Source organism: Geodermatophilus obscurus, from assembly GCF_900143215.1.
GTDB classification, from domain to species: domain Bacteria; phylum Actinomycetota; class Actinomycetes; order Mycobacteriales; family Geodermatophilaceae; genus Geodermatophilus; species Geodermatophilus obscurus_A.
This window is the reverse complement of sequence record NZ_FRDM01000003.1, coordinates 1-113,423: the sequence shown is the minus strand read 5'-3', so window position 1 is coordinate 113,423 and position 113,423 is coordinate 1. Positions and strand designations below refer to the sequence as shown.

At 74.7% G+C, this 113,423-nt stretch carries 110 protein-coding genes, 1 tRNA gene and 2 pseudogenes (1 of these 113 running past the window's edge); 55 read left to right on the top strand and 58 right to left on the bottom strand.

What is annotated here, in order from left to right:
- The 8 genes from BUB17_RS04485 to BUB17_RS26610 form a co-directional block, all read left to right on the top strand.
- On the top strand, window positions 1–701 hold the 3' portion of the coding sequence (locus BUB17_RS04485) for a carbohydrate ABC transporter permease (RefSeq protein WP_072914052.1). Its footprint begins 286 nt before the window's first position; the window shows 701 of its 987 coding nt (coding positions 287–987); its start codon lies off the left edge, out of view; it ends in the stop codon at window positions 699–701.
- Window positions 698–1,591 carry a carbohydrate ABC transporter permease gene (locus BUB17_RS04480; protein WP_072914049.1) on the top strand — a complete coding sequence of 298 codons (894 nt, stop codon included), beginning with the start codon at window positions 698–700 and terminating at the stop codon, window positions 1,589–1,591. The genes BUB17_RS04485 and BUB17_RS04480 overlap by 4 nt, the downstream gene beginning before the upstream one ends.
- Window positions 1,588–2,658 (top strand): NAD(P)-dependent alcohol dehydrogenase, encoded by a 1,071-nt coding sequence (locus BUB17_RS04475; RefSeq protein WP_244276913.1) that lies wholly within the window; start codon window positions 1,588–1,590, stop codon window positions 2,656–2,658. Before BUB17_RS04480 ends, BUB17_RS04475 begins: the two co-directional genes overlap by 4 nt.
- A gap of 36 nt (window positions 2,659–2,694) precedes the next feature.
- Window positions 2,695–3,807: an ABC transporter ATP-binding protein gene (locus tag BUB17_RS04470; RefSeq protein ID WP_072914045.1), complete on the top strand. Its 1,113-nt coding sequence runs from the start codon at window positions 2,695–2,697 to the stop codon at window positions 3,805–3,807.
- 19 nt (window positions 3,808–3,826) lie between these two features.
- A complete protein-coding gene (locus BUB17_RS04465) occupies window positions 3,827–5,344 on the top strand; it encodes a mannitol dehydrogenase family protein (RefSeq protein WP_072914041.1) in 1,518 nt (505 codons plus the stop codon).
- Between the two features lie 107 nt (window positions 5,345–5,451).
- Window positions 5,452–6,342: a GGDEF domain-containing protein gene (locus tag BUB17_RS04460; RefSeq protein WP_072914037.1), complete on the top strand. Its 891-nt coding sequence runs from the start codon at window positions 5,452–5,454 to the stop codon at window positions 6,340–6,342.
- A 476-nt stretch (window positions 6,343–6,818) separates the two neighbouring features.
- The gene (locus tag BUB17_RS26615; protein WP_175561273.1) at window positions 6,819–7,028 is read left to right on the top strand and encodes a hypothetical protein; all 210 of its coding nucleotides are present in this window, start codon (window positions 6,819–6,821) and stop codon (window positions 7,026–7,028) included.
- Between the two features lie 300 nt (window positions 7,029–7,328).
- Window positions 7,329–7,910 (top strand): hypothetical protein, encoded by a 582-nt coding sequence (locus tag BUB17_RS26610; protein WP_175561272.1) that lies wholly within the window; start codon window positions 7,329–7,331, stop codon window positions 7,908–7,910.
- Window positions 7,911–8,049: 139 nt separating this feature from the next.
- Here BUB17_RS26610 and BUB17_RS04450 read toward each other — a convergent pair whose 3' ends face one another.
- From BUB17_RS04450 to BUB17_RS04440, 3 genes are all read right to left on the bottom strand, one after another.
- A complete protein-coding gene (locus BUB17_RS04450) occupies window positions 8,050–9,234 on the bottom strand; it encodes an acyl-CoA dehydrogenase family protein (protein WP_072914031.1) in 1,185 nt (394 codons plus the stop codon).
- Window positions 9,235–9,253: 19 nt separating this feature from the next.
- Window positions 9,254–10,024 (bottom strand): MBL fold metallo-hydrolase, encoded by a 771-nt coding sequence (locus tag BUB17_RS04445; RefSeq protein WP_072914028.1) that lies wholly within the window; start codon window positions 10,022–10,024, stop codon window positions 9,254–9,256.
- A 211-nt stretch (window positions 10,025–10,235) separates the two neighbouring features.
- Window positions 10,236–10,688 (bottom strand): SRPBCC family protein, encoded by a 453-nt coding sequence (locus BUB17_RS04440; protein WP_072914025.1) that lies wholly within the window; start codon window positions 10,686–10,688, stop codon window positions 10,236–10,238.
- Window positions 10,689–10,897: 209 nt separating this feature from the next.
- On the opposite strand from BUB17_RS04440, the gene BUB17_RS04435 reads away from it, so the two are divergent.
- From BUB17_RS04435 to BUB17_RS04420, 4 genes are all read left to right on the top strand, one after another.
- On the top strand, window positions 10,898–11,104 hold the full coding sequence (locus BUB17_RS04435) for a hypothetical protein (RefSeq protein ID WP_072914021.1): 207 nt from the start codon (window positions 10,898–10,900) through the stop codon (window positions 11,102–11,104).
- On the top strand, window positions 11,095–11,520 hold the full coding sequence (locus BUB17_RS04430) for a PIN domain nuclease (RefSeq protein WP_072914019.1): 426 nt from the start codon (window positions 11,095–11,097) through the stop codon (window positions 11,518–11,520). The genes BUB17_RS04435 and BUB17_RS04430 overlap by 10 nt, the downstream gene beginning before the upstream one ends.
- A gap of 82 nt (window positions 11,521–11,602) precedes the next feature.
- Entirely contained in the window at window positions 11,603–13,264 is a 1,662-nt protein-coding gene (locus tag BUB17_RS04425; RefSeq protein WP_072914016.1) for a bifunctional 3'-5' exonuclease/DNA polymerase, read from the top strand.
- Between the two features lie 182 nt (window positions 13,265–13,446).
- On the top strand, window positions 13,447–14,520 hold the full coding sequence (locus BUB17_RS04420; protein ID WP_072914014.1) for a GGDEF domain-containing protein: 1,074 nt from the start codon (window positions 13,447–13,449) through the stop codon (window positions 14,518–14,520).
- Window positions 14,521–14,719: 199 nt separating this feature from the next.
- On the opposite strand, the gene BUB17_RS04415 is transcribed toward BUB17_RS04420, so the two are convergent.
- Window positions 14,720–15,073, bottom strand: a complete 354-nt coding sequence (locus tag BUB17_RS04415) for a nuclear transport factor 2 family protein (protein ID WP_072914011.1) — start codon at window positions 15,071–15,073, stop codon at window positions 14,720–14,722.
- Window positions 15,074–15,167: 94 nt separating this feature from the next.
- Window positions 15,168–15,665, bottom strand: coding sequence for a DUF6194 family protein (locus BUB17_RS04410; RefSeq protein ID WP_432416378.1), 498 nt, complete (start codon window positions 15,663–15,665; stop codon window positions 15,168–15,170).
- A 97-nt stretch (window positions 15,666–15,762) separates the two neighbouring features.
- Between BUB17_RS04410 and BUB17_RS28500 the strand changes: the two are divergent.
- Both BUB17_RS28500 and BUB17_RS27375 read left to right on the top strand, forming a co-directional pair.
- Window positions 15,763–15,882, top strand: a pseudogene (locus tag BUB17_RS28500) (hypothetical protein); the annotation flags it as partial.
- A gap of 254 nt (window positions 15,883–16,136) precedes the next feature.
- Entirely contained in the window at window positions 16,137–16,481 is a 345-nt protein-coding gene (locus tag BUB17_RS27375) for a MerR family transcriptional regulator (protein ID WP_208983310.1), read from the top strand.
- A gap of 353 nt (window positions 16,482–16,834) precedes the next feature.
- Here the strand turns inward: BUB17_RS27375 and BUB17_RS04400 are convergent, their stop codons facing one another.
- Window positions 16,835–17,038 (bottom strand): hypothetical protein, encoded by a 204-nt coding sequence (locus tag BUB17_RS04400; protein WP_072914004.1) that lies wholly within the window; start codon window positions 17,036–17,038, stop codon window positions 16,835–16,837.
- Between the two features lie 122 nt (window positions 17,039–17,160).
- Between BUB17_RS04400 and BUB17_RS04395 the strand changes: the two genes are divergently transcribed.
- From BUB17_RS04395 to gcvP, 12 genes are all read left to right on the top strand, one after another.
- Window positions 17,161–17,361, top strand: a complete 201-nt coding sequence (locus BUB17_RS04395; RefSeq protein ID WP_072914000.1) for a DUF1918 domain-containing protein — start codon at window positions 17,161–17,163, stop codon at window positions 17,359–17,361.
- A gap of 5 nt (window positions 17,362–17,366) precedes the next feature.
- Window positions 17,367–19,436, top strand: coding sequence for an elongation factor G-like protein EF-G2 (locus tag BUB17_RS04390; protein WP_072913998.1), 2,070 nt, complete (start codon window positions 17,367–17,369; stop codon window positions 19,434–19,436).
- 256 nt (window positions 19,437–19,692) lie between these two features.
- Complete coding sequence (locus BUB17_RS04385; RefSeq protein ID WP_141242899.1) at window positions 19,693–20,364, top strand: cardiolipin synthase ClsA; 672 nt, start codon at window positions 19,693–19,695, stop codon at window positions 20,362–20,364.
- Window positions 20,361–21,281, top strand: coding sequence for a DUF881 domain-containing protein (locus BUB17_RS04380; RefSeq protein WP_072913995.1), 921 nt, complete (start codon window positions 20,361–20,363; stop codon window positions 21,279–21,281). Before BUB17_RS04385 ends, BUB17_RS04380 begins: the two co-directional genes overlap by 4 nt.
- 2 nt (window positions 21,282–21,283) lie before the next feature.
- Window positions 21,284–21,616 (top strand): small basic family protein, encoded by a 333-nt coding sequence (locus BUB17_RS04375; RefSeq protein ID WP_072913992.1) that lies wholly within the window; start codon window positions 21,284–21,286, stop codon window positions 21,614–21,616.
- Entirely contained in the window at window positions 21,613–22,557 is a 945-nt protein-coding gene (locus BUB17_RS04370) for a DUF881 domain-containing protein (RefSeq protein ID WP_072913990.1), read from the top strand. Before BUB17_RS04375 ends, BUB17_RS04370 begins: the two co-directional genes overlap by 4 nt.
- Before the next feature lie 40 nt (window positions 22,558–22,597).
- Window positions 22,598–23,002, top strand: a complete 405-nt coding sequence (gcvH, locus tag BUB17_RS04365) for a glycine cleavage system protein GcvH (protein ID WP_072913988.1) — start codon at window positions 22,598–22,600, stop codon at window positions 23,000–23,002.
- Window positions 23,003–23,251: 249 nt separating this feature from the next.
- On the top strand, window positions 23,252–23,764 hold the full coding sequence (gene odhI / locus BUB17_RS04360; protein WP_012948792.1) for an oxoglutarate dehydrogenase inhibitor Odhl: 513 nt from the start codon (window positions 23,252–23,254) through the stop codon (window positions 23,762–23,764).
- A gap of 129 nt (window positions 23,765–23,893) precedes the next feature.
- Window positions 23,894–24,619: a transcriptional regulator FtsR gene (ftsR, locus tag BUB17_RS04355; RefSeq protein ID WP_244276909.1), complete on the top strand. Its 726-nt coding sequence runs from the start codon at window positions 23,894–23,896 to the stop codon at window positions 24,617–24,619.
- A gap of 122 nt (window positions 24,620–24,741) precedes the next feature.
- Entirely contained in the window at window positions 24,742–25,233 is a 492-nt protein-coding gene (locus BUB17_RS04350) for a bifunctional nuclease family protein (protein WP_072913987.1), read from the top strand.
- 403 nt (window positions 25,234–25,636) lie between these two features.
- The gene (locus BUB17_RS04345) at window positions 25,637–26,209 is read left to right on the top strand and encodes a MerR family transcriptional regulator (protein ID WP_072913984.1); all 573 of its coding nucleotides are present in this window, start codon (window positions 25,637–25,639) and stop codon (window positions 26,207–26,209) included.
- A gap of 190 nt (window positions 26,210–26,399) precedes the next feature.
- Window positions 26,400–29,411, top strand: coding sequence for an aminomethyl-transferring glycine dehydrogenase (gene gcvP / locus BUB17_RS04340; protein WP_072913980.1), 3,012 nt, complete (start codon window positions 26,400–26,402; stop codon window positions 29,409–29,411).
- 490 nt (window positions 29,412–29,901) lie between these two features.
- On the opposite strand, the gene coaA is transcribed toward gcvP, so the two are convergent.
- Window positions 29,902–30,864 carry a type I pantothenate kinase gene (gene coaA / locus BUB17_RS04335; RefSeq protein ID WP_072913977.1) on the bottom strand — a complete coding sequence of 321 codons (963 nt, stop codon included), beginning with the start codon at window positions 30,862–30,864 and terminating at the stop codon, window positions 29,902–29,904.
- Between the two features lie 121 nt (window positions 30,865–30,985).
- Between coaA and BUB17_RS04330 the strand changes: the two genes are divergently transcribed.
- Window positions 30,986–31,792 (top strand): GNAT family N-acetyltransferase, encoded by an 807-nt coding sequence (locus BUB17_RS04330; RefSeq protein ID WP_083606020.1) that lies wholly within the window; start codon window positions 30,986–30,988, stop codon window positions 31,790–31,792.
- A gap of 2 nt (window positions 31,793–31,794) precedes the next feature.
- Here BUB17_RS04330 and BUB17_RS04325 read toward each other — a convergent pair whose 3' ends face one another.
- The gene (locus BUB17_RS04325; RefSeq protein ID WP_175561271.1) at window positions 31,795–32,655 is read right to left on the bottom strand and encodes a serine hydrolase family protein; all 861 of its coding nucleotides are present in this window, start codon (window positions 32,653–32,655) and stop codon (window positions 31,795–31,797) included.
- 275 nt (window positions 32,656–32,930) lie between these two features.
- Window positions 32,931–33,476: a YbhB/YbcL family Raf kinase inhibitor-like protein gene (locus BUB17_RS04320; RefSeq protein WP_072913975.1), complete on the bottom strand. Its 546-nt coding sequence runs from the start codon at window positions 33,474–33,476 to the stop codon at window positions 32,931–32,933.
- 180 nt (window positions 33,477–33,656) lie between these two features.
- Between BUB17_RS04320 and BUB17_RS04315 the strand changes: the two genes are divergently transcribed.
- A complete protein-coding gene (locus BUB17_RS04315; protein ID WP_072913972.1) occupies window positions 33,657–34,388 on the top strand; it encodes a beta-phosphoglucomutase family hydrolase in 732 nt (243 codons plus the stop codon).
- 52 nt (window positions 34,389–34,440) lie between these two features.
- Window positions 34,441–36,804 carry a glycoside hydrolase family 65 protein gene (locus BUB17_RS04310; RefSeq protein ID WP_072913968.1) on the top strand — a complete coding sequence of 788 codons (2,364 nt, stop codon included), beginning with the start codon at window positions 34,441–34,443 and terminating at the stop codon, window positions 36,802–36,804.
- Window positions 36,805–36,939: 135 nt separating this feature from the next.
- Here BUB17_RS04310 and BUB17_RS04305 read toward each other — a convergent pair whose 3' ends face one another.
- Together BUB17_RS04305 and BUB17_RS04300 are read right to left on the bottom strand one after the other, a co-directional pair.
- Window positions 36,940–37,644, bottom strand: a complete 705-nt coding sequence (locus BUB17_RS04305; RefSeq protein ID WP_072913964.1) for a M50 family metallopeptidase — start codon at window positions 37,642–37,644, stop codon at window positions 36,940–36,942.
- 260 nt (window positions 37,645–37,904) lie between these two features.
- Window positions 37,905–38,267: a VOC family protein gene (locus BUB17_RS04300; protein ID WP_208983309.1), complete on the bottom strand. Its 363-nt coding sequence runs from the start codon at window positions 38,265–38,267 to the stop codon at window positions 37,905–37,907.
- A 193-nt stretch (window positions 38,268–38,460) separates the two neighbouring features.
- Between BUB17_RS04300 and BUB17_RS04295 the strand changes: the two genes are divergently transcribed.
- Complete coding sequence (locus BUB17_RS04295) at window positions 38,461–38,700, top strand: type II toxin-antitoxin system Phd/YefM family antitoxin (protein ID WP_072914569.1); 240 nt, start codon at window positions 38,461–38,463, stop codon at window positions 38,698–38,700.
- On the top strand, window positions 38,697–39,071 hold the full coding sequence (locus BUB17_RS04290) for a type II toxin-antitoxin system VapC family toxin (RefSeq protein ID WP_072913960.1): 375 nt from the start codon (window positions 38,697–38,699) through the stop codon (window positions 39,069–39,071). Before BUB17_RS04295 ends, BUB17_RS04290 begins: the two co-directional genes overlap by 4 nt.
- A gap of 48 nt (window positions 39,072–39,119) precedes the next feature.
- Here BUB17_RS04290 and BUB17_RS28495 read toward each other — a convergent pair whose 3' ends face one another.
- A complete protein-coding gene (locus BUB17_RS28495) occupies window positions 39,120–39,494 on the bottom strand; it encodes an endonuclease domain-containing protein (protein ID WP_175561270.1) in 375 nt (124 codons plus the stop codon).
- A 666-nt stretch (window positions 39,495–40,160) separates the two neighbouring features.
- Between BUB17_RS28495 and BUB17_RS04280 the strand changes: the two genes are divergently transcribed.
- On the top strand, window positions 40,161–40,406 hold the full coding sequence (locus BUB17_RS04280; protein WP_072913954.1) for a hypothetical protein: 246 nt from the start codon (window positions 40,161–40,163) through the stop codon (window positions 40,404–40,406).
- Window positions 40,407–40,424: 18 nt separating this feature from the next.
- Here the strand turns inward: BUB17_RS04280 and BUB17_RS04275 are convergent, their stop codons facing one another.
- Window positions 40,425–40,847 (bottom strand): hypothetical protein, encoded by a 423-nt coding sequence (locus BUB17_RS04275; protein ID WP_244276907.1) that lies wholly within the window; start codon window positions 40,845–40,847, stop codon window positions 40,425–40,427.
- Window positions 40,848–41,000: 153 nt separating this feature from the next.
- Between BUB17_RS04275 and BUB17_RS04270 the strand changes: the two genes are divergently transcribed.
- The 4 genes from BUB17_RS04270 to BUB17_RS04255 all read left to right on the top strand — a co-directional run bounded on the left by BUB17_RS04270 (window position 41,001) and on the right by BUB17_RS04255 (window position 44,503).
- Window positions 41,001–41,777, top strand: a complete 777-nt coding sequence (locus tag BUB17_RS04270) for a glycerophosphodiester phosphodiesterase family protein (RefSeq protein WP_175561269.1) — start codon at window positions 41,001–41,003, stop codon at window positions 41,775–41,777.
- A gap of 94 nt (window positions 41,778–41,871) precedes the next feature.
- Window positions 41,872–43,224 carry an MFS transporter gene (locus tag BUB17_RS04265; protein WP_072913950.1) on the top strand — a complete coding sequence of 451 codons (1,353 nt, stop codon included), beginning with the start codon at window positions 41,872–41,874 and terminating at the stop codon, window positions 43,222–43,224.
- Entirely contained in the window at window positions 43,221–43,943 is a 723-nt protein-coding gene (locus BUB17_RS04260) for a thymidine kinase (protein ID WP_072913946.1), read from the top strand. The genes BUB17_RS04265 and BUB17_RS04260 overlap by 4 nt, the downstream gene beginning before the upstream one ends.
- A gap of 215 nt (window positions 43,944–44,158) precedes the next feature.
- The gene (locus tag BUB17_RS04255; RefSeq protein WP_012948772.1) at window positions 44,159–44,503 is read left to right on the top strand and encodes an RNA polymerase-binding protein RbpA; all 345 of its coding nucleotides are present in this window, start codon (window positions 44,159–44,161) and stop codon (window positions 44,501–44,503) included.
- A gap of 200 nt (window positions 44,504–44,703) precedes the next feature.
- Here BUB17_RS04255 and BUB17_RS04250 read toward each other — a convergent pair whose 3' ends face one another.
- From BUB17_RS04250 to BUB17_RS04230, 4 genes are all read right to left on the bottom strand, one after another.
- Complete coding sequence (locus BUB17_RS04250; protein WP_072913943.1) at window positions 44,704–45,231, bottom strand: FxsA family protein; 528 nt, start codon at window positions 45,229–45,231, stop codon at window positions 44,704–44,706.
- 43 nt (window positions 45,232–45,274) lie between these two features.
- A complete protein-coding gene (locus tag BUB17_RS04245; RefSeq protein ID WP_072913941.1) occupies window positions 45,275–46,066 on the bottom strand; it encodes a polyprenol monophosphomannose synthase in 792 nt (263 codons plus the stop codon).
- Window positions 46,063–47,673 carry an apolipoprotein N-acyltransferase gene (lnt, locus tag BUB17_RS04240; protein WP_072913937.1) on the bottom strand — a complete coding sequence of 537 codons (1,611 nt, stop codon included), beginning with the start codon at window positions 47,671–47,673 and terminating at the stop codon, window positions 46,063–46,065. The genes BUB17_RS04245 and lnt overlap by 4 nt, the downstream gene beginning before the upstream one ends.
- 340 nt (window positions 47,674–48,013) lie before the next feature.
- Complete coding sequence (locus BUB17_RS04230) at window positions 48,014–49,555, bottom strand: amidohydrolase (RefSeq protein ID WP_072914543.1); 1,542 nt, start codon at window positions 49,553–49,555, stop codon at window positions 48,014–48,016.
- Between the two features lie 161 nt (window positions 49,556–49,716).
- Between BUB17_RS04230 and BUB17_RS04225 the strand changes: the two genes are divergently transcribed.
- Complete coding sequence (locus BUB17_RS04225) at window positions 49,717–50,247, top strand: GNAT family N-acetyltransferase (protein WP_072913930.1); 531 nt, start codon at window positions 49,717–49,719, stop codon at window positions 50,245–50,247.
- Window positions 50,248–50,334: 87 nt separating this feature from the next.
- On the opposite strand, the gene BUB17_RS04220 is transcribed toward BUB17_RS04225, so the two are convergent.
- A complete protein-coding gene (locus BUB17_RS04220) occupies window positions 50,335–51,189 on the bottom strand; it encodes a lysophospholipid acyltransferase family protein (RefSeq protein ID WP_083606015.1) in 855 nt (284 codons plus the stop codon).
- Between the two features lie 50 nt (window positions 51,190–51,239).
- Window positions 51,240–52,487 (bottom strand): carboxylate-amine ligase, encoded by a 1,248-nt coding sequence (locus BUB17_RS04215; protein ID WP_244276905.1) that lies wholly within the window; start codon window positions 52,485–52,487, stop codon window positions 51,240–51,242.
- Between the two features lie 59 nt (window positions 52,488–52,546).
- On the opposite strand from BUB17_RS04215, the gene BUB17_RS04210 reads away from it, so the two are divergent.
- The gene (locus tag BUB17_RS04210) at window positions 52,547–53,404 is read left to right on the top strand and encodes a hypothetical protein (protein WP_072913926.1); all 858 of its coding nucleotides are present in this window, start codon (window positions 52,547–52,549) and stop codon (window positions 53,402–53,404) included.
- A 409-nt stretch (window positions 53,405–53,813) separates the two neighbouring features.
- On the opposite strand, the gene BUB17_RS27660 is transcribed toward BUB17_RS04210, so the two are convergent.
- The 5 genes from BUB17_RS27660 to BUB17_RS04190 form a co-directional block, all read right to left on the bottom strand.
- A complete protein-coding gene (locus BUB17_RS27660; RefSeq protein ID WP_244276904.1) occupies window positions 53,814–54,296 on the bottom strand; it encodes a radical SAM family protein in 483 nt (160 codons plus the stop codon).
- A 330-nt stretch (window positions 54,297–54,626) separates the two neighbouring features.
- Window positions 54,627–55,991 (bottom strand): LAGLIDADG family homing endonuclease, encoded by a 1,365-nt coding sequence (locus tag BUB17_RS27655; protein WP_244276902.1) that lies wholly within the window; start codon window positions 55,989–55,991, stop codon window positions 54,627–54,629.
- 36 nt (window positions 55,992–56,027) lie between these two features.
- On the bottom strand, window positions 56,028–56,492 hold the full coding sequence (locus BUB17_RS04200; protein WP_072913922.1) for a hypothetical protein: 465 nt from the start codon (window positions 56,490–56,492) through the stop codon (window positions 56,028–56,030).
- A 10-nt stretch (window positions 56,493–56,502) separates the two neighbouring features.
- Complete coding sequence (locus tag BUB17_RS04195; protein WP_072913918.1) at window positions 56,503–56,988, bottom strand: Lrp/AsnC family transcriptional regulator; 486 nt, start codon at window positions 56,986–56,988, stop codon at window positions 56,503–56,505.
- Entirely contained in the window at window positions 56,963–58,108 is a 1,146-nt protein-coding gene (locus tag BUB17_RS04190; RefSeq protein ID WP_244276900.1) for a M24 family metallopeptidase, read from the bottom strand. Before BUB17_RS04190 ends, BUB17_RS04195 begins: the two co-directional genes overlap by 26 nt.
- A 94-nt stretch (window positions 58,109–58,202) precedes the next feature.
- Here BUB17_RS04190 and BUB17_RS04185 point away from each other — a divergent pair, with 94 nt between their 5' ends.
- On the top strand, window positions 58,203–59,120 hold the full coding sequence (locus BUB17_RS04185; RefSeq protein ID WP_072913912.1) for a 5'-3' exonuclease: 918 nt from the start codon (window positions 58,203–58,205) through the stop codon (window positions 59,118–59,120).
- A 4-nt stretch (window positions 59,121–59,124) separates the two neighbouring features.
- On the opposite strand, the gene BUB17_RS04180 is transcribed toward BUB17_RS04185, so the two are convergent.
- The 8 genes from BUB17_RS04180 to BUB17_RS04145 form a co-directional block, all read right to left on the bottom strand.
- Complete coding sequence (locus BUB17_RS04180; RefSeq protein WP_072913909.1) at window positions 59,125–59,694, bottom strand: DUF4333 domain-containing protein; 570 nt, start codon at window positions 59,692–59,694, stop codon at window positions 59,125–59,127.
- 27 nt (window positions 59,695–59,721) lie between these two features.
- Window positions 59,722–62,577 (bottom strand): DEAD/DEAH box helicase, encoded by a 2,856-nt coding sequence (locus BUB17_RS04175; protein ID WP_072913905.1) that lies wholly within the window; start codon window positions 62,575–62,577, stop codon window positions 59,722–59,724.
- A gap of 182 nt (window positions 62,578–62,759) precedes the next feature.
- Window positions 62,760–63,656: a diacylglycerol kinase family protein gene (locus BUB17_RS04170; protein ID WP_072913902.1), complete on the bottom strand. Its 897-nt coding sequence runs from the start codon at window positions 63,654–63,656 to the stop codon at window positions 62,760–62,762.
- Window positions 63,657–63,663: 7 nt separating this feature from the next.
- Entirely contained in the window at window positions 63,664–64,641 is a 978-nt protein-coding gene (tatC, locus tag BUB17_RS04165; protein WP_072913899.1) for a twin-arginine translocase subunit TatC, read from the bottom strand.
- A gap of 20 nt (window positions 64,642–64,661) precedes the next feature.
- The gene (gene tatA, locus BUB17_RS04160; RefSeq protein ID WP_072913897.1) at window positions 64,662–64,988 is read right to left on the bottom strand and encodes a Sec-independent protein translocase subunit TatA; all 327 of its coding nucleotides are present in this window, start codon (window positions 64,986–64,988) and stop codon (window positions 64,662–64,664) included.
- A gap of 87 nt (window positions 64,989–65,075) precedes the next feature.
- Window positions 65,076–65,270 (bottom strand): hypothetical protein, encoded by a 195-nt coding sequence (locus BUB17_RS04155; protein ID WP_072913895.1) that lies wholly within the window; start codon window positions 65,268–65,270, stop codon window positions 65,076–65,078.
- Window positions 65,271–65,280: 10 nt separating this feature from the next.
- Complete coding sequence (locus tag BUB17_RS04150) at window positions 65,281–66,306, bottom strand: helix-turn-helix transcriptional regulator (RefSeq protein WP_072913892.1); 1,026 nt, start codon at window positions 66,304–66,306, stop codon at window positions 65,281–65,283.
- Window positions 66,303–67,286: a helix-turn-helix transcriptional regulator gene (locus BUB17_RS04145; protein ID WP_072913889.1), complete on the bottom strand. Its 984-nt coding sequence runs from the start codon at window positions 67,284–67,286 to the stop codon at window positions 66,303–66,305. Before BUB17_RS04145 ends, BUB17_RS04150 begins: the two co-directional genes overlap by 4 nt.
- A 158-nt stretch (window positions 67,287–67,444) precedes the next feature.
- On the opposite strand from BUB17_RS04145, the gene BUB17_RS04140 reads away from it, so the two are divergent.
- Window positions 67,445–68,557: a DUF3866 family protein gene (locus BUB17_RS04140; protein ID WP_072913886.1), complete on the top strand. Its 1,113-nt coding sequence runs from the start codon at window positions 67,445–67,447 to the stop codon at window positions 68,555–68,557.
- A 192-nt stretch (window positions 68,558–68,749) separates the two neighbouring features.
- Here the strand turns inward: BUB17_RS04140 and pafA are convergent, their stop codons facing one another.
- The 8 genes from pafA to BUB17_RS04100 all read right to left on the bottom strand — a co-directional run bounded on the left by pafA (window position 68,750) and on the right by BUB17_RS04100 (window position 77,798).
- On the bottom strand, window positions 68,750–70,108 hold the full coding sequence (gene pafA, locus BUB17_RS04135; RefSeq protein ID WP_072913883.1) for a Pup--protein ligase: 1,359 nt from the start codon (window positions 70,106–70,108) through the stop codon (window positions 68,750–68,752).
- A gap of 222 nt (window positions 70,109–70,330) precedes the next feature.
- Window positions 70,331–71,194 (bottom strand): proteasome subunit alpha, encoded by an 864-nt coding sequence (prcA, locus tag BUB17_RS04130; protein ID WP_072913881.1) that lies wholly within the window; start codon window positions 71,192–71,194, stop codon window positions 70,331–70,333.
- A 4-nt stretch (window positions 71,195–71,198) separates the two neighbouring features.
- Window positions 71,199–72,041, bottom strand: a complete 843-nt coding sequence (gene prcB, locus BUB17_RS04125) for a proteasome subunit beta (protein WP_083606014.1) — start codon at window positions 72,039–72,041, stop codon at window positions 71,199–71,201.
- 143 nt (window positions 72,042–72,184) lie between these two features.
- The gene (locus BUB17_RS27650) at window positions 72,185–72,568 is read right to left on the bottom strand and encodes an endonuclease VII domain-containing protein (RefSeq protein ID WP_072913878.1); all 384 of its coding nucleotides are present in this window, start codon (window positions 72,566–72,568) and stop codon (window positions 72,185–72,187) included.
- Between the two features lie 365 nt (window positions 72,569–72,933).
- Window positions 72,934–73,143, bottom strand: a complete 210-nt coding sequence (locus BUB17_RS04115) for a ubiquitin-like protein Pup (protein ID WP_072913874.1) — start codon at window positions 73,141–73,143, stop codon at window positions 72,934–72,936.
- 102 nt (window positions 73,144–73,245) lie between these two features.
- Window positions 73,246–74,751, bottom strand: coding sequence for a depupylase/deamidase Dop (dop, locus tag BUB17_RS04110; RefSeq protein ID WP_072913871.1), 1,506 nt, complete (start codon window positions 74,749–74,751; stop codon window positions 73,246–73,248).
- Between the two features lie 142 nt (window positions 74,752–74,893).
- On the bottom strand, window positions 74,894–76,618 hold the full coding sequence (gene arc / locus BUB17_RS04105) for a proteasome ATPase (protein WP_244276898.1): 1,725 nt from the start codon (window positions 76,616–76,618) through the stop codon (window positions 74,894–74,896).
- Between the two features lie 238 nt (window positions 76,619–76,856).
- Window positions 76,857–77,798 (bottom strand): tRNA (adenine-N1)-methyltransferase, encoded by a 942-nt coding sequence (locus BUB17_RS04100; protein ID WP_072913865.1) that lies wholly within the window; start codon window positions 77,796–77,798, stop codon window positions 76,857–76,859.
- An 81-nt stretch (window positions 77,799–77,879) separates the two neighbouring features.
- Here BUB17_RS04100 and BUB17_RS04095 point away from each other — a divergent pair, with 81 nt between their 5' ends.
- The 3 genes from BUB17_RS04095 (at window position 77,880) to BUB17_RS04085 (ending at window position 80,540) form a co-directional block, all read left to right on the top strand.
- Window positions 77,880–78,851 (top strand): RecB family exonuclease, encoded by a 972-nt coding sequence (locus BUB17_RS04095; RefSeq protein WP_244276896.1) that lies wholly within the window; start codon window positions 77,880–77,882, stop codon window positions 78,849–78,851.
- Window positions 78,852–79,012: 161 nt separating this feature from the next.
- A complete protein-coding gene (locus BUB17_RS04090) occupies window positions 79,013–79,318 on the top strand; it encodes a GNAT family N-acetyltransferase (RefSeq protein WP_208983308.1) in 306 nt (101 codons plus the stop codon).
- A gap of 40 nt (window positions 79,319–79,358) precedes the next feature.
- On the top strand, window positions 79,359–80,540 hold the full coding sequence (locus BUB17_RS04085) for an amidohydrolase family protein (protein WP_072913862.1): 1,182 nt from the start codon (window positions 79,359–79,361) through the stop codon (window positions 80,538–80,540).
- Here the strand turns inward: BUB17_RS04085 and BUB17_RS04080 are convergent.
- Both BUB17_RS04080 and metH read right to left on the bottom strand, forming a co-directional pair.
- Window positions 80,537–81,268, bottom strand: coding sequence for an HAD family hydrolase (locus BUB17_RS04080; protein WP_072913859.1), 732 nt, complete (start codon window positions 81,266–81,268; stop codon window positions 80,537–80,539). The genes BUB17_RS04085 and BUB17_RS04080 overlap by 4 nt on opposite strands.
- A 201-nt stretch (window positions 81,269–81,469) precedes the next feature.
- Window positions 81,470–85,279, bottom strand: coding sequence for a methionine synthase (gene metH, locus BUB17_RS04075; RefSeq protein WP_072913857.1), 3,810 nt, complete (start codon window positions 85,277–85,279; stop codon window positions 81,470–81,472).
- A 114-nt stretch (window positions 85,280–85,393) separates the two neighbouring features.
- Between metH and BUB17_RS04070 the strand changes: the two genes are divergently transcribed.
- The gene (locus tag BUB17_RS04070; RefSeq protein WP_072913854.1) at window positions 85,394–86,254 is read left to right on the top strand and encodes a PAC2 family protein; all 861 of its coding nucleotides are present in this window, start codon (window positions 85,394–85,396) and stop codon (window positions 86,252–86,254) included.
- A 294-nt stretch (window positions 86,255–86,548) separates the two neighbouring features.
- Here the strand turns inward: BUB17_RS04070 and BUB17_RS04065 are convergent, their stop codons facing one another.
- Window positions 86,549–87,577 carry an HD domain-containing protein gene (locus BUB17_RS04065; protein WP_072913850.1) on the bottom strand — a complete coding sequence of 343 codons (1,029 nt, stop codon included), beginning with the start codon at window positions 87,575–87,577 and terminating at the stop codon, window positions 86,549–86,551.
- Window positions 87,577–88,848 carry a cysteine--1-D-myo-inosityl 2-amino-2-deoxy-alpha-D-glucopyranoside ligase gene (gene mshC, locus BUB17_RS04060; protein WP_072913847.1) on the bottom strand — a complete coding sequence of 424 codons (1,272 nt, stop codon included), beginning with the start codon at window positions 88,846–88,848 and terminating at the stop codon, window positions 87,577–87,579. The genes BUB17_RS04065 and mshC overlap by 1 nt, the downstream gene beginning before the upstream one ends.
- A gap of 254 nt (window positions 88,849–89,102) precedes the next feature.
- On the opposite strand from mshC, the gene BUB17_RS04055 reads away from it, so the two are divergent.
- The gene (locus BUB17_RS04055; protein ID WP_072913845.1) at window positions 89,103–89,819 is read left to right on the top strand and encodes a maleylpyruvate isomerase family mycothiol-dependent enzyme; all 717 of its coding nucleotides are present in this window, start codon (window positions 89,103–89,105) and stop codon (window positions 89,817–89,819) included.
- Window positions 89,820–89,825: 6 nt separating this feature from the next.
- On the opposite strand, the gene BUB17_RS04050 is transcribed toward BUB17_RS04055, so the two are convergent.
- The 4 genes from BUB17_RS04050 to BUB17_RS04035 all read right to left on the bottom strand — a co-directional run bounded on the left by BUB17_RS04050 (window position 89,826) and on the right by BUB17_RS04035 (window position 92,386).
- Window positions 89,826–90,209 (bottom strand): VOC family protein, encoded by a 384-nt coding sequence (locus BUB17_RS04050; RefSeq protein ID WP_072913841.1) that lies wholly within the window; start codon window positions 90,207–90,209, stop codon window positions 89,826–89,828.
- 100 nt (window positions 90,210–90,309) lie between these two features.
- Window positions 90,310–91,065: an SCO1664 family protein gene (locus BUB17_RS04045; RefSeq protein ID WP_072913837.1), complete on the bottom strand. Its 756-nt coding sequence runs from the start codon at window positions 91,063–91,065 to the stop codon at window positions 90,310–90,312.
- Between the two features lie 19 nt (window positions 91,066–91,084).
- Entirely contained in the window at window positions 91,085–91,636 is a 552-nt protein-coding gene (locus tag BUB17_RS04040; RefSeq protein WP_072913833.1) for a DUF3090 family protein, read from the bottom strand.
- A 48-nt stretch (window positions 91,637–91,684) separates the two neighbouring features.
- Entirely contained in the window at window positions 91,685–92,386 is a 702-nt protein-coding gene (locus tag BUB17_RS04035; RefSeq protein WP_072913813.1) for a histidine phosphatase family protein, read from the bottom strand.
- Between the two features lie 216 nt (window positions 92,387–92,602).
- Here BUB17_RS04035 and BUB17_RS04030 point away from each other — a divergent pair, with 216 nt between their 5' ends.
- Window positions 92,603–93,448, top strand: coding sequence for an alpha/beta fold hydrolase (locus BUB17_RS04030; protein WP_175561268.1), 846 nt, complete (start codon window positions 92,603–92,605; stop codon window positions 93,446–93,448).
- A 106-nt stretch (window positions 93,449–93,554) separates the two neighbouring features.
- Here the strand turns inward: BUB17_RS04030 and BUB17_RS04025 are convergent, their stop codons facing one another.
- Window positions 93,555–94,388 carry an undecaprenyl-diphosphate phosphatase gene (locus BUB17_RS04025; RefSeq protein WP_072913808.1) on the bottom strand — a complete coding sequence of 278 codons (834 nt, stop codon included), beginning with the start codon at window positions 94,386–94,388 and terminating at the stop codon, window positions 93,555–93,557.
- Between the two features lie 168 nt (window positions 94,389–94,556).
- Here BUB17_RS04025 and BUB17_RS04020 point away from each other — a divergent pair, with 168 nt between their 5' ends.
- Complete coding sequence (locus BUB17_RS04020; protein WP_072913805.1) at window positions 94,557–95,537, top strand: aldo/keto reductase; 981 nt, start codon at window positions 94,557–94,559, stop codon at window positions 95,535–95,537.
- Window positions 95,538–95,687: 150 nt separating this feature from the next.
- Window positions 95,688–97,694: an AAA family ATPase gene (locus BUB17_RS04015; protein ID WP_072913803.1), complete on the top strand. Its 2,007-nt coding sequence runs from the start codon at window positions 95,688–95,690 to the stop codon at window positions 97,692–97,694.
- An 11-nt stretch (window positions 97,695–97,705) separates the two neighbouring features.
- Here BUB17_RS04015 and BUB17_RS04010 read toward each other — a convergent pair whose 3' ends face one another.
- Window positions 97,706–98,461 (bottom strand): DUF2470 domain-containing protein, encoded by a 756-nt coding sequence (locus BUB17_RS04010; RefSeq protein ID WP_072913800.1) that lies wholly within the window; start codon window positions 98,459–98,461, stop codon window positions 97,706–97,708.
- A 248-nt stretch (window positions 98,462–98,709) separates the two neighbouring features.
- On the opposite strand from BUB17_RS04010, the gene BUB17_RS04005 reads away from it, so the two are divergent.
- A complete protein-coding gene (locus BUB17_RS04005) occupies window positions 98,710–100,281 on the top strand; it encodes an alpha/beta hydrolase (protein ID WP_141242896.1) in 1,572 nt (523 codons plus the stop codon).
- Window positions 100,282–100,305: 24 nt separating this feature from the next.
- On the opposite strand, the gene BUB17_RS04000 is transcribed toward BUB17_RS04005, so the two are convergent.
- Entirely contained in the window at window positions 100,306–100,572 is a 267-nt protein-coding gene (locus BUB17_RS04000; protein WP_072914529.1) for a hypothetical protein, read from the bottom strand.
- A gap of 136 nt (window positions 100,573–100,708) precedes the next feature.
- Here BUB17_RS04000 and BUB17_RS03995 point away from each other — a divergent pair, with 136 nt between their 5' ends.
- Together BUB17_RS03995 and BUB17_RS03990 are read left to right on the top strand one after the other, a co-directional pair.
- Window positions 100,709–100,915 (top strand): DUF5703 family protein, encoded by a 207-nt coding sequence (locus BUB17_RS03995; protein ID WP_166487384.1) that lies wholly within the window; start codon window positions 100,709–100,711, stop codon window positions 100,913–100,915.
- 95 nt (window positions 100,916–101,010) lie between these two features.
- Window positions 101,011–101,580, top strand: a complete 570-nt coding sequence (locus BUB17_RS03990) for a class I SAM-dependent methyltransferase (RefSeq protein ID WP_072913792.1) — start codon at window positions 101,011–101,013, stop codon at window positions 101,578–101,580.
- A 3-nt stretch (window positions 101,581–101,583) separates the two neighbouring features.
- Here BUB17_RS03990 and BUB17_RS03985 read toward each other — a convergent pair whose 3' ends face one another.
- Together BUB17_RS03985 and BUB17_RS03980 are read right to left on the bottom strand one after the other, a co-directional pair.
- Window positions 101,584–102,387, bottom strand: a complete 804-nt coding sequence (locus BUB17_RS03985) for an SDR family oxidoreductase (RefSeq protein WP_072913788.1) — start codon at window positions 102,385–102,387, stop codon at window positions 101,584–101,586.
- Window positions 102,388–102,471: 84 nt separating this feature from the next.
- Window positions 102,472–103,170, bottom strand: a complete 699-nt coding sequence (locus BUB17_RS03980) for an aspartate/glutamate racemase family protein (RefSeq protein WP_072913785.1) — start codon at window positions 103,168–103,170, stop codon at window positions 102,472–102,474.
- Between the two features lie 83 nt (window positions 103,171–103,253).
- Between BUB17_RS03980 and BUB17_RS03975 the strand changes: the two genes are divergently transcribed.
- Window positions 103,254–104,174 (top strand): LysR family transcriptional regulator, encoded by a 921-nt coding sequence (locus BUB17_RS03975; RefSeq protein ID WP_072913782.1) that lies wholly within the window; start codon window positions 103,254–103,256, stop codon window positions 104,172–104,174.
- On the opposite strand, the gene BUB17_RS03970 is transcribed toward BUB17_RS03975, so the two are convergent.
- Window positions 104,124–105,452, bottom strand: coding sequence for a M20/M25/M40 family metallo-hydrolase (locus BUB17_RS03970; RefSeq protein ID WP_072913779.1), 1,329 nt, complete (start codon window positions 105,450–105,452; stop codon window positions 104,124–104,126). The two genes, BUB17_RS03975 and BUB17_RS03970, sit on opposite strands and share 51 nt — an antisense overlap.
- A gap of 86 nt (window positions 105,453–105,538) precedes the next feature.
- On the opposite strand from BUB17_RS03970, the gene BUB17_RS03965 reads away from it, so the two are divergent.
- Together BUB17_RS03965 and BUB17_RS03960 are read left to right on the top strand one after the other, a co-directional pair.
- Window positions 105,539–105,626 (top strand) — tRNA-Leu (locus tag BUB17_RS03965).
- 532 nt (window positions 105,627–106,158) lie between these two features.
- Window positions 106,159–106,560, top strand: a complete 402-nt coding sequence (locus BUB17_RS03960; protein WP_072913778.1) for a hypothetical protein — start codon at window positions 106,159–106,161, stop codon at window positions 106,558–106,560.
- Between the two features lie 577 nt (window positions 106,561–107,137).
- Here the strand turns inward: BUB17_RS03960 and BUB17_RS03955 are convergent.
- Entirely contained in the window at window positions 107,138–108,025 is an 888-nt protein-coding gene (locus tag BUB17_RS03955; RefSeq protein WP_083606012.1) for a GAF and ANTAR domain-containing protein, read from the bottom strand.
- Window positions 108,026–109,155: 1,130 nt separating this feature from the next.
- On the opposite strand from BUB17_RS03955, the pseudogene BUB17_RS03950 reads away from it, so the two are divergent.
- A pseudogene (locus tag BUB17_RS03950) lies at window positions 109,156–109,527 on the top strand (transposase); the annotation flags it as partial.
- Between the two features lie 633 nt (window positions 109,528–110,160).
- Here BUB17_RS03950 and BUB17_RS03945 read toward each other — a convergent pair.
- The 3 genes from BUB17_RS03945 to BUB17_RS03935 form a co-directional block, all read right to left on the bottom strand.
- On the bottom strand, window positions 110,161–110,892 hold the full coding sequence (locus BUB17_RS03945; protein WP_072913776.1) for a GAF and ANTAR domain-containing protein: 732 nt from the start codon (window positions 110,890–110,892) through the stop codon (window positions 110,161–110,163).
- Between the two features lie 32 nt (window positions 110,893–110,924).
- Window positions 110,925–111,662 carry a GAF and ANTAR domain-containing protein gene (locus BUB17_RS03940; protein ID WP_072913773.1) on the bottom strand — a complete coding sequence of 246 codons (738 nt, stop codon included), beginning with the start codon at window positions 111,660–111,662 and terminating at the stop codon, window positions 110,925–110,927.
- A 631-nt stretch (window positions 111,663–112,293) separates the two neighbouring features.
- Window positions 112,294–113,337: an IS110 family RNA-guided transposase gene (locus BUB17_RS03935; RefSeq protein WP_083606010.1), complete on the bottom strand. Its 1,044-nt coding sequence runs from the start codon at window positions 113,335–113,337 to the stop codon at window positions 112,294–112,296.
- Window positions 113,338–113,423: the final 86 nt, after the last annotated feature.

The window sequence follows — 113,423 nt, the reverse complement described above, 5'->3', positions numbered from 1 at the left end:
GGGCCATCCTCGTCACGGTGATCCTGACCGCGGTCGTCGTGCTGGTCAGCCTGCTGCTGGGGATGGGCATCGCGCTGCTGCTGGACCGGCAGTTCCGCGGCCGCGGCGTGGTGCGCACCATGATGATCACGCCGTTCCTGATCGTGCCGGTGGCCGCGGCGCTGCTGTGGAAGCACGCGCTGTTCAACCCCGAGTACGGCCTGCTCAACGGCACGCTCACCGCGATCTGGCGGTTGTTCGGCTCGGACGACGCGCCGCAGCCGGACTGGATCACCATGGCGCCGCTGATCTCGGTGGAGGTGGCGCTCATCTGGCAGTGGACGCCGTTCATGATGCTGATCCTGCTGGCCGGGCTGCAGAGCCGGCCGCTGGACGTCATCGAGGCGGCGCGGATCGACGGCGCGAGCGCCTGGCAGATCTTCCGCTACATGACGTTCCCGCACCTGCGCCGCTATCTGGAGCTGGGCGGGCTGCTGGGGGCGATCTACATCGTGCAGAACTTCGACGCGGTCTTCACGATCACCTCGGGCGGCCTGGGCACGGCGAACCTCCCGTACGTGATCTACCAGACCTTCTACCAGGCCCACGACTACGGCCGGGCCTCGGCCGCCGGCGTCGTCGTCGTCATCGGCACGATCGTCATCGCCACGCTGGCGCTGCGGACGGTGTCGACGCTGTTCCAGGAGGAGAACGCGCGATGAGCTCCGTCACCGACGTCGCACCGGTCCCCGCCACCCGCACGCCCGAGGGCACACCCCGCCGGCCGCGCAAGCCGCGGTCCGGTGCCCTGCTGGGGCTGCTCGCCTGGCTGATCGGATTCCTGTTCGTCGTGCCCGTGCTGTGGATGGTGCTGACGTCGTTCCACAGCGAGGAGGACGCCGCCACCAACCCGCCCTCGCTGTTCGCCCCGTTGACCACCGAGGGCTACCAGTCCTTCTTCGGTGTGGGCGCCGGCACCAGTCCCTGGCCGGCGCTGGCCAACTCGCTGACGGCCAGCGTGGTCTCGACGATCATCGTGCTGCTGCTGGCCATCCCGGCCGCCTACGCGCTGTCGATCAAGCCGGTGCGCAAGTGGACCGACGTGATGTTCTTCTTCCTGTCCACCCGGATGCTGCCGATCGTGGCCGGGCTGCTCCCCATCTACCTGTTCGCCCAGTGGAGCGGTCTGCTGGACAACATCTGGCTGCTCATCGTCCTGTACACGGCCATGAACCTGCCGATCGCGGTCTGGATGATGCGCTCCTTCCTCGCCGAGGTGCCGGTCGAGATCCTCGAGGCGGCGTCGATGGACGGCGCGGGGCTGCTGCTGACCCTTCGCTCGGTGGTGGCGCCCATCGTCCTGCCGGGCATCGCCGCGACCTCGCTGATCTGCTTCATCTTCAGCTGGAACGAGCTGCTCCTGGCCCGGACCCTGACCGGCACCGTGGCCGGGACGGCACCGGTGTACCTGACCGGTTTCGTGACCAGCCAGGGGCTCTTCCTGGCGCAGGTCTGCGCGGCCTCGTTCGTGGTGTCGCTGCCCGTGCTCATCGCCGGCTTCGCCGCCCAGGACAAGCTGGTGCAGGGACTGTCGCTGGGAGCGGTCAAGTGAGCCGGGCGGGTGTCCTCGCGGCGGCCGGAACGGACGGCCTCCGTGCCCCGGTGATGCGGGCCGCGGTGCTGCGCGGGATCGGTGACGTGGTGGTCGAGGAGCGGCCCGTCCCCGAGGCCGGTCCCGGGGAGGTCGTCGTCCGGGTCACGTCGGTCGGCGTGTGCGGGTCGGACACCCACTACTACGACCACGGGCGCATCGGCCGGTTCGTCGTCGAGTCCCCGCTCGTGCTGGGGCACGAGGCGGCGGGGGAGGTGGCCGCCCTCGGCCCCGGGGTGGGCACGCTCGCCGTCGGGCAGCGGGTGTCGGTCGAGCCGGGGGTGCCGGACCTGACCTGCCCGCAGTGCCTGGCCGGGCGCTACAACCTCTGCCCGGGCATGCGCTTCTTCGCGACCCCGCCGATCGACGGTGCCTTCGCCGAGTACGTCGTCGTCCACGCGGCCTTCGCCCACCCGGTGCCCGAGACGATCGGCGACGACGCCGCCGCGCTGCTGGAACCCCTGTCGGTCGGCATCTGGGCCTGCCGCAGGGGCCGGGTGGGCGCCGGCTCGCGGGTGCTGATCACCGGCGCCGGGCCCATCGGGCTGGTCAGCATCCAGGTGGCGCGGGCGTTCGGCGCCACGGAGATCGTGGTGTCCGACGTCAACCCCGCGCGGCTGGCCCTGGCCCGTGACCTCGGCGCCACCGCGGTCGTCGACGCCCGGACGGCCCGCGTGACGGACCTGCCGCGCCCGCCCGATGTGCTGCTGGAGTGCTCCGGTCACCCGGCGGCCACCGGCGAGGCCATCCGCGCCCTCGACCGGGCCGGTCGGGCGGTGCTCGTCGGCATGGGCGGCGACGAGCTGCCCCTGCCGCTGTCGGTGGTGCAGGAACGGGAGCTCGAGGTCACCGGCACCTTCCGCTACGCCAACACCTGGCCGACGGCGATCGCGCTGGTCGCCGCCGGGCGGATCGACCTCGACCGCCTGGTCACCGGCACCTACCGCCTGGACCAGGCCGAGGACGCGCTGACGGCCGGTCGCCGCGACCCGCAGTCGGTGAAGGTCGTCGTCCACCCCCAGACCTGACGTCCCCTGACCTCCGGCCCAGCAAGGAGAGATCCCATGGCCTCCGTCACCTACGACCGGGCGAGCCGCATCTACCCCGGCTCCGACAAGCCCGCGGTCGACGCCCTCGACCTCGAGATCGCCGACGGCGAGTTCCTCGTCCTGGTCGGCCCCTCCGGCTGCGGCAAGTCCACCAGCCTCCGGATGCTCGCCGGTCTGGAGGACATCGACGACGGCGCGATCCGCATCGGGGACCGGGACGTCACGCACCTGAAGTCCAAGGACCGGGACATCGCCATGGTGTTCCAGAGCTACGCGCTGTACCCCCACATGACGGTCGCGGACAACATGGGCTTCGCGCTGAAGATCGCCGGCGTGGGCAAGGACGAGATCGCCCAGCGGGTTCAGGAGGCGGCGAAGATCCTCGACCTGGAGACCTTCCTGGACCGCAAGCCCAAGGCCCTCTCCGGCGGGCAGCGCCAGCGCGTCGCCATGGGCCGGGCGATCGTGCGCTCGCCGCAGGTGTTCCTCATGGACGAGCCGCTGTCCAACCTCGACGCCAAGCTGCGCGTGCAGACCCGCACGCAGATCGCCGCGCTGCAGCGCCGGCTGGGGACCACGACGGTCTACGTCACCCACGACCAGGTCGAGGCGATGACGATGGGGGACCGCGTGGCGGTGCTGCGGGCCGGCGTCCTCGAGCAGTGCGACACGCCGCTGCGGCTCTACCAGGAGCCGGCCAACGTCTTCGTCGCCGGGTTCATCGGATCCCCCGGCATGAACATCGCGGAGTTCCGCCTGGACGACGGGCACGCCGTCCTCGGGCGGGCGCGCCTGCCACTGACCACCGCAGCGTTGAGCGCGCTCTCGGAGGAGGGGGCCGACCGCGTCGTCGTCGGCTTCCGGCCGGAGGCCCTCGACCTCGCCACGGAGCACGACCCCGGCGCCCTCCCCGTGGACGTCGGGGTGGTGGAGGAGCTCGGCTCCGACGCGTTCCTGCACGGGACGCTGCCCGAGCTCCGTGAGTCCTCGGGCCCGCTCGGCGAGAACATCGTCGCGCGGGTCGACCCCGCCCGGCCGCCGTCGAAGGGAGAGCGGGTGCACCTGCGCATCCAGCCGGGCAAGGAGCACCTCTTCTCCCCCTCGACCGGCCGCCGGATACCGGCCTGAGCGCAGCGGAGGACCAGCCGTGCACCAGCTCAGCACCGCGACCCTGGCGTCCCTCGGAGGCTCGCTGTCCGTGCCGTCCTACGACCGGTCCGCGGTGCGGACCGGGATCGTGCACCTGGGGGTGGGTGCGTTCCACCGGTCGCACCAGGCCATGTACCTGGACCGGCTCCTGGAGCAGGGGCAGGCGCGGGACTGGGGCATCTGCGGCGTCGGCGTCCTGCCCTCCGACCGCCGGACAGCAGAGGTGATGGCCGCCCAGGACTGCCTGTACACCCTGGTGGTGAAGCACTCCGACGGGCGCTTCGACGCCCGCGTCGTGGGATCGGTCGTCGAGTACCTGCTGGCACCGGACGACCCCGACGCGGTCGTCGAGAAGATGGCGGCCGACGACACCCGGATCGTGTCGCTGACGGTCACCGAGGGCGGCTACAACATCGGGGCGGTCACCGGGGAGTTCGACCCGACCCACCCCGACGTCGTCTCCGACCTCCGGCCCGGCGCCGCGCTGCGGACGTCGTTCGGTCTGGTCACCGAGGCGCTGGTGCGCCGGCGCGACCGCGGTCTCGCCCCGTTCACCGTGGTGTCCTGCGACAACATCCAGCACAACGGCGACGTCGCCCGCCGCAGCTTCGCCGCCTTCGCCGGCCTGCGGGACCCGGAGCTCGGCGCGTGGGTCGAGCGGGAGGTGCCGTTCCCGAACTCCATGGTCGACCGGATCACCCCCGCGACCACCGACGACGACCGGGCCGAGGTGGCCCGGCGGTTCGGGGTCGACGACGGGTGGCCGGTGGTCTGCGAGGACTTCACCCAGTGGGTCCTCGAGGACCGCTTCGGCCTCGGGCGCCCGCCCCTGGAGGAGGCCGGCGTCCAGCTGGTCGACGACGTCGACCCCTACGAGCGGATGAAGCTGCGGCTGCTCAACGCCAGCCACCAGGCGCTCGCCTACCTCGGCCACCTCGCCGGTTACCGGCTCGTCCACGACGCGGCGCAGGACCCGCTGTTCCAGCGGTTCCTGCTCGGCTACATGGCGGAGGAGGCCACGCCCACCCTCCGGCCGGTCCCCGGGATCGACCTCGAGGACTACCGGAGCACCCTGATCGCCCGTTTCTCCAACCCGCACATCCGCGACACGCTGGCGCGGCTGGCCTTCGACGGGTCCGAGCGGCTGCCCAAGTGGCTGCTCCCGGTCGTCCGGGACCAGCTCGCCCGCGGCGGGGAGGTGCGCCGCTCGGCCGCGGTCGTCGCGGGCTGGGCCCGGTACTCCGAGGGCGTGGACGAGCAGGGCCGGCCGATCGAGATCGCCGACGTCAGGCGGGACCCCCTCATGGCCGCGGCGCGCCGCCAGCGGGAGGAGCCGCTCGCCTTCGTCGCCGACCGGGCGCTGTTCGGGGACCTCGTGGACGACGAGCGGTTCACCGGGCCCTACCTGGCGGCACTGGCCTCGCTGCACGACCGGGGGGCCAGGGCGACCCTCGAGGCCCTGGTCGAGGACGCCCTGCCGACGCCGTCCCCGTCGCTCGGCGGTCCGGGGCGCTGAGGCCGGACCGTCCCTCGCCGGCCGGGTCGACGGGGCGCCGGGCCCGAGGAGTGGGTGGGCCGTCCGGTGGGAACCGACGAGAGGTGTCCCGGCCAGGTGACGTCACGATGAGCGGCGGACACCTCGCCTCCTCGCACGCGGCCGCCCTGCACTCGGCCTTCCTGCACGCGCCCATGGGCATGGCCGTGACGACCGTCGACGGCGTGCTGGCCGAGGTCAACCTGGCCCTCTGCCGTCTGCTCGGGCGGACGCCCGAGGCCCTGCCGGGCACGTCCCTGTTCGACCTGACGCACCCCGACGACCGCGACGGTGCCCGCCGGTCCTGCGCCGCCCTGCGGGTCCACCGCAGTTCCCTCTGGCGTCACGAGTGCCGGTTCCTGCGTACCGACGGCGAGCCCGTCGCGGTGCAGGTCGCGACGTCGTGGGTCGACGCCGACGGCGGCCGGACGGCGCACCTGGTGATGATCATCGAGGACATCGGGGACCGGAAGGCCGTCGAGGCGGGGCTGCGGCACCAGGCGGTGCACGACCCGCTGACCGGCCTGCCCAACCGGGTGCTCTTCCGGGACCGCCTGCAGCACGCGCTCGACCGGGGACACCGCGAGGGCACCGAGACCTGCGTGCTGATGATCGACCTCGACGGGTTCAAGGCGATCAACGACCGGTACGGGCACCCGGCCGGGGACAGGGTGCTGGCCGCGTTCGCCGGCCGGCTCACCGCGGCCCTGCGCGCCAGCGACACCGCGGCCCGCCTCGGCGGCGACGAGTTCGCCGTCATCTGCGAGCGGAGCGCCCCGTACGACGCCCAGGCCCTCGTCCGGCGACTGCACACGCTCCTCGTCGAGCCGTTCGACCTGGACGGCAGGCCGGTTCCGGTCCGGTGCTCCATCGGGCTCGGTCACGTCCACGGCGGCACGGACGCGTCGGCCGGTGCGGCGACGCTGATCGGCGATGCCGATCGGCGGATGTACGCCGACAAGCGCCGCCGCCGCGACTGACGCCTCGCCGCCCGCCCGGCGACCGCCCCCGGCCGCCGGCTCGGTCCCCCCGGGTGCATGCCCTCACTGTCAGTGCGCCGGCACGCCGTCCCGCGCGGGGGGCACCAGCCCCAGGGCCCGCTCGAGCAGCCGGGCGCGCTACGCCGCGCTGAGCACGACGAACCAGACGACCAACGCGGGCAGCACGGGCCGGAGAACCGGTCCGCGGCCTCGGTGAGCCCGAAGCAGCCGGTGAAAGCGGGGACGAACAGGCCCGCGGAGCCGGTGCCGCTCCCCGGACACACCGGCACCCGGTGGGCTCGCGGCCGGGCAGTGGAGCCCGGCGGCCGGGTCGGGTCGCTGCCCGTTGCCCGCTGCCGGGTTGCGCACGGGCGTGCTGGGTACGTCCTCCGCACCACGGGAGCGCGCAGGCTCGCGCCGGAGGTCTCGGCTCCCCGGCCCGGTCGTGGACGTCCGCGGCCACGAGGTGTCCTGTCATGAGCACGAGTGAGCGCCTCACCTGGGAGACCTGCCCGAGCTGCGGGCGGAGCGCCGCCGTGGGCTGGCGCGGCGGCATCCCGCTCGACGTGGACTGTCCCGGCGGCTGCGCCGTGGGCGCGGAGGTGTTCGCCCGGCGGACACCGCGCACCGGCGACCTGCCGTCGCCGGCCGCACGCTGGACGGCCGCGGCCCGGGCCTGGCCGTGAGGCGCCGGGGAACCGCGCCCCTCCGGCGGGCCGGTCAGGGCTCGCTGCCGGCGCCCGCGCGCAGCCGTCGGGTGGGAGGCGTCGCTCGACCAGGTCGGCGGCCACGTCGTCGGCGGTCCGGCCCGCGGCGTAGGCGTAGCCCCGCAGCAGCGCGAGCGCGTCCGCGGCGGGCACCTGCAGGCTGATCGTCAGCATGCCGACGGCCATCCACAGCCGCCCGCGGCGGCGCGCATCCGGGGTGTTCACCCAGGCGGGAGCCTCGGTCGGGGTCCACACCGACCAGTCGGCTGCGCCGTCCAGGTGGTCGGCGACCAGCTCGGCGACGCACCGCGCCTCGAAGGCGTCGACGGCGGTCGCCCCGTCGGGGTCGGCGGAGTAGAGATCCATCCCACCGACGCCCTTCAGGCGGCCGGCCAGCGACAGGGCGAGCACGCTGCGCAGCGGCGTGGAGGTGACGAGCAGGTCGTGGAAGACCGGCCAGCGGCGCGCCAGCACCGCCTCGGTGCCGAAGACCGGCAACCCGGCCTGGGCGGCCAGCAGGCACGGCCCGCTGCCGGCGGTGAACTGCAGGCGTTCGGCCGTCGCGGCGACCTCGCTGCTGGCCGCCAGCGGGGTGCGCAGGTCGCGCTCCCCGTGGACGCTCAGCCCGACCCCCTCCACGGGGAGCACGGCGGCGGCGCGCGCCAGCCGGACGGCGAGCAGGTCCGGGTCGTCGGAACCGCCGGAGCGCTCGTGCAGCGCCTCGGCGAAGCGGATGGCGATGTCCACGGCCGGCCTCTCGACGTCCCGTGGTGCGGCGCGGCAACCGCGGGCCGGGGCTCGGAGCAGACCTGCCCGCGTCGCACCGTCCGAAACCCCGCCGGCACCGGCGGGCGGGGGTGACCCGGAGGGGACGGGACGTCAACGGCCCGGACCGTGGGCCGGGCGCCCGGTTCCGGACGCCGGCCGGGGGACCGGTGGCGGAGGGGCAGGTCCGTCAGGGTGCAGTCGACGCCGTGTCCGCGACCCGGGTGCGGGCCGGTCAGTAGGACCGGGGGAGCCCCAGCACCTTAGTGGCGACGAACGCCTTGATCATGTTGTTGCTGACCGGCGCCACCTGGTACAGCCGGGTCTCCCGGAACTTGCGCTCCACGTCGTACTCGTCGACGAACCCGTTGCCACCGTGGGTGTCCAGGGCGACGTTGGCCGCGGCCCAGCTGGCCTCGGAGGCCAGGTGCTTGGCCATGTTGGCCTCGGCGCCGCACGGCTGTCCCGCGTCGAACAGCCGGGCGGCCTCCCACCGCGCCAGGTCCGCGGCGCGCACCTTCATGTAGGCGTCGGCGAGGGGGAACTGGATGCCCTGGTTGGCGCCGATCGGGCGGCCGAAGACCTGCCGCTCGGTGGCGTAGGCGACGGCCCGCTCGACGAACCAGTAGCCGTCGCCGATCGCCTCGGCGGCGAGCAGGATGCGCTCGGCGTTCCAGCCGTCGATCACGTACCGGAAGCCGGCATCGACCTCGCCGACGACGTGGTCGGCAGGCACCCGCACGCCGCGGTAGTGCACCTGGTTGGTGGCGTAGTTGAACATCGTGCGCACCGGCACGACCTCGAGGGTCTCCGGCTGCTGGGCGCGCACCCGGCGCAGGTCGAGGAGGAAGAGGGTCAGCCCGCGGGTCCGGTCGGCGGCCCGCTCGCCGGTGCGGGCGAGGACGAGGGCCAGGTCGGACTCGGCGATGCGGCTGGTCCAGTTCTTGTGCCCGGTGAGGACGTAGTCGTCGCCGTCGCGGGTCGCGGTGGTGGCGATGGCGGTGGTGTCCGAGCCGGCGGCGGCCTCGGTGACGGAGAACGCCTGCAGCCGCAGCTCGCCCCGGGCGATGAGCGGCAGGTAGGCGTCCTTGAGGGCCCGGCTGCCGTGCCGCAGCAGGGCTGCCATCGTGTACATCTGCGCGTGGCAGGCGGCCGAGTGCCCGCCGGACCGGTTGATCTCCTCCATCACGACCGACGCCTCGGTCACGCCCAGGCCGGCGCCGCCGTACTCGGGAGGGACGAGGACCGACAGCAGGCCGGCCGCGGTCAGGGTGTCGACGAACTCCTGCGGATAGCGGCGGTCGCGGTCGGTCTCGCGCCAGTACGCGTCCGGGAACCCGGCGCACAGCGCGCGGGTGCGCTCCCGCAGTGCCTCCAGATCGGCTCCCCGTCCGGCGGACCGGGGGGTGGTGTCGGGCACGGGAACTCCTCCTGCGCGGTCAGTCCAGCTGGAGGCGGTCGGCGATCCCGGCCGCGGTGAAGGCGGCCACGACGTCCGCGCGGCTCTCGGTGAAGTGCGCCCAACTGTCGCAGTGGGCGGCGACCACCCGGCGCGCGCCGAGGAGCGTGGCGGCCTCGGCCGCCCGCGCGCCGTCGATCGTGAGCAGGGCGCCGTCGAAGAGCGCGGTGCGGGCGGCGCCGGCGAAGAGCACCGCCGTGTCCACCGGGCCGACGCGCCCGGCGATCTCCCGCACGACGTCGAGCGAGGCGTTGTCGCCGCTGACGTGGACGGTCGGCAGCCCGGCGGCGGTCAGCACGAAGCCCACGACCTCACCGGTGACCGGCTCGCACCCCTCCGGGCCGTGCAGCGCGGGCGTCGCGGTCACGGTGACGGTCCCGCCACCGGGGCGGGGGAGGTCGACGGCGTCCCAGGGGGCGAGCCCCCGCGTCGTCCCGCCGAGGCGCGCTGCCGCGCTGCGGGTGGTGAGGACGACCGGGACGTCGGCGAGCAGGGCGCGACCGGCGGTGTCCAGGTTGTCGGGGTGCTGGTCGTGGGAGAGCAGGACCGCGTCGACCGGACCCAGGCCGGCGGGGTCGACGGCGCACGGGGCGGTCTTGGTGAGCGACCGGCCACCGCCGAGCGGGTACTCGCCCGGGGCGTCGAACGTCGGGTCCGTGAGGAACCGGAGGCCGCCGTACCGGATGAGCGCGGTGGGCCCGCCGAGCACCCGTACGGGGACCGGGGCGGGAGTCGCGGTGGCGTCGGACACGGCACCTCGCAGACGTCGACGGCAGCGGCTGCGCGCCGACGAACGGCGCACGGCCGCCGACCCTAGGTGCCCGCCGCGGCGCCGTCCTCCGGGACGAGGCCCGGCGGCGACCCACTCCTGCGAGTCGCCGCCGGGCCTCAGCGCCGGGTGGCCGGGGACCGTCGTCGACCGGGGTGACCGGGGGAGCGACGTCGGCGGCTGACCAGCCGGTTCAGGCCCGCTCGGCAGCCACCGCGATGTCGTGCAGGTCCTGCTCCAGCGCCCTGGTCACGGCACGGCGTCCCAGCGGCGCGGTGACCGCCCCGAGGACCCGCGCCACCGTGCTCGTCGGCCGGCTGCCGAAGGTCACCGTCACGTCCGTCCCGCCGTCGGCGGACGGGGTGAACGCGAACGTCGACACGTAGTGGGCGCCCCGGCTCGCCGCCTCGACCCGGTAGGACCGCTGTGGCTCCACCGCGGTCACCGTCATCTCCTCGGTCGCCGACCGGCCCATCATCGTGCGCGTCTCCCGCCAGCGCGTCCCGACGCCGAAGGGCCCCGGCGTGAGCACCTCCACGGCGTCGATCCCCCGGACCACCTCCGGTGAACCCGCGAGGTCGGTCGCCACGTCCCACACCCGCTGCACCGGCGCCGTGACGTGCCGGCGGACCTCCACGTCCTGCATCGCTGCCCCACTCCGTCGACTCCCGTGCCGCCGTCCGGCGGCACGGCCACCCTGCCACCGGGGGACGACGCGACACCTCCGCCCGGCCCCACATCGCCGCGGTCCTGCGCGCACACTCCGCAGCCGGAACGCTCGCCGGCGGCCGGCGCCGCTCCACCACGGGGGGCTGCGTATATACGCAGTAGCGCACTCCGTATATCCTCGGGTGCATGACCAAGCGCCTGGTGGAGATCGACGACGCCGACCTCGACGCGGCCCGGGCGGCGCTGTCGACCTCGACGATCAGGGAGACGGTCGGCCGGGCGCTGCGCGAGGCGGCTGCCTCCGCCGCCCGTCGGCGCGAGGTGGAGCGGCTGCTCGACGGGTCCTCGGCCCGGCTCGCCGTCGGCGAGGACCGGGACCGGGCATGGCGGTAGTCGCCCGCTACCTGCTCGACACCAGTGCCGCCGCGAGGGTGCCCGCCCCGCAGGTGGCCGACCGCGTCGTGCCCCTGCTGTCCGCCGGGCTGCTCGCCACCTGCGCCGCCCTGGACCTGGAGGCCCTGTACAGCGCCCGGTCCCCGCGGGAGTACCGGGAGGTCCGGGCCGACCGCCGGCTCGCCTACGAGTACCTGCCCACCGAGGACGAGGACTGGCAGCGCGCGCTGCAGGTCCAGGCGGCCCTGGCCGAGGCCGGCCGGTGGCGCGGCGTCGGGCTGGCCGACCTGGTCGTCGGTGCGGTGGCCGAGCGGCACCGGGTGACCGTGCTGCACTACGACGGGGACTACGACAGCGTCGCAGCCGTGACCGGCCAGGCCACCGAGTGGGTCGTCCCGCCCGGATCGGTGCCCTGAGCGGCCGCCCGCCGGCGTCGCGGAACGGGCGCCCCGCCCGTGGCGCGCACGATCCGTCGGTCCCGGCGGCGACACTGCGGCGGTGAACCGCGTCGTCCTGCTGCGCCGGGGCGGGGGCGTCGTGGAGGTCCGGGAGCTCGCCGAGGACGGGACGGCGGCCGGGGTCACCCGGCACCGCGCCGGTCAGCTGGCGGCCGTCGTCGCGGACCGGGAGCGCACGCCGGTCCGCTGGGTGTGGGACGACACCACCCGCTGGTACCCGGCGCTCCTGGACGTCGGCGTCCGCGTCGAGCGCTGCACCGACCTGCGGCTCACCCACGCGGTGCTGCGGCGCTCGCCGTTCGTCGACCAGTCCCTGCTCGCCGCCGGTGAGACCGCGGCCTGGGACGCGCTGCAGCCGGTCACCGCTCCGGACCCCGCCCTCTTCCCGCTCGACGACCCCGCCGACGGCCTGGACCCGGTGGCCGAGCACGAGCGCCAGCAGGCCGCGGTCGCCGCCTCCCCGGAACCGGCCCGGCTGGCGCTGCTGCTGGCGGCGGAGTCCTCCGGGGCGCTGGTGGCGGCCGAGATGACGCACGCCGGGCTGCCGTGGCGGGCCGACGTGCACGAGCAACTGCTCACCGAGCTGCTGGGCCCGCGCCCGCCGCACGGTGCCCGCCCGGCGGTCCTGGAGGCGCTGGCCCAGGAGGTCCGCGCGGCGCTGCGGGCACCGGGCCTGAACCCCGACTCGCCCGGTGCGCTGCTCGCGGCACTGCAGGCCGCGGGGCTGCCGGTGGAGGACACCCGCTCCTGGACGCTCGAGCAGCTCGACCACCCCGCCGTCGGCCCGCTGCTGGAGTACAAGCGGCTGGCCCGCCTGCTGACCGCCAACGGCTGGGCCTGGCTGGACGCCTGGGTCCGCGACGGCCGGTTCCGGTCGTGGTTCGTGCCCGGCGGCGTGGTGACCGGGCGGTGGGCGTCCAACGGTGGCGGAGCGCTCTCGGTCCCGCTCCAGGTCCGCCCGGCGGCGGTGGCCGACGACGGCTGGCGGCTCGTCGTCGCCGACGTCGCCCAGCTGGAGCCGCGGGTGCTCGCCGGCATGAGCGGGGACGGCGCGATGACCGAGGCCGCCCGCGCCGCCGACCTCTACGAGGGCATGGTGACCGCCGGCACGGTCGAGTCGCGGGCACAGGCCAAGCTGGCGCTGCTCGGCGCGATGTACGGCGCCACCCGGGGCGAGAGCGGCCGCATCCTGCCCCGGCTGGCCCGCCGCTACCCCCGGGCGATCGGTCTGGTCGAGGAGGCGGCCCGGGCGGGGGAGCGCGGCGAGGTGGTGCACACCCTGCTCGGCCGCGGCTCACCGCGCCCCACCGGCGCGTGGGCCGAGCGCGCCGTCGCGCTCGGCGAGCCGGCCGAGGTCAGCGGGTCGCCGGAGGAGCGGGACCGTGCCCGCCGCGCCTGGGGGCGGTTCACCCGCAACTTCGTCGTCCAGGGCACCGGTGCGGAGTGGGCCCTGTGCTGGCTGGCCGACCTGCGCAACCGGCTGTGGCGGCTGGGCGGCACCGGCCCGCTGGAGCAGCGGCCGCACCTGGTCTTCTTCCTGCACGACGAGGTCGTCGTCCACGCGCCCGCGCACCTCGCCGCCGCGGCCGCCGAGGAGGTGCGCGCCGCCGCGGCCACCGCCGGCCGTCTCCTGTTCGGCGGGTTCCCCGTCGACTTCCCGCTCGACGTCGCGGTGGTCGCCTCCTGGGCCGATGCCGGCTGAGCCCGCGGGCGGGTCCGGCGGCGACGCCGGGCGAGCGGCGGCCCGACGAGCGGGCGCCGCTCCGCCCCTGCGGTCCGGACGGCGCGTGTGCCGCGCCGGCACGCCCCCCGCAGGGGTGATCTCCGGTTCCCGCGGCGCTCGCACGGCTCCAGGCCGGCAGCAGGCGTGCCGTTGACGGCGGTGTGCGAAAGTCCTCGGTCCTGCGGCCCCGGAACGAGCGGCAGGCCGCCCGCGTCTCCACCGTGCTCTTCCTCGCCGGTGCCTTCCTGCTGACGGCCTACCTGGTCGTGGAGCCCACGCCGTCGTCGACGGTCGGCTCCGCGGTCGCCGTGCCACTGCTGGGCGGTCTGCTGGTCTTCGCAGCGCTGCCGCACGCGGTGGCCCGCTCCCGGCTGACCCGGTGGTGCGTCTGGCCGGCCATGCCCGTCGTGGGGGTGGTCGCCATCGGGACGCTCGTGCTCGTCTACCCGGACGCCGAGAACGTCGCCCATCCCCTGCTGGCCCTGCCGGTGCTCTTCGCGGCCTCGCAGCTGCGTGCACCGGTCGCGGCGGCGGTCACCACGATGGCGATCGTCGTCGACGGGGCCTTCCTGCTGCGGACCGAGGAGCGCGCCGAGGCCCTGACCGACCTGCTCTTCATCGGGGTGGTGCTGGTCGTCATGGCGGTGCTGCTGGCCCGGGCGGTCGACGGCCAGGAGCAGCTGGTGCGTGCTCTCGAGCGGCAGGCCGCGGTCGACTCGCTGACCGGCCTGGTCACCCGCCGGGTCCTCGACGACGCCCTCTCCAGCGCGCTGTCGGCGTCGGCCACCGACCGGGGGACGGCCCTGGTGCTCGTCGACGTCGACCGCTTCAAGTCCATCAACGACGGCCACGGCCACCCGGTGGGGGACGACGCCCTGGTGCACCTGGCCGGCGTCCTCACCGGCGTCATCCGCACCACGGACGCCGTCGTCAGCCGGCTGGGCGGTGACGAGCTCGCGGTGCTGCTGCCCGGCTGCTCGGCCGAGGTCGCCGCCCGCCGCGCCGATGACCTGGTCGCCGCCGTCCGCGCGGCGCCGCTGCCGCTGCCCGACGGCCGGCTGCTGCCGCTCACCGTGAGCGTCGGCGTGGCGCACGCCCCGGACCACGCGAGCGAGCTGCGCGACCTCTACGCCGCCGCCGACGCGGCCCTCTACGCGGCCAAGCGCGGCGGCCGGGACCAGAGCGCCGTCGCACCCGCTCCGGGCGCCGCGGACGTCGCGGCCACGTCGGTCTGACCGTCCGGGCTGCCCGGACCCGACCGGGCCCGGCGGGCGACGGCTGCACGGCCAGCGAGACCACCACCTCGCCGCGCGGCCGCCCGGAGCCCGCGTGCCCGGGACGCGACGCCACGTCCTCCAGCGCCACGACGCGGTCGAGCGGAACGCGCAGGGCAGGCCGCTGCGACCGCGCTGACGGTGCCGGGACCGCCTCGCGCTACTGCTCGACGTCCATGCGCGCGACCAGCCCGCCCGCGAAGGTGTAGACGTGGCGGACGTCGCCGACCGCGAGCAGGGCGCCGCCCCGGTCGCGGACCACCTGGTGCACGCCCACCTCGACCGTGCCGTCGGTGCGCTCACGGATGCCGGTCGGCTCGACTCTCGGCCGGATCTCGGCCCACTGGCGTTCCCAGTAGCGGCGGACGGCGTCGTGCCCGACGACCCGGCCGCCCTCCCAGCCGTTGGGCCAGTCGACGTCCGCGGCCATGGCGGCCAGCACCGTGTCGACGTCGCGTGCGTTGAAGGCCCGGTAGAGCGCTCGCAGCAGCTCCTCGCGGCTCGGTCCCGTCATGGTCGCGCGTCCTCCCGGCTCGGGGTGGGGCGGAGGAGGACACCGTGGCACGGCTCGGGCCGGTCGTAGCCGTCCCGAACGGTCAACCCAACCGTTATCCCCAACCTAGCGCGCCGTCGCGGGCAGCGGGACCGGCAACCGGACGCCGCGCCTGCGGAACGGGCGCCGATCCGGAGCGGCGCTCGTACCGGGCGCGGGCCAGGGAGTGCGCCGTCCGCAGCAGGTCCCGGACCGCCTGGTCCGTGCGGGACCCCGGGTCGACGACGGCGAGCCATCCCAGGTGGCCGTGGACGGGGTGGGGGAGGACGACGTCCGGAGTGCTCGGGTCGAGGTCGCCGGTGGCCGGCTCCCGGGGGTCCCGGCCGGTCCACCGCCGGAAATCGTCGGTCCCGGCGGCGACGTTGACGCGGAAGGCGCCGGGACGGTCGAGCCGCGAGCCCGCGTCGCCGGGGTGGTCCTTGGTCACGACGGTGGCGAAGGGCTGGGTCCGGGGGACGACGCCGTCGGGCGCGTAGTAGAGGAAGGCGTCGTCCCAGGCGATCTCCGGGGAGCCGTCGCCGGGCTGCGGCCGCAGTGTCAGCACGCCGCCCAGGCCCTCGATGAGTTGATGACCTCGTCCACGCTCATGCCTTCCAGTGTTCCGTTGAGGTGCTGGTGGAGACTTCGGCGGTCTCGACCGAGAGGACGGCGTGAGAAGTCTCCAGTCAGGCCTGCGGACGGTCGATGTCGCCCGGCGGGCCGGGTACTCGGTCCAGCAGGTCCGCGACCTCGAGCGCGACGGCGTCCTGCCCCCCGTGGCGCGCACCCGGTCCGGCTACCGCAGCTACACCGAGGCGCACGTGCAGGCCGTGCTGGCGTACCGCGCCCTCGCGGCCGGCATCGGCCCGGTCGACGCCAAGCGGATGGTGCGCGCGGCCCACGACGGGCCGCCGTCGGACCTGCTCGCCCTGCTGGACGAGGCCCACGCCCGGCTGCACACCGAGCGGGGGAGCTCGGGCTGGCGAAGGAGGCGGCGGCCGCGATCGCGGCCGAGCCGATCGACGAGCCCCGGCCCTCGGACGCGATGGGCGTCTCCGAGCTCGCCGCCGCCCTCGGGGTCCGGACCTCGACGCTGCGCCACTGGGACGTCGAGGGGCTCGTGGTGCCGCGGCGGTCGCCCGGCGGCGGGGCGCGCAGCTACTCGCCGAGCGACGTCCGCGACGCGCGGATCGTGCACCAGCTGCGCCGCGCCGGGTACCGCATCGACCCGCTGCGGATGCTGGTGCCCGAGCTGCGCCGGGCGCGCCGGTGGGAGGAGGTCGAGGCGACGCTCGCCACCCGGGAGGCCGCCATCACCGCCCGGTCGCGGGCACTGCTCCGGGGCGCCGCCCTGCTCGACGCGGTGATCGGGGCGCCGGCCACCGGCTGAGCGCCACGACCGCGGTGCGGACCGCGTCCGGCCGGCGCCCGGGGCATCGATCACCTCCGCGCCGTCCGGGGCTCCACCCGGCAACCCACCGAGGAGATCCGGCCCGAGCGGGCACCCGACCCCGTCCCGGGGCCGCGGCCACGACCGCCACGGCTCGGCAGACCGGAGCCGGTCGGCGGCGCTGGCGGGTGGTGGACCTCGCCGCGCCGGTCCCGACGTCGCCCGCCCTCGGGGCACCCGCCCGCTGACCCGTTCTGCCGGCCGTGCCACCTACGCCTGAGCGCGAAGTACCGTTATCCCCAACGATAGCTTCTCGACACCGGACGTCGGACAGCCGCTCCGACGGGGAAGGGTCAGGCCGACGCGCGGCGGGCGCACTCCGGGCAGGGCGACGCCGACCCCAGCCCGTGCCGCCCCGACCAGCTGCCCTGGACGACGGCGACGGGGGTCCCGCAGGCGGCCAGCCAGGGCGGCGGTCCGTCGGCGGTCTCCCGGGGGACGGCGTGCGCGAGCCCGCTCTGCTGATCGCGGCCGGCCGCGTGCCGGGGGCTCGTCATGCCACCAGCATGGGCTCCGGCCGAACGGGGAGGCGACGGGCCCGGGTCCCTTGATCGGTCCGGGCGCCGCAGGCAGGCTGTGACCCACAGCACACAGACGGGGCAGCCGCCAGGAGGTCGTCGTGCAAGCACGCGTCGGGGACCGGATCGTCGTCCGGTCCACCCACCAGGGAGAAGCCGAGCGCACCGGCAGGGTGCTCGAGGTCAGGGGAGAGGGCGGCGGGCCGCCGTACGTCGTCCAGTGGGACCCCGACGGGCACACCGGCGTCTTCCACCCGGCCGCAGGCACCTGCGCCGTCGTCCCCGAGCCGGCGAACGGCTGAGCGGCGTGGGCAAGGAGACCGTCGCCGCACCCGGCCCGCGGCCGGCCGAGAAGGTCCGCAACGTGGCCCTGGTGGGCCACGCGGCCGCGGGCAAGACCACCCTCGCCGAGGCGCTGCTGGTCGCCACCGGCGCGCTGACCCGGGCCGGCCGGGTCGAGGACGGCACCACCTGCCTGGACAGCGAGGAGGTGGAGGCCCGCCAGCAGCGCTCGGTGTCGCTCGGCGTGGCCACCGTCGAGCACGACGGGCACCGCATCACCCTGCTGGACACCCCGGGCTCCCCGGACTTCGTCGGCGAGCTGCGGGCCGGGCTGCGCGCGGCCGACGCCGCGCTGTTCGTCGTCTCCGCGGTGAACGGCGTCGACGCGGGCACCGTGCAGCTGTGGGAGGAGTGCGCGGCGGTGGGCATGCCGCGCGCGGTGGTCGTCACCCAGCTGGACCGCGCCCGGGCCGACGTCGAGGAGACCGTCCGGCTGTGCCAGATGATGCTGGGCGCGGGCGTCTACCCCGTCCACCTCGTCGAACGGGGCCCGGACGGCAGCGTCTCGGGGCTGGTCAACCTGCTGGAACCCGGCGCCGAGGCCCCGGACGCCGACCGTCTGCGCAGCGAGCTGATCGAGGGCATCATCGGCGAGAGCGAGGACGAGGCGCTGATGGAGCGCTACCTCGCCGGCGACGAGCTGGTCCAGGGCGACCTGATGAGCGACCTGGGGACCGCGGTCGCGCGCGGCCACTTCCACCCCGTGCTCTGCGCCGCGCCGCTGCAGGGCATCGGCATGGACTCCCTCCTCTACCTCCTGGTCAACGGCTTCCCGTGCCCGATGGAGCACGGCTGCCCACCGGTCACCCGCCCCGACGGCTCGCCGGCGCCGCCGCTGACCTGCGACCCGGACGGCCCGCTGGTCGCCGAGGTGGTCAAGACGACGACCGACCCCTACCTCGGCCGCGTCTCGCTGGTGCGGGTCTTCTCCGGCATCCTGCGCCCGGACACCCCGGTGCACGTCTCCGGGCACGGCATGGCCGACCGCGGGCACCCCGACCACGACGTCGACGAACGGATCGGCGCGGTGAGCTCGCCGCTGGGCGCGACCCTCCGCCCGGTCGCGGCCTGCCCGGCGGGCGACATCTGCGCCGTCGCCCGCCTCACCGCGGCCGAGACCGGGGACACCCTGTCCTCGCCCGAGGACCCGCGGCTGGTCCCACCGTGGGACCTGCCCACGCCCCAGCTGCCGGTCGCGGTGGAGGCGGCGTCCCGGGGCGACGAGGACCGGCTGGCCACGGCGTTGTCCCGGTTGGTCGCCGAGGACCCGACGGTCCGCCTCGAGCGCCGGCCCGACACCGGGCAGCTGCTGCTGTGGTGCGTCGGGGAGGCGCACGCCGAGGTGCTGCTGGAACGGCTGCGCACCCGGCACGGCGTCGCGGTGAACACCGTCCCGGTGCGGGTGCCGATGGTGGAGACCCTGGCCGGGCCGGCGCGGGCCACCGGCCGGCACGTCAAGCAGTCCGGCGGGCACGGCCAGTACGCCATCGTGGTGATCGAGGCCGAGCCCGGGCCGCCCGGCTCCGGCGTCGTTTTCGAGCAGCGCATCGTCGGCGGCACCGTGCCCAACCAGTTCCACGGCAGCGTGGAGAAGGGCATCCGCGCCCAGGCCGAGCGCGGGGTCGCCGGCGACCGGCCGATCGTCGACGTGCACGTGACCCTCGTCGACGGCAAGGCGCACTCGGTGGACTCCTCCGACGCCGCCTTCCAGGCCGCCGGCGCGCTGGCGCTGCGCGAGGCGGCCGCGGCCGCCGGCACCCGGGTGCTGGAGCCCTGGTGCGAGGTGCAGGTGGTGGTGCCGGGGGAGTACGTCGGCGCGGTGATGAGCGACCTGTCCGGACGGCGGGCACGGGTCACCGGCAGCGACGCCGATCCCGAGCGCGACCGGACGACGGTGCGCGCCGAGGTGCCCGAGGTCGAGCTGCTCGGCTACGCCGGGGCGCTGCGCTCGGTCTCCCACGGCACCGGCAGCTTCTCCCGCCGCCCGATGGGCCACGAGCCGGCGCCCGCGTCGCTGACCGCCGTGCCCGCCTGAACAAGGACCCTCCCGCCCCATCGCTCGCGAGCTCGCGACGAGCCTCCGGACGGGCCTCCCGGGACGGGGCCCTGCAGGGGGCCGCCCGTCCTCGCCGCCCTCCGCAGGCCCGGGGCGGGACCGACCTCCGGGTCCCCGCGCACGCTCCGGCACGCCGGGCAGGGGGTGCGAACCGGGCTCCCGGTGCGCCGCCCCGAGGAGTGTCGGCGCGGGACACTAGCCTCGGGGGCCGGTGACCAGCGGGTGCGGAGGTGTCGTGACGTCGTCCAACGGGCCGTCCGCCGACGCCTCGGCCCGGCCGGGGGCCGGCGGGGTGGGCGGCTACGGCACCGTGGCCGACCGCAACCTGCTGCCCGACCGGGTGTGGACGCTGCCCAACGCGCTGTCGGTGCTGCGGCTGCTCGGGGTCCCGCTGTTCCTCTGGCTGCTGCTGGGGCCGCAGGCCGACGGCTGGGCCGTGGTCGTGCTCATGGTCTCCGGGGCCACCGACTGGGCCGACGGCGCGCTGGCCCGTTCCCTCGGGCAGTCCAGCCGGCTGGGGGCCCTGCTCGACCCGGCCGCCGACCGCCTGTACATCGTCGCCACGCTGGTCGCCTTCGTGCTGCGCGACGTCGTCCCGCTGTGGCTGGTCGCCGCCCTGGTCGGGCGCGAGCTGGTGCTGGGCCTGGCGCTGCTGGTGCTGCGCGCCCACGGCTACCCGCCGCTGCAGGTGCACTACCTGGGCAAGGCGGCGACGTTCATCCTGCTCTACGCCTTCCCGCTGCTGCTCCTCGCCGACGGCGCCGGGCCGGTCGCGTCCGTCGTGGCGCCCGTCGCCTGGGCGCTGACCATCTGGGGCAGCGCCCTGTACCTCCTCGCCGGCGTCCTCTACGTCGTCCAGGTCGTCGGGCTGGTCCGCGCCGAGCGGGCCGCCGGGAGCCCGCCGTGACCACCGTGCGGCGCGGCGGCGGGCCACGCTCGCTGGGCGCCTCGCTGCTCGACCAGGTGCTCGCCGAGACCCTCGACCCGGCCTACGCCCGGGCCGCGCGGGCCCGCGCGGTGCGCGCCGCGGGGGAGGCGGCCCCGCGGTCCCGGCGACGCCGGGGCCAGTTCGCCGTCGCCGCGGTGATGGCCGTCGCCGGTGTGCTGGCCGCGGTCACCTACGACCAGGCCGCGGCCGGCGCCCAGGGCCGCGAGGAGGTGCGCATGGCGCTGGTCGCGGAGATCGAGGGGGAGTCGGCGACCACCGACGGGCTCGCCGCCGACCTGGAGACGGTGCGCGAGCAGGTCACCGCCGCCCGGGACGACGCGCTGGCGGCCACCGCCGTCGGGCAGCGGGCCCTCGACCGGCTGGCCGGCGCCGAGCTCGCCGCCGCGGTGCCCCCGGTCAGCGGCCCCGGCCTGCTGGTCACCCTGGCCGACGCCGGACCCGACGCCGACGCCGACCCGGTCGGCGGGACGACGGAGGCCGACCCCCGCGGCCAGGTCCGCGACGGCGACCTGCAGCTGGTGGTCAACGCGCTGTGGGCGTCCGGCGCCGAGGCGGTCAGCATCAACGGCCAGCGGCTGGGCCCGACGACGGCGATCCGCTTCGCCGGCGAGGCGGTCCTCGTCGACTTCCGGCCGGTCACCAACCCCTATCTGGTCAGCGCGGTCGGCGATCCGGGGACGCTGCGCGGCCGGTTCCTGGCCAGCCCCGAGGTCAACGCCCTCGCCGTCATCTCCGACACCTACGGACTGCGCTTCGAGTTCGCCCAGGAGGACGAGCTGTCCCTGCCCGCCGGGAGCTTCCCCGAGCTCCGATCCGCCGTCCCGGTGTCCGCAGTGCCGCCTCCTCCGGCCCCCGAGCCCGCGCCGGGAGGCTGACCGTGATCCCGATCCTCGGGTTGGCCGCCGGCATCCTCCTCGGGCTGGTGTTCGACCCCACCGTGCCGCTGTGGCTGCAGCCCTACCTGCCGATCGCCGTGGTCGCCGCCCTCGACGCCGTCTTCGGCGGCTTCCGCGCCCGGCTCGACGGGATCTTCGACGCCAAGGTGTTCGTCATCTCGTTCGTGTCCAACGTGGTGGTGGCCGCGCTGGTGGTGTTCCTCGGCGACCAGCTGGGCGTGGGCGCGCAGCTGTCCACGGCCGTGGTCGTCGTCCTGGGCATCCGCATCTTCGGCAACGCCGCGGCCATCCGCCGGCACGTGTTCCGGGCATGAGCGGGCCGCAGCGCCCGGCGCCCGGGCCCGACGAGCGGCCGGCGGACGACGTCCACCCCGGCGACGACGCGCCCGACCTCGCCGCGCCCGACTTCCACGCTCCCGACCTCGCCGCTCCCGACCTCGCCGCTCCCGATCTCGACGCTCCTGACCTCCACGCCCCCGACCCGGTCACCCCCGCGCCCGGCGCGGACGCCGAGCCGCCGGCGGCGGAGCAGCCGGCCCCGGCGGCACCCGCGCCGCGGCGGCGCCGGCGCGACCCGCTCGCCGCGGCGCTGATCGGCGTCCTCACCCTGCTGCTCGGCTTCGCCTTCGCCGTCCAGGTGCGCACCACGGGGACGGGGGAGGACTACTCGACCCTCCGCGAGGAGGACCTGGTCCGCATCCTCGACGACCTCGACGCCCGTGAGGACCGGCTGCGCGAGCAGATCGCCGACCAGCGCGCCGCGCTGCGGGAGCTGAACAGCTCCGACAGCCAGTCCGAGGCCGCGCTGCAGGAGGCCCGGGAGCGGGCCGAGGCCCTCGGCATCCTCAACGGCACCGTCGCCGCCCAGGGTCCGGGCCTGATCATGACCGTCCGCGACCCGGAGGGCCGCGTGCGGGTCGCCGACCTGCTCGACGCCGTCCAGGAGCTGCGCGGCGCGGGAGCGGAGACGATGCAGATCGACGGCGTCCGCGTCGGGGTCTCCACGGCGGTCACCGGCGAGCCGGGGCAGCTGCGCATCGACGGCACCGCGGTGCAGAGCCCCTACGAGATCCGGGTCATCGGCTCGCCGCAGGACCTGCAGACGGCGATGAACATCCCCGGCGGTGTCGTCGACCGGGTCGGCCGGCAGGGCGGCAGCGTCGACATCGAGCAGTCCCCGACCGTGCTGGTGGACGCGTTGCGGCAGCTGGACCGGCCTCAATACGCTCAGCCCGACACCGACGACGGCAACTGACGCCGCGCCGGCCCGCATCACCCCCACGAGGAGCCGCTGCATGACCACACCCGACGACCGCCGCTACACCGAGCAGCACGAGTGGGCCCTGCTGCAGCCGGGTGAGAGCGAGGGCGCCGTGGTGCGGGTCGGCATCACCGACCACGCCCAGGACGCGCTGGGCGACATCGTCTTCGTGCAGCTGCCCGAGGTCGGGACCGAGGTCGCGCCCGGCACCCCCATCGGCGAGGTCGAGTCGACCAAGTCGGTCTCCGACATCTACGCGCCGGTGGCCGGCGTCGTGACCGCCGCCAACGAGGCCCTCACCGACGCGCCGGAGACCATCAACGCCGACCCCTACGGGGAGGGCTGGCTGGTCGAGATCACCGTCGCCGGGGACGGCGGCGACCCCACCGGGGCACTGCTGGACGCCGCCGCGTACCAGGCCCTGGCCGACGCGGGCTGACCTGCCCCGGGCCGCCGGAGGGGGTCACTATGCTGCCCCACGGGGCCGCGCGGCCCCGTGGGGAAGCGCCGAGCCTCACCCTGTACGTTCGGTTGACCCTCGGGTCGGCCGCTGGTTCCATGACCCCCGGCCCGCCGTGCACGACGCGGCGACCGACCCACGACGGGCCGTCCGGCCCGTCGTCCGCCGGCCGCCCGCGGCCAGATCCAGGTCCGCGGCGGAGCCACCCCTGCACCGGAGGAGACAGACGTGCACTGCACTCGTTGTGGCCACAACAACCCCGAGGGCAGTCGCTTCTGCGCGCAGTGCGGCGCGGCGCTGTCCCAGGAGCGGATCGGGGAGTCCACCAGCGTCATCCCCAAGGTGGGTGGCGAGGACTCCGCCGAGACCCCCGAGGTCACCGAGGCCGACGCGCACGCCGGCGCGGTCGAGTCGCTGCCTGCCGGCTCCGCCCTGCTGGTCGTCAAGCGCGGCCCGAACGCCGGCAGCCGCTTCCTGCTCGACCAGGACGTCACCACCGCCGGCCGGCACCCCGACAGCGACATCTTCCTCGACGACGTGACCGTCAGCCGCCGGCACGTGGAGTTCCACCGCGAGGGCGGCGGCTTCTCGGTGCACGACGTCGGCAGCCTCAACGGCACCTACGTCAACCGCGAGCCGGTCGACGTCGCGACGCTGGCCGGGGGCGACGAGGTCCAGATCGGCAAGTTCCGCCTCGTCTACCTGACCGGTCCGCGCACGGGCGAGCCCGCCGGCGCGTGACCGGGCTCGCGAGGTCAGGCATGGGCACCGCACCACCGGGCACGAGCGCGGCGGGCGCCGGCGAGGAGCGCTCGTGACCCGGCGGGCAGCCAGGGGGTCGGGGACGGTGCCGACAGCACGGACGGCGGCGTGAGCGCGGTGCCCTCGCGTGCCGACGCGTCCGGGGAGCCCGACGAGCGGCACGCGCCACGCCTGACCATCGGCGAGGTGCTGACCGTGCTCCGTGAGGACTTCCCGGACGTCACGATCAGCAAGATCCGGTACCTGGAGTCCGAGGACCTCGTCCACCCCCGGCGCACCCCGTCGGGGTACCGGAAGTTCTCCTCGGCCGACGTGGCCCGGCTGCGGTACGTGCTGGCCGCCCAGCGCGACCAGTACCTGCCGCTGCGGGTCATCAAGGAGCACCTCGAGGCGCTCGACCGCGGCGAGCTCCTGCCCGGCAGCCCGCCTCCGGCGGCACCGCCGCCGGAGGAGGAGGCCGACACCGGCAGCCTGACCGGCGAGCAGTTCGCGCGGGCCTCGGGGCTCGAGCCCGGGCAGCTGGCCACCTGCGTGCAGTTCGGGCTGCTCGTCCCCGACGCCGACGGGCGGCACCCCGCGGCCGACCTGCCGATCGCGCGGGCCGCCGCCGGGCTCGCCCGGCACGGCATCGAGCCGCGGCACCTGCGCGTCTACCAGAACGGCGCCGAGCGGGAGGCCGGGCTGGTCGAGCAGCTGGTCGCGCCGGTGCTGCGGGCGCGCTCGGAGGAGGCCCGCAACCGGGCGACCGAGAAGCTGCGCGAGCTCGTGGGGCTCTCCGCCCAGCTGCACGGAGCCCTGCTGGAGGCACGCCTCCGGGACCTCCTGCGCCCCTGACTCGGGCGTACCGTGGTCGGGGCCGGGCCCCGAGTCCGCGGCCCCGGCGCCGAGCCGTCGTCCACCAGCCGCCCCTACCGATCCACCGCCCGTTCCCGGGCCGCAGCTGAGGGAGCCCCACCGTGCAGGAACTCAGAGTCGTCGGCGTCCGGGTCGAGCTGCCCGGGAACCAGCCGATCCTCCTGCTCAAGGAGACGCAGGGGGAGCGGTACCTGCCCATCTGGATCGGTGCGGTCGAGGCGGCCGCGATCGCCTTCGAGCAGCAGGGGGTGCGCCCGGCCCGGCCGATGACCCACGACCTGCTGCGCGAGGTGGTCCGCGCGCTCGGCGCGGAACTCGAGGCGGTCAACATCACCGAGATGCGCGACGGCATCTACATCGCCGAGCTGGTGTTCGGCGACGACCGGGTGGTCAGCGCCCGCCCGTCGGACGCCGTCGCCCTCGCCGTCCGCACCGGTGCCCCGATCTTCGGCGCCGAGGAGCTGCTCGACGAGGTCGGCATCGAGATCCCCGACGAGCAGGAGGACGAGGTCGAGAAGTTCCGCGAGTTCCTCGACCAGATCTCCCCGGAGGACTTCGGCGCCGGCTCCGGCTCGGGCGGCGGCTCGACCTGAAGCAGGACCCCCATCTCCAGCGCGCCGAGCCTCTGGACGGGCCGGCGGGACCCTGACGGGTGGCCATCCAGGACGTCACCACGCCCGGGCGGGGCATGGGGTGGGCGGGCGTGCGGCAGGTGTGACTGCTGTGACGGCAGGGACACGTGCGCCGAGTCGTCGCGGTCGGAGGCGGGTTCCGGGTCAAGCGCGGGGCGCGGTGCGCCGATACCCCTCCGATGGGTGAGTGCCGCGACACGCCGCCCTCCTCAGTTGACCCGCCCCAGGGCCCGGCTTACGGTCGGCGAACAACAGCGGTGGAAGTCCTGGCACGCGACGCGGCAGCCCGCCTGCAGCGACACGAGTCCGGTGCCCACCGCGGGGGACCGCGGCGTCAGCTGCGGGAGCAGAGGAGGACGCTGACGTGAGCGACCAGAGCAAGGGCTCCCAGGGTCAGCTCTTCAGCGACGCTGCCGTGGGCGCGCCGTCCTACGACGAGGTCGACAGCGACCTCGTCGGGTACCGCGGCCCGACGGCGTGTGCCGCTGCCGGCATCACCTACAGGCAGCTGGACTACTGGGCCCGTACCGGCCTCGTCGCGCCGTCGGTGCGCAGCGCCACCGGCTCGGGCACCCAGCGGCTGTACTCCTTCCGCGACATCCTGGTGCTCAAGGTCGTCAAGCGGCTGCTCGACACCGGCGTCTCGCTGCAGAACATCCGCAAGGCCGTCGACCACCTGCGCAACCGCGGCATCAAGGACCTCGCCAACGTCACGCTCTTCTCCGACGGCGCCACGGTGTACGAGTGCACCTCCGCCGAGGAGGTCGTGGACCTGCTCGCCGGCGGTCAGGGCGTGTTCGGCATCGCCGTGTCCGGCGCGCTGCGCGAGCTCTCCGGCGAACTGGCCGAGCTGCCGGCCGAGCGCATCGACGGCGCCCCGCTGCACCCCGCCGACGACGAGCTGGCCCTGCGCCGCCGTCGCCGCGCCGCGGTGTGAGGCGGTGACACCGTCGGCCTCCGGCCGACACCGAAGCCACGTGCCGCACCCCGGCTGAGCCGAGCCCTGCGTCCGCTCTTCGCGGGACCCTCCGGCCCCCACTCGTCGGGACCTGCGTCGGTCGGGTCGCGCCGGCCCGTCCGCGAGACGGGCGACCGCCGCCTCCGTGGCCGCTGGTAGCGTCGATGTAATGGCGGACCGTGCCCCTGAGCCCCTGCCCGCGCTCGCCGCGCTGGATCCCGCGGGGTCCTTCGCCGCCCGGCACATCGGCCCGCGGCCCGGCGAGACCGCGGCGATGCTCGCCGCCATCGGGCACCCGACGCTGGAGTCCCTGGTCGACGCCTGCGTGCCCGAGGGTGTCCGCGACCGGACGCCGCTGGACCTGCCGCCGGCCGCCGACGAGGCCACGGTGCTGCGGCTGCTGCGGGAGCGCGCGGAGGCCAACGACGTCTACACCTCGATGATCGGGCTCGGCTACTCCGGCACGGTCACCCCGGCGGTCATCCAGCGGACCATCCTGGAGAACCCCGCCTGGTACACCGCCTACACGCCCTACCAGCCCGAGATCAGCCAGGGCCGGCTGGAGGCGCTGATCAATTTCCAGACGATGGTCGCCGACCTCACCGGCCTGCCCGTCGCCGGCGCATCCATGCTCGACGAGGCCACCGCCGCCGCCGAGGCGATGACCCTGGTCCGCCGGGCCGGGCGCGCCAAGCCGGAGGCCGTCTTCGTCGTCGACGAGGACACGCTGCCGCAGACCCTCGCCGTCCTGCGCACCCGCGCCGAGCCGCTGGGCATCGGCCTGCACGTCGCCGACCTCGCCGCCGGCTGGCCTCCCGACCTGCCCGGAGCGGGGGCGTTCGGCGTGCTGCTGTCCTACCCGGGAGCCAGCGGCGCCGTCCGCGACCACCGGGCGCTCGCCGCCGCCGCGCACGAGGCCGGCGCCGCGGTCGTCGTCGCCGCCGACCTGCTGGCGCTGACGCTGCTGGAGGCCCCGGGGGAGTGGGGCGCCGACGTCGCCTGCGGCAGCTCCCAGCGGTTCGGCGTCCCCATGGGGTACGGCGGTCCGCACGCCGGCTACCTCTCGGTGCGCGAGGGGCTGGCCCGGCAGCTGCCCGGCCGGCTGGTCGGCGTCTCGGTGGACGCCGACGGCGACGTCGCCTACCGCCTGGCGCTGCAGACCCGCGAGCAGCACATCCGCCGGGAGAAGGCGACCAGCAACATCTGCACCGCGCAGGTGCTGCTCGCCGTCATGGCCGGCGCCTACGCCGTCTACCACGGCGCGGAGGGCCTGACCGCGATCGCCGCCCGCGTGCACCGCAGCGCGCAGGCCCTGGCCGGCTGGCTGCGCGCGGGCGGAGTGGACGTCGTCCACGACCGGTTCTTCGACACCGTGCACGCCCGGGTGCCCGGCCGCGCCGCCGAGGTGGTCGCCGCCGCGGCGCAGCAGCGCATCAACCTGTGGCTGGTGGACGCCGACACCGTCGGCGTCGCCTGTGACGAGACGACGTCGGTCGACACGCTGCGCGTGGTCGCGAAGGCCTTCGGCGTCCCGGCGGACAGCATGGACGAGGGCAGGGCGACGCCGGACGACGGCGGTGCCGATGCGCTGCCGGCCGAACTGCGCCGCCGCACCCCGTTCCTGACCCACCCAGTCTTCTCCGCGCACCGCTCGGAGACCGCGCTGCTGCGCTACCTGCGCTCGCTCGCGGACAAGGACCTGGCGCTGGACCGCACGATGATCCCGCTCGGCTCCTGCACCATGAAGCTGAACTCCGCGGTGGAGATGGCCGCGATCACCTGGCCGGAGTTCGCCCAGCTGCACCCGTTCGCCCCGGCCGGGCAGGCCCGCGGCTACCGGCAGCTCATCGACGAGCTGTGCACCGCGCTGGCCGAGGTCACCGGCTACGCCGCGGTGAGCGTGCAGCCCAACGCCGGCTCGCAGGGCGAGTTCGCCGGGCTGCTGGCCATCCGCGGCTACCACCGCTCCCGGGGTGAGGCCCACCGCGACGTCTGCCTCATCCCGGCCTCGGCGCACGGCACCAACGCCGCCAGCGCGGTGATGGCCGGGATGCGGGTGGTCGTGGTGGCCTGCGACGAGGCGGGCAACGTCGACGTCGCCGACCTGCACGCCAAGGTCGACCAGCACGCCGACCGGCTGGCCGCCATCATGATCACCTACCCGTCGACGCACGGGGTGTTCGAGGCCGACATCCAGGAGATCTGCGCGGCCGTGCACGACGCCGGCGGTCAGGTCTACGTCGACGGCGCCAACCTCAACGCGATGGTCGGCCTGGCCAAGCCCGGCCGGTTCGGCTCCGACGTCAGCCACCTCAACCTGCACAAGACCTTCTGCATCCCGCACGGCGGCGGCGGACCCGGCGTCGGGCCGATCGGCGTCCGGGAGCACCTGGTGCCCTTCCTGCCCGGCCACCCGCTGATCGACACGGGCACCCAGGGCCCGGCGGTCTCGGCCGCGCCGTGGGGATCGGCCGGCATCCTGCCGATCTCCTGGGCGTACCTGCGGCTGATGGGGCCCGACGGGCTGCTGCAGGCCACCGAGCACGCGATCCTGGCCGCGAACTACGTCGCCACGCGGCTGCGGGAGCACTACCCGGTGCTCTACACCGGCGCCGACGGGCTCGTCGCGCACGAGTGCATCCTCGACGTCCGGCCGCTGACCAGGGCCACCGGGATCACCAACGACGACATCGCCAAGCGGCTGGTCGACTTCGGCTTCCACGCGCCGACGATGAGCTTCCCGGTCGCCGGCACGCTGATGGTCGAGCCGACCGAGAGCGAGGACCAGGGCGAGCTGGACCGTTTCGTCGACGCGATGGTCGCCATCCGCGCGGAGATCGAGAAGGTCGCCACCGGGGAGTACGACCGGACCGACAACCCGCTGCGCAACGCCCCGCACACCCTCGCCATGGTGGCGGGGGAGTGGGGCCGGCCCTATCCGCGCGAGGTCGCCGTCTACCCGGTGCCGGCACTGCGCGGCCGCGGCTACCTCGCACCGGTGCGCCGGATCGACCAGGCCTACGGCGACCGCAACCTGGTCTGCTCCTGCCCGTCGCCGGAGGCCTTCGCCGAGCTCGAGCCGGCCCCGGGACCCGCGGCCCGCGTTCCGGACCGCAGCGAGGGCGCACCGGACGACCTGGGGACGGCGGCCGACGCCGTCCCGGCGGGCGCGCAGGCCTGACGCCCGCCGCCTGCGGGCGGCACCCGGCGAGCCGGGCGGGGCGGGAGCCGGCGCTGTCCCACCCGGGGGCCCGACGATGCCCGCGAGGGGCGCCGGTCGATGACCGGCGCCCCTCCGCGTCCCGCCTTCTGCCGTTATGCCCAACCGTGCTCCAACGACACGACTCGGGGAACCCGCCACTACGGGGGAGGGGCAACGCACCCCCGGGGAGCGCCGGTCGTCGCCTGTGACGCGACACCACCCGTCACAGGCGACGACCGACCGACCGACCGACACCCGTGGCACGTACTCGGCGCACGGGGGACGGCGCCCAGCGCCGGGGCGCCGGTTCGAGGCCCAGGCCCCCGGGGCGGCCCGCGGCAGTTCGACGACCACCGCGCCGCCGGGTGAGGTGGAGGCGCGTGCGTGACCCACTCCCGTTATCCCCAACGGACCGCATCGAAATACATGACGAGGAAGACACAACAGCTACAACGGGCAAAGATCGCCGTCAGATCTTGCGCAGCAGGACCCGGCGCACCTCGTGGTCGGCGGCCTTCTGCAGCACCAGCCGGGCGCGGGAGCGGGTCGGGGCGATGTTGTCGCGCAGGTTGGGACCGTTGACGGCCGCCCAGATGCCGAGCGCCGTGTCACGGGCCTGCTCGTCGGTCAGGCCGGCGAAGCGGTGGAAGTAGGCGCTGGTGTCGGCGAACGCCGTCCGCCGCAGGGCGAGGAAGCGCTCGACGTACCACTGCCGGATGTCGGACTCGGCGGCGTCGACGTAGACCGAGAAGTCGAAGAAGTCGGAGAGGAACACCTCGGGTGCGCGGCCGTCGGCCGGGCGGCCGGCCTGCAGCACGTTGAGCCCCTCCAGCACGAGGATGTCGGGCCGGTCGACGACCTGCCGACCATCGGGGACGACGTCGTAGGACAGGTGGTCGTACAGCGGGGCCCCGACCTGGCCGCGGCCGGACTTCACGTCGGCGAGGAAGCGCAGCAGCGCCCGCCGGTCGTAGCTCTCCGGGAAGCCCTTGCGCCCGAGCAGCCCGCGGGCCTCCAGCTGGGCGTTGGGCAGCAGGAACCCGTCGGTGGTCACCAGGTCGACCCGGGGGGTGCCCGGGCCGGCCGCCAGCAGCGTCTGCAGCAGCCGGGCGGTGGTGCTCTTGCCGACGGCGACGCTGCCCGCCACCGCGATCACGTAGGGCACCTTGGCCGTCGAGTCGCCCAGGAACTCGCTGCGAGCCGCCCACAGCCGCCGGCTGGCCTCCACGTGCAGCCGCAGCAGCCCGGCCAGCGGCAGGTAGACCGTCGTCACCTCGTCGAGGTCGATCCGGTCACCGAGGCTGGCCAGGGACTCCAGCTGCGTCGCGTCCAGGGGCAGCGAGGTGCCCGCCGCGAGGGCGCGCCACGAGGCGCGGTCGAAGACCGCGTAGGGCGACACCGGGGGTCGTGCCGCCGCCGTCACGCCACCCATCGCACTCCTGTCACGGCTCCATCGTGCCGTCCGCCCCCGGTGCCTCACCCGCCCGGGTGGCTCCCGGGCGCTCGGGCGGCCATCGGCGGACGCCGTTCTGCGCCCCGTCTAGGGTGCCGGTGTGTCCCTGCCCTCCGGGCTGCTCGAGCGCGTCGAGCGGTACTTCGCCGCGGCGCCGCTGCCGGACGCGCGCATCGAGACCGTCGGCGGTCTCGACGTGCCGGTCGGCAGCCCCACGTGGCCCTACCCGGCGCGGCCGCGGCCGGGGGAGACGGTGAGCGCCGACGACGTCCGGGCAGCCGCCGCACTCCAGGAGGCCGCGGGCCTGCCGGTGGCGCTCGAGTGGGTGTGCGAGGACGCGCCGACGGTCGAGGCAGCCGTGCGCGCGGCGGGGCTGGCCGTGGACTCCTCGCCCCTGCTGGTCGCCGCGGACCCGGTGGAGCTGCTGCTGCCCTCCGGCGTGCGGCTGTACCTGGTCGGCGCCGAAGACCCCGCACTGCCGCGCTACGAGCGGCTGGCGTCGATCGCCTTCGCCCACCCGGGGCCGCGCTCGGAGGCGGGCGGCCCCTCGGTCGGCGTGGCGCTCGGCTCGCCGCGCACCGCGGTCCTGCGCGAGCGGATCGCGACCGGCCGCACGGTCATGATGGTCGCGGTCGAGGACGGCGAGCCGGTCGCGGTCGGCACGCACCACCCGGTGGACGTCGACGGCGCGGAGGTCACCGAGATCGCCGGCGTGGCCACGCTGCCCCGGCTGCGGGGGCGCGGGCTGGGCGCGGGGCTGGCCTCGGCGCTGACCGCACACGCCCGGGAGACCGCCGAGCTGGTGTTCCTGGTGGCCGGGGACGACGACGTCGCGCGGGTCTACGAGCGGACCGGCTTCGCCCGGCTGGCGACCGTGGGCGTGGCCGACCTCGCCGACGGGAGCTGAGCTCAGGAGCCCGCCGGCGGCGGCACCGCGGCGGCGGCGTCGTCGAGCGCCGCCTTGGCCGCGTCCCAGCCCACCGACCGGGGCACCTCGCTGAGCAGCACCACGACCCGCCCGTCGGCGATCCCCACCGAGTGCAGGTGCCGCTGGCCGCTGAGGCAGCACATCCACCCCTGCTTGACCGCGGCCCCGGGCAGCGTCCCGAAGACGCCGTACTGCTGGTCGAAGCCGTCGGAGGCGATCGGCGTCGCGGTGCCCATCCAGCTCTGCAGCGCGGCGGCGTCGTCCGGGTGGGCGATGACCGGCAGCCGGGCGAGGAAGCGGGCCAGGTCGGCGGCGGTCGTCGTCGTCTCGCCCCACTGCCCCCACCGCAGGGGCGGTGCGGTGCCGGTCAGGCCATAGCGGGTGGCGACGTCGAGCACCGCCTGCGCTCCGCCGAAGCGGACCCAGACGTCCGAGGCCGCGGGGTCGTTCGAGCCGCGGATCATCACCTCGAGCTGCGCCCGGTCCTCGGGGGTCAGGGTGACGGCTCCGGTGCGGGCGCGGTGCAGGACGTCCTCGGCGAGGAACAGCTTGACCAGCGAGGCGGTGGGAAAGGGCCGCTCGGCCAGGTCGTTGCCCGCCGTCCGGGCCAGCACCCGGGCGCTGCGGGCCTCGGCGGCGCGGATGGACACGCCGGTCTGACGCTCCTCCTGACGGGCGACGACGACGGCGAACGTGCCCACGCCACCCTGGGCGGCGGTCACCCCGGGGACGACGTCCGCGGGTGTGGGGGGCTCCTGCACGGCGGGTGCGGCGGGCTCCTGCACGGCGGGTGTGGGGGGCTCCTGCACGGCGGGTGCGGCGGGCTCCTGCGCCGCGGGCACGGGGGATCCCTGTGTCGGAGGCGCGGGGTCCTCCTGCGCGGTCGCCCACCGGGGGACGTCGAACCCGGTGAGCAGCAGAGCAAGCAGGACGACGGACACGACGGCCGCTGGCGCACCGCGGCGGCGACGCCGGGGCGCACCTCCGCGTGCCCCGGTCGTCGCCATGGCACCATGTTGCTAGCTCAGCGAGCAGGTACGACAACGTTCAACGAACCGCCGCGTCTCGGGCGCGCAGCGCGTCCGGCCGGTCGCCCTGCGGTACGAAACCGAGCCGTTCAGCCCTGTTCGTAGGTGCCGACGAGAACGGCGCGGGCCAGGGTGTGGCCGAACAGGTTGAAGCCCAGGAACGCGGGGGAGGCGTCCGGGGTCACGTCGAGCCGCTCGACGTCGACGGCGTGCACCGTGATGTAGTAGCGGTGCGGCCCGTGGCCGGCCGGGGGAGCGGCACCCACGAAACCGGGGAAGCCGGCGTCGTTGCGCAGCTGGACGGCGCCCTCGGGCAGTCCGGACCCCTGCTGGTCGCCGGCTCCGCTGGGCAGCTCGGTGACCGAGACCGGGATGTTGGCCACCGCCCAGTGCCAGAAGCCGCTGTGGGTGGGGGCGTCGGGGTCGTAGACGGTGATCGCGAAGCTGCCGGTGCCCTCCGGGAAGCCCGACCAGGACAGCTGCGGCGAGCGGTCCTCGCCGCCGGCGCCCATGACCCCGCTCACCTGCGGCGAGGACAGCGGCTCGCCGTCGGTCACGTCGGTGCTGGTCACCTCGAAGCCCGGGACCTGCGGCAGGAAGTCGTAGGGGCTGGGAGGCGTCGGGCGCTCGGCCATGGGCGGTGCTCTCCTCGCATCTCGCGGTGGACGGGGACGGGCGTCCCCGCGCCGACCCTAGAAGGACCCGGTCCTCCCCGCCCTTCGCAGGTCCAGGGCCGGGCCCGGGACGGGGCCTCCCGCCGGTGAGCAGGGGTTTCTGGCCCGGCGGCGGCGGGCGGACGCCGGTAGCGTCGTGCCGTGCTCGGTCTCCCCGGCTCGATCCGTGCCTGCCTGTTCGACCTGGACGGCGTCCTCACCCGGACGGCGACCGTCCACATGGCCGCCTGGAAGCGCACGTTCGACGAGTTCCTGCGCCGCAGCGACCCCGCGGCCGGGGAGTTCACGCAGCAGGACTACAACCGCTACGTCGACGGCAAGCCCCGCCTGGACGGGGTGCGCGACTTCCTGGCCAGTCGCGGCATCGGGCTGCCCGAGGGGACGCCGGACGACCCGCCGGACGCCGCCACGGTGCACGGGGTCGGCCTGCGCAAGAACCAGCTCGTGCACGCCGAGCTCGCCGAGCACGGCGTCGAGGTGTACCCGGGCTCCCTCCGCTACCTGCGGGCGGCCAAGGAGGCGGGGCTGGCGGCGGCCGTGGTCACCGCCTCGCGCAACGGTGGACAGGTGATCGAGGCCGGCGGCTTCGCCGACCTGATCGACACCCGGGTGGACGGCGAGGTGGCGGCGGCACAGGGACTTCGCGGCAAGCCCGCCCCCGACACCTTCCTGGCCGGCGCCCGGGCTCTCGGGGTGCAGCCGGCCGAGGCCGTCGTCTTCGAGGACGCGCTGGCCGGGGTGGCCGCGGGCCGGGCGGGCGCGTTCGGCTACGTCGTCGGCGTCGACCGGGTCGGGCAGGCCGAGGCCCTGGCGGCGTCCGGCGCGGACGTCGTCGTCCAGGACCTCGCCGACCTGCTGGAGGAGTCGAGGTGACCAAGTCGGCGAGGTCCCCTCTGGGCGGGGCCCGGCCCGGCGAGGGGGCACCGTGACGGAGGGGCGGCCGCACTTCCCGATCGAGCCGTGGGCGCTGACCGAGACGGGGCTGGACCACGCGTCCCTGGCCGTGCACGAGTCGGTGTTCGCGCTGTCCAACGGGCACATCGGCATGCGCGGGTCGTTCGAGGAGGGCGAGCCGGTCGTCGTTCCGGGCACCTACCTCAACGGCTTCTTCGAGGAGCGGCCGCTGCCCTACGCCGAGGCCGGGTACGGCTTCCCCGAGCAGGGGCAGACCGTGGTCAACGTGACCGACGGCAAGCTGATCCGGCTGCTGGTCGGCGACTCCCCGCTGGACCTGGACTACGGCGAGATCATCGAGCACCGGCGCACGCTGGACCTGCGCCGCGGCCTGCTGCGCCGCAGCACCGAGTGGCGCTCGCCGAACGGGCGGGTGGTGACCGTGACGAGCACGCGGATGGTGTCGCTGCGCCGCCGCTCGATCGCCGCCATCGAGTACACCGTGGAGTGCACCGACGGGCAGGGGGACCTCTACATCGCCCTGCAGTCGGACCTGCTGGCCAACGAGCCGGTGGACAGCGGCTCGGAGGCCGACGACCCGCGCGCGGCCGCGGCGCTGGCCCGCCCGCTGGTCAACGAGATGGCCGTGGCCCGCGGACAGCGGGCGGTGCTGGTGCACCGCACCAAGCGCAGCCGGCTGCGGATGGCCGCCGGCATGGACCACGTGGTCGAGGTGCCCGACACCTCCACGACCGACGTCGAGGCCACCGACGACCTGGCCCGCTTCGCGCTCGCCGCCCGGCTGCCGCAGGGCTCGTCGGTCAAGCTGGTCAAGTTCCTGTCCTACGGCTGGTCGTCCCGGCGGTCGGCCGCCGCGCTGCGCGACCAGGTGGAGGGGGCGCTGGCCACCGCCAAGCTCGCCGGCTTCGAGCGGCTGCTGCGCGAGCAGCGCGAGGTGCTCGACGAGCACTGGCAGCACGCCGACGTCGAGATCGAGGGGGACGACGAGCTGCAGCAGGCGGTGCGGGTCGGCGTCTTCCACCTGCTGCAGGCCGGGCTGCGGGCCGAGCGCCAGCCCATCCCGGCCAAGGGACTGACCGGTCCCGGCTACGACGGGCACACCTTCTGGGATACCGAAACCTACGTGCTCCCCGTGCTCACCTACATCGCCCCGGCGGCGGCGCGCGACGCGCTGCGCTGGCGGCACTCCACCCTCGACCTGGCCCGGGACCGCGCCCGGGAGCTCGGGCTGGAGGGCGCGGCCTTCCCGTGGCGCACGATCCGCGGGGAGGAGACCTCGGGCTACTGGCCGGCGGGGACGGCGGCCTTCCACATCAACGCCGACATCGCCGACGCCGTCGTCCGGTACCACAACGCCACCGCCGACGAGGAGTTCGACCGCGACCACGGCGCCGAGCTGCTGATCGAGACCGCCCGGCTGTGGGCCTCGCTGGGGCACTTCGACGACGAGCACGGCTTCCGCATCGACGGCGTCACCGGCCCCGACGAGTACACCGCCGTCGTGGACAACAACGTCTACACGAACCTGATGGCACAGCGGAACCTGCGCGAGGCGATCGCGGCGGTGGAGCGGCAGCCCGACGTCGCCGGCCGGCTCGGTGTCACCGAGGACGAGACCATCCGCTGGGACCGCGCGGCCGCGCTGATGGCGGTGCCCTACGACACCCGGCGCGGCGTGCACATGCAGTCCGACGCCTTCACCCACCACGAGGAGTGGGACTTCGAGGCCACCCCGCCGGACTGCTACCCGCTCCTGCTGCACTACCCGTACTTCGACATCTACCGCAAGCAGGTGATCAAGCAGGCGGACCTGGTGATGGCGCTGCACCTGCGCGGGGACGCCTTCACCCCCGAGGAGAAGAGCGCCGACTTCGCCTACTACGAGGCGCGGACGGTGCGCGACTCCTCGCTGTCGGCCACCCAGCAGGGCGTGGTGGCCGCCGAGACCGGTCACCTGGCGCTGGCCTACGACTACTGGGGCGAGGCCACCCTGACCGACCTGCAGAACCTGCACGGCAACTCCGGGCACGGCCTGCACATCGCCTCGCTGGCCGGCGGCTGGACCGTCGCCGTCGCCGGGTTCGGCGGGATGCGCGACCACGACGGGCGGCTGGTGTTCGCCCCCCGCTTGCCCGAGCGGATCACCCGGCTGCGGTTCCGGCTGAACTACCAGGGCCGGCTGCTCGTGGTGACCGTGACGCCGGCGGAGGCCACCTACCGGCTCCTCGACGGCGACCCGCTCGACGTCCACCACCACGGGCGCCGGCTCACCGTGACCGAGGACGAGGTGACCGCCGCCATCCCACCCCCGCCGGGGGTCGCGCCGGTCTCCCAGCCGTACGGCGTGGCCCCCCGGCGGCGCGGCCGGCGCTGAAGAAGGACCACCCTCCCTCCGCACGCCTCGTGAGAGGACCCCGTCCTCCCCACCCTCCGCAGCTCAGGGCGGGATCCGGGCTCGGGCCAGCGGGCCCCGGAGGGCGGCCGCGGCCTTGCGGGAGAACGAGGAGAGTCAGCCCAGCAGCCACCAGCCGCCGAGGAGCAGTGCGCCGACGTCGACCAACAGGAAGATGCCGACCCACAGCAGTGCCGGCAGGCGGGTGAGGCGGGCCAGCTGGTCGGCGTCGGAGTCCGGCGCCGACCGGCGGCGGCGGGCCCGCTGCAGCTCGAGCACCGTCTTCGGCGCGGCCAGCAGCAGGAACCACGTGCCGGCGGCCGCGAACGCGGCCTGCCCGGCCGCCGGCAGCCACCCGGTCACGGCCAGGACGACGGCGCCGGTGGCCAGCACCGCCCACAGCCCGTACCAGTTGCGGATCTGCACCAGCAGCAGCGCCAGCAGGCCCAGCAGCGCCCACAGCAGCCCGACGGCGTGGCCGGCGGCCAGCAGGGCCGCCGCGCCCAGCCCGAACAGCGCCGGGCCGGTGTAGCCCGCCGCGCAGGTGAGCACCATCCCGAGCCCGCTCGGCCGCCCCGCCGACACGGTCAGCCCCGAGGTGTCCGAGTGCAGCCGGATGCCCGCCAGCCGGCGACCGGCGGCCAGGGCCACCAGCCCGTGCGCGCCCTCGTGGGCGATGGTCACGACGGTCCGGGCCGGCCGCCACAGGGCGGGGGAGAGGACGACGACGGCGGCCGCCAGGAGAGCGCCCGCCAGGACCGTCGTCGGCAGCTGAGGCAGGGGAGTGGTGACGCGGTCCCAGAGCTCCCCGACGACGTCCACGGCGCGGAGTCAACCGCACCCGGCTGTGAACGCCGCTCGCTCGACACGGTTCCGAGCGACGCAGCGGTCGCCGATGTGGAAGAGGTGGCACCGCGGTCGACCGGATGCCGTTGGATGTCGATCCCGACTCCGTTATCCCCAACAAGTAATCACCTCATCACGGAGATCCAAAGCCCCATCAACAACACCACAACGAAACCCCTGGCATCGGGGGAGCGGGCGCCTGGTGCGTGGCGGGCGAGACGAGAAGTCGTGGCGCCTCAGGTGGACGTCGTCAGGTTCACGGCGTTGCCGTCCGGGTCCTTCACGTGGGCGACGCGTTGGCCCCACGGCATGTCGTTGGCAGGAGCCGGCGCCTGACCACCGAGCGACTCGACCCGGGACAGGGCGGCGTCGACGTCAGGCACCTCGATGCTCAGCAGCACGCGCCCGGCCGGAGCGCCCTCGACACCGTTGTCGGCGACGATGCCCAACTCGGAGCTGCCGATCTGGAGGCCGAGGTAGAAGGTCGGCCCGGTGTCAGGTGTGCGGCTGGTTTCCCTGGCGCCCGCGACGCCTGCGTAAAAGCGCGCCAGGCGCTCGAGGTCGTGAGTGATGATCATCGGGATGACGTTGCTGGGCACGGGATTCCTCTCGGTGAGATGTCGACGGGTGGACCCTCCGGCGCCGGCGGACTCATCGACGGCTCCCAACCCGCCGCACGTGCCGCGCTCCTCGGCGCCCGCTCGAGCGGGGCAATGTCACGTGACGGAACGGGGTGACCGAGCGGCTTTCGGTTGACTTAGTCGGACTTAGTCATACTCTGGGTTCGTGTCCATGACCGTCAACGTCCACGAGGCGAAGACCCACCTCTCACGGCTCCTCGAGGCCGTCGAGGCGGGGGAGGATGTAGTCATCGCTCGGGCCGGCAAGCCGATCGCCCGGCTGGTGCCGGCCACGATGCGGACCCAGCCGCGGACGCCAGGGGCGTGGCGGGGGCAGGTCGTGATCGCTGACGACTTCGACGAGACGCCCGAGCATCTGATCGCCGCCTTCCACGGCGACACCGGCCCGTGACGCTGCTGTTGGACACGCACGTGGTGCTGTGGTGGTTGGCCGAGGACGACCGGTTGACGCCGACGATGCGCGAGGCCATCGCCGACCCCGCGAGGCCGGTCGTGGTGTCGGCAGCGTCGGCGTGGGAGATGGCGATCAAGGCGGGGCTGGGCAAGCTGACGATCCCTGGAGACCTCACCGGGGAGCTCGGACGCCAGGGCTTCGGTGAGCTGTCGGTCACCGTGGAGGACGGCGTGGCAGCTGGCGCACTACCGCGACACCACGCCGACCCGTTCGACCGCATGCTCATCGCCCAGGCCGCCCGCCGGCGGTTCGTCCTCGTTACGGCGGACCGGCGCTTCGCCGACTACGACGTGCTGACGCTGTCGTAGTCAGGTCCGACGAGGAGGGTTGCGGCGGGCAAGTTAACATAATGTGCATTATCGGACAACGTCGGGGAGTCCATCGAGCCAATCGGCCGCAGCCCGGAGCCGTGCGGCGTCATCGCCGAAGTGACCCAGGCCGGCGTTGCAGCCAGCGCAGAGCAGCGCGCGGACATGCCCGTCCCTGTGGCAGTGGTCGACGACCAGGCCACGTTTGGCGGCCCGGGTGCCGTCCAGGCGGGGCCGGCCGCCCACATCCTGAGCGATCTCGTCCTCGTGGCGTCCGCAGATCGCACATCGGTTTCCCTGAGCGACTCGCATGGCCTCGATCTGCTCCGGCGTCACTTGGTAGAGCCGCCAGAGATTGGCGCGACGATTGACGTCAACTGTGCGCCCCGTGCCCGCTCGACGCCTCCGCTGATACTCGCGCATCCACGTGCGATAGCATTCGCATCGTTTCCGGTCCGTTTCGTCACACGTGTGAACGAGTGGATCCATGAGGACCTTGCGTGGTCGTGGCACCGGTTCCTTCACCCACTGCGCGGCTTGCCGTTCCTCGCGAACCTGACGTGCCGCTGAAGCGCGGTCCCGTGCCCGTTCCCGACGGCGTTCGCGCTGCCGGGCCCTGCTACATGCACAGCGACTGATGTCGGATCTGTCGCAAGTGTGCTCAATAGGAACGGGGTTTCGATGCGCGCCGGCGGGCTGCGCGACTTGTTGCATATTCGCCGCATCCCGTGCATCCGCACCCATAACCACTCCATCCTGTCGCCTACACCTCCACAGCGGTCGTCACCGTTGTCGGAGGATTGCCCTCGCGAAGCTATCGAGAGCTCATGACAGTCTCGTGTGACGTGCGACCTGCCGGCGACTGACGAGCTCGGCTGCAACGCAGGAGGCGTGGCGCCTGGCCGACTCGCACGTGTTGGACGGTTCGACCACGCCCGACGCCGTCCCGCCACCCCTCTTCCTACGAGGTCACCCTCCTCTCCCTCCCCTCCCCCTCCCACCTATACGCCGTTCCGTCACTGTGACGTTATGACGGATGGGTGAGCGGCTCGACGGGCGCGCGGCACGGGCGCTGCCTAGGGTCGAGACATGCAACTCCGACGCCCGATCGCCGCCCTCGTGACCGCCCTGGCGCTCTTCGGAGGCGGCGCGACGATGACCGCCTGTCAGGCAGCCGGGCAGGACCAGAACGACGGCAGCACCGACGAGAACGTCCCGCCGAACGTCGAGACCGACGACGAGTCCGACCCGTCGCAGGACAACGTGCCCGACCTGTCCGACCCGGAGGACGGCGTCGAGCAGGGCGGCGGCAACGACGACTCCGACGACGGCTGACGCCTGCAGCGGGTGCGGTCAGCCGGCGGCGCGCTCGGAGACCCAGAGCCTGTCGAGCCGGCCGGTCGACCGCACCAGGTCCTGCAGGGAGCGTTCCAGCTCGGCCTTGGTGTGCCGTTCGCCGAGGAGGGTCTCGACGTCCTCGATGGCGCAGCGCAGCTGGTACAGCCGGTCCTGCAGGCCGTCGAGTTCCGCGCGGGTGACCAGCACGACGTCACCGGACAGGCCGGCCTTCGCCGTCGCCGAGCGTTGCTCGTAGGCCCGCTGCCGGCAGGCCTGCCCGCAGTACTGACGCGGCCGGCCGACCGACCCCTGCTGGGGGAGCACGCGGCGGCACCAGCCGCAGCGGCGCTCGTTGCCGCTCCCCCTGCGCGGGCTGGGCCGCCCGGTCTCGGTCGTCGCCTCCTCGGGGATCGTCCGGATCGTGTCTCGCTGTGCCACGCTGCGCACCGTAGACGTCGGTACCGACAGAACCGCAGAACACGCCGGACCCACCCCGTCGACCGGCCGCCACGGGCGGGACGGACCGGTCCGGCGCGACGGGTCGGACGAGACCCCGGCCGGCGCGGGGACCAGCGGCGTTAGCGTGTCGGCGTGGGCCCGGTCCGGTACGCGTTCCTCGACGGGCCGACGCCCATCGCGATGGCCCACCGGGGTGGGGCGATCGAGCACCTGGAGAACACCATGCCGGCCTTCGAGGCATGCGTCGCCATGGGGTACCGCTACCTGGAGACCGACGTCCGGGTCAGCGCCGACGGCGTGCCGATCGTCTTCCACGACCCGACCCTCGACCGCGTCACCGACCGCACCGGCCGGGTCGACCAGCTGCCGTGGTCGGAGCTGGCCGCCGCCAACATCGGCGGGCGCGAACCCGTCCTCCGGCTCGAGGACCTGCTCGGCGCCTGGCCCGACGTCCGCGTCAACCTCGACATCAAGGCGCCCGGTGTGGTGGGTCCACTGGCCCGGGCCGTCCGGCGGCTGGGAGCCGAGGACCGCATCTGCCTGGGCTCCTTCTCCGACGCCCGGGTCGCCGCGGCCCGCCGCGTGTTCGGGCCCGCAGTGTGCACCTCGCTCGGCCCGCGCGGTGTCGCGGCGCTGCGGTTGTCCTCCTACTCCCCCCGGGCCGCCGCCCTGGTGCGCATCCCGGCCGGCTGCGCGCAGGTGCCCCTCCAGCTGGGCGGCCGGGCGCTGGTCGACGAGCGCTTCATCGCCGCCGCGCACGCCCGGGGGCTGCAGGTGCACGTCTGGACGGTGGACACCGAGGCCGAGGCGGAGGCGGTCCTCGACCTCGGTGTGGACGGCGTGATGACCGACCGGCCGGCGATGCTGCGCGACCTCCTCGAGCGGCGTGGCCAGTGGGTCCCGCGGTGAACGCCGCAGCCTCCCCCGGCGGCGCCACCCCGACGACATCCGGCACGACCAGCGCCTGCTGGACGACCCCCACCCCGGCTGACACCCTGCGGCCGTGACGACCGCCGCCACCACCGGGCCGACCAGTCCCCCCGCCGACCCCGCGCTGCGCCGCGAGCGTTTCGGCTGGTACTCCTACGACTGGGCGATGTCGGTGTTCAACACCAGCGTCACCACGGTGTTCCTCGGGCCGTACCTGACGTCGGTCGCCGAGGAGGCGGCCGGGCCCGACGGCCGGCTGGGCTTCCTCGGGCTGTCCATCCCGCCGGGCAGCTGGTTCTCCTACGTGCTGTCGGCCTCGGTGCTCGTGCAGGTCCTCGTGCTGCCGCTGACCGGCGCCGTGGCCGACCGCACCGGGCGGAAGCGGGAGATGCTGGCCGGCTTCGCGGCGCTCGGCGCCCTGGCCACCACGGCCCTGTACTTCGTCGCCGACGGCCGCTACCTGCTCGGCGCGCTGTTGTTCATCCTGGCCAACATCAGCTTCGGCGCGGCCACCGTCGTCTACTACTCGTGGCTGCCGGACCTGGCCGGCCCCGACGAGCGCGACGCCGTCTCCAGCCGCGGCTGGGCGTTCGGCTACGTCGGCGGTGCGCTGCTGCTCGCCGTCCACCTGGGGCTGGTGCTCGGGGCGCCGTCCCTGGGGCTGACCACCGGCGAGGCGGTGCGGATCTGCCTGGCCACGGCAGGCCTGTGGTGGGGCGCGTTCACCGTCTTCAGCGTCTCCCGGCTGCGCAACCGGCCGGTGCGGGAGGTCGCCGGCCGGCCGCGCAGCGGCTTCCGCCAGCTCGCCACGACGATGCGCGAGATGCGGGCCTTTCCGCTGACGCTGTGGTTCCTCGGCGCGTACCTGCTGTTCAACGACGGCGTGCAGACCGTCATCTCGCTGTCGGCCACCTACGCCACCGAGGAACTGGGCCTGGAGCAGTCGGTGCTGACCGGCGCGATCCTGATGGTCCAGGTGGTGGCCATCGCCGGCGCGCTGGGCTTGGGCCGGCTGGCCGCCCGGTTCGGGGCCAAGCGGGTCGTGCTGGGCGCGCTGGTGGCGTGGATCGGCGTGCTGGTCGCCGCCTACTTCCTCCAGGCCGGCGCGGTCGGCCAGTTCTACGCGCTGGCCGCCGTCATCGGGCTGGTGCAGGGCGGCACCCAGGCGCTGTCCCGGTCGCTGTTCAGCCAGCTCATCCCGGCCGGCAAGGAGGCCGAGTACTACGGCTTCTACGAGATCAGCGACCGCGGCACCAGCTGGCTGGGCCCGCTGGCCTTCGGACTGACCTACCAGCTGACCGGCTCCTACCGGCTGGCCATCGTCAGCCTCGTCGTCTTCTTCGTGGCCGGCTTCGTCGCGCTGGCCACGCTGCCCATCCGCCGCGCGGTCCTCGCGGCGGGCAACACCCCACCGGAGCGGCTGTGACCGAGCAGGCGAGGCCGTCCCGGCTGTCCGTCGTCCCCGCCGCCGGCGACCGCCGTCGCCATCCCGCGCCGGCGCACCTCCGCTTCTTCCACGGGCCGATGGACTGCGGGAAGTCCACGCTGGCCCTGCAGGTCGACCACAACCACAGCCGGCAGGGACGGCGGGGCCTGCTGCTGACCCAGGGCGACCGCTCGGCCCGGCCGCAGATCAGCTCCCGGGTCGGGCTGTGCCGCGAGGCGCTCGAGGTGGACGCCGGCACCGACCTGCGGCTGCTGGTGCGCGCCTCCTGGGCGGCGGGCGACCGGGTGGACTACCTGATCGTCGACGAGGCGCAGTTCCTCACGGCGGGTCAGGTCGACCAGCTGGCCGAGCTGGTCGACGAGTCGCACGTCGACGTCTACGCCTTCGGGCTGACCACCGACTTCCGCACGCGGCTGTTCCCGGGCACCCAGCGGCTGCTCGAGGTCGCCGACGACGTGCAGCGCATCCAGGTCGAGGTGCTGTGCTGGTGCGGGCTGCCCGGGCTGCTCAACGCCCGGGTCGTCGACGGGGAGGTGGCCCGCGAGGGCGAGACCGTCGTGGTCGCCGACACCGCGCCGACGCCGGCACCCGACGAACGGGACGCCGACGTCCACTACCAGGTGCTCTGCCGGCGCCACCACGTGCTCGGGCAGCTCGGGCCGACGGCGGCCGGGCCGGGTCAGCTCGCGCTGCGCTGAGGCGCGACGTCCGGTCCCGACGAAGTCCCCGAGCTCCCTCGTCGGGGGGTGGTCAGGCGTCGCAATACCACCCCATGCGATGATTCGGGACCGATTCCGCGGAATCTCTCCGCGAACTCTGTCGTTGGTCCTCTTGATCCCGCCGTTCACGGGGTACTGCCCTGCTGTGACGGCGAGTCCGGACCGACACCACCAGCACGAGAGGACGGTGTGCCATGGGCGAGCGTTCCCTGCGGGGCAGCCGACTGGGCAGCGTGAGCTACGAGACCGAGCGGAACACCGCCCCGATCGAGCGGCAGTACGCGGAGTACCGGTGCCCGTCGGGTCACCTGTTCACCGTGCCCTTCGCGGACGACGCGGAGCTCCCCGACACCTGGGAGTGCAAGTTCGACGGGGCGGCCGCCAAGCTGGTCGGTGGCACCGAGCCCGCACCGAAGAAGGTCAAGCCCCCGCGCACGCACTGGGACATGCTGCTCGAGCGCCGTTCGGTGGAGGACCTCGAGGAGGTCCTGGCCGAGCGCCTCGAGGTGCTCCGCGGCCGGCGGACCCGCGCCAGCTGAGGAAGGGCCCGCCTCCCCACCGCTCGCAAGCTCGCGGCGGGCCCCTGGAGGCGGGCCGTTCCACCATCGTCGACGGCCCCGGTGGGACTTCCCACCGGGGCCGTCCGCTGTTCCGGGGCAGCCGCCGCCGCGGGTCGATCATGGGACTGTTGCCGGGCCGGACGGCGGGCCGGCGCGTGTTCCCGGCAACGACCCCATGATCAACTCGGCGTGCCCGGTTGGCGCTCCTCCCGCACGACCTCGCCCTCGATGACCAGCGGCCGCCCGAACCCGGAGGCGTGCGCACCCGTGCCGAACGGACCGCCCGGGTACGGCGCCCCCTCGGTCCGGGCACTGCGCACCCGCACCGGCCCGCGCAGCTCCACCGGCAGCCGGGAGGCCACCGCCCGGCCCAGCAGCCCGCGCACGAGGAAGCGCGTCGGCGGCAGCAGGCACAGCAGCCCGACGACGTCGCCCAGGAAGCCGGGCAGCACCATCAGCGCGCCGCCGACGGCGATCAGCCCGGCGTCCCCCAGCGCCCGCCCGGGCGGCCGCCGCTCCCGGGCCCGCTGCCGCAGCTCGGTGAGCGCCCGGGCGCCCTGGCGGGCCAGCAGGGCCCAGCCCAGGGCGGTGGTGGCCAGGGTGGCCAGCAGCGTCCAGCCCACGCCGATCCAGGCGGCGACCAGCACGAGGACGACGACCTCGGCCAGCGCCCACAGGCCGGCCAGCACGCGCACGCGGTGTCCCACGGCTCTCCCTCACGCCCGCACGCGCCGGCGGCCCCGGGTCCGCCTACCGGACCGCGGTCGACCGCCCGCCGTCGCGGGCTCGTCCCGGCACGGGGTGGCGGACCCGGCCCGGCAGCCGATCGGCCAGCCGGTCCTGCAGGCCCCACCAGGTGACCCGTACCAACGCCTCTTGAACGATCGAGCGGCTCATCTTGCTCCGCCCGGAGGTGCGCTCGGTGAAGGTGATCGGCACCTCGACCACGAGGGCGCCCGCCCGGACCGCCCGCCACACCCAGTCGACCTGGAAGCAGTAGCCCTGGCTGGCGACGTCGTCGAAGGGCAGCCGGTCGACCAGCTCGCCGTGCACCGCCCGGAAGCCGCCGGTGGCGTCGGCCAGGGGCAGCCGCAGCGACCAGCGGGTCCACAGGTTGCCGGCCCGCGAGAGCAGCAGGCGGTGCAGCGGCCAGTCCTCCACGCGGCCACCGGGCACGTACCGGGAGCCCAGCGCGAGATCGGCGTCGTCCAGCGCGGTGAGCAGGGCGGGCAGCTGCTCGGGGTGGTGGGAACCGTCGGCGTCCATCTCGACCAGGACGTCGTAGCCGCGCGCCCGCCCCCACCGGAACCCGGCGACGTAGGCCGGGCCCAGGCCGGCCTTGGTGGTCCGCCGCAGCACGTGCACCCGCGGGTCCAGGGCGGCCAGCTTCTCCGCCAGCTCACCGGTGCCGTCGGGCGAGCCGTCGTCGACCACGAGGGCGTGCGCGTCCGGGACGCTGGCGTGCAGCCGCTCGAGGATGGGCTCGATGTTGTCCACCTCGTCGTAGGTGGGGACGACGACCAGCACCCGCCGCCCGCTCACCCCGCTGTCCCGCGGGTCCGGCGGCGCAGCCCGGGCACGGCCGCGGCGAGCAGCGCACCGGCGCCCAGGGCGCTCAGCAGCCACTCCGGCCCGGCGCCCACCCGCTCGGCCAGGGTGCTGGAGTCCCGCTGCGCGATCTCCTCGACGAAGACGGCGGACTCGAACAGCCCCGAGGCGGCGGCCAGGGAGCCGTCGGGCGCGATGACCGCGGAGATGCCGCTGGTGGAGGCGAGCGCGACCGAGCGCCCGAACTCCACCGCCCGTACCCGGGCCGCGGCGACCTGCTGCTCGCTCTCGGCGCTGTAGCCGAAGGTGGCGTTGTTGGTCTGGACGACGATCATCCCGGCGCCGGCGCTGACGGCGTCGTGCACCAGGCCGTCGTAGACCACCTCGAAGCAGATGACGTCGGCGATCCGCGCTCCGCCGACGTCCAGCAGCCCGATCCGGTCGCCGGCGGCGAAGTCGCGGCTCACCCGGTCGACGTGCTCGCTGAACAGGCGGAAGAAGTCGCGGAAGGGGATGTACTCGGCGAAGGGCACCGGGTGGCGCTTGACGTAGGTGTCGCCGGGCCCGCTCTGCGGGTCCCACACGATCGCGGTGTTGCTGATGAACTCCCCCGGTCCGCCGACGACGGCGCCCACCAGGATCGGCGCACCGATCGCGTCGGCGGCCCGGCTGATCTGCCGGGCGGCGTCGGCGTTGCGGTACGGGTCGATGTCGGAGCTGTTCTCCGGCCAGACGACGAGGTCCGGCTGCGGCTGCTGCCCCGACGCGACGGCCTCGGCCAGCCGGGTCGTCTGGTCGACGTGTTTGTCGAGCACCGCCCGCCGGCGCTCGTTGAACTCCAGGCCCGGCTGCGGGACGTCGCCCTGGACCACCGCCACCGTGCGGGTCGGGCCGCCGGCGGCGAGGGAGGAGCCCGGCAGCGGCAGCCAGGCCAGCCCGCCGAGCGCCGGCACCGCCACGGCCCCCAGCGCGGCCAGCGCCGCGGTCCGCCGTCCTCCCCGGACCAGGTGCAGCACGGCGGCGGCCAGCAGCGTGCCGGTGAGCGCGACGGCGAAGCCGACCAGCGGCACCCCGCCGTAGGCGGCGAACGCCAGGAACGGGCCCTCGGTCTGGCTCAGGCCCAGCCGCCCCCACGGGAACCCGCCGAACGGGAGACGGCCGCGCAGCGCCTCCTGGCCCACCCAGAGGGCCGCCGCCCACAGCGGCCACAGCGGCAGCCGGGACGTGGCGGCGCTGGCCGCGCCGAGCAGGGCGACGTACGCCGCCTGCGCGCTGGCCAGGGCCAGCCACGGCAGCGCGCCGACGAAGATGCCGCTCCAGGACAGCAGCGGCACGAAGAAGACGAGCCCGCACACCAGCCCCAGCCAGGCCCCCGAGCGGACGCGCTGCCCGGAGACGGCGAGGGCCAGGGCGGCCGGGCCGAGCGGTGCCAGCCAGGGCAGCGAGGAGCCGGGGAAGGCCAGCAGCAGCAGCAGCCCGGCGACGGCGGCCAGCAGCGTGCGCCATGCCGCCTGCCCACCCACCCGCCGGCCGGACGCGGGCGCCGCGGCCGGGGACCCGGAAGGCCGTGCGAGGGTGCCGGTCGGGATCGCTGACGGCACCCGCGCCTCCCGTGCGCCCGTGCGGCCGGCGTCCCCGGTCGCTGCCTTCCCCCGTGCCGGTCGAACGGGGTCGCGGCCACCGACGTCCTCGCCGGCGGTCCGCGACCCAGCATCCCATCCCGGAACGGTGTGGCGGTCGCCCAGTCCGGCGTCACCCGTCCGTGCCGGACCCCGGATCGGCGCCGCCGGCGGGCGCGACCCGGGCGGTGTCCGTCCGCGTGCCCGGCGAGGCTGCGCTGATCCGGCGGAGCAGCTACCGGTGCCCCGGGGTGGAACTGCAGGCACTGGCGGGAACGTGCCGCCCGGCGGACCCTGGAACCGACCGGGACCTGTTCGTCGCCTAGGCCGCAGGGCCCGGGACCGCAGCGCCGTCGACCAGCAGCAGGCGGCAGGCGGGCCGCCCCCGTCCGGCGAGGACCGCGGACAGCGTCTCCGTCGTCGCCCACAGCGCCAGGTCTGCCGGCGCGCCGACGGCCAGCGGCCCCTGCGGGTGCTCGGCGCGCGCGGCGTGCCAGCCGCCGTGCGTGGCGGCGTCGAAGGCGTCGTAGGGGCGCAGCCCCGAGGCCGGCGTCCGGTGGTCGACCGCCGCGTGCACCCCGCCCCACGGGTCCATCGGGGTGACCGGGGCGTCGCTGCCCAGGGCGAGCGGGACACCGGCGTCGACCAGGTCGGCGAACGGGTTGGTGCCCAGCGCCCGGTCGACCCCCAGCCGCGCGGCGTACATCCCGGCGTCCCCGCCCCAGGCCGCGTCGAAGGCCGGCTGCACGCTGGCGACCATGCCCCACGCGGCCAACCGGTCGACCGCCGCCGGGGACACCATCTCGACGTGCTCCAGGCGGTGCCGGCAGGCCCGCACCGCGGCCGCGCCCAGCTCCTCGACCACGGTGCCGACCGCGGTGAGCACCTGCTCCACGGCGGCGTCCCCGATGACGTGGAAGCCGGCCTGCACGCCGGCGCGGGTGCAGGCCCGCACGTGCTCGACCAGCGACGCCGTGTCGAAGCGCAGGTGCCCGGCGGTCTCGGGTCGGTCACTGTAAGGACGGCTCAACGCGGCGGTGTGCGAGCCGAGGGCGCCGTCGCAGAACAGGTCACCCCCGGCGCCGGCCAGGCCCAGGTCGCGCACCACGTCCAGTCCGCCGCGCGCGGTGAGCTCCCCCCAGTAGCCGAGCACCCGCGGCCCGGGCTCCGCGGCGGCGATCGCCAGCAGGCCCGCCAGGTCCTCGGAGCCGGAGACCTCGGGCCCGGCCATCTCGTGCAGGCTGCCGATGCCCAGGACGACGGCAGCGGCGCGGGTGGTCCGCTGCGCGGCGCCGCGCTGGACGGCGTCCACGGCGCCGTAGGCCGCCCGGCGGGCGGCGTGGTGGGCGTCCAGGCGCAGCTGCCCGTCCGGGGAGAAACCGGGCAGCGCGGCGATGCCGGGCACCCGTGCGAGCAGCGCGGTCGAGACGGTGGCGGAGTGCACGTCGACCCGCGCGAGGTAGGCGGGCCGGTCGCCGACGACGGCGTCCACGTCGTGCCGGGTCAGCCCGCGCCGCTCCGGCCAGCCGGTCTCGTCCCATCCGGTGCCGAGCAGCACGCCTCGGGGTGTCGCCCCGGTGTGGGTCCGCAGCGCCGCGACGGCGTCGCGGAGGCTCAGGCTGGAGTGGAGGTCGAGACCGGTGAGGGCCAGACCGGTCGCCGTGGCGTGCACGTGGGCGTCGACGAAGGCGGGGGTGAGCAGCGCCCCCTCCCCTGCGACCTGCCGCGCGGCGGCGGGCGCGTCCGCGGCGTCCCCGAGCCAGGCGATCCGGCCGGCCGCCGCCAGCACCGCCCGACCGGCGCGGTCCCCCACCGTCACGTCGGTGACCAGCAGACCGCCGCCGTTCCCGTCCTGTTCCGTCACGTCCGTCACCCCCTCCGTCGTGCAGCGCCGTCCGCGCTCCGGAAGGACACCGCGCTCCGGAAGGACACCGCGCTCCGGAAGGACACCACGTCGCCCGGCAGCGCCCGGTCCGGGGGTCCGCCCGGTGGCCGGGGAGGGCGTCCGGCGGTAGGCAGAACGGCGTGACGGCCGACGGCGGCGAGCTGCGCACCGCCCGGTTGCGGCTACGCCCCTGGACGACGTGCCGCGACGACCTGGCGCGCCTGGCGGACCTCTACGGCCGCGCCGAGGTCACCCGCTGGCTGGGTGGGACACCGTCGGTGTCGCCGATCGAGCTGGTCGCGCGCTGGCGCGCGGTGGCCGAGGCCGACGGCCGGTTCGGTGTCTGGGCGCTCGAGGTCGCCGCCACCGGCACCGTGGCCGGCACGGTGCTCCTCAAGCCCCTGCCCGACGGCGTGGGCGAGGTGGAGGTCGGCTGGCACCTGCACCCGGACAGCTGGGGTCGCGGATACGCCACCGAGGCGGCGCGGGCGGTGATCACCCGGGGGTTCGAGGCGGGCCTGCCGGAGGTCTACGCCGTCGTCCGGCCCGGCAACACCGCGTCGGTGGCCGTCTGCACCCGGCTGGGGATGACGCCGCTGGGCCGGATGCGCCGCTGGTACGACGTGGAGCTCGACGCCTTCCGGCTCATGGCCCCAGCCGTGGTCGACTGAGCAGCGCCAGCCGGCCCAGGGCCGGCGCGACGAGCCCGAAGCTGCCGTAGACCACGAGGTGGACCCAGGCCGCCGGGCGGCGGCAGGTCACCGGCGGCGACGCAGCAGCCGGCGCGCCGTGGCGAGGGGGCCGGCCTTCTTCCTGGTCCCCCGCACGTCCGAGTGGTCCAGCCGCAGGGCCTCCTCCGGCGTCGGCGCGGTGCCGCCCAGGTGCGCCGGCTGCCACCACAGGTCCTCGGGGCCGGCCGGCGACTGCGGGTAGGTGCGCTGGGCCTCGTCGAGCAGCTGCTCCATGGCCGTGCGGATGCGCTGCAGCAGCTGGCGGGGCTCCTCGCCCGGCTCGGGACGGATCGGCTCGCCGAGGACGACGGTGACCGCGACACCGCGCCGGAACTCGATCGGGTGGTGCTTGGTGAACAGCCGTTGGCCGCCCCACACCGCCGCCGGGATGACCGGGACGCCGGCGTTGATCGCCATCCGCGGGGCACCGCCCTTCAGCTCCTTGACCCGGAAGCTGCTGCTGATCGTGGCCTCGGGGAAGACGCCGACCAGCTCACCGTCCTTGAGCGCGCGGACGGCGAGGTCGAAGGCGGCCGCCCCGGCCTTCCGGTCGACCGGGATGTGGTGCATCGCCCGCATGAACGGCCCGGAGAAGCCGTGGGAGAACACCGAGATCTTGGCCATGAACCGCACCAGCCGGTGCTGCGGCAACGCGGCCAGGCCGAGGAAGGTGAAGTCGAGGTAGCTGACGTGGTTGCTGCAGACCACCGCGCCGCCCGTCGTCGGCACGTGCTCGGCGCCGCGGACGTCGAAGCGGAAGCGGAACAGCCGGAACACCACCAGCGCCAGCCGGATGACGAACCGGTACGGACGGTCGCGGGGATCCGGGTGCGGACCGAAGAGGTCCCGGCGGACGACGTCGCCCCAGCTGGCGGTGTACATGGCGGGACGATAACCGCCCTCCCCCGGCACCGCTCTCAGGTGTGCGTGTCTCAGGTGTGCGTGGCCTCGACCGCCGCACGCACCACCGCGGTGAGGTCACCGGTCTCCGCGAACACCCGGCGCTGCAGGTCCGCCCCGGTGCCGCGGCCGAGGACCGCGGCGACGCCGCCGGCGACCCACTGCTCGTCCCCGGCGGCGGCCAGCGCCGGCCGCACGTGCTCCAGCAGCGCCGTCACGACCTCCGCAGCCGGCGCCGGGCGCCCGGTGGCGGGGTGCACGAGGTCCCCGGTCAGGCCCGAGCGGCTGGCCCGCCAGGCGGCCATCCGCACCACCTCGCTGCGGACGTCGGGCGCCGCCACCCCCGCCCGCCACTCCCCCGCCGCGGTCTCGACCAGGCCCCGGACCAGCCCGGCCAGCGTGACGGCGTCCTCGGCGTGCAGCGCGACGTCGGCCACCCGGACCTCGACGGTGGGCCAGCGCTCGGACAGCCGGGCGTCGAAGTAGACCATCCCGGTGTCGACGATCGTCTCCGTCGCGAGCAGCTCCCCGACCAGCCGGTGGTAGGCGGCGGCGTCGGCGAACAGCCCGTTCGGCCCGGACGACGGCCAGCGGTTCCACGCCTGGGCGCGGTAGCTGGCGTGCCCGCTGTCCCGGCCCAGCCAGAACGGCGAGTTGGCGGTCAGCGCGGTCAGCACCGGGAGCCACACGCGGATGCGGTTGAGGACGGCGACGCCCTCCTCGTCGTCCTCCACCGCGACGTGCACGTGGCACCCGCAGGTCAGCTGCTCGGCCGCGGTGAGGCCGAAGGTCTCGGCCATCTCGGTGTAGCGCTCGCCCGGTGTGGACTGGGGATCGACCCGCACCGGCGAGCTGGCCAGCGCGGCCACCCGGGCGCCGACGTCACGGGCCGCCGCGTCCGCCCGCCCCCGCCAGTGCCGCAGGTCGGCGGCCACGTCGTCCAGCGCCGTGCAGACGCGGGTGCCGAACTCCAGCTGCTGCGTCTTGAGCTCGGGCACCAGCCGGCCGACCGGGTCCCCGCCGCCCGCCGCTCCGTCCCCGTGCTCGGCGCGCTCGTGCTCCTCGACAGTCTCCCCCTCGCCGCGACGGGCCGCCGCCTCGAGAGCGGCCGGCCCCAGCGGCACCGGCCGCCCGGAGGGGTCGACGACGAGCAGTTCCTCCTCGACACCCACCGTGCGCACGCCGATCAGCATCGCCAGCACCCCGCAGCCCTGCGCGCCGAGCGGGTGGTTGGTCCTTGCTGTCGCTGCTCCGGCGCCAGAGGCGCCGTTGGTCGCCACCGAGGGTGACCACTCTAGTTCTTATAGTTTGTTGGGGATAACGGTGATATGATGGGCACATGAGCGCCCGGTGGGCACCGCCGCTGCCGGCCATGCCGGCTCCGCCTCCGGAGCGGGCATGGCAGCGCCTGCCCGTCCCTCCGGGCTACGAGGCCCAGTGGCGCCGGCTCGTCGACGCCGCTCTCGAGGTCGGCATGGGGCCGGACTCCCTCGTCGAGGAGGGCATGGACCCGATCGCCGCGGCCCGCGGCTGGAAGCCCGCCACCGTCGCCCTCTACAGCAAGGTCGCCCGCTACGGCGGGATCGCGTTGCCGTTGGCGCGGACGCCGGAGCCCGATCCGCAGACCCTGGAACTGCGGCCACTGTCCCAGATCAGGACCGAGGACCCCGAGCACCTGCGCACCGTGGCGTGGTGCGCCCTGGCCCTGGGCTGGCCCGGGACGGTCGGCCAGTTCCGGTCGCTGCGGCGCGACCAGGTGCACCCGACGGCGCGGCGGATCGTCGTCCGCACCGAGGACGGCGAGTGGTCGGTGCCGGGCGCGCTCACCGCGTGGCATGCCTGGGAGTCCTGCCGCTCGCGGTTCCCCGCGCTGGCCGACAGCCCCTGGGTGCTACCGGCTCTGCGCCGCGGCCCCGGCCTGGCCTCGGCGGTCGGGGCGCAGTTGTCCACCCAGGCACTGCAGGTGACGTTCGCCAAGCACGCCGTGCGGACGGCACAGCACCTGCGGATGACCGCACCACCGTCGCGGCGCGAGTGGGCCGAGGCGCTGGCCGTGCAGTACCTGACCCTCTCCTACGACTCCTACCGCCGCCTCACGCTCGCGGGCGGCGCCGAGCCGGTCGCCCCCCGCGGCGCCGTGCGCGCCAAGCGCAGCGCCGCCCGGGCGGCGCGGGAGGCGGAGGGCCGCGGTTCCTGACTCGAGCACGGCTCTCCTGTTGTCGCTGAGGGTTTCCGTCTTGCCGTTGTGGTGGCCTGGCAGTTGGGGATAACGGTTGAAGCGCGACTTCGGCCCGCGTCATCGCCCGCCAGGGACTCAGGCCACGGCGGCAGCGGCGACGGCTCTCCGGCCGGCTCGGATCGTGCGAGGCCGCGCCGGTTCGGCGCCGTGCCGCCCTCACCGCCCGCTCCACCCGCGACCGGCTCGGCGCGACAGCTCTCGCGGCCGCCGGCCCCTGCCTCGGGCCCACCCGGGCCGTCGGGGATCTGGGCGCTCCACTCCCCCGTCGGTGCGGGTCGTCTCCATCGAGGACCGTGCTGGCTAGTTGGGGATAACGGTCGGTTGCCGACGGCGCGTGAGGGATGACCGGTCCGTGCGACGGCGCGGGTCAGAGCAACGTGAGCTGCTCACCTTCCACCACCGCAGCCCGTCGGACCTGCCCCGGTGGGGTCGACGGCAGGCTGCCTGCCGGGAAGTCGCGGTCCCCATCCTCGGGGATGCCGGCCGGCGCGCTCCCACCGTCGACCCCGCGGGCCGCTCCCCCGGCCTGCCGGTCCAGGCCGTACCGGGCCAGCAGCGGGGCCACCCGCTGGGCCAGCCACGACCGGTACTCCGGCGCCACGACCGCGCCGCGACGGTAGAGCTGCTGGTAGCGCGGCACGAGCTGCGGGTGCTCGCGGGCCAGCCAGGCGGAGAACCACTCGCGGGCGCCGGGGCGCAGGTGCAGCGGGACGACGGTGACGCCACTGGCGCCGGCCGCGGCGACGGCCCGCAGCGCGGCGTCGAGGTCGGCCAGCCGGTCGGTGAGGCCGGGCAGCACCGGGGCGAGGAACACTCCGCAGGACAACCCGGCGTCGGTGATCGCCCGCACCAGCTCCGGACGGGCGCGGGGGCTGGGCCACCCCGGGCTCGAGGGAGGCGTGCAGGTCGTCGTCCCAGATCGCCATCGAGACGCCCAGCCCGATCGGGACGTCGCGGGCGGCGGCCGCCAGCAACGGCAGGTCCCGCCGCAGCAGCGTGCCTTTCGTCAGGACCGAGAACGGCGTGCCGGACCCGGCCAGCGCCGAGATCACGCCGGGCATCAGCCGGTAGCGCCCTTCGGCCCGCTGGTAGGGGTCGGTGTTGGTGCCCAGGGCGACGTGCTCGCGCTGCCACGAGGGCCGGGCCAGCTCACGACGCAGGACGTCGACCAGGTTGGTCTTCACGGCGACCTGCGTGTCGAAGTCCCGCCCGGTGTCCAGCTCCAGCCATTGGTGCGTGCTCCGGGCGTAGCAGTTGTGGCTGACCACGCCATTGGCGATGAAGTCCCGGTTCCGGTGGTGATGTCGTACATCGGCATCTCGAGGCGCAGGTCCTCCACCTCGACCACACGGAGGTCGGCGTCGCTCTTGACCGCGATTCCGTCGAAGGAACACTTGCGCCGGATCGCGGGGTCGACGAGGTGGACGAACCTCAGGTGCTCACGGAGCCCGCCGCGGATGCGCACACAGGCCAGCCCGTTCGCCCGGTTCCGGTCTTCGAGCACCGCGTCGAACCCGAACTCCGCCAACGCCTCACTGGTGTGGCTGAGGATCTCCGCGTCGGTGTTGGTGATACGCAGTACGTGCTGGCTGCGGCTGCCTTCGGCATCGAACACCCCTGCCAGGAACCCACGCTGCCATGCGGCCGTGGGGACGCCGGGCCAGGTCACGAGCTCCGAGATGCGGGCCACTCCCGCGGCTGTGGACGTCCGGATCGCCGTCAGGGCTCGTCGCTGCATCGAAGCAGGAGAGAAGGGGAAACGGTCCGTGCGCACGCCCTCCGTGGCGAGGTAGCCCTGTGCCCGGTCCAGTGCCTCCACGTCGGCGAGCGCCAGGCGGAACTGGTGCACGTCACCGTGCTTCCGGCCGGCTCGCTGGTAGCGCTTCCGGCCGGCTCGCTGGTAGCGGTACACCGTGAGGTGTCCGTCTCCGCGGACCATGCCGGCCAGGTAGCCGCGGCGGTAGTCGGCGCAGACCGGCAGCGTCTCACCTGATCGGCCGAAGCCGAGCAGCTCGTCGTTCGCTGTCAGGAAGGGGCGACGATTCCGCCCGGCCATCGCCCCGGTGACGTACTTCCAGCCCCGACCGGTCAAGAACTGGTGGTCGCCGCTGGCGACGAGCTCGGCGCCGTCACCCAGGCGCACCCGGTGGGCAGGCTTCACCGTCGACCAGTGCGCCAGCACCTCGGTGGTCACGTAGTGGCGGTACGTCCCGCGCTTCTCCGTGCCGACGACCCGATCCCCGACACGGAGGTAGGCGATCGCCGTCTGCCCGCCGTCGGCCATCAGCACGCGGGTGTCGCCCCGTAGGCAGTACACACAGGCATGCGAGCAGCCCCGGTAGGGGTTGACGGTCCAGCGGAACGGCATGAGCGAGTCGCCGGGGACCTCGTTGAGCGCGCTCCTGCTGCGGACCTCGTGGAAGGTCAGCCCCGGGAACTCCGGCACCTGCAGGCTGCGCAGCAGGCCACGCGTCGTCGGCATGCCCGGCAGCGTCCCCGACTCGTCCGCGTCCAGCCGCTGGGCGTCCCACCGCATGCCAGCCATCCGAACACACGTTCGAGTGGCTGTCCAGGTGGTGCGTCAGGCGGCCGGGCCCGAGGGCGGGTCGACGACGTCGGCGCGGACGAGCACCGCCCGCCGGGCGGCGTACGCGAGCGCGGCGGGCCCGGCGCCGGGTGACGTCCCCACCGCCGACGCGGCCCGCGGCACGGCCGCCAGGTAGGCGCCCAGCCCCGCGGCCGCCGCCGCGGGCTGCCGCGCGCCCTCGATCGCCACGGCCCGGGCCCGCACCCGCTCGCCGGCCAGCCACAGGTCCACCTCGGCGGGGGCGCGCAGGTTCCGCCACCACGTCGTGCGGTCCGCGGCCCCGACCAGCACCCACACCGTCGCACCGTCCCGGGCGTACTGCGCGACGAGTTCGTGCGGCCGGCCGGTGCGCCGCACCACGACCAGCCGTCGCCCCGGTCGGCGACCGAGCCGGGACCGCAGCAGCCGGCGCAGCACCGGGTTGGCCAGCCGGTTGGTCAGTGCGAACCGCGTGGGCACGACGGGCAGGCTAGAGCGGCGGGCGGTCCTCGTAGGAGGTGGAGAGCACCACCGTCGTGCGCGTGGTGACGTTGGCGGTCTGCCGGATGGTCCGCAGCAGCGCCTCCAGCGCGTCCGGGGACGACGTCCGCACCTTGAGCAGGTAGCTCTCCACCCCCGCCACCGAGTGGCAGGCCTCGATCTCGGGCAGGTGCGCCAGCAGGGACGGCGCCTCGTCGGGCGATGCGGCGTCGGTCGGCGTGATCGCGACGAACGCCGTCAGCCCCAGGCCGAGCGACCCGGCGTCGAGCTTGGCGTGGTACCCGGTGATCAGCCCACGCTGCTCGAGCCGGCGCACCCGCTGGTGCACTGCCGACACCGACAGGCCCACGCGCTCGGCGAGCTCGGTGTAGCTGGCGCGGCCGTCGCGGGCCAGTGCGGCCAGCAGCGCCCGGTCGACGTCGCCGGAGGTGAGCGGCCCGCCGCCGGTGTCAGCCGGGGAGGACGACGAGCTCACGCGGGCCCTCGTTGAGCGCGGTGACGCCGTCGTCGGTGCAGACGACGATGTCCTCGATGCGGGCGCCGCAGCGACCCGGCAGGTAGATGCCCGGCTCGACGGAGAACGCCATCCCCGGCTCCAGCGGCAGGTCGTTGCCCGCGACGATGTAGGGCGCCTCGTGGGTGTCCAGGCCGATCCCGTGCCCGGTGCGGTGGATGAAGTACTCCCCCCACCCGGCCGCCGTGATGACGTCCCGGGCGGCGGCGTCCACCTGCTCGGCGGTCACCCCGGGCCGGACGGCGGCGGTCGAGGCGCGCTGCGCCTCCTGCAGGACGGCGTACCACTCGGTGACCTCGGCACCCGGCGCGCGGCCGACCGCGTAGGTGCGGGTGCAGTCCGACCGGTAGCCGGTCGCCGTCCCGCCGCCGATGTCGACGACCACGACGTCGCCGTCCTCCACCACCCGGTCGGAGAGCTCGTGGTGCGGGCTGGCGCCGTTGGGCCCGGACCCGACGATGGTGAAGTCCACCGACACGTGCCCCTCGGCGAGGATGGCCGCGGCGATGTCGGCCCCCACCGCGGCCTCGGTGCGGCCGACCCGCAGCCACTCCCCCATCCGGGCGTGCACCCGGTCGATGGCCGCACCGGCGGCGGCGAGCTCGGCGACCTCCGCCGGCGTCTTCACCATCCGCAGGCGGTCGACGACCGGGCTGGCCAGCTCCAGCGCCGCCCCGGGCAGCGCGCCGGCGACGCCGAGCGCGTGCAGCGCCCAGGTGCGGTCGCCGACCGCGACCCGCGCCGGCGGGGCGCCCAACCGGCCGGTCGCCGTCTGCGCCAGCAGCGCGAACGGGTCGTCGGTCTCGTCCCAGGCCAGCACCTCCAGGCCCAGGCCGCCGGCCGGGCTGGCGCCGACCATCGGCGCCTCCAGCCGGGGGACGACGAGGAACGGCTCACCCCGCCGCGGCACCGCCAGCGCGGTGAGCCGCTCCATCGCGTGCGCGTCGTAGCCGCACAGGTAGCGCAGGTCCGAGCCCGGGGTGACGACGAGCAGGTCGACCCCGGCCGCCGCGGCGACCTCCCGCGCGGCGTACACGCGGTCGAGGGTCACCAGCGGCGCAGATGCGGTCGGAGAGGGCACGGTGCACAGCCTAGTGAGGCGCGACTGCCGTCACCGCCTGACCAGCGGATACGCCGGTCACCCCCGGCCGTTACCGTCCCGAGTCGTGACGACGATGCTGCTGGACGCCGCCTCCCTCTACTTCCGGGCGTTCTACGGGGTGCCGACCAGCGTCACCTCGCCCGACGGGCGGCCGGTCAACGCGGTCCGCGGCTTCCTCGACATGACCGCGCGGCTGGTCACCGCCCACGCACCCGACCGGCTGGTCGCCTGCTGGGACGACGACTGGCGCCCCGCCTTCCGCGTCGAGGCGCTGCCCTCCTACAAGGCACACCGGCTGTCCCCCGACGGCGGCGAGGAGACCCCCGACGAGCTCGGCCCCCAGGTGCCCGTGCTGGTCGAGGTGCTCGCCGCGGCGGGCCTCGCGCGGGTCGGCGCACCCGGCTACGAGGCCGACGACGTCATCGGCACACTGGCCACCCGCGCGCGCGGCCCGGTCGACGTCGTCACCGGCGACCGCGACCTGTTCCAGCTGGTGGACGACGCGCGGGGCATCCGCGTGCTCTACACCAACCGGGGCATCACCGACATCGAGGTCGTCGACGAGGCGGCGGTGACCGCGAAGTACGGCATCCCGGGGCGGGCCTACGCCGACTTCGCCGTGCTGCGCGGCGACCCCAGCGACGGGCTCCCCGGGGTGACCGGCATCGGCGCGAAGACCGCGGCCGCGCTGATCACCGAGTTCGGCGACCTGGCCGGCATCCGGGAGGCCGCCGCGCGCACCGTCGTCCCGAGGCCGCCGCTCACCGCCGCCGTCCTGAAGAAGCTGCACGCCGGCGCGGACTACCTCGACGCCGCCCCGGTGGTCGTCGCCGTCGCCCGCGACATCGACCTGCCGGCCGTGGAGGGCGCGCTCCCCCGCCGTCCGGCCGACCCGGACGCGCTGGCCGGACTGGCCGCCGCGCACGGCATCGGATCCTCGCTGAAGCGGCTGGGCGCCGCGCTGGGCTGGCCCGAGGACGCACTGAGCTGAGTGCTCAGACCTCTTCCCAGGTGTAGGAGGCGTCGGTCTCGTCGGTGATCACGATGCGGAGGGTGACCTCCTCGCCGTCGGCCGTGGTGCCGGTGCACTCGTAGTCGGCGCCCTGCTCGACCTGCATCTCGTCGTCGCAGGTCAGCTCGATCGCCACGCCCTCGATCTGCTCGAACTGGACCGCGACGTCGTCCTCGACGGCGCTGGTGTCGAGCACGGTGTCGGCGAACAGGCGGGCGAGGACCACGGTGACGAGCAGCAGGACGGCCGGCACGACGATGCCGGCCACCAGTCCCTTCCGGGACCGCCGCGGCGGCGCCGGAGGCCCGTACGGCGGCTGCCCCCACGGCTGGCCGTGCTGCGGCTGCCCCCATGGCTGGCCGTGCTGCGGCTGGCCCACCCAGTACGGCGGCTGCCCCGGCGGCGGCTGACCGTAGGGCGGCTGACCGTAGGGCGGCTGACCGCCGTACGGACCGGGCGCCGGCGGGCCCCAGGGCCCGGGCTGCTGCGGCCACGGCTGGTCGGGCCAGCCGGGCTCACCCGGCGGCGGGTCGCCGTGCGGGGGGTTGGTCATCGTCGGAGATCCTGCCCCACCTGCGGCTCAGCCGCCGACCGCCACGGCGACCACGCCGCGCCGCACCCGGTCCACCGCCGCCCGGGCCGTGGTGGCCAGCTCGCCGTCGGCGACCTTGGCCAGCTGGTCGAGCAGGTCCAGCAACTGGCGCGCCCAGCGGACGAAGTCCCCCCCGGAGAGCTCGGTGCCGGCCTGCTCCGCCCCGGCCAGCACCCGGTCGAGACTCTGCCCGTCGGCCCAGCGGTAGGCCGCCCAGGCGAAGCCGAGGTCCAGGTCGCGGCTGGCCGGCACACCGTGGTCGAGCTCGACGTCCTGCAGCCGCGCGCGGATCCGCCGCATCTCCGCGATCGCCGCGGACACCTTGCCGGCCGGCACCGCGGGCTGGCCGGGCATCTCCCGCCGGGCCTCGAACACCAGCGTGGACACCGCGGCGGCGAGCTCGGCCGGGGTGAGCCCGCGCCACACGCCCGAGCGCAGGCACTCGGCGACGAGCAGATCGGCCTCCGACCAGATGCGGGCCAGCCGCCGGCCGTCGTCGGTGACGACCGGGGCGATGTCGGCGACCTCGTGGTCCACCGGGTCCTCCCCCGCGGTCACCGGCGGGGCCGCCGGATCGGGCACCAGGTAGCCCAGCTCCTCCAGGACGTCGCAGGTGCGGTCGAACTGGCGGGTCAGCGAGCCGGTGCGCTCGGCCATCCGCCGGTGGGTGGCCTCGGCCTCCCGGACGGCCCGCAGCCAGCGCTCGGCCGCCCGCACGCGCTCCTCGCGGTCGGGCAGGGCGTGGACCGGGTGGGCCCGCAGCGCCCGCCGCAGGTCGTGCAGCACCGGGTCGTCGGCGGCCGCGGAGCGCTGCTTGACCCGCCGCGCGCCCAGGTCGTTCTCCACGCGCGCATTGCGCAGGGTGGCGGCGAGGTCCCGCCGGGCGTGCGGACTGCGGTGGTTGAAGTTCCTGGGCACCCGCACCCGGGCCAGCGCGGTGACCGGCGTCGGGAAGTCGACGGTGCCGAGGCGCCCGGCCCACTTGTCCTCGGTGAGCACCAGCGGGCGCGGCTCGGTCAGGTCGGTCACCCCGGGGTCGAGGACGACGGCCAGCCCCTGCCGCCGTCCCGAGGGCACGCGGATGACGTCGCCGGGTCGCAGCGCCGCCAGCGCGTCGGAGGCCTCGATCCGGCGCTTGGCGGCCGAGTCCCGGGACAGCTCCTTCTCCCGCTCGGCGACGTCCTGGCGCAGCCGCGCGTACCCCGCCACGTCGCCGCTGTCGGAGTGCATCTCGGCGGCCCAGCGCTCGGCGTCCCGCTCGTGGCGGGCGGCGGCGCGGGCTAGCCCGACCACGGAGCGGTCGGCCTGGAACTGCGCGAAGGAGGAGGCCAGCAGCTCGCGGGCGTTGGCCCGCCCGAAGGAGCTGACCAGGTTGACGGCCATGTTGTAGCTGGGCCGGAAGGAGGACTTCAGCGGATAGGTGCGGGTGCTGGCCAGCCCGGCGACGACCGAGGGGTCCATGCCCGGCGCCCACACGACGACGGCGTGCCCCTCGACGTCGATGCCGCGCCGGCCGGCCCGACCGGTGAGCTGGGTGTACTCCCCCGGCGTGACGTCGACGTGCGCCTCGCCGTTCCACTTGACCAGCCGCTCGAGGACGACGGTGCGCGCCGGCATGTTGATGCCCAGGGCGAGGGTCTCGGTGGCGAACACGGCCTTGACCAGGCCGCGGACGAAGCACTCCTCCACGGCCTCCTTGAACGCCGGGACCAGTCCGGCGTGGTGTGCGGCCAGCCCGGCCAGCAGCCCTTCGCGCCACTCCCAGAAGCCGAGGACGTGCAGGTCCTCCTCCGGCAGCGACCCGGTCCTCTCGTCGACGATGGCGGCGATCTCCGAGCGCTCGTGCTCGTCGGTGAGCCGCAACCCGGCCCGCAGGCACTGGTCGACCGCCGCGTCGCAACCGTTGCGGCTGAACACGAAGGTGATCGCCGGTAGCAGGGCCGAGCGGTCCAGCCGCTCGATGACGTCGGGGCGGGCCGGCGGCTTGTAGCGCGGCTTGTGCCAGTCCCGCTCGCGGCGCGAGCCGCCGTTGCCACCGCCCCAGGTGTCGATCCGCCGCTCGTACTCGCGCACGTAGCGGACCAGCTCGGGGTCGACGACGCTCGCGCCGCGCTCCCGGGTGGACTGCCCGCGGGGGTCGTCGCCCTGCTCGGCGGCGTGCGCGGCCGGGCGCAGGCTGAACAGGTCGAACACCCGGTTGCCGACCAGCATGTGCTGCCACAGCGGGATCGGCCGGACCTCGCTGACGACCACCGTGGTGTGGCCGCGGACGGTGACCAGCCAGTCGGCGAACTCCTCGGCGTTGCTCACCGTCGCCGACAGCGACACCAGGGTCACCGACTGCGGGAGGTGGATGATCACCTCCTCCCACACCGCGCCGCGGAAGCGGTCGGCGAGGTAGTGCACCTCGTCCATGACGACGTAGCCGAGCCCGTCGATCGCCGGGGACTCGGCGTAGAGCATGTTGCGCAGCACCTCGGTGGTCATCACCACCACAGGCGCGTCGCCGTTGATGGCGTTGTCGCCGGTGAGCAGGCCGACCTTCTCCTCGCCGTAGCGCTCGGCGAGGTCGTTGTACTTCTGGTTGGACAACGCCTTGATCGGTGTCGTGTAGAAGGCCTTGCGCCCCTCGGCCAGCGCCTTGTGGACGGCGAACTCCCCCACCACCGTCTTGCCCGCGCCCGTCGGCGCGCAGACCAGGACGCCGGCACCCTCGTCGAGCGCCTCGCAGGCCTCCACCTGGAACGGGTCGAGGGCGAAGCCGAGCTCCGCGGTGAAGTCGGCCAGTGCGGGGTGGGCACCGCGCCGGCGGGCAGCCGCGTACCGCTCAGCGGGGCTGGACATGGCTCCACGTTAGGCGCGTCTCCCCCGATCGGCGCGGCCGACCCGGTCGGCGCAGTTGTTGGGGATAACGGTCCGGGCGATCCGCGGGGTGCTCCGGTGACCGGCTCCGTCGGCCGTCGCGGGTGCCGGCTTCCGTCCGGTGCTGCGCCCGGACCCGCGACCGTGATCGCGGAGAGCCCGGCTCAGCGGCCGGCGCCCACCACCGGGAGGGCGGCGGGGACGCAGACGCTGATGGCCGGCAGCGGCGCGACCGGCTCCCCGTCGGCGCAGGTGGTCAGCCCCTGCCCCACCAGCTCCACCCGGCGGGCGCGGTGCACGGTGACCGCCGGGTGCTCGACGTGCGTGCCGGCGGTCAGCCGCGGGCGGGTGCGCACCAGTTCCCGGCGGCTCACCGGCCCGACGACGGTCACGTCGAACCTGCCGTCGGCCGGGTCGGCGGCCGGGCAGACCCGCATCCCGCCGCCGTACCAGGCGGTGTTGCCGACGGCGGCCAGCGTGACGGCGAGCGTCCGGGGCTCGCCGTCGAGGACGAGGGTGAGCTCCCGCGGCTGCAGCCGGGCCAGCCCGGCGAGGATCGCCACGTCGTAGCGGCGCGGGCCGCGCGGCCAGCGCAGCCGGTCGGCCCGGTCGGTGACCGCGGAGTCGAAGCCGCAGCACAGCACCGTGGCCCACCAGCGGTCCCCGGTGCGGCCGGCGTCGACGCGGCGCACCTCCCCCGCCCGCGGGTCGGCCGCCGCCGCCACGGCCGCGAGTACCGGGTCGGCCGGCACACCGAGGGCGAGCGCGAGGTCGTTGCCCGTGCCGGCCGGGACGACGGCCAGCGGGGTGTCCGTGCCCGCGACGGCCTGCAGGCCGGCGTGCGCGGCGCTGTCCCCACCGATCGCGACCACCGCGGCGGTGCCGGCGGCGACCGCCGCGGCGGCCCGGCGCTCGGCGGCGGCGCGGGTGGTCGCGGGCAGCACGCGCGGGGCGAGGCCGGCAGCGCGCAGCGCGTCGAGCACGCCGCCGGTGGCCGCGGAGGCCCGACCGCGGCCGGCCGCGGGGCTCAGCAGGACGGCGACGTCGTGCCGAGGGGCCACCCGCGGATCAGCGGCGGGAGCGCGCCGGCCCGTCCAGCGGCGCGGCGTCGTCCTCCCGGCGCAGGTCGTCGTAGGAGGTCGGGGCCGCGTCGAGCTCGGACGGCGCGGCGTCCAGCGGCGAGGCCTCGTCGTCGGCGAGGGCGTGGAAGTGCTCCGCGGCGTCCCGCTTGGCCCGCCGCCGGTCGACGAACCGGGCCACCTGGATGGCCAGCTCGAAGAGCACGATCATCGGCCCGGCCATGAGCAGCATGGTGAACGGGTCCTGCGTCGGGGTGACGAAGGCGGCGAAGACGATGGTCAGGAAGAAGATCCACCGCCGGGCCCCGCGCAGCACCTCGTAGGAGAGGACGCCCACCAGGTTGAGCGCCACCGCCACCAACGGCACCTCGAAGCTCACCCCGAACGCCACCAGCAGGGACAGCGCGAAGCCGATGTAGTCCTGCGCGGTCAGCGCGATCACCGTGCCGCTGCCGGCGAGCCCCAGCAGGAGTTCCAGCCCCGCCGCCAGCGAGACGTAGGCCAGGGCGGCGCCGAGGGCGAACAGCAACGAGGAGACCGCGACGAAGCCGAAGCCGTAGCGCTTCTCGTTCCGCTTGAGCCCCGGGGTGATGAACGCCCACAGCTGGTAGAGCCAGAACGGCGCGGAGAGCACCGCGCCACACAGGAAGCTGACCTTGAGGCGGATGAAGACCCCGCCCAGGACGTCGGTGATGAGCAGGCCGCACTCCTGCTCGCTGCCCTCGGTGAAGCGCAGGTCGGCCGGCAGGTTGCAGTACGGCGCCCGGATGAAGTCGCCGAGGCCGTGCTCGTACCACCAGAAGGCGACCGCGGTGGCGACCAGCAGGGCCAGCAGCGCCTTGGCGATCCGGTTGCGCAGCTCGGTGAGGTGGGCGACCAGCGTCATCGTCGCCGCGGGGTCCCGCGGCGGGCGGCGCCGGCGCAGGCCGGGCCGGCGTGCTGCGCCGCCCTTGGTGCTGTCGCTCATGGTGGTGCCGGGGAGGAGGGTCAGCGGGTGCTGTCGGCCGGGCCGGCCTGGGTGGCGCGGGCCCGCAGCTCGGCGGCCCGGGCCTCCGCGGCGCGCGCCTCGGCCTCGAGGGCCTCGCGCTCCCGGTCGGCGGCGGTCGCCGGCGGCAGGACCTCGCCGCGCACCGGGGAGGTCCTGGCGGCGTCCTTGCTGCGGACGTCGTCGTCCTTCATGCCCTTCATCTCGCCCTTGAAGATGCGCAGCGAGCGGCCCAGCGAGCGCGAGGCGTCCGGCAGCTTCTTGTAACCGAAGAGCAGCAGGATGGCCAGGATGATCAGGCCGATCTCCAGCGGGCCGAGTCCGGCCATGTCGTCCTCCAGGTCAGCAGGTGGCGTCGTCGATGCTACGTGCCGGCAGGCGTCCTGCCGCCCCCGAAACGGGGGGGGACCGGCCGGTCAGGAGGGGCGCTGGACCTCCGCCGCTCGGGCGGCGGTGGCCTGCGCCTCGGTGAGCAGCGGGCGGACCTCCCGCTCGAACGCCGCGACCTCCCGGCGCAGCCGGCCGGCCGCGCCGAGCACCCCGTACACCAGCGCGCCCAGCACGACGACGGCGAGGACGGCGACGGCGATCCACACGACGGTCAGCGGCACGGGCCCGACCCTAGTCGCCGGAGGTGGACGGCAGCTGTCCCTCGGCTGCCTGCCCCTCGGCTGCCTGCCCCTCGGCTGCATAGCGGCCGAGCGCGGCCCGGGCGTCGGCGGCGACGGCCGCGGCCAGCTCGGCCGGCTCGTCGACGGTGGCGGCTCCGCCGAGGGAGGCCACCAGCCGCCGGGCCCACGCCATGTCGGCGGTGCGCAGCGCGACCGCGAGGCCGCCGGGCGGGTCCGGCACCTCGCGGACGTCCTCGACCGGGTAGTACTCGGCCACCCAGCGGGCGGTGCGGGCCAGCCGCAGCCGCACCACCGGCGAGCCCGGCTCGGGCTGGTAGAGCCCGTTGTCGACGTCGCGCAGCGGCACCCCCGGCGGGGGCGCGGACGGCTGGTCGAGGACCTCGACGTCGTCGATCCGGTCCAGCCGGAACAGCCGGACACCGCCGACCTCCCGGGACCAGGCCTCCAGGTACCAGCGGCCGTCGACCAGCAGCAGCCGCAGCGGGTCGACGGTGCGCTCGGTCCGCTCGTCGCGGGTGGGCACGTAGTAGTGCAGGTGCAGCGCCCGCCCGCGCTCCAGGCCCTCCCGGACGACGGCCAGCGCCTGCTCCTTGGCGTCGACCGACAGCGCCACCGGCGTTCCCCCCTGCGTGGCGTGCCCGGCGGCGGCCGAGACCTTGGCCAGCGCGCGGCTGACCGCCTCCCGCTCGGCCAGGCCGGGCAGCTCGAGCAGGGTGCGCAGCGCGACGACCAGGGCGACGGCCTCGTCGGTGGTCAGCCGCAGCGGGCGGACCATGCCGGCGGTGAAGGTGACCCGCACCCGGTCGCCCTCGAAGGCCAGGTCGATGAGGTCCCCGGGACCGTAGCCGGGCAGTCCGCACATCCACAGCAGCTCCATGTCGCGGCGCAGCTGCCGCTCGGGGACGCCGAAGTCGCGGGCCACCTCGGCCAGCGGTACCCCCTCGGGGCGGGCGGTGAGGTACGGGACCAGCGAGAGCAGCCGGGTCATGCGCTCGGTGGTCGTGGGGGCGCTCATGCCGCCCCCTCCGGCGCCATCGCGGCCAGGCGGGTCAGCCGCTCGACGACCGCCGCGCGCACCGCGGCCGGGGCCTCGACGACGACGTCGGCCCCGTAGGAGGCGATCTCGCCGGCCAGCCGCATCGGCTCGGTGGTGCGCACCTCCAGCCGGTCGTCCCCGTCCTCGGCCGGGCCGAGCGGAACGGCGTGCCGGCGCAGCCCCACCGCGGTGCCGGGTCGGGCCCGCACCACGACGAGCTGCTCCTCCCCCCGCGACTGCCCGGCGACCATCGCCGCCAGGTCGACGTCCTCCGGCGGCTCGAAGGCCCCCGCCGGGCCGGTGGCCTTCGGGGTGCCCACGACACGGGAGAGCCGGAAGACCCGCGGCGCCTGCCGGTCGAGGTCCAGCCCGCCGAGGTACCAGCGGCCGTGCCAGGCGACGACGCCCCAGGGCTGCACGCGCCGGCGGGTGGGGGCGTCCTCGTCGGGACGGCGGTAGTCGAAGGTCAGCACCCGGCGGTCGCGCGCCGCGGCGTAGCAGGGCTCGAAGGCCGGCTCGTCGGAGTCGAGCCGTGGGCGCAGCGGGATCGCCCGCGAGGTGTCCACGTCCACCCCGGCGGCCTTGAGCTTGACAAGCGCGCTCTGCGCGGCCCCGGCCAGCTGCGCGGACTCCCACAGCCGCAGCGCCAGGCCCACCGCGGCGGCCTCCTCGCCGGTGAGGGTGATCTCGGGCAGCTCGTAGTTCGCGCGGGCGATGCGGTAGCCGTCCTCGGTGTCGAAGACGCTGGTGCGGCCGGTCTCCAGCGGCACGCCCATCTCGCGCAGCTCGGCCTTGTCCCGCTCGAACATCCGCTTGAACGCCTCGTCGGCGCGGGCGGTGCCGTCGTCGGGCTCGTAACCGGGCACGGTGGCCCGGATCTTCGCCGCGGTCACGTACTGCCGAGTGCCGAGCAGGGCGATGACGAGGTTCACCAGCCGCTCCGCCCGCTTCGCCGCCACACGCCCAGGCTAGTTGACGGACCCGCTGCCCCCCGCCATGGCAGGCCCCCGTCCTCCCCACCCCTCGCGAGCTCGGGGCGGGACCCGGGACGGGGCCGCGCGGCGGGACCCTGCAGGGGGCCGGGCGATCCGGGAGCGGCGCTGGCTAGCCTGCGCGGGTGGGGGAACGCGGAACGACGCAGCAGCGGATCCGGTGGCGACGGGGCACGGTGACCGCCCTGGGGCGGGCCTGGCGGGACGCCCAGGAGCTCACCGCCGAGGTCGACGGCGACGGCCAGGTGCAGGCGCTGGCGCACCCCTCGCTGGTCGGCGTCCCGGAGGTCGGCGACACCGTGCTGCTCAACACCACGGCCTGGGCGCAGCGGCTGGGCACCGGCGGCTACGCGCTCGTGGTTGCCGTCCCCGACCGGCTGCCGCCGGACCCCAGCGGACCCGGCCACCTGGTCAAGGCCCGCTACACGCCGCTGCAGGTCAGCGTGCAGGGCGTCGACGAGCAGGACACCGAGCACCACCGCACCATCGCCGACGCCGAGGACCTCGCCGGGATGCCGGTCGTCGTCGCCGATCTGCACTCGGCGCTGCCGGCCGCGCTCATCGGCGTGCTGGCCACCGACCCCGACCTGAGGGTCGCCTACGTCATGACCGACGGCGGCGCGCTGGTCGCCGGCTTCTCCCGCACGCTGTCGTCGCTGGCGTCGTCCCTGGCCGGGGTGGTCACCGTGGGGCAGGCCTTCGGCGGCGACCTGGAGGCGGTCACCCTGCACACCGGGCTGCTCGCCGCGAAGCACGTGCTCGGCGCCGACGTGGCGATCGTCAGCCAGGGGCCGGGCAACCTCGGCACCGGGACGCCGTGGGGCTTCTCCGGGGTGGCCGCCGGCGAGGCGTGCAACGCGGTCACCGTGCTCGGCGGGTTGCCGGTCGGGGCGCTGCGCATCTCCGACGCCGACCCGCGGCCGCGGCACCGCGGGGTCTCCCACCACTCGCTGACCGCGTTCGGCCGGGTCGCGCTGGGCGGGGTGACGCTGGTGGCGCCGCGCGGGCTGGGCTCGGAGCTGGGCAGCCAGGTCGAGGAGGACCTCGCCGGGCAACCGGAGCGCAACCGGGTGGTGTGGATGGACGTCGACGGGCTGGAGGAGGCCCTGGGCCTGTCCCCCGTGCCGCTGTCGACGATGGGCCGCAGCTTCCCCGAGGAGCGCGCCTACTTCCTGGCCGCGGCGGCCGCCGGCCGCTACGCCGCGCTGCAGGTCCCGCTCCCCGACGACGAGGCCTGAGCACCCGGTCGGCCTACCGGCCTCCACCGCGGCCAGGCCTGAGCACCCGGTCGGCCTACCGGCCTCCACCGCGGCCAGGCCTGAGCACCCGGTCGGCCTACCGGCCTCCACCGCGGCCAGGAACCGTTTCCGGTCGCGCTGAGCCCCGCCGACGCACCCTTCGCGGACCCCTCCGGGGCCCACTCGGGCACGTCACATCGACGCGATGAGCTTGTCGACGCGCTCGTCGACGGCCTTGAACGGGTCCTTGCACAGCACGGTGCGCTGCGCCTGGTCGTTGAGCTTGAGGTGCACCCAGTCGACGGTGAAGTCGCGGCGCTTCTCCTGCGCCCGGCGGATGAACTCCCCGCGCAGCCGGGCCCGGGTGGTCTGCGGGGGCACGTTCTTGGCCTCGAACACCCGCGGCTCGTGGGCCACCCGGTCGACCTGGTTGTTGCGCTCCAGCAGGTAGTACAGCCCGCGGGTGCGGCTGATGTCGTGGTAGGCCAGATCCATCTGGGCGATCCGCGGAGAGCTCATCGGCAGGTCCCGCTTGGCCCGGTAGCGCTCGATCAGCTGGTACTTGGTGGCCCAGTCGATCTCCCGGTCGATCAGCGACAGGTCGCCGGTGTCGACGGCCTTGAGCACCCGCCCCCACAGCTCGAGCATCTGCCGGTGCACCGGGCCGAAGCCCTCCCGGTCGACGAACTCCGCGGCGCGGGAGTGGTACTCCGACTGGATCTCCAGCGCCGACATCTCCCGGCCGTTGGCCAGCCGCACCTTGCGCCGTCCGGTCATGTCGTGGCTGATCTCGCGGATGGCGCGGATCGGGTTCTCCAGCGTCATGTCCCGGATCGGCACCCCGGCCTCGATCATCCGCAGCACCAGGTCGGTGACGGCGACCTTGAGCAGCGTCGTCGTCTCGTTCATGTTCGAGTCCCCGACGATGACGTGCAGCCGGCGGTAGCGCTCGGCGTCGGCGTGCGGCTCGTCGCGGGTGTTGATGATCGGCCGGGAGCGGGTGGTCGCCGAGGAGACGCCCTCCCAGATGTGCTCGGCGCGCTGGCTGATGCAGTAGATCGCCCCGCGCGGGGTCTGCAGCACCTTGCCCGCGCCGACGACGATCTGCCGGCTGACCAGGAAGGGGATCAGCACGTCGGCCAGCCGGCTGAACTCCCCGTGCCGGCCCACCAGGTAGTTCTCGTGGCAGCCGTAGCTGTTGCCGGCGGAGTCGGTGTTGTTCTTGAACAGGTAGATGTCGCCGGTGACGCCCTCCTCGGCCAGCCGCTGCTCGGCGTCGACCAGCAGCCCCTCCAGGATCCGCTCGCCGGCCTTGTCGTGCACGACCAGCTCGGACAGGTCGTCGCACTCCGCGGTGGCGTACTCGGGGTGGCTGCCCACGTCCAGGTACAGCCGGGAGCCGTTGCGCAGGAAGACGTTCGAGCTGCGCCCCCACGACACCACGCGGCGGAACAGGTAGCGGGCGACCTCGTCCGGGGACAGCCGGCGCTGGCCACGGAAGGTGCACGTCACGCCGTACTCGGTCTCGATGCCGAAGATCCGTCGTTCCACGGACCGAGCCTAGGCGCCGATGGCGACAGCGGGCGGCTGGCGCGCACGCCCGGGGTGGGCTCAGGCACCGGAGGGGCGGACCCGGTCCGCGGGACCAGCGGCACCGGCACGACGCCGGGCGCGGCCCGACGAGGCCGCGCCGACCTGCACGCAGGCGAGCGCCTCGGTGGTGGCGGTGGGGTCGCCCCACCCCGGGGCCGGCAGGCGGCGGGTCGGCCCGGGTCAGGTGGTGGGTGCCTCTCCCCCGCTGCCCGCCGTCCCCCCGGTGTCCGGCGCGCCGGGGTCGCCGAGCCCGGCCGGGGCGCCCGGCTGGGGCGTGCTCGGCGCGTGCGCGGCGGTGTGCGGCTCCTCGCCGGTGACGGCCGCGGCATCCTCCTGCCGGTCGAGCAGCGGGCGCAGCGCGGCATCGGTGATCCGGCGGAAGGCCCGCTTGGGCCGCCGCCGGTCGAGGACCGCGACCTCGAGCTGCTCGGCGGTGAGCAGGGCGGGGCCGCCGTTGCCGGCGCTGGTGGCGGGGCTGACCGCCGACAGGGCCTGGACGCCGACCCGCAGCGCCTCGGCCAGCCCCATGCCGGGCAGGAAGTGCTCGCGCAGGTTCGCGCTGACCGCCTCGGCCTGGCCGCCCATGACGACGAAGTCCGGCTCGTCGACGACCGACCCGTCGAAGGTCAGCCGGTAGAGCTGGTCGGTCTCCGGGGTCTCGCCCACCTCGGCGACGCACAGCTCGACCTCGAAGGGCTTCATCTGCTGGGTGAAGACCTCACCCAGGGTCTGCGCGTAGGCGTTGGCGATGACCCGGCCGGTGACGTCGCGGCGGTTGTAGGAGTAGCCGCGGACGTCGGCCAGCCGCACGCCGGCCACCCGCAGGCTCTCGAACTCGCTGTAACGGCCGACGGCGGCGAAGCCGATCCGGTCGTAGAGCTCGCCGACCTTGTGCAGCGTCGAGCTGGGGTTCTCGGCGATGAACAGCACGCCGTCGGCGTAGGTGACGACGGCGACGCTGCGGCCGCGGGAGATGCCCTTGCGGGCGTACTCCGACTTGTCCCGCATCAGCTGCTCGGGCGAGGCGTAGTACGGCATCGTCATGGCGTCAGCCCTGCCCGTCCGCGGCGGACCGCTCGTCGATGATGCCGGTGGCGACGGCGGCGATCTCGTCGTCGCCGAGCCGGACCGCGCCCTCGGCGTCGACCCGGTAGACGATCGGGTACAGCCGGCGCACCGGGTCGGGGCCGCCGGTCGCGGAGTCGTCGTCGGCGGCGTCGTAGAGCGCCTCGACCAGGCTGCGGGTGGCGGCGTCGCCGTCCAGGTCCGGCCGCCAGGTCTTCTTCAGCGAGTTGCGGGCGAACAGCGAACCGGAGCCGACGGCGGAGTAGCCGCGCTCCTCGTAGTTCCCGCCGGTGACGTCGTAGCTGAAGATCCGCCCGGGGGCGGCGCCCGGGGCGGCGTCGAGGTCGAAGCCGGCGAACAGCGGGACGACGGCCAGGCCCTGCAGCGCGGCGCCGAGGTTGCCGCGGATCATCTGGGCCAGCCGGTTGGCCTTGCCGTCGAGGGAGAGCGTGAGGCCCTCGATCTTCTCGTAGTGCTCCAACTCGACCTGGTACAGCCGGACCATCTCGATGGCGATGCCGGCCGCGCCGGCGATGCCGATGACCGACCAGGCGTCGGCCGGGTAGACCTTCTCGATGTCCCGGCTGGAGATCAGGTTGCCCATGGTTGCCCGCCGGTCGCCGCCCATGAGGACGCCGCCGTCGTAGGTGACCGAGACGATCGTGGTGCCGTGCGGCGTGACGTTCCCGACCGGGATCTGCGGCACCGGACGGCGGCCCGGCAGCAGGTCGGGCGCCGCCACCGCCAAGAAGTCGGTGAACGAGGACCCCACCCGGTCCAGATACGCGGGCGTGAACCCGCTCCGGCCAGCCGAGTACTCGCTCACCCATCCGCCTCTCGCCCGCGTGCCGGTGTCTCCCGTGCGCCTGTTCGCGACCCTACCGGCGACCCGGACCGGTGGCTGTCCGGTGCCAGGGCGAACAGCGTGCCGCCTCGACACGGGAGCGGGCCGAGGCGATCGCCCGACGCTCAATCGCCCACGTGCATCGCCTTCCAGCGGGCGAACCCATGGCTGCACCGCCGGTCACGCGCGACGCCAGGCCGGCGCTGGCCGGACGCCTTCCCGGCCTCCGGCCGGTTGTTGACGGATCGCAGCAGGGCGCGGTGTCGCTCGACGTAGTCAGCGGCCACGCGGAGCACCTCGGGGTCGTCCTTGAACTGTCCGAGCCCGCCGTTGCAGTTGAAGCACAGCAACTCGCGAACCCCGCCCGTGTCGTGGTCGTGGTCGACGTGCTCCGCTGCTGCGACGCCGCAGATGGCGCAGAGGCCGCCCTGCGCTGCCAGCATCGCGTCCGCATCGGCGGCGGTGATCCCGTATCGCTTCTTGAGGTGGTACGTCCGCGAGCCGCCCACCTTATCCCTCGACGACTTCCCTCGGAGGTTGTGGCACGGCTTGCAGTACGGAGCCCGACCCGAAGGGAGGCCTGCATTGCGGACGAACCCGTCGAGAGGCTTCACCGTCGCGCAGTCGGGACACCACTTGTGGCCAGGAGGCACTTGGACGTCTCGGGCAAAGCGATGCGTCGGCGGACCACCGCGCTTGGCGTCCTGCGACCGCCGCAATCGTAGCCGTGCGTGCGTCTTGCAGTAGAACGCCAAGCCGTCCACCCGCCGACGATCCTTGGTGAACTCGCTCGCCGGTCGAGCCTCGCCGCAATCGCGACAGTATTTCTGGACAGCCATTGCGTCTGCCGTTTTCTAACCCACAGAGGGAATGTCTATTGCCCTCCCTTTTGTACATAACTACGCACGAATTCCTCCGAATTCTCCTCCAATACCTCGTCGATCTCGTCGAGGATGGAGTCGAGGTCCTCGGTGACCTCCTTGTGGCGCTCGGCGACCTCGGTGTCGACCGACGCCTCGACCTCGTCGGTCTCCTCCCGGCTGCGCGTCGAGCGCTGCTGACCGCCGCTGTCCCTCGTGGCCATGGGTTCCTCCAGGTGCAGGTCGTGGCTGGTGCCCTGTGACGGGTGCCTGGTGCTGAAGTTACCCGTGGGCTGCGACGAACGGAGGCCGACCGACCGGCGTGGTCAGCCGCCGGTGATGGTGTCGACGAGCTCCTGCGCCGAGGACGTCGACTCGAACAGCGCGCCGACGTGGTCCCGAGTGCCCCGCAGCGGCTCCATGGTCGGGATGCGGACCAGGTTCTCCCGGCCGAGGTCGAAGACCACCGAGTCCCACGACGCCGCGGCCACCTGGGCCGGATAGCGGCGCAGGCACTCCCCGCGGAAGAAGGCCCGGGTGTCCGACGGGGGGTGCACCATCGCCTGCGTCACCTCGTCGTCGGTCAGCATCCGCCGCATCGACCCGCGCGACACCAGCCGGTGGTACAGCCCCTTCTCCGGCCGCACGTCGGAGTACTGCAGGTCCACCAGGTGCAGGCGGGAGTCCCCCCACGCGAGGCCGTCGCGGGAGCGGTAGCCCTCCAGCAGCCGCAGCTTCGCCGGCCAGTCCAGCCGGTCGGCGCAGCGCATCGGGTCGACGGCCAGGTCCTCGAGCACCTCGGCCCACCGGCGCAGCACGTCGGCGGACTGGCCGTCGTCCTCCCCGTGCCGGTCGACGTGCCGCTGCGCCATCTCCAGGTAGGTCTGCTGCACCTCCAGCGCCGTCATCCGGCGCCCGTCGCGCAGCCGCACCCGGTGGGTCAGCGACGGGTCGTGGCTGATCGCCTGCAGCTCCGCGACCGGCTCCTCGAGGGAGAGGTCCCGGGTCAGGGTGCGCGCCTCGATCATGTCCAGCACCAGCGACGTCGTCCCGACCTTCAGGTAGGTGGACAGCTCGGCGAGGTTGGCGTCACCGATGATCACGTGCAGTCGGCGGTACTTGTCGGCGTCGGCGTGCGGCTCGTCGCGGGTGTTGATGATCGGCCGCTTGAGCGTCGTCTCCAGCCCCACCTCGACCTCGAAGAAGTCCGCGCGCTGGGAGAGCTGGAAGCCCTGCGTGCGGCTCTCGGTGCCGATGCCCACGCGCCCCGAGCCGGCCACCACCTGGCGGGTCACGAAGAAGGGGATGAGCCCGCGGATGATGTCGAGGAACGGCGTCCGCCGGTCCATCAGGTAGTTCTCGTGCGCGCCGTAGGACGCGCCCTTGCCGTCGGTGTTGTTCTTGTACAGCTGGATCGGCTGGGTGCCCGGGACGCGCGCGGCCCGCCGGGCTGCCTCGGCCATCACCTGCTCCCCCGCCTTGTCCCACAGGACGACGTCGCGCGGGTTGGTGACCTCCGGCGTCGAGTACTCCGGGTGCGCGTGGTCGACGTAGAGGCGGGCCCCGTTGGTCAGGATGACGTTGGCCATCCCCGAGTCCTCCTCCAGGTCGTTGTGGTCCAGCGCCTGGGCCGGGGACAGGTCGAAGCCGCGGGCGTCGCGCAGCGGCGACTCCTCCTCGAAGTCCCAGCGCGGCCGGCGGGGCGTGGGCGCCTCGGCCACCGCCCAGGCGTTCACCACCTGGCTCGACAACGTCGTCGGGTTCGCCGTCGGCTGCCCGGGCACCGAGATGCCGTACTCGACCTCGGTGCCCATGACCCGCCGCACGCCCATGCCGCCACCCTAGGCGTCCCTGACGACGCCGTCCGCAGACGGGCGGACAGCCGCCACTGCGCCCGTCACCGGCAGCGACATCGGCGGTCTCGCACGGCTGCGGCCGCAGCACGTGCGAGACCGCCGATCCCGCCGGGACGAGCTACAGGTACTGGCCGGTGTTGGTCGCGGTGTCGATCGCCCGACCGCTGTCGGCGCCCTTGCCGCTGATGAGCGTGCGGATGTAGACGATCCGCTCGCCCTTCTTGCCCGAGATCCGCGCCCAGTCGTCGGGGTTGGTGGTGTTGGGCAGGTCCTCGTTCTCCTTGAACTCGTCGACGCAGGCCTGCATCAGGTGGCCGACCCGCAGGCCGGCGGCGCCGGTCTCCAGCCGCTCCTTGATGGCCATCTTCTTGGCGCGGTCGACGATGTTCTGCAGCATCGCCCCGGAGTTGAAGTCCCTGAAGTACAGGACCTCCTTGTCACCGTTGGCGTAGGTCACCTCGAGGAAGCGATTCTCCTCGCTCTCGGTGTACATCCGCTCGACGGTGCGCTGGATCATCCCGGCCACCGTGGCCTCGCGGCTGTTGCCGTGCTCGGCGAGGTCGTCGGGGTGCAACGGCAGCGTGGTCGTCAGGTACTTGCTGAAGATGTCGCGGGCGGCCTCCGCGTCCGGCCGCTCGATCTTGATCTTCACGTCCAGGCGGCCGGGCCGCAGGATCGCCGGGTCGATCATGTCCTCGCGGTTGGAGGCGCCGATGACGATGACGTTCTCCAGCCCCTCCACGCCGTCGATCTCGCTGAGCAGCTGGGGGACGATCGTGCTCTCGACGTCCGAGGAGACCCCGGACCCGCGGGTGCGGAAGATCGAATCCATCTCGTCGAAGAAGACGATCACCGGCGTGCCCTCGCCGGCCTTCTCGCGGGCCCGCTGGAAGACCAGCCGGATGTGCCGCTCGGTCTCGCCGACGTACTTGTTGAGCAGCTCGGGACCCTTGATGTTGAGGAAGTAGGACTTCGCCTGCCCCTCCCCCTTCACCGCGGAGACCTTCTTGGCCAGCGAGTTGGCCACCGCCTTGGCGATGAGCGTCTTCCCGCAGCCGGGCGGGCCGTAGAGCAGGATGCCCTTCGGCGGGCGCAGCTCGTACTCGCGGAACAGGTCGGCGTGCAGGAACGGCAGCTCGACGGCGTCGCGGATCTGCTCGATCTGCCGGGACAGGCCACCGATGTCGCCGTAGTCGATGTCGGGGACCTCCTCGAGCACGAGCTCCTCGACCTCGCTCTTGGGGATCCGCTCGTAGGCGTAGCCCGAGCGGGTCTCCAGCAGCAACGAGTCGCCGCTGCGCAGCGGCTGGTCGGTGAGGGAGTCGGCGAGGTGGACGACGCGCTCCTCGTCGGTGTGCCCGATGACCAGCGCGCGCGGCGCCTCGCCCTCGACCGGCTCAAGCAGCTCCTTGAGCATGACGACGTCGCCGGCACGCTCGAAGCCGCACGCCTCGACGACGTTCATCGCCTCGTTGAGCATGACCTCCTGGCCGTGCTGGAGGTCGACGACCTCCACGGCCGGGGAGACCGAGACGCGCAGCTTGCGGCCGCCGGTGAAGACGTCGACCGTGCCGTCGTCGTGCCCGGTGAGGAAGACGCCGTAGCCCGACGGCGGCTGGCCGAGCCGGTCGACCTCCTCCTTGAGCGTGACCAGCTGGTCGCGGGCGTCGCGCAGCGTGCCGGCGAGCTTGTCGTTGCGCTCGGACAGGAAGGCCGCGCGACCCTCCGCCTCCGCCACCCGCTCCTCCAGCAGCCGCAGCTGGCGGGGGCTCTCCGCCACCTTGCGGCGCAGCAGGCCGATCTCCTCCTCCAGGTAGGAGATCTGGCTGAGCAGCGCCGTCACGTCACGCTCCCGCCGCGCCCTGAACTCGTCGGGACCATTGCCAAGACCGGGGCCCATCGCGCACCTCCGACAGATCGGGAGAGCCAGGACGCAAATCTATACACGCGCGGCGACAGTGCGCCCGGGGCTCGCGCAGGGCCGCCCCGCTGCACGGCCCCGTCCCGGGTCCCGCCCCGAGCCTGCGAGGGGCGGGGAGGACGGGGTCCCTACTCCGAGCGGTGGGGGCAGCGGGGTCTACCTACTTCTGTGCCCGCCGCTGGCGCAGCGGGGCCACGACGCCCTCGGCCAGCCGCCGCGCGGTGACCAGGAAGGCGGTGTGCGCGACCATCCGGTGCTCGGGGCGGACGGCGAGACCGACCGCGTGCCACGGCCGCAGCAGCGACTCCCAGGCGTGCGGCTCGGTCCACACGCCCTGCGCCCGCAGCGCCTCGACGTAGGTGGACAGCTGCGTGGTCGTGGCGACGTAGCCGACGAGCACGCCCCCGGGGCGCAGCGCGGCGGCCACGGCGGGCAGCACCGCCCACGGCTCCAGCATGTCCAGCACGACCCGGTCCACGACCTCCTCGGCCGGGTGCTGGTCCAGGTCGCCGAGCCGCAGCGACCAGGTCGCCGGCACCTCGCCGAAGAAGGCGCCGACGTTGGCGCGGGCGACGTCGGCGAAGTCCTCCCGGCGCTCGTAGCTGGTGACGCGGCCGTGCTCGCCCACCGCGCGCAGCAGCGAGCAGGTCAGCGCCCCGGACCCGGCGCCGGCCTCGAGCACCCGCATGCCGGGGCCGATGTCGCCGAAGCCGACGATCTGGGCGGCGTCCTTGGGGTAGATGACCTGGGCGCCCCGGGGCATGGAGAGGACGAAGTCGGCCAGCAGCGGCCGGAACGCCAGGTAGCCGGTGTTCGCCGTCGAGTGGACGACGGAGCCCTCCGGCGCGCCGATGAGGTCGTCGTGCGCGATCGCGCCGCGGTGGGTGTGGAAGAGCTTGCCGGGCTCGAGGACGACGGTGTGCAGCCGGCCCTTGGGGTCGGTGAGCTGCACCCGGTCCCCGGCGACGAAGGCCCCTGCGACCGCAGCAGGACCCTCCTGCCCCCCACCGCTCGCACGCTCGCGGCGGGACCCTGCACGAGGGCCGTTCCCGTTGGTGGCCTCGTCGAGGATCGGCTCGTCGGTGTGCTGCTGCGCGTCCACGGGCGGCCAGCCTACGGAGGCGCGCGCCGCGTGCGGCGCGCGCGCTCGGTTCTGTCGGCACCCCGGCCTAGCCTCGAAGGCATGACGGCGATGGCGCAGGACTCGGCGCACGGGCGCTCGGTCACCGGGCAGCCCGCCGACGCGGCTGCCTCTTCCCCGGACTCGCCCGTCGACCCGACCGGGACCCCGCGCCGCCCCTCGCTGTCCCCGAGCCGGGCGGCCGACTTCAAGACCTGTCCCCTGCTGTACCGGTTCCGCACGATCGACCGGCTGCCCGAGCGCAGGAGCCTGGCCGCGGTCCGCGGCACGCTGGTGCACGCGGTGCTCGAGCGCCTCTACGACCTGCCCGCCCGCCGGCGCACGGCCGAGGCGGCCCGGGAGCTGGTGGCCCCGGCGTGGGAGGAGCTGCGGGCCGACCCGGAGGTCGCCGCCCTCTTCGCCGAGGGCGGCGCGGCCGACGACGCCGCTGCCGAGCAGCCCCCGTCGCTGCAGGCGTGGCTGGCGTCAGCCGGCAAGCTCGTGGAGACCTACTTCTCCCTGGAGGACCCGTCGCGGATCGAGCCGCACGGCCGCGAGGAGCTGGTCGAGGTCACGCTGCCCGACGGGCTGCTGCTGCGCGGCTACGTCGACCGGCTCGACGTCGCCCCCAACGGCGCGCTGCGGGTGGTCGACTACAAGACCGGCTCGATGCCTCGCGAGGCGTTCGAGGGCAAGGCCCTGTTCCAGATGAAGTTCTACGCGCTCGTGCTGTGGCGCACCCGCGGCGTGGTGGCCAGCCAGCTCAAGCTGCTCTACCTGGGCAACGGCGACGCGCTGACCTACGCGCCCGACGAGGCCGAGCTGGTCCGCTTCGAGCGCACCCTGCAGGCGATCTGGGCGGCCATCGAGCGGGCGGTCGCCACCGGGGACTTCCGGCCCAACCGCACCCGGCTGTGCGACTGGTGCGACCACCAGGCGCTGTGCCCCTCGTTCGGCGGCACGCCCCCGCCCTTCCCCACCGCGGCCGCGGCCGCCGCCGGGTGGCCGACGCTGCCGGTCGTCGAGCGCGAGTAGCGGGTGCACCTACCCGCGGCGGTTGCCGTCCGGACGGCGGCGCGCGACGACCTGCCCGACGCGGTGCGGCTGTACCGGCAGCCCTACCCGGAGCTGGACCTGCGGGTCGACGAGGCGGTCGCGGCCGCGCGGGCCGCCCGCTGGCCACGCCGGGCCGCACGGTGCTCCTCGCCGAGGTCGGCGGGGTGGTCGTCGGCACGGCGGACCTGACCGTGCTGGCCAACGCGGCCCGCGCCGGCCGGCCGCACCTGCTGGTCGAGAACGTCGTCGTCGACGCCGGCGCGCGCCGGGCCGGGGTCGGCCGGGCACTCCTGGCCGCGGCCCGGGCGCACGGCGAGGCCGCCGGCTGCTACGAGCTGCAGCTGTCCGCCGACGACCCGGCGGCGTTCGCCTTCCACGAGGCCGCGGACTGGGCGCCGGCGGCACGCACCTACAAGCAGTACCTGGACGACGACAGGCGCTCCTGAACCGCTGGACCGGTCGCACCGCGCAGCGGGAGCATCGCCCATGCGCGGATACCGGGCACCGCGGGCCTTCGACGGCGAGCGCTTCCTCGACGGCGGGGCGCTGGTGCTGGTGGAGGGCTCCACCATCGTGGGCGTCGAGCCCGGCACCGCGCCGGCTCCCGAGGGCTGCGTGGTCACCGACCTCCCCGCCAGCACGCTGCTGCCCGGGCTGATCGACACCCACGTGCACCTCTGCGGGGACGGCGGGCCGCGCGCGCTGGACCAGATCCCCGAGCTGGACGCGGCCGCCCTGGACGCCGTCGTCACCGCCGCCGAGCAGGCCTCGCTGCGCGCGGGCGTCACCGCCGTCCGGGACCTCGGCGACCACCGGTGGACCGTCCTGCAGCGTGCCGGGCGCGACGGCGAGCGGCCGACCGTCGTCGCGGCCGGGCCGCCGATCACCTCACCCGGCGGGCACTGCTGGTCGATGGGCGGCGAGACGTCCGGGGTGCAGGCGCTGCGCCACGCGGTGCGCGAGCGGGCCGAGCGGGGCGCGGGCGTGGTGAAGGTGATGGCCAGCGGCGGCGTGCTGACCCCCGGTACCGACCTCACCGCCTGCCAGTTCAGCCTCGAGGAGCTGCGCGCCGTGGTCGACGAGGCGCACCGGCTCGGCCTGCCGGTGACCGCGCACGCGCACGGCCTGGCCGCGGTCGAGCGTGGCGTGGCGGCCGGCGTCGACGGCATCGAGCACTGCAGCTGCCTGACCGGGTCCGGCACCCACCTGCCGGCCGAGCTGGCCGCGGCGCTTGCGGCCGGCCCGGTCGTCTGCCCGACCGTGGGGTTCCTGCCCGGCGTCGACCCGCCGCCGCACGTGCAGGCCCGGATGGCCGCGGTCGGCGCGACGGTCGAGCAGCACCTGTCCCACGTCGCGGGCCTGTACCGGGCGGGCGTGAGCCTGCTCGCCGGCACCGACGCGGGGATCGGCCCGGTCAAGCCGCACGGGGGTGTGGCGTACGCGGTCGCCGACCTCGCCGGCCCCTGCGGCGTCCCGCTCGCCGACGCGCTGACCGCGGCGACGGCCCGGGCGGCCCGCGCCTGCGGGCTCGGTGGACGCACCGGTCGGCTGGCGGCCGGGTACGACGCCGACCTGCTCGGCACCGACGGCGACGTGACGACCGACGTGACCGCCCTGCAGCGGCCGCGCGTCGTCGTCGCCCGCGGCCGGGAGGTGCCGCTGGGTTAGGTCCCGGCGTGCACCGCGCCGCGGACGGCCAGCACCTCGGTCAGGTCGGCCAGCCGGACGCCGGCCAGGGTGTCGCGCAGCACGAGACCGGGTGTCGGCGAGAGCGGCTGCAGGGAGGGCACGCCGAGCACCGCGGCGCCGGCGGCGAGTCCAGCGGTGGCTCCGGACAGCGAGTCCTCGACCACCACGCAGCCGTCGGCGTCCACGCCCAGGGCGGCCATCGCCTGGCGATAGGGCGCCGGGTCGGGCTTGCGGGCGGGCACCTCGTCGCCGCAGACGGTGACGTCGAAGGCGGGCAGCCCGTCGAGGTCGCGGTCGACCTTCGCCAGGACGACGTCGGCCAGCCGCCGCGGCGTGGTGGTCACCAGCGCCGTCGGCAGCGCAGCGGCCCGGGCCTCGGTGAGCAGCTCGCGGGCACCGGGCCGCCAGGTCAGCGGGCCGGTCAGCAGCTCGGCGACGGTGTCCTCGATCCAGCGGGCGTCGGCGCGTGCCTCCGCCTCCCTGCGGGTCACCCCCAGGTCGGCGTACAGGACGCCCAGCGCCGTGCTCATGCTCGTGCCGACGGTGCGCTCCCGCGCCTCGGCGGACATCTCCCCGCCGAGCCGGCGGGCGAGGGCGAACATGGCCGCGCCCCAGTGCTGCTCGGTCTCCACCAGCGTGCCGTCCATGTCGAACAGCACTGCCTGCAGCCGCTCGCGGTTCGATCCGCCGGTCCCCGGGGTGCCCATTGCGTCCACGGTACGGCGCGGCCGCGGGCCAGGCCCGTCCCCGGGCGGGCTCCCGACGTGACGGTCACCGCACCCGGCGACAGGTGGGAACGGCCTCCACCGCGCTCCGTGGCCCCGTCCCGGGGCCCGCCCCGAGCTCGCGAGCGGTGAGAGGGACGGGGTCCTTCTTCGAGGGGTGGGGAGGACGGGGTCCTTGAACTTCTACTCGTCGTCGGTGCGGTACCCCAGGTTCGGTGAGAGCCAGCGCTCGGCCTCCGCGAGCGTCCAGCCCTTGCGCCGCGCGTAGTCCTCGACCTGGTCGCGGCCGAGCCGCCCCAGCACGAAGTACCTCGCCTGCGGATGGGCGAGGTACAGGCCGCTGACCGCGGCGCCGGGCCACATGGCCATGCTCTCGGTGAGCGTGATGCCGGTGGCGGCCTCGACGTCGAGCAGCTCCCAGATGGTGCGCTTCTCGGTGTGCTCGGGGCAGGCCGGGTAACCCGGAGCCGGGCGGATGCCGCGGTACTGCTCGGCGATCAGCGCGTCGTTGTCCAGGTGCTCGTCGGCGGCGTAGCCCCAGAACTCCCGGCGCACCCGCTCGTGCAGCCGCTCGGCGAACGCCTCGGCCAGCCGGTCGGCCAGCGCCTCGAGCATGATCGCGCTGTAGTCGTCGTTGGCCGCCTTGAACGCCGTGACCCGCTCGGCCGAGCCCAGGCCGGCGGTGACGGCGAACGCGCCGACGTAGTCGCGCAGCCCGGTCTCCCTGGGCGCGACGAAGTCGGCCAGCGACTTTCGGGGCGAGCCGTCGCGGCCCTGGGTCTGCTGCCGCAGGTGGTGCAGCATCGTCCGGACGGCGGTGCGCGACTCGTCGGTGTAGACCTCGATGTCCTCGCCGTCCACCCGGTTGGCCGGGAACAGGCCGAACACGCCGCTGGCCCGCAGCCAGCGCTCGGCGACGATCCGGTCGAGCGTCTCCTGGGCGTCCTCGTACAGCCGCCGCGCGGCCTCGCCGGTCGCCGGGTTGTGCAGGATGTCGGGGAACCGGCCGCGCATCTCCCAGGCGTTGAAGAACGGCTGCCAGTCGATGTACCGGCGCAGCTCCTCGAGCGGGTAGTCGTCGAAGACCCTCGTGAACTGCAGAACCCGCCCGTGCAGGTGGTCGCAGTCCGGGCCCGCGCACACGTCCCGCGCCTGCTGCAGCAGCATCCGCGGCCGCGGCGGGACGTAGCCGCTCCAGTCGACCGGCGGCGCGGCCGCGCGCGCGACCTCCAGCGGCAGCAGCGCGCGGGTGTCCTGCCGGGCGGCGTGCCGTTCGCGCAGGCCGGCGTACTCGGTCCCGACGTCGGCCAGCAGCTTCGGGCGCTGCTCGTTGGACAGCAGCGCGGCCACGACCGGCACCGACCGGGACGCGTCCTTCACCCAGATGACCGGCCCGTGGTAGCGCGGGGCCACCTTGACCGCGGTGTGCGCCCGCGACGTCGTCGCCCCACCGATGAGCAGCGGGATCTCGAAGCCCTGCCGCTCCATCTCGGCGGCCAGGCTGCTCATCTCGTCCAGCGACGGCGTGATCAGCCCGGACAGGCCGATGACGTCGGCGCCCTCCTGCTTGGCGGTGTCGAGCACCTTCTGGGCCGGCACCATGACGCCGAGGTCGACGACGTCGTAGTTGTTGCACTGCAGGACGACGCCGACGATGTTCTTGCCGATGTCGTGGACGTCGCCCTTCACGGTGGCCATGACCACCTTGCCGTTGCTGCGCTCGACGTCCCCCGGCTGCTTCTCGGCCTCGATGAAGGGCACCAGGTAGGCGACGGCCTTCTTCATCACGCGGGCGGACTTCACCACCTGCGGCAGGAACATCTTGCCGGCGCCGAACAGGTCGCCGACGACGTTCATCCCGCCCATCAGCGGGCCCTCGATCACCTCGATCGGCCGGCCGCCGCGCGCGGCGATCTGCGCCCGCAGTTCCTCGGTGTCGGCCTCGACGAACCCGTCGATGCCCTTCACCAGCGCGTGGGTGATGCGCTGCTCGACCGGGAGGGAGCGCCACTCCTCGGAGGCGACCTCCTTCGCCGCGCCGTCCCCCGCGTACTCGGAGGCGACCTCCAGCAGCCGCTCGGTGGCGTCGGGACGGCGGGCCAGGAGGACGTCCTCGATCCGCTCGCGCAGCCGCCCGGGCACCTCGTCGTAGACCTCGAGGGCCCCCGCGTTGACGATGCCCATGTCCATGCCGGCCGCGATCGCGTGGTAGAGGAACACCGCGTGGATGGCCTCGCGCACGGGGTTGTTGCCGCGGAAGGAGAACGACACGTTCGAGACGCCGCCGGACACCAGCGCGCCGGGCAGGTTCTGCTTGATCCAGCGGGTGGCCTCGATGAAGTCCAGCCCGTAGCGGGCGTGCTCCTCGATGCCCGTGGCGACGGCGAAGACGTTGGGGTCGAAGATGACGTCCTCGGCCGGGAAGCCGACCTGCTCGACGAGGATGTCGTAGGCCCGCCGGCAGATCTCCTGGCGCCGCTGCAGCGAGTCGGCCTGGCCCTGCTCGTCGAAGGCCATGACGACGACGGCGGCGCCGTGCTTGCGGCACAGCCGGGCGGAGCGGACGAACTCCTCCTCCCCCGCCTTGAGGGAGATGGAGTTGACGATCGACTTGCCCTGCACGCACTTGAGGCCGGCCTCGATGACCTCCCACTTGGAGGAGTCGACCATCACCGGCACGCGGCAGATGTCGGGCTCGGCGGCGACCAGCTTGAGGAAGCGGTCCATCGCCTGGACGCCGTCGATCATGCCCTCGTCCATGTTGACGTCGATCACCTGCGCGCCGGCCTCGACCTGCTGGCGGGCGACGGCGAGCGCTGCCGGGTAGTCGCCGGTGCGGATGAGGTTGCGGAAGCGGGCCGAGCCGGTGATGTTGGTCCGCTCGCCGACGTTGACGAACAGCGAGTCCTCGTCGACGACGAGCGGTTCCAGGCCGGACAGGCGCAGCGCGGGGCGCACCTGCGGCGGCGTCCGCGGGGCCCGGCCCTCGACCGTCGCCGCGATCGCAGCGATGTGCGCCGGGGTCGTTCCGCAGCAGCCGCCGACCATGTTGACGAAGCCGGCGTCGGCGAACTCGGCGAGGACGGCGGCGGTCTCCTCCGGCGACTCGTCGTACTCGCCGAAGGCGTTGGGCAGGCCGGCGTTGGGATAGCAGGAGATGTGGGTGTCGGCGATCCGGGACAGCTCGGCCAGGTAGGGCCGCATCTCCGCGGCGCCCAGGGCGCAGTTGAGGCCGACCAGCAGCGGGCGCACGTGCCGGATCGAGTGCCAGAACGCCTCGGTCACCTGGCCCGACAGCGTCCGGCCGGAGGCGTCGGTGATCGTGCCGGAGACCATGACCGGCCAGCGCCGCCTGCGCTGCTCGAACAGGGTCTCCAGCGCGAAGATCGCGGCCTTGGCGTTGAGCGTGTCGAAGATCGTCTCGATGAGCAGGACGTCGGCCCCGCCGTCGACCAGGCCGTCGGCCTGCTCCAGGTACGCCTCGACCAGCTCGTCGAAGCCGACGTTGCGCGCGCCGGGGTCGTTGACGTCCGGGGAGATGGACGCCGTCCGGCTGGTCGGGCCGATCGCGCCGGCGACGTAGCGAGGCCGGTCCGGGGTGCGGGCGGTCATCGCGTCGGCCTCGGCACGCGCCAGCCGCGCCGCGGCCACGTTGATCTCGTAGGCGAGGTCGGACATGGCGTAGTCGCGCAGCGAGATCGCCGTGGCGTTGAAGGTGTTGGTCTCGATGACGTCCGCGCCGGCCTCGAGGTACTCGCGGTGGATGCCCGCGACGATCTCCGGCCGGGTGATGCTGAGCAGGTCGTTGTTGCCCTGCACGTCGGTGGGCCAGTCGGCGAACCGCTCGCCGCGGTAGCCGGCCTCGTCGGGCCGGTCGCGCTGGATCGCCGTCCCCATCGCGCCGTCGAGCACCAGGATCCGCCGGCCGAGCACGGCCGCGAGCTCCGCGGTCGCGTCCGGGCGCGGATCGGGTGACACGATGCGGGACGGCACCGAGCCAGGGTAGCCGCCGCAGGGGGTCCCGGGTCGCCCGCGCGGGGGACGCCGGCCCCGCCGTCCGGGCCGAACAGCGCGGCGGGGAGGCCGGACCGTCGTAGGCTCGCAGGGGTGATCGACCCGAAGTCCACCCCTGAGGACCTACCCCGGCTCGACGACCCGGTGGTGGTCGTCGCCTTCGAGGGCTGGAACGACGCCGGGGACGCCGCGACCGGGGCGCTGGAGCACCTGGAGCTCATCTGGGACGCCACGCCGCTCGCCGCGCTGGACCCCGAGGACTACTACGACTTCCAGGTCAACCGGCCGACGGTCTCGCTGATCGGCGGGGTCAGCCGCCGGGTCGAGTGGCCCACCACGCGCATCTCCGTGGCCCGCCCGCCGGGCTCGGGGCGGGACGTCGTCCTCATCCGCGGGATCGAGCCCAACATGCGCTGGCGCAGCTTCTGCGAGGAGCTCATCGAGCTGTGCCAGGAGCTCGACGCACGCACCGTGGTCGGCCTCGGTGCCCTGCTGGCCGACACGCCGCACACCCGGCCGACCCCGGTCAGCGGCTCGGCCTACGACGCGGAGTCGGCCGAGAAGTGGGGGCTGGAGACCTCCCGCTACGAGGGGCCCACCGGCATCCTCGGCGTCTTCCAGGACGCCTGCGTCCAGGCCGGGCTGCCGGCGATCAGCTTCTGGGCCGCCGTTCCGCACTACGTCTCGCAGCCGCCGTCCCCCCGGGCCACGGTCGCGCTGCTGCGCCGGGTGGAGGAGGTCCTGGAGCTCGCGGTGCCGCTGGGCGCGCTGCCGCAGCAGGCCGACGAGTGGGTGAAGACCGTCGACGAGATGGCCAACGAGGACGCCGAGGTCGTCGAGTACGTGCGCTCGCTCGAGGAGCGCGCCACCGAGAACGACCTGTCCGAGGCCGACGGCGACCAGATCGCCCGCGAGTTCGAGAGATATCTGCGCCGCCGTGGCGGCACGTCCTGAGCCGGCCGCCTCCGGAGGCTCACCCCGAGCCGGCGAGGGGTGAGGGGGAGGCGGTCCTTCCCCTGCGCCGCCGTGGCGGCACGTCCTACTGAGGCAGGACCCGTCTTCGCCACACGCGTCCGGCGTCGTGGCAGTTGGGGATAACGGCCGTCGGTGCGCCGCTGCCGGGGTTGCCCGTGGACTGCCGGTCCTGCAGCACCGGCAGTGCGGGCGGAACGCCGGCAGGGCCGGCCGTGCTCGCTGCAACCGGCTGACGGCAGCCGGCCGCGGTGCGCCGCGGAGCGTCGCGAGGACTCAGCGCAGCAGCGGGCGCATGCGGGCGGTGGCGTCGGCGTCGAAGAGCCGGTCGTGCGTCGACAGCGCGAACCGGTCGGTCATCCCCGACACGTAGTCCACGACCTGGGTGACCGGATCGGCCGCGGTGTCGCGGTAGGTCGCCGGGATGAGCTCGGGGTGGGACAGGTGGTGGTCGACCAGCCGGCGGGTGACGTCGATGGCCAGCTGCTTCTGCCCCGCCGCGGTCTCCGAGGCGTAGACCCGCTGGAACATGAACGCCCGCAGCTCGTGCATGGCCTCCAGCGGCCCGGGCGCCATGACCACCGCTCCCCCGTCGACGAGCGACCCCTCGACGACGGCGTCGATCATCGCGCCCACCATCCGGCTGCCCGGGTCGCCGAAGACGGCGCGGGCGCGGGCGGGGAGGTCGCGCACCTGCAGCACTCCGGCGCGGACGGCGTCCAGCGCGTCGTGGGACAGGTAGCCGATCCGGTCGGCGTAGCGCACGCACTCCGCCTCGTGGCTGGTCGGCGGCGGGGTGATCTTCCAGCTGTGCGCGCGGATGCCGTCGCGGACCTCCCAGGTGAGGTTGAGGTGCTCGAGCACCTCGACGATCCGCACGCCCTGCGCGGCGTGGTGCCAGCCGCCGGGGACGTAGGGCTCCAGCGCGTCCTCGCCGATGTGGCCGAACGGCGAGTGGCCCAGGTCGTGGCCCAGCGCGATCGCCTCGGCGAGGGGCTCGTTCAGGCCGAGTGCGCGGGCCAGCGAGCGGGCGACCTGGGTGACCTGCAGCGTGTGGGTCAGCCGGGTGACGAAGTGGTCACCGTCGGGGTTGAGGAAGACCTGCGTCTTGTGCTTGAGGCGGCGGAAGGCCTTGGCGTGCAGGATCCGGTCGCGGTCGCGCTCGAAGGCGGTGCGCAGGGCGTCCTCGGCCTCGGCGACGGCGCGGCCGCGGGTCGCCGTCGACCGCGTGGCCGCCGGCGCGAGGGCCTCCTCCGCGCGCTCCCGGGCCGCCCGGTCGACCAGGCGGAAGGACCCCCGCTCCATCAGCGCTCCTGGAGGGCCACGCCCAGCAGGGCGTCGACGGCGTCGCACACGATCGTCGGGGCGCCGTCCTCCTGTTCGTCGTCCGCCGCGGCCGCGAGGGTCCGCTGGGCCCACGCGTCGACCAGGGCGATGGCGCCGGGGCTGTCCAGGTCGGCGGAGAGCCGCTCGCGCACGCCCTGCAGCACCGGGGCGGCCGGGGCGCCGGCGTCGCGGGCCACGGCGCGGCGCCAGGTGGCCAGCCGCCGCTCGGCGGTGGCCAGCAGGTCCGGCGTCCAGGCGCGGTCGGTGCGGTAGTGGCCGGCCAGCAGCGCCAGGCGGACGGCCATCGGGTCGACGCCCTCGCCGCGCAGCTTGGAGACGAAGACCAGGTTGCCGCGGCTCTTGCTCATCTTCTCGCCGTGCAGGCCGATCATGGCCGCGTGCACGTAGGCCCGGGCGAAGGGCAGCTTCTCCCCCGTCACCGTCGCCGTGAGCGCCTCGGCGTGCACGGCGGAGTACTCGTGGTGCGGGAAGACCAGGTCGCTGCCGCCGCCCTGGACGTCGAAGCCCATCCCGATCGTCTCCAGCGCGATGGTGGCGCACTCGATGTGCCAGCCGGGGCGCCCGGCGACGCCCCGCGGGCCGGGCCAGGACGGCTCGCCCGGCCGCCGGCCGCGCCACAGCATCGGGTCCAGCCGGTGGCGCTTGCCGGGGCGGTCGGGGTCGCCGCCGCGCTCGGCGGAGTACCGCAGCATGGTGGCCTCGTCGTAGCCGGACTCGCTGCCGAAGCCGGGGGCCTGGGTGATGTCGTGGTAGACGTCGCCGGTGCCGTCGTCCAGCACGTAGGCCAGGCCCGCGTCGAGCAGCGTCTCCACGTGGGCGACGATCCGCGGCACCGACTCGACCGCGCCGACGAAGTCGTCGGGCGGCAGCACCCGCAGCGCGGTCATGTCCTCGCGGAACAGGGCGGTCTCGCGCATGCCGAGCACGACCCAGTCCTCGCCGTCCCGCTCGGCCCGCTCCAGCAGCGGGTCGTCGATGTCGGTGACGTTCTGCACGTAGTGGACGGCGTGACCGGCGTCCCGCCACACCCGGTTGACCAGGTCGAAGGCCAGGTAGGTGGCGGCGTGGCCGAGGTGGGTGGCGTCGTAGGGCGTGATGCCGCAGACGTACATCCGCGCCGTCGTGTCCGGAGCGGTGGCGACCACCTCGCCGCGCGCGGTGTCGTGCAGCGTGAGGACCGGGCCTGGGCCCGGGAGGGTGGGGAGGAGCGGAGCGGGCCAGGCGAGCACGTACGGAGACTAGTTCGGCCGGCCGACGCGCCCGGCCCAGCCCGGGGCGCGGACGCCGCTCCCGGCACCGCGGCGCGACCAGCGGGCGGTCGGCAAGCGGGCGGTCGGCCAGCGGGCGGTCGGCCAGCGGGCGGTCGGCAAGGTGCACCCGGCGGACGTCGGCGAACGGGCGCAGCCCCTGGGCCGGCGCGCAGCGGCGGTGCCCGAGGGGCCGGGGTGCGGCACAGTGGGGCACTGCCGCCGAGGGGGACGCGATGGAGCTCGACGAGTACCTGCCGGTCCTGCGGAAGGCCAACGCGCGCTTCGCCGACGTCGCCGCGGAGGCGGTGCTCGTCCGCGGTTGGAAGACGCCGGTGCCCGGCTGCCCCGGGTGGACGCTGGCCGACCTGGTCTGGCACCTGGCGGAGGTGCAGCACTTCTGGACGTGGGTGGTGCGCACCCGCGCGAGCGACCCCGGTGCGTACGCCGAGCCGGTCCGGCGTCCGGACGACGAACTGCTCGGCTTCGCCCTGGCCCGGTCGGCGGAGCTGGAGACGGTGCTGGACGGCGCCGACCCGGCCGGGCGGGTGTGGACCTGGGCGCGCCGGCAGGACGTCGGCTTCGTGCTGCGCCGGCAGGCCATGGAGGCCGTGGTGCACACCGTCGACGCCGAGCAGGTGCTCGGCGACGTCCGCCCGGTCCCGACCGGGGTCGGCCTGGACGGGCTGGACGAGTGGCTGGAGGTGATCGTCCCCGGCGCGCTGCCGGAGGGGCCGCCGGAGGGCGCGCACCCCGTCGTCCTGCACGCCGTGGACGCCGGGGTGGACCGGGTGCTGTTCCCCGGCTCGCGGCCGGTGCCGATCGCCCGGCTCACCGGCACCGCCGGCGACCTGCTGCTCGCCGTCTGGCGGCGGGTGCCGCTGGAGGTGCTCACCGTGGACGGCGACGGGCTGCAGGCCGCCGCGATGATCGACCTGGTCCGGCTGGAGTAGCGCGGCTCAGGGCCAGGTCCTGGCGTTCCGCTCGAAGTCCTCCCCGGTCTGGACGCCGACGACGTCGAAGACCATGCCGGCGGGGTCCTTCATCTGCCAGAAGCCGCCCATGTCCGCGATCCGCCGCGCCCCGAGGGCCTCCAGCCGGGCCACCTCCGCGTCGACGTCGTCGGTCTCCACGTCGACGTGCCAGCGCGGTGGCGTCCCGTGCCCGGTGCGCTGGACCTCGAGGTGGAAGCCGCCGGCGAAGGCACCCAGCGACGACCAGTTCTCGTCCAAGGGGTCCGGGGACACCTCGTGACCGGTGGCGCCGGACCAGAAGGCCCGCCCGGCGTCGTGCAGGTCGGGAGGCAGGTCGAGCATGAGGACGGCCAGGCGGGATCTGTGCACGACGGGGATGGTGCCGCACCGAGTCCGACGACGTCGTGGAACGGCCTCCCTGCAGGCTCCCGCCGTGAGCTTCCGAGCGGTGGGGGGCAGGGAGGTCCTGCTAGAAGGGCGGCCAGGGCAGCGCGGGCCAGTCGCCGCTGGGCTGCGGGTGCCGGCCGGTGCGCAGCAGCTCGGCGACCCGCTGCTGGGTGCGCCGCACCTCGCGCCGGGTCAGGTGCTCGTGCAGCTGCTCGCCGAGGTCGCCGAGCAGGTCCCCGGTGAGCTCCTCCAGCACCTCCACCACCTCCCCCGGCAGCGGCTGCCCGGCCCAGCGCCACAGCAGGGTGCGCAGCTTGGGGTCGACGGAGAAGCAGATGCCGTGGTCGACGCCGTACACGTGCCCGTCGGAGGTCGGGATGATGTGCCCGCCCTTGCGGTCGGCGTTGTTGACGACGGCGTCGAAGACCGCCATGCGGCGCAGGCCGGGGTGGTCGGAGCGGACGAAGGCGGCCAGGTCGACGTCGGGGTCGCCGTCCACCCACAGCTGCACCATGCCGGGGCCGAACGGGCCGTCGCGCAGCACGGTCGGCGGCACCACCCGCCAGCCCGTCGCCTCGCTGACCAGCGCGGCGGACACCTCGCGGCCGGCGAGGGTGCCGTCGGGGAAGTCCCACAGCGGCCGCTCGCCGGCGACGGGCTTGTAGACGCACTCGGCCACGAGCTCGCCGGTGCGCACGTACCCGACCAGGGTGACGTTGCTGGCGTCGAGCATCCGGCCCTCGAGGTCGATCTCGCCCTCGAGCAGCAGGGTGCGTGCCTCGGCGTCGTCGGCCGGGGCGCGCAGGTCCGCGGCGGGGTCGGCGGGGCGCTCGGTCATCGGGGCGCTCGGTCCGGGCTCAGCGGCGGTAGCCGTTCTGCCGCGGGCACACGTGCCCGGCGGGGTCCAGCGGGAGGGAGCACAGCGGGCAGGCCGGGCGGCCGGCGGCCACCACCCGGCGGGCCCGGACGACGAAGGCGCGGGCGGCGGCCGGGGTGATGGTCACCCGCAGCGCGTCCGGGCCCTCCTCGCTGTCGGAGAGGATGACGTCCTCCTCGACGGGCTCGTCGCCGGCGGCCACGGCCTCGACGACGACGGCCTGCGCCTCGCCGTCCCACGCCAGGCCCATCGCCGCGACCCGGAACTCCTCGTCGACCGGGGCGGCGAGCGGCTCCAGGTCGTCGACCTCGGCGTCCGGCGGGACGACGGTGCCCGGACGGGAGGCCACCTCGTCCAGCAGCTCGTTCATCCGGTCGGCGAGCACCTGCACCTGCGTCTTCTCCAGCGCCACGCTCACCACGCGGCCGGCGGCGTCGGCGGCCTGCAGGTAGAAGGTGCGGTCGCCGGGCTGGCCCACCGTGCCGGCGACGAACCGGGACGGGCGGTCGAAGAGATGGAGCTGGCGCGGCACGGGCCCAGGTTACGCGGGCGGGCCGGCCGGGCGAGCCCGGAGGCGGGCTCAGACGGTCGCGCCCGCGCCACCTCCGACCACGGCGTCGGAGTCGGTCCTGCGGCGGCGCCGGCCCTTCTTCTTCGGCGGGATCAGCGCGGCGACGTCCCCGCCGGTGTCGTTCATGCGCACCACGAACGGGCGGGTGTCGGTGTAGGTGACCACCGAGATCGACGCCGGGTCGACGACGATCCGCTGGAACTGGTCCAGGTGCAGGCCGAGGGCGTCGGCCAGCACGGCCTTGATGACGTCGCCGTGGCTGCAGGCCAGCCAGACGGCGTCCGGCCCCAGGCGCGCGTTCCACTCCCGGACGGCGGCCACCGCGCGCGCCTGCGTCTGCGCCAGCCCCTCCCCCTCCGGGCCGGGGAAGACCGCGGCGGAGGGGTGCTGCTGCACGACCTTCCACAGCGGCTCCTTGACCAGCTCCTTGAGCGGGCGGCCGGTCCAGTCGCCGTAGCGGGCCTCGCCGAGCCGGTCGTCGGTGACCAGCTCCAGGTCGCGCCCGGGGAGCACGGCGGCCGCGGTCTGCCGGCAGCGCTCGAGCGGGCTGCTCACGACGGCGGCCAGCGGCACCGGCGCGAGCCGCTCCGCCACCGCCGTCACCTGGCCGGCGCCGGTCTCGTCGAGCTGCACGCCCGGGGTCCAGCCGGCCAGGACGCCGCCGGCGTTGGCCGTCGTCCGGCCGTGCCGCAGGAGGAGGACGGTGGTCACGACGCCCGAGCCTATGGCCCCGTCCCGGGTCCCGCCCCGAGCCTGCGAAGGGTGGGGAGGACGGGTCCTCCCGCTTCCCCACCGCCTCGCACGCTCGGCGCGGGCCCTGGAGGGCGTTCCAGGACCTCTGCGGGCCCCGCGGAGGGACCCCGCGGGCCCGACGCCCAGCCCTGACCGGCGGCGTCCACGGCCGCGACGGCGGCGACCATGGTCGGCATGGGCTTCGACGAGAGCTACGCGGCCGCGGCCGCGCGCTGGCCGGCCGGGACCACGCCGGTCGACGTCCCGACGTCGTGGGGACGGACGCACGTGCTCGCCGCGGGTCCCGGCGGGGCGCCCGTGGTGCTGCTCCTGCACGGCGACGGCGCGACGGCGACCGCCTGGGCCGGTGTGGCCGCCGTCCTCGCCGGGCGGTTCCGGGTGCTCGCGCCGGACCAGCCGGGCAACCCCGGCCGCAGCACGGCGACGCGGCCGTTCCGCTCGACGGCGGACCTGACGGCGTGGCTCGCCGAACTGGTCGCCGCGCTGGACGTCGGGCCGGTGCACCTCGTGGGCCACTCGGCCGGCGCGCACCTGGCGCTCTCCGCCGCCCTCGGGGGCAGCCCCGCCCCGGCCTCCCTGTCGCTGCTCGACCCGACGGCGTGCTTCGCGGGCTTCCGTCCTCGCTACCTGCTGCGCGCGCTGCCGACGCTGGTGCGCCCCACCCCGGCCGGCATCCGGCGGTTCCTGGCCTGGGAGACCGGCGGGCGCACCCTCGACCCGGCGTGGTCGGACGTCTACGTGCGCGGCGCGACGGAGGTCGCGCGGACCCCGATCGTCCGCACCCGCCGTCCGTCACGCCCGCGGCTCGCGGAGCTCACCACGCCGACGCTGGTGCTCGTGGCCGGACGCAGCCAGGCCCACGACCCGACCCGGGTGGCGCGGGGCGCGCGGTCGCTGCCGGCGGCCACCGTCGTGGAGCTGCCGACGGCGAGCCACCACACGATCCCCGTCCTCGACGCCGGGGAGATCGCGGCGGCCGTCGGCGACCAGGTGGCCCGCAGCACCCCGACCCCGCGTTGATCAGAGGGTCGTCGCCCGGGGACACGCCGGGTCGGGCGCGTCCGCCGGCGAGGGCCCTCTGATCAACGCAGGGAGAGGGAGTCAGGGGGGCGGGTCGCCCACCGCGTCACTGCGGGGCGAGCACCCCGGCACCGACGAGGGCGAGGATCAGCAGGCCCAGCACCACCCGGTAGACGACGAACGGCGTGAAGCTGCCGCGGTCGAGGTAGCGCAGCAGCCAGGCGATCACGACCAGGCCGACGCCGAAGGCGAGCACCGTGGCGAGGACCGTCGGCCCCCACGCGACCGACTCCCCCGCGACCCCGCCGGTGAGCGCCTCGTAGACCTGGAAGAAGCCCGAGGCCAGGACGGCGGGGACGGCGAGCAGGAAGGAGTACCGCGCCGCGGCGGCCCGCGAGTAGCCGAGGAACAGGCCCATGGTGATCGTGCCGCCGGAGCGCGAGACGCCGGGGACCAGCGCCATCGCCTGGGCGAAGCCGAAGGCGATGCCGTGCCCGACGGTCAGCTGGTCCAGCTCCCGCTTCTTCCGCCCGACCCGGTCGGCCCAGTAGAGGACCAGCGAGAACGCGACCAGCGCGATCGCGACGATGCGCAGGTCGCGGAAGGTGGTCTCGATGCGGTCCTGGAACAGCAGGCCGAGGATCCCGATCGGGAGCGTGCCGATGATGATCAGCCAGCCCATCCGGGCGTCGGGGTCGCCGCGCACGGCGCGGTCGCCCAGGGAGCGCACCCAGGCGGTGATGATCCGGCCGATGTCGCGGCGGAAGTAGAGCAGCACCGCGGCCTCGGTGCCGATCTGGGTGATCGCGGTGAACGCCGCGCCCGGGTCGCCCCAGCCGAAGGCCTCCCCCACCACCCGCAGGTGGGCGCTGGAGGAGATGGGCAGGAACTCCGTCAGCCCCTGCACCAGCCCCAGGACGACGGCCTCGATCCAGCTCATCGCCCGACGTCCACCCGTCGGCCGGGAACGGTCGGTCGGGCGGCGGGGCTGGTCAGCAGGAGCACGGGAGGCCACCCTAGGCCGCGGCCGGCCGGGCCCCCGCGCGGCACGCAGGAACGCACCGCGGTCCCCGGCCACCGTCGTGCCCCGACGGTAGGTTGGCCTCCCGTGGAACAACGCGCGCTGGGGCGCAGCGGCCTGGTGGTCTCGCGCCTGGCCCTGGGCACCATGACCTGGGGCCGCGACACCGACGAGGACGAGGCCGCGATGCAGCTGACGGCGTTCGTCGACGCCGGCGGCACGCTGGTCGACACCGCCGACGTCTACTGCGACGGGGACAGCGAGCGCACCCTGGGCCGGCTGCTGGCCGACGTCGTCCCCCGCTCGGACGTGCTGGTCGCCACCAAGGCCGTCGGGCGCACCGCGCCGGGGCCGATGGGCCGCGGCGCCTCCCGCGGGCACCTGCTGGCCGCGCTGGACGCCTCGCTGGAGCGCCTGGGCACCGACCACGTCGACCTGTGGCAGCTGCACTCCTGGGACGACACCACCCCGCTGGAGGAGACCCTCGCCGCCTGCGACGCCGCCGTCTCCTCCGGCCGGGTGCGCTACGTCGGGATCAGCAACTTCACCGGCTGGCAGACCGCGCAGGCCGTCACCTGGCAGCGCGCCTGGCCCGGCCGGGTGCCCGTCGTCAGCACCCAGGTGGAGTACTCGCTGCTGCAGCGCGGCGTCGAGCGCGAGGTCGTGCCCGCCGCGGAGGCGCTGGGGCTGGGCGTGCTGGCCTGGTCCCCGCTGGGCCGCGGGCTGCTCACCGGCAAGTACCGGCAGGGCCCGCCGGCGGAGTCCCGCGGCGCGTCCCCGCGGTGGCAGGGCTTCCTCGACGGGCTGCGCTCGGCGACCGCCGACCGGATCGTCGAGGCGGTGGTCACCGCCGCCCAGGGGCTGGGCACCACGCCGCTGGCCGTGGCGCTGGCGTGGGTGCGCGACCGCCCCGGCGTCACCGCGCCGGTGGTCGGGGCGCGCACCGCGCAGCAGCTGCAGGCCTCGCTGGACGCCGAGGCGGTGCGGCTGCCCGCGGCGATCCGCACCGCGCTGGAGGACGTCTCGGCGCCCTACTTCGGCTACCCCGAGCGGGGGCACGACAGGTGAGCGAGCTCGCGAGCTCACCCACGAGCACAGCAGCGCCGCTCACGGCGCCGACGAGCGCCAGCGAGGAGGTGTCGTGAGCGAGCACGCGAGCTCACCCACGAGCACAGCAGCGCCGCTCACGGCGCCGACGAGCGCCAGCGAGGAGGTGTCGTGAGCGCGGCTCCCACCACGACGACCGACCCGGTCTTCGCCGCCTTCTGCGCGGCCGGCCTGTGGCCGGGCCTGGGCAAGCGAGCCGCCGCGGAGCTGCCGGCCGCCGGCATCACCTCCTCCGACGACGTCACCGCCGACCGGCTGCTGAAGCTGCCCCGGGTGGGCCGGCAGCGCGCCGAGCGGCTGTTCTCCAGCTTCCTGGCCGCCGCGCCCACCTACGAGGTCGTGGCGCTGCTGGTCGGCGCCGGCCTGGACGCCAAGCTCGCCTCGACCGCGGCCGACGCCCTGGGCAACGACGCCGCCCGCCGGCTGCGCGACGACCCGTGGGCGCTGCTCGGCCTGACCGGGGTCACCCTGGGCGACGCCGACCGGCTGGCCATCGCCGTCCTGCCCGGCGCCGACAGGCAAGACACCCGGCGCGGGCGGGCGGTCGTCGCCCACACCCTGCGGACGGCGACCCGCGACGGGCACACCGTGCTCCCCGCCGACCTGGTCGTCGCCGCGCTGCGCGCCGAGGGCGTCGCCGACCCGGCCGCGGCGGTCGTCGCCGCCGTCGAGTCCGGCGAGGTGCTCGAGCACGAGCCCCCTGAGCCGGAGTACGACGAGGACGCGGATCTCGACGAGCTGCCCGAGCCGGCAGAAGGACCTCGGTCCGCCCTCCGCTCGCAAGCTCGCGAGGGAACCCGGACCGAGGCCGTGCGGATGCTGTCCCTGGCCCGCTACGGGATGGCCGAGGAGGCGGTCGCGGAGAACGTCGCCCGGCTGGCCGCCACCGCCGAGCGTATCGCCGACCCCGCCGCCGTCCGCTCGGTGGCCAAGGGCCTGGACGACGCGCAGAAGCAGGCCGTCGCGCAGGTGCTCGGCGCCGGCGTCTCGCTGCTGACCGGCGGGCCGGGCACCGGCAAGAGCCGCACCGTCGCCGCGGTGGTGCAGCTGCTGCGGACCAGGGGCACCGAGGTCGCGCTGGCCGCGCCCACCGGCCGGGCGGCCAAGCGGCTGGAGGAGCTGACCGACCACCCGGCGGTCACCGTGCACCGGCTGCTCGGCGCGCAGGGCACCACCGGCGGGTTCGCCCGCAACGAGGAGTGGCCGCTGGACGCCGACGTCGTCGTGGTCGACGAGGCCTCCATGCTCGACGTCGAGCTCACCGCGGCGCTGCTGGAGGCCTGCCAGGACGGCACCCACCTGCTGCTCGTGGGCGACCCCGCCCAGCTGCCCTCGATCGGGCCGGGCCACGTGCTCGGCGACCTCATCGACTCCGGCGTCGTCCCGGTGACCGAGCTGACCACGCTCTACCGGCAGGCCGAGGGCGGGGCGATCGCCCGGCTGGCCAACGCCGTCCGGGCCGGGGAGCTGCCGCCGGTGGACTCCCCCGACCGCGAGGTGGTCGTCGTCCCCGCCGGCGGCAGCGCGGAGGCGGCCAAGCGGGTGGTGCAGCTGGTCACCGACTCCATCCCGCGGGCGCTGGGGATCGACCCGGCGACCGTGCAGGTGGTCACGCCGGTGCACCGCGGACCGGCCGGGACGATCGAGCTGAACAAGGCGCTCAAGTCGCAGCTCAACCCGGGCGACGGCACGGTGTGGGGCTTCGACGTCGGCGACCGGGTGGTGGCCACCGCCAACCACCTGGACCTGGAGCCCACCGGGTTCGCCAACGGCGAGACCGGCGTGGTCACCGGCACCGGCGACGGCAGCCTCGACGTCGACTTCGCCTCCGGGCCGGTGACGGTCAGCGGGTCGGCGATGAGCGACCTGCGGCACGGCTGGGCGATCACCGTGCACCGCGCGCAGGGCTCGGAGTGGCCCGGCGTGGTCGTCGTGCTGCCGCCGGAGGCCGGCGGGATGCTGTCGCGGCCGCTGGTCTACACCGCGCTGACCCGCGCGCAGCGGCACCTGTCGATCGTGCACGCCAGCGGTGCGGCGCTGGCCCGCGCGGTGAGCCAGGTCGACGTCCGGCCGCGGCGCACCCGGCTGGCGCAGCTGCTGGCCGAGAACGCCGGCTGAGAGGACCCGTCCTACCCGGCCCGAGCGGCGCAGATCAGCTGCCGGGTGGCGGCCGGCAGCTGGCCGGGGCAGCTCAGCGGCCGCGGGAACGGCACCCGCAGGTCGCGCCGGCCGGCCGGGCACTCGATGCGGAGCCGGAAGCCGAAGCGGTCCAGCCCCAGGGGTCGGACGACGTCGTGCGGGCCGAGGTCGCCGGCCGGGGTGCGGCTGCGCAGCAGGTCGAGGACCTCGGGGTGGTCGCGGTCGAGGTGCTGCAGCAACCGCGCCTCGACGGCGGCCAGCGGATCCGGCCGGGCTGCCCCGTAGGCCTGCGGGCCCACCTCGGTGACGCGCTCCCCCTCCCGCAGCACCACCTCGGCCACGTCCAGCCGCAGCAGCGTGGCGCCCTGCCCGACGTCCAGCAGCGGCGTCACCGCCCGGGTCTCGGCGAAGGCCAGCACCGCGGCGCGCCGGGCGGCCGGGTGCACCGGGGTGAGCCAGCCGGAGAGCCACAGCTGGGCGCGCAACGGGTCCCGCAGCGGCACCGGCGCCCGGTCGCTCACCATCAGGACCGCGGTGACGTCGTCGCGGCCGGCGAGCGCGGCGTCGACCTCCCCGCCGGTGGGCACCAGCACGTAGGTCGTGCCCGTGGTGGTGGTCGCGTGCGCCAACGGCCGGCCGGCGTCCAGCCCGCGCACGCACAGCGCCGCGGAGCTGCGGCCGGCGACGGTGCGGGCGCGCTCGGCGGCGTCGGCGCGGAGGGTGGGCGCTGCGGGGCTCGTCGTCACGGGGCTCCCTCGGGGTCGGCGGCGAGTTAGGTGAGCCTAACCTGACCTGCCGGTCGGCGGAACCCCACCGGCGCGCCGCCCCCGACGCGCCGGGACGGTGGACGGGCGGACCCCGGACCGTTGCCCGCACCACCAGGGCGGGTGTTCGATGACCGGCGTTCAGGGGGCGCTCGTCCCGTGGCGCCCCGGCATCCTCCGGAGGGCTGGGGTCCGTGGCCAGGTGGCGTCGAACGCTCGTCGTGGTGGCCGTGGCCACGCTCGTCTCCGGCGCCGGGACCGCGGTCGCCGCCGCGTCCGTCCCCGCGGCCGAGCCGCTGCCCGGAACCGTCCCCCAACTCACGTGGAGCGCCTGCGGGACCACGGAGCCGGCGACCGCGGCGGGCGTGCAGTGCGCCGCCGCGGACCTGCCGATGGACCACGACGAGCCGGCCGGCGCACTGGTGCAGGTCGCCCTCGCACGGGTACCGGCCGCCGACCAGGCGAACCGGATCGGCTCGCTGTTCGTCAACCCCGGCGGCCCCGGCGGCGAGTACGTGACCTATCTGCAGGAGACCGGGGCAGGCCTGTTCGCGGACCTCAACGCACGCTTCGACATCGTCGCCTTCGCTCCCCGCGGGGTCGCACCGAGCACGCCGGCGGTCGACTGCCGGGTCGACCCGGAGACCCAGGGCCCCACCGTGACCCCGACCCCGACACCCTTCGACGCGGACCTGGACGCCCTCGTCGCGCAGGCTCAGCGCTACGTCGACGCGTGCCTGGCGGCCAACGGCGCGATCCTCGGGCACCTCTCGACCGCGAACGTCGCCCGCGACCTGGACCTGCTGCGCGCCGCGGTCGGCGACGAGCAGCTCAGCTACCTGGGGTTCTCCTACGGCACCGTCATCGGCGCCACCTACGCCACCCTGTATCCCGAGGGGTACCGCGCGATGGTGCTGGACGCCGCCGTCGACGCCGACGGGTACCTGAACGACCCGCTAGGCTTCACCGCGGAGCAGGCCGCCGGCTTCGAGGTGGCGCTGGCCCGCTTCGCCGAGGCCTGCGCCGTGGACCAGGTGGCCTGCTCGGGATTCGGCGGCATCGACCCCTACCTGGCCTACGACCAGCTGCTGGCCGCGGCCGAGGCGACGCCCATCCCGGCCGACGCGTACCCGGCCGACCCGCGGCCGGTCACCGCGGACGACATCCGGCTGGTGACCATCCGGCTGCTCTACGCCAAGCAGCTGTGGGGTCTGCTGGGTCGGGTGCTCTCCGAGGCCGCCAACGGGGACGCCTCGTTCATCCGGGCGTTGGTCCACTCGGTGTTCCGGGCCGACAGCGCACCGGCTGACCGGCAGTTCACCATCGGCGCGTCCGAGCAGCGCTACCCGCAGGGCGACCTGCAGGTCTACCTGGACCGCGGCGCGGAGGCCTGGGCGTCCTTCCCGCACTTCGGGGGCAACAGCGGGTACACCGAGATCCACTACGCGCTGTGGCCGGTGCGCGACGAGGACGCCTTCCCCGGACCCTTCGAGGCGTCCGGGTCCGCGCCGGCCCCGCTGGTGATCGGCACGACCTACGACCCGGCGACCCCGTACGCCTGGGCGGAGCGCCTGGCCGACGACCTGGGGAATGCCCGGCTGCTGACGCTGGAGGGTGACGGGCACGCCGCCTACGGCGGCAGGTCCGCCTGCATCGACAGCAGCACCGAGGCGTACCTGGTCGACGGTGCGCTGCCGGCCGCAGGCACCGTCTGCCGGCAGGAGACGGTGTTCGAGTCCCCCGTGCCGGCGCCCACCACCGCGGCCGTTGCCGCGCAGGCACTCAACGGGCTGCTGCCCTGAGGTCCCGAGCCGCCGGCGGCGCGGCTACAGCGGGACGTCGTCGTCGTCGACGGGGACGTCGGCCTCCTGCTCGAGGACGTCGGCGGGGTCGGCCTCGCGGTCACCGACCGGGCGCAGCGGGCTGCCGGCCTCCCCCGGCCGGGCGGCCAGCTGCTGCTCGAGGGCGTCGGCCTCGGGGACGCCCTCCCCCGGCGGGGTGGCGTCACCGGCGAGGGCGACGGCCGGCGGGTCGAGCGGGGCCTCCTGCTCGGCGCGGTCGGCATCGGGCACGTCGTTGCCGGGAGCGGTCACGTCGTCCTCCGTGTCGTCGGGGGTGGGGGTCGTCGGGGATGGGGCCGGTCCCATCCTGCCGTCCGGTGCCCCACCGGGCAGACCGGGAGGCGGCGGTCACATGACCTGGGGCCGTCCGGCGGGCACAATCGGCGGGATGGAGGCGGTCGCCGGGGAGTACGAGTTCGCGCCGCTGCGGATCCCACCGGGCACGTCCCGGTCCGCGGCGGCGACCATGCTGAGCCTGCAGGCGGACACCGGCGGCTGGGAACTGGCCCGGCTGCAGCTGCACGCCGACGGCACGCGCAAGGTCATCCTGCGCCGCCGGGCCCGGCTGTCCTACCTGCCCAAGCCGCACATCTGAGCTCTCGGCCGCGGTGGGTCCGCGGTCGCTGGCCCACCGCGGCCGTGTCAGGGTCGACGCGGTCCGCCGCCCCGGGCGGCCGGGAGAGGATGGGCATGAGAGAGACCCTGACCGACCGGTTCCGGTTCCTGCGCGCCTTCGTGGCGAACCCGCGCCAGGTGGGAGCGATCCTGCCGACCTCGCGCTGGGCGGTCCGGGACATGCTGGACCTGGCCGACGTGCCGCGCGCCGAACTGGTCGTGGAACTCGGCGCGGGCACCGGGGTGCAGACCGGCGAGATCCTCGACCGGCTCGGCCCGACCGCCCGGCTGGTGGCGCTGGAGATCGACCCGGACCTGGCCAAGCTGCTCGAGGAGCGCTACGACGACCCGCGGCTGCAGGTCGTGTGCGACTCGGCGGAGAACCTCGACGTCCACCTGGGCGGCAAGCGGGCCGACGTGCTGGTCTCCGCGCTGCCCTACACCTCGTTCGAGGCGGGGCTGCGTCGCCGGGTGCTGGACCTGCTGCCGGTCGCGCTGGCGCCCGGCGGCGTGCTGCTGGTGATCCAGTACTCACCGCTGATCCTGCGCGAGCTGCGCCGCCGCTTCCCGTCGGTGCAGCAGCGGATCACGCCCTGGAACGTGCCCCCGGCGTTCCTGTACGCCTGCCGCACCGACGCCGGCTGACGCTCACCGCATCGACGGCGGCCGCAGCGCCTCCGGGACGACGGCGGTCTCGCCGCCGGCGGTCCTCGCGCTGGGCACGCCCTTGAACCGGTAGGGCACGGTGCCGACGCCGGGCTGGACGACGTAGGCCGCGCCCGGCTCCCCCGACGTCCAGGCGGCGACCATCGCGTCGGCCACCTCGTCGGCCGACAGCACGGGGAAGCCGGCCTGCGTGAACTGGTCGCGGATCCGGTCGATGATCGCGGTGTCAGCGAACCCGGGGCAGATCGCGGTGATCGTCGTCCCCTCGCGGGCCAGCCGCGGCGCCATCGACCGGACGAAGGCGATCGCGCCGCCCTTGGCGACGCTGTAGCCGGGGTCGGTGGCCATCGGCGAGAGCCCGGCCAGGGACGCCGTGACGACGATCGCGCCGCCGCCGGCCCGCTTGATCGCCGGGCGGGCGGCCACCGCGCCGTAGACGACGCCGAAGAGGTCGACGTCGACGACCCGCAGGAACTCGTCGAGGTCGAGCTCGTCGTCGGACTTGGCCGCGGAGATGCCGGCGTTGAGGTACGCGGCGTCGAGCCGGCCGTGCCGGGCCTCGATGCGCTCGACGAGCGCGGCGTTGGCCGCGCGGTCGGTGACGTCGAGGACCTCGAACTCCGCGTCCAGGTCCGCGGCGGTGGCGCGCGCCCGCTCGCTGTCCAGGTCGGCGAGGACGACGGTGACCTCCCGCTCCCTCAGCTTGGCGGCGAGGGCGCGGCCGAAGCCGCCGGTCCCCCCGGTGACGAGTGCGACGGATCCGGGACGGGGTGCGGGCGTGGTCACGTGTCCTCCTCGCTGGCGCTCGTCGATCACGCGCCCATGGGTGCTCTGCCGGTGGGTGACCTCGCGAGCTCGGTCACGCGATCATCAGACCACGGCCGGTCGCGGGGCGAGCGCGGCCTCGACGGCCGCGGTCACGTGCAGCCGGGCCGAGGGCAGCAGCGGCACCGGGCTGTCGCCCGGGCCGAGCAGCAGCTCGAGCTCGGTGCAGCACAGCGCCACGGCGTCGGCGCCCCGTTCGGCGAGCCGGCGGACGACGGCGCGCAGGTCGGCACGGGTGGCGTCGGAGAGCACGCCCCGGCACAGCTCGTCGAAGATGGCCGCGTCCACGCGGTCGACGTCGTCCTCCGGCGGCACCAGCACGCTGAGGCCGGCAGCCGCCAGGCGGTCGCGGAGGAACGGCGCCCGCACGGTGCCCGCCGTGCCCAGCAGTCCGATGGTGGGGCCGGGCGCGGCGGCGGCCACCGGGTCGGCGATGTGCAGGAACGGCACGTCCAGGGCCGCCTCGATCGCCGGCGCCGTCCGGTGCATGTACTTGGTGCACAGCAGCACCAGCTCGGCACCGGCGGACTCCAGCGCCCGCGCCTCGGCGGCCAGCAGCGCGGCCGCGTCGTCCCACCGGTCCTCCAGCTGGCACTCCCGGATGACGCGGAAGTCCAGGCTGCGCACCAGCAGCGACGCGCTGGCCAGCCCACCCAGCCGCTCCCGCACCAGCTCGTTGGCGATGCGGTAGTACAGCGCCGTCGACTCCCAGCTCATCCCGCCCAGCAGCCCGATGGTCCTCATGCCCTCAGGCTCGCGCCCGGTGGGGGTGCCGTCCAGGCCGGGATGTCGACGTCCTGACCCAAGCGCTGCTTGGATGTCGCACCGTGGACCCCCGCCGTGTGCTCGTCTTCCGCGAGGTCGCCCGCACCGGGTCGCTGGCCGGGGCCGCCCGCGCGCTGGGCTGGACGCAGCCGGCGGTGAGCCAGCAGGTGCGGCAGTTGGAGCGCGAGATCGGCACGGCTCTCGTGCTGCGGCAGGGCCGGGGCGTGGCGCTGACCGAGGCGGGCCGGGTGCTGCTGCGGCACGCCGAGGGGGTCGCCGACCGGCTGGCCGCGGCCGAGCAGGAGGTCGCGGCGCTGACCGGGCTGGCCGCCGGTACGGTGCGGCTGTCGGCCTTCCCGACGGCCGCGGCGGTCCTGCTGCCGCCGGCGCTGGTCGCGCTGCGGGAGCGGGCGCCGGCCCTGCAGGTGCACTTCACCGAGCAGGAGCCGCCGGAGGCCGAGGCGGCGGTGCGCAGCGGCGCGGCGGACCTGGCGCTGGTGTTCCGCCACGAGGACGACGAGGACGCCGTCCCCGGTGACCTGCTGCGCGAGCCGCTGGCGCGCTCCCCGGTGGTGGCCGTCGTCCGGGCGGGGGAGCCGCTGCCCACGACCCTGGCCGAGCTGCGCGACCAGCCGTGGATCGCCGGGTGCGTGCGCTGCCGCGGTCACCTGCTGCGCTGCGCGCGGCGGGCCGGCTTTCCCCCCGACATCCGGTTCGCCACCGACGACCACGTCGTCGTGCAGCGCCTGGTGGCCTCGGGGCTCGGCGTGGCGCTGCTGCCGAGCTGGGCCCTGGCGGCGAGCACGCAGCCCGGGGTGGTCGCCGTCGAGCTGCCCGACGTCGACGGCCGGGTGGTCGAGACGCTGGCGCGCCCGGACGCCCGGCGGGTGCCCGGCGTCGCCGCGCTGCTGGCCGCGCTGCGCGCCGCGGCGTCAGCAGGCGCGCAAGAACCGGTCGAGCACCCGGATGCCGAAGCGCAGTGAATCCACCGGCACCCGCTCGTCGATGCCGTGGAACAGCGAGGCGAAGTCGAGGTCCGGCGGCAGCCGCAGCGGGGAGAAGCCGAAGCAGCGCATGCCCAGCCGCTCGAAGCTCTTGGCGTCGGTGCCGCCGCTCATGGTGAACGGCACCGGGCGGGCGCCGTCGTCCTCGGCCTCGAGCGCGGCCACCATCGCGTCGACCAGCGGGCCGTCGAACGTCGTCTCCACGGCCTGGTCGTGCACCAGCCACTCGCGCTGCACGCCCTCGCCGATCAGGCCGGCCAGCTGGCGCTCGAACTCCTCCTCCTGCCCGTAGAGGAAGCGGCCGTCGACGGTGGCGCTCGCCGTGCCGGGGATGACGTTGGCCTTGTAGCCGGCCTCGAGCATCGTCGGGTTGACCGTGTTGCGCAGGGCCGCGCCGATCATCCGGCTGATGCTGCCCAGCCGGGACAGGGCCTGCTCCGGTTCGTCGGGGTCGATCTCGATGCCGTAGGCGTCCTCGACGGCGGCGAGGAACTGGCGCATCGGCGGGGTGAGGGTCGTGGGCAGCCGGGTGGAGCCGAGCCGGGCGACGGCCTCGCAGAGCCGGGTGACGGCGTTGTCGTCGTGGACGAAGGAGCCGTGGCCGGGCCTCCCGCCGGCGGTCAGCCGCATCCAGGCCAGCCCCTTCTCCGCCGTCTGGACGAGGTACAGGCGCAGGTCGTCGCGGACGGTGATGCTGAACCCGCCGACCTCGCTGATCGCCTCGGTGCAGCCCTCGAACAGGTCGGGGTGCTCGTCGACGAGATAGCGGGCGCCGAGCTTCCCGCCGGCCTCCTCGTCGGCGACGAAGGCCAGGACGACGTCCCGCGGCGGCTTCGTGCCGGTGCGCGCCCAGTCGCGCACCAGCGCGAGGGCCATCGCGTCCATGTCCTTCATGTCGACCGCGCCGCGGCCCCAGACGTAACCGTCGCGCTCCTCGCCGGAGAAGGGGTGCACGCTCCACTCGGCCGGGTCGGCGGGGACGACGTCCAGGTGACCGTGGATCAGCAGCGCCGGCCGGCTCCGGTCGTGCCCGGGGACGCGGGCGACCAGGCTGGCCCTGCCCCGCTCGGACTCGTGGATGACGCTGTCGATGCCGACCTCGTCGAGCTTGCCGGCGACCCACTCGGCCGCCGTCCGCTCGCCCTTGCCGGTGGCCGTGTCCCCGGTGTTGGTCGTGTCGACGCGGATGAGGTCGGACAGCAGCTCAGCGACCTCGTCCTGGGCTCGGGCGAGGGGGGCGGGCGTGGTCTCGGACATGCCGACGATCGTGCCACCGGGGGTGTGCCGACCCTGGCCGAGGCTCGGTTATGCTGGCCCCCGGCGCTCGCGAGAGCGGCCCACCTGTCCGGGTGGCGGAATGGCAGACGCGCTAGCTTGAGGTGCTAGTGCCCTTTATCGGGCGTGGGGGTTCAAGTCCCCCCTCGGACACCACGCAGTGGGAACCTCCCCACCTCCTAAGCCTGCAGCAGGCCCCTCTCGATCAACCCGGCACCACGGTCCCGGGCCTCCCGGGTACGGCAACCATCGCGCCGGGCAGAACCGGCGGCCGCTCCGGTGCCCCCGCCCGATGAGACCCCGACCGACGGCGCCTCCGACGCCGCCGTCCAGCGGCTGCTGGCCGCGACTGCGCACGCCGGCACGGTCCGGACCGGTCGGCCGGTGCCCAACCCCGCTCCCCCCGCCCACCCGGCCGCCCGCCGCCGCGCCGCCGAGGCCATCGCCAGCCCCGCCGCACGCCCGGCCCCACCCGGGCCGCGGCCCCTGCGGCTCCCGTCCCCGGCCCGCAGCCCTCCCCCACGCCGACCGGTGTGCCGTCCTCCTGGACCGGCCTTCACTCGCTGCTGGTCGGCGCGGGCGAGCGCGCCCCCGCAGACGCGCTCACCCTGGCCGCCGTCGCCTCCGGAGCCGGGCCGACGGACGCCCGCAGGCGGACCTGTCCGGCATCTGGGCGCTGCCGGCCGACATGGCCGTCGCCCGCAGCACCAACGTCATACGCGCCCTGGACGCCAAGGGCCGCCTCCAACTGCCGCTCGACGCGGATGCGGCGACCAAGCTCCCCGCCGAACGCGACGGCGCGCTCATCACGGTGTTCCTACCCGGCAGCTCCGAGCAGCCCCGGCCCGGCTACGCCACCGCCGCCCTTTCGCTGGACGCCCGCGGCCGGCTCACCGTGACCGCCGGGGGCATACGGCTCCTCCGGGAGTCGGGCTCCGACGGAGGGGGTCAACTGGGTCACCGCAACACGGCCGGCCGGCGGTTCTACCCATCGGCCGCAGCCGTCGACGGCAGCTACTACATCTGTGAGACGCCAGCCGATGGCTTCGCCGCCCCTGACCGGGGAGGGCTGCGCAGCGCCGACCGCTGACGGGCTGACGAGGCCCCCGACGAGCACCGGTCGTCAGGGGCCTCGTCATGTCCTGCCTCTCGGGACGGTGGCCATGTCCTCGTGTCGAACGGTCCGGTGTTCAGCGCGGTCAACAGGTCGGCAAGCTCCATCCCCGCGAGGCCGCGCGGGATCCGGTGGAAGTGTCGCGCCGTCCGAGGATCGACAGCTGCCCCAGCCGTTCCGGGCAACGACACTTGCGCTCCCACCAAGGACACTCGGCGTCGGCGGCGACCAGCTGTAGACAACGCCATGTGGGCGCCCCCGGAGGTGCCATGCTCCGGAGGTGCCCGGCCAGGCCACGTGCCGCGGCCCCCGTCGGCGAGGTCGAAGACTCCCGCCCGACGGGGCCGCGCGTCCCGAAGCGCAGCCGGTCACCCGGGACGACCGAGCGATCGGGCGGCGCGTCCCCGAGGCGTGGGTGCGTCACCTCGCGCCCGGTATCCGAGCGCCCGTTCTTCACGGTCGGTGATGCCCTTACCTTCCCCGAACTCATGCGGCGGCTGGAGAGCCCGCCGCCGTTGCCCGCCGGGGCCACTGGGGTTGCGGCTTGTCGGCCCTAACGGAGGGGCGGCCCCGCCGTCCCTTGTGCTGGAGCGGCGGGGCCTGACCGCAACTGCCCCCGCGGAAGCCGTTGCGGCTGCTCATGAGTCTCCGGAGGTGTGCGCGCCCGGGCGACTCGGGCTGTGCTCGGGCGCGTCAATCTGGCGGTGCGAACCAGTTCCCCGGGGGGGTCTCCGGTGTGGACCAGATCGTCGGCGACCGCGTACAGCTTCCTGTTGGTCTTCATCGACGTCTGGGCGAGGACCTGGAAAGCCTGGTCCGCGGTCAGCTTGTGGCGGTCCATCAGGATGCCCTTGGCCTGGTCGATGACCCCGCGGGTCGCCAGCGCGGCCTGCAGGTTGTCGGCCCTGGCCCGAGCGCTGTGGAAGGCGTGCAGGTCGCCGGCGGCGACGGCGGCGTAGGGGCCGAAGTGGGTGGCCGCCGTGCGGCTGGCCTCGTCGAAGGCGTCCGGCTCGCGGGCGTAGATGTTGATGGCGCCGGTGACCTGTTCGTCGTCGTCGATGGCCAGCGGAACCGACAGGGAGCTCAGAGCACCGCTCTCGGCGGCCCGGGGCGAGTAGTCCGGCCAGCGGCTGTCGGTGCGCATGTCGGCGATCTCGGTCAGCTCGCCGGTACGGGCGGCGTGCAGACAGGGCCCGTGGCCGCGTTCGTACTGCTTCTCGTCCAGGTCGAGGGCGAGTCGGCCGGTGGTGGCCACCGTGGTCGGGTGGTCCTTGACCAGCAGCGTGACCGACGCCTCGGGGTTGCCGTGCATCACGGCCTTGGTCAGGTCGGCGACGGTCTGCAGCAGGTACTCCATCGACACCTTGCGCAGGGACAGCGAACCGAGGTGCTCGAGCGCCTCAGCGGCGGAGGTGGGTGGGGAGGACTGGTCACTGGCCACGGCGGGCCTCCGGTCTGCTTGCACCGGGGATGGGTGACCTCGGCCACGGACCCCGACCTGGGGTTCCGCGCGTACACGGGCCGCTGAGGCGCGGCCTGTTCACCGGGGTCATCCCCGGCGACGGCATTGACGCTACTCGCTTCCGCGCTCGCGGAGTGCGCCGCCGACGAAGACCCAGTGCGCCCCCGAAATGCACGGGAAGTAGTGGCCGGCGGCGAAGCACCTGGACCGCGCAGCTTGCCGTGCCATCAGAGTCCTGACATGAGCCCGGTGGGGCCGCACAGCAGTGTCGGTAGCCGGACGGGGGGCGCTCGCCGGACGGTCCCATCGCTGAGTGTCGCCCGCCGGAGGCGCCCAGTTCGCACAGCGACACTCTCGTCGGATCCTCCGGGCCGCGCGGATTCCGGCGGGGGTGTCACCACGCCGACGGGCGACACTCCAGAGGGATGCCAGTCTCGCGAAGGACACTCAGTTCCGGCGAGCGACACTGCTCCCTGCGACCGCACGACGGGAGCCGCCGCGGGCTGAGCTCGCTGGCTGGGATACCGCTTGCCCTGATCAAGCTGGTCGAGCTGTCACTGCCGAGCCCTACGTTGCGGGGTGTTGGCCCGAGTCGCACCCAGCGGCGCAACGGCCTGTTGATCACGCACCGGCGACCTTCGCGGTCCTGCCTTCATCCCAGACGACGTAGGAGCACACGATGCGGAAGCTGCCCCACGCAGAAGCCGCCGCCGAGCTGCTGACCTACGGCGTGCGGGCACTGGATGCCTACCCCGGGCTGACCGGCCGGTGGCGGGGCGAGTGTGCGGCCTGTGGGCAGGAGGTCCAGGCGCGACTGAAGTACGCCCGCCGGTACGGCCGGGCCCACCCGCGCTGCCCGGTCAACCCGAAGCCGACCCGGAAGCTGCCGGAGCCCGTCGCCCGCGCGGTGATGCTCATGGCGCAGCTGCTGCCGCTGGAGTCCTACACCAACAGCAAGACCCCGTGGCGGTGCCGCTGCCTGGTCTGCGGCGCAGAGGACATCACCCCGACCTACAACAAGGTCCAGCGGGAGAACCGCGGCTGCCGGCACTGCGGCAGCGAACGGCGGCGCCGGCTGCGGATGCACGACCCGTTGATGATGGAGGCCCGGCGCCTCCACGGTCGGCACGGCCACCCGCGGCTACGACGCGGGCAAGAAGGTCAACGGCCGCAAGCGGCATCTGGTGGTGCACACCCTGGGGCTGCTGGTCGTGGTGCTGGTGACCGCGGCCAGCGTGCACGACCGCGACGGCGGGGCGCGGGTGCTGGACCGGGCCAAGATGGCGATGCCCTCGCTGGTGCTCATCTGGGCCGACGCCGCCTACAGCCGCCGCATGCAGGACTTCGCTGCCGGCGCGCTGCGCATCGCGGTGCAGGTGGTGGCCAAGCTGGTCGGCCAATCCGGGTTCGTGCCGCTGCCCCGCCGCTGGGTGGTCGAGCGCACGCACGCCTGGATCACCGGCCACCGCCGGATGAGCCGGGACTACGAGCGGCTGCCCACCCACGCCGAAGCGATGATCAAGTGGGCCATGATCGGCCTGATGGCCCGTCGCCTCGCACCGGCTCCCGGTCGCCGTCCCTGGCAGTCCCAAGCGACCGCTTGACCGCTTGCTCAACACCTTGTCAGTGCGAGACAGGCGCAGTCAGTGCATCCGCGACCGTCAGGTTGGTATCAGCGACGATACTTTCATCGCTGATGCGAACCCGTCCTATGTGGAAAGCCTCCGACTTGACGGCAGATCGCGCCCAGCCCACCTCGTCCGCTGGATGGGCTGCGCCGGGTCGCCGAGGCCGCGGAGGACGAGCTCATCCTCCTCGAGGTCGGGGACTGACCTGTCGGTCGGAGGCATCGGTCGACCGGACAGCGGCCCGACCGTCGTTCCAGACCTCGACCGGCGGCGGCGCGCATTGGCACGACTCGGTGGCTTGTGCTGCCGGGTCCGTGCCGGTGGTGTGTCAGTTGTCGCGGCGGCCGTTGAGCCAGCCGACCATGGCGGGGTCGCGGTGGTCGAAGAACAGGCTGGCGCCGGTGTCCAGGGTCGCGATGCGGGCCATCTCCTCGTCGGCGAATTCGATGTCGAAGATGTCGACGACGTGACCTCCGACGCGGTGACTCAGCTGGCCTGGTCGCGGTCGAAGCCGAGGCGCTCCAGAGGGATCTCGCGGGAGAGCACCTGGACGGCGAGATCGTCGAGCTGCAGCCCCTCGCTGTAGGCGTGCGCGCGCAGGAGCGCGAGGGCGTCGTCGCTGGAGATCTCGAGGCCGGCGTTGACGAACCCCATCGCCTGCCATACGAGGGATCGTCGCTCCGCGGCCGGGGCGTCCAGCCAGGCGGGGCCCTCCCGGTCGCGGTCGGCACGGCCGGCACGGGAGAAGACCGAGACCACCTCGGAGGCGACGGCCAGCGCGTCGGACAGCGCCACCGCGCGGACATCGTTCGGGGGGACCAGGTAGAGGTCCAGCGCGCCGAAGCCGCGGGTCTCGTCGACGAGGGGGAGCGAGATGATGTCGCGGACGGCGGTGCGAGTGACCAGCTCGTCGTAGAACGCCGGCCATCGGGACCCGATCTCCGCCTCCTGCGCGACGACCGGCCGCCCCGAGGCATGGGCGGTGAGGCAAGGTCCCTCACCCACGGTGAACTGCAGGCGTTCGGTCACGGCCGCCTGGTCGTCGCTGGCCCCCAGCGGCAGCCGGCGGTCCGAGGCGAAGAACAGGCTGATCCCCGCGCCGTCCACCGGGAGGACCTCGGCGCAGGCCCTGGCCAGCCGCTCCGGCAGCAGCTCGACCCCGGGGAGGTCCGAGGCGGACCGGGCGACGGCGACGGCGAACCGTTCGGCGATCGTCATCGGAGACTCGGCGTCCTGCGACCCCCGCTGGGTCACTTCCACTGGCCGTCGGAGGCGGTGACACCATCGACGATCGCCCGCGCGATGTCGCGCAGCTTGCGGTTGGACCGCTGCGACGCCGCGGCGAGGAGCGCGAAGGCCTCCTCGGCGTCACACCGACGCTGGCTCATCAAGATGCCCTTGGCCTGCTCGATGACGGCCCGCGTCTTCATCGCCGTGTCCAGGTGCTCGGCCTGGTCCCGGGTGCTCTCGTAGAGGTGCATGTTGTGCACCGCCACCGCGGCATAGGAGGCGAACACCCGGCTCATGTGGCGGGCGTCGTCGTCGAAGCCGTCGGCCTCGACCGCGTAGAGGTTGAGCCCGCCGTGGATGCCCTCCCGAACCGGCAGCGGAACCGACAGGGAGCTCAGGGAGCCGCGCTCGACAGCCGTCCGGGCGTAGTCGGGCCAGCGGGTCTCCTCGCGGGCGTCGGTGATCTCCCGGATCTCCTCGCCGACGGCCGCCTCCAGACAGGGCCCGTGGCCGAGGCCGTACTGGCTCTCGTCCAGATCCAGGGCCAGCCCCCCGGTGCAGGCCGCGGTGCCGGGCTTGTCGTTGACGATGAGGGTCACCGACGCGTCCTCGACACCGGAGATGAGCTCCTTGGCGAGATCGGCGATGCGCTGCAGCATCGCGTCCATCGTCGTGGTGCCGAACACGAGCCGAGCCAGTTCGGCGACGGCATCGCGCGGATCGGACAACGGGCGGTCAGCGGGCTGCGCTGTGGTCATGTGGTGCCGGACCCATCTGATGGGCCGAAGGCGAGAAGGCATCTCGACGACGGAGCTACGCAACCCTCAGACGACCGAGGGCAGCTCGTCGGACTGCGGTTCGAACCGGCGGAGCCTGACCTGTCGACGCCGGTTGCCGGCGACCACCAGATGACCAGACTCTACGCGCTTCGGTCGCCCTGGGTGCGGGAGTGGCGCCGCCTCCACATGCACCTGTGCAGCGACGCCTGCGTCGAAGGTGCTCGCCGCGGCGCGGTACGAGCGGCACACCGCGGTGGTCAAGGCCGCCGAGGAAGTGCTGGGGCCGCTCTCTATGAAGACGGGGGCCGCTGTCTAGAGCGGTGGTGCTGGATTCCCGCGTAGTTGGCCTTGGGCCGTCGATCCCGCTGCAGGTCCAGGTGGAGCGCCCGCAGCCGCGCAGCGGCGAGGACGAACGACCTGGACGTGCAAGGGCTCGGCGGCAGGATGACCGGCCGCGGGAAGGAGGAACGAACTACGGCGTGACTCGGTCCGGCGGTGACCGGCCGGGCGGCTGGGGAGCCGGGCTCATCTCTCTATCGCCTCCTCGCGGGGAGGATCAGGTCGGGTCGGAGGGGCTTCGCTCCGGTGGCGCATCTCAGGGACGGGCCGTCTACGCGGCCAGAGCGGTATTTGTGGCGCCTGCCGGAGCGAAGGGCTTGTTGTCAGTGAGCATGTGCCAGATCGCCTCGGTGAGCTTGCGGGCAATGTCCACGCGGGCGATCGAGGGGCCTCGCTGGCGGCCCAGCCGGGCCTTGGTGTGCTGGTAGCGGTCCCGGTAGACGGGGTGCCGGGCGGCGTGCGTGGCTGCCTCGATCAGCGCCCAGCGCAGGTACTTCGGGCCGTTCTTGGCCAGCGAGCCGCGCCAGTCATGCCCACCGGACTGGTCCACCGAGGGGCACAGCCCGGTATAGCCGACGAGCTTCTTCGCCGTCGGGAACCGGGTGATGTCGCCGATCTCGGCGGCGATGGTGTAGCCGAGCACCCAACCGATCCCCGGCGCGGTCATCAGCGTGGGCACGTAGCGGTGCTCGGCTCCTTCGCGGCGCAGCGCGGCCTCGCAGTCGTCGATCTCGCCGTCGAGGACGTCGATCAGCCGCAGCGCGGCTGTCACGTCACCGGCCCACGGCTCGGGCAGTCCCAGCCCGTCGAGCAGCCGCCGGCCGGCCACGCCGAACAGATCCGAGACCGGGCAGGGATGACCGAAGGCCAGCAGGGTGGCGTGGATGCGGTTCTTCAGCGCGGTGCGGTGCCGCACCAGGTGCAGCCGCCAGCGGGCCCGCTCCCGGTTGGCCCGCACGCCCGGGCTCGGCAGCCAGATCGCCGGCACCAGATCCCGCCGTGAGAGCTCGGCCAGCACCCAGGCGTCGATCTTGTCGGTCTTGCAGGCCAGCGGCGCAAAGCCCTTGACCTTGACTGCGTCGGCGATCTCCACCGTCCAGCCGCGCAGCTCCAGCTGATCGTGGATGAACCGCGCGCCATTCATCGACTCGATCACCGCCGTGATCGGTTGTCCGAACTCGCCGAGCCGATAGGCCAGCGAGGTCAGGCCGCCGGCGTCCGGCGCCGCCGTCGTAACCGCGACCGACGTCCCTGTCTGGTCCATGACATGCACATCCAGACGAGTCCTGCTCAGATCCAACCCAACGTGCAACATGAGGACCGGGCCTCCTTCCGTCACGCATTCCGGCTCTCACCGCAAGCGTGATCCGGGGGGAGGCCCCCGTCTTCATGGCATTCAGG

Coding starts and splice junctions, on each gene's coding strand:
- BUB17_RS04480 (WP_072914049.1), top strand. CDS start 698: ATGAGCTCCGTCACCGACGTCGCACCGGTCCCCGCCACCCGCACGCCC.
- BUB17_RS04470 (WP_072914045.1), top strand. CDS start 2,695: ATGGCCTCCGTCACCTACGACCGGGCGAGCCGCATCTACCCCGGCTCC.
- BUB17_RS04460 (WP_072914037.1), top strand. CDS start 5,452: ATGAGCGGCGGACACCTCGCCTCCTCGCACGCGGCCGCCCTGCACTCG.
- BUB17_RS26615 (WP_175561273.1), top strand. CDS start 6,819: ATGAGCACGAGTGAGCGCCTCACCTGGGAGACCTGCCCGAGCTGCGGG.
- BUB17_RS04440 (WP_072914025.1), bottom strand. CDS start 10,688: ATGCAGGACGTGGAGGTCCGCCGGCACGTCACGGCGCCGGTGCAGCGG.
- BUB17_RS04435 (WP_072914021.1), top strand. CDS start 10,898: ATGACCAAGCGCCTGGTGGAGATCGACGACGCCGACCTCGACGCGGCC.
- BUB17_RS04430 (WP_072914019.1), top strand. CDS start 11,095: ATGGCGGTAGTCGCCCGCTACCTGCTCGACACCAGTGCCGCCGCGAGG.
- BUB17_RS04415 (WP_072914011.1), bottom strand. CDS start 15,073: ATGACGGGACCGAGCCGCGAGGAGCTGCTGCGAGCGCTCTACCGGGCC.
- BUB17_RS27375 (WP_208983310.1), top strand. CDS start 16,137: ATGGGCGTCTCCGAGCTCGCCGCCGCCCTCGGGGTCCGGACCTCGACG.
- BUB17_RS04400 (WP_072914004.1), bottom strand. CDS start 17,038: ATGACGAGCCCCCGGCACGCGGCCGGCCGCGATCAGCAGAGCGGGCTC.
- BUB17_RS04370 (WP_072913990.1), top strand. CDS start 21,613: ATGAGCGGGCCGCAGCGCCCGGCGCCCGGGCCCGACGAGCGGCCGGCG.
- gcvH (WP_072913988.1), top strand. CDS start 22,598: ATGACCACACCCGACGACCGCCGCTACACCGAGCAGCACGAGTGGGCC.
- gcvP (WP_072913980.1), top strand. CDS start 26,400: ATGGCGGACCGTGCCCCTGAGCCCCTGCCCGCGCTCGCCGCGCTGGAT.
- coaA (WP_072913977.1), bottom strand. CDS start 30,864: ATGGGTGGCGTGACGGCGGCGGCACGACCCCCGGTGTCGCCCTACGCG.
- BUB17_RS04320 (WP_072913975.1), bottom strand. CDS start 33,476: ATGGCCGAGCGCCCGACGCCTCCCAGCCCCTACGACTTCCTGCCGCAG.
- BUB17_RS04295 (WP_072914569.1), top strand. CDS start 38,461: ATGACCGTCAACGTCCACGAGGCGAAGACCCACCTCTCACGGCTCCTC.
- BUB17_RS28495 (WP_175561270.1), bottom strand. CDS start 39,494: ATGCGCGAGTATCAGCGGAGGCGTCGAGCGGGCACGGGGCGCACAGTT.
- BUB17_RS04280 (WP_072913954.1), top strand. CDS start 40,161: ATGCAACTCCGACGCCCGATCGCCGCCCTCGTGACCGCCCTGGCGCTC.
- BUB17_RS04255 (WP_012948772.1), top strand. CDS start 44,159: ATGGGCGAGCGTTCCCTGCGGGGCAGCCGACTGGGCAGCGTGAGCTAC.
- BUB17_RS04220 (WP_083606015.1), bottom strand. CDS start 51,189: ATGTACACCGCCAGCTGGGGCGACGTCGTCCGCCGGGACCTCTTCGGT.
- BUB17_RS04210 (WP_072913926.1), top strand. CDS start 52,547: ATGAGCGCCCGGTGGGCACCGCCGCTGCCGGCCATGCCGGCTCCGCCT.
- BUB17_RS27655 (WP_244276902.1), bottom strand. CDS start 55,991: ATGGCTGGCATGCGGTGGGACGCCCAGCGGCTGGACGCGGACGAGTCG.
- BUB17_RS04185 (WP_072913912.1), top strand. CDS start 58,203: ATGCTGCTGGACGCCGCCTCCCTCTACTTCCGGGCGTTCTACGGGGTG.
- BUB17_RS04180 (WP_072913909.1), bottom strand. CDS start 59,694: ATGACCAACCCCCCGCACGGCGACCCGCCGCCGGGTGAGCCCGGCTGG.
- BUB17_RS04175 (WP_072913905.1), bottom strand. CDS start 62,577: ATGTCCAGCCCCGCTGAGCGGTACGCGGCTGCCCGCCGGCGCGGTGCC.
- tatC (WP_072913899.1), bottom strand. CDS start 64,641: ATGAGCGACAGCACCAAGGGCGGCGCAGCACGCCGGCCCGGCCTGCGC.
- tatA (WP_072913897.1), bottom strand. CDS start 64,988: ATGGCCGGACTCGGCCCGCTGGAGATCGGCCTGATCATCCTGGCCATC.
- BUB17_RS04150 (WP_072913892.1), bottom strand. CDS start 66,306: ATGAGCGCCCCCACGACCACCGAGCGCATGACCCGGCTGCTCTCGCTG.
- prcA (WP_072913881.1), bottom strand. CDS start 71,194: ATGACGATGCCGTACTACGCCTCGCCCGAGCAGCTGATGCGGGACAAG.
- BUB17_RS04115 (WP_072913874.1), bottom strand. CDS start 73,143: ATGGCCACGAGGGACAGCGGCGGTCAGCAGCGCTCGACGCGCAGCCGG.
- dop (WP_072913871.1), bottom strand. CDS start 74,751: ATGGGCGTGCGGCGGGTCATGGGCACCGAGGTCGAGTACGGCATCTCG.
- BUB17_RS04095 (WP_244276896.1), top strand. CDS start 77,880: ATGACGGCGATGGCGCAGGACTCGGCGCACGGGCGCTCGGTCACCGGG.
- BUB17_RS04085 (WP_072913862.1), top strand. CDS start 79,359: ATGCGCGGATACCGGGCACCGCGGGCCTTCGACGGCGAGCGCTTCCTC.
- BUB17_RS04080 (WP_072913859.1), bottom strand. CDS start 81,268: ATGGGCACCCCGGGGACCGGCGGATCGAACCGCGAGCGGCTGCAGGCA.
- BUB17_RS04065 (WP_072913850.1), bottom strand. CDS start 87,577: ATGGAGCGGGGGTCCTTCCGCCTGGTCGACCGGGCGGCCCGGGAGCGC.
- BUB17_RS04055 (WP_072913845.1), top strand. CDS start 89,103: ATGGAGCTCGACGAGTACCTGCCGGTCCTGCGGAAGGCCAACGCGCGC.
- BUB17_RS04045 (WP_072913837.1), bottom strand. CDS start 91,065: ATGACCGAGCGCCCCGCCGACCCCGCCGCGGACCTGCGCGCCCCGGCC.
- BUB17_RS04030 (WP_175561268.1), top strand. CDS start 92,603: ATGGGCTTCGACGAGAGCTACGCGGCCGCGGCCGCGCGCTGGCCGGCC.
- BUB17_RS04025 (WP_072913808.1), bottom strand. CDS start 94,388: ATGAGCTGGATCGAGGCCGTCGTCCTGGGGCTGGTGCAGGGGCTGACG.
- BUB17_RS03995 (WP_166487384.1), top strand. CDS start 100,709: ATGGAGGCGGTCGCCGGGGAGTACGAGTTCGCGCCGCTGCGGATCCCA.
- BUB17_RS03990 (WP_072913792.1), top strand. CDS start 101,011: ATGAGAGAGACCCTGACCGACCGGTTCCGGTTCCTGCGCGCCTTCGTG.
- BUB17_RS03980 (WP_072913785.1), bottom strand. CDS start 103,170: ATGAGGACCATCGGGCTGCTGGGCGGGATGAGCTGGGAGTCGACGGCG.
- BUB17_RS03970 (WP_072913779.1), bottom strand. CDS start 105,452: ATGTCCGAGACCACGCCCGCCCCCCTCGCCCGAGCCCAGGACGAGGTC.
- BUB17_RS03960 (WP_072913778.1), top strand. CDS start 106,159: ATGGCCGTCGCCCGCAGCACCAACGTCATACGCGCCCTGGACGCCAAG.
- BUB17_RS03945 (WP_072913776.1), bottom strand. CDS start 110,892: ATGACGATCGCCGAACGGTTCGCCGTCGCCGTCGCCCGGTCCGCCTCG.
- BUB17_RS03940 (WP_072913773.1), bottom strand. CDS start 111,662: ATGACCACAGCGCAGCCCGCTGACCGCCCGTTGTCCGATCCGCGCGAT.
- BUB17_RS03935 (WP_083606010.1), bottom strand. CDS start 113,337: ATGTTGCACGTTGGGTTGGATCTGAGCAGGACTCGTCTGGATGTGCAT.